The organism is Bradyrhizobium sp. USDA3516 (genome assembly GCF_057651995.1).
On record NZ_JBYGYN010000006.1, the window covers coordinates 393,693 to 485,220 of the forward strand.

Here is a 91,528-nt window from a genome sequence, read left to right on the forward strand (position 1 = left end):
CTCGGTGACGGTGCCGACCGTGGAGCGCGGGTTCTTCGACGTCGTTTTCTGCTCGATCGAGATTGCCGGCGAGAGGCCGTCGATCTGGTCGACGTCGGGCTTCTGCATCATCTCCAGGAACTGGCGCGCATAGGCCGATAGCGATTCGACGTAGCGGCGCTGGCCCTCGGCATAGATGGTGTCGAAGGCGAGCGAGGATTTGCCGGAGCCGGAGAGGCCAGTGAACACCACCAGCTTGTCGCGGGGAATCTCGACGTCGATGTTCTTGAGGTTGTGCTCGCGCGCGCCGCGGATCGTAATTGCGCGCAGGCTCGAGCCCGCGTTCTGTTGTTGGCGCTTCGCCTTGATCACTTCATCCATCCGAGTTGCCCTCAAGGAAGCCCAAAGGTGCGCGATCGCGCCAACGTCAAGGCACGCATCGCCCGGAACCGGGATCGGCGCCGATGGGTATGGCAGCGAACGTAGGAAGAACGGCGGCGGATTTCCAGTGGGACTTGCGAATCGTCAACGGATTGTTGGCGTGCTGGCGGGATCTGGCAGCAGGAGCGTTCGGAACCGCTCCGGGAACGCGCAAGCCAAACCAAAAAGGCCGGCACGAGGCCGGCCTTTCGTAACGCGGGGTGCGTCAGAGACGAAGCTCAGTACTTCGCGACGACCGGGCCGCCGAAGTGATAGTTCACGCCGACCTGCACGGTGTGGAGGTCGAGGGTGCCGGTGTTGACCGGAAGGCCGATGCCGGAGAAGTAGGTCTCGCCGCCGAGGCTGCGATAGAGGTACTCGCCCTTGACCGACCACTGCGGAGCGAAGAAGGCCTCGACACCCGCACCAACGGTCCATCCCGAATGCCACTTGCTGTCGGAGATGCTTGCGATCGGGGAGCTGACGGTGATCTTGTTGTCGATCCAGGCGTAACCACCCGTGGCGTACAGCAGGACGCTCGGGGAAGCGAGCCAGCCGATGCGGCCACGCACGGTGCCCAGCGCGTCGATGCGCGAGGTGGTGGTCACGGGAAGGACGGCGCCGCCGAAGAGACCTGGGACGGTCGCCGAGGCGTTCACGTCAGCCCAAGCGCCGTCAGCTTCGATACCGAACACGACGTTGGAGGCCTGCCAGTTGTAGCCGGCGGTGCCGCCGACGAATCCGCCCTGCATGCGCGGGTCGCCAGAGCTGTTTTCCCAGGCGCCGCCGCCGACGATACCGAGGTAGAAGCCGGTCCAGTTGTACACCGCGGCGACAGGCGGGGGAGCCTTGGTGTACGGGCGAGCCGCGAGATCAGCAGCCGAAGCGGGGGCCGCAAGAGCGAACAAACAGGCCGAAGCCAACAAAACCTTTTTCATTTTCAACTTAATCCCAGTCCCAGTTTCTGTTGTTGCCTTCCGTCACGGAAGGGTATCGGACTCGACGGCCCAACTGACGTGTCTCTACACCAGCAAAGCCGCAAGTTGTGTCTCCGAAAAGCCACAACAGCCGAAAAGGTGATGGTAACTGGCTTATTTGCGTCCGGGAATCGGGGCGCAAAAAAAGAAGGGCCGGCGCTGGGGCCGGCCCTCCATTCGCTCGCAAGATCAGAGGGATATCAGTACCTCGCGACCAGCGGGCCGCCGAAGCGATAGTTCAAGCGCACCAGACCCATGTCGACGTCTTGGCGGATGCGATCGCTCCCGAAGAAACCGCCCGCAGGCGTCGTGAAGGTGATCGTGCGGTCGCCGAGGAAGATATGGTTGTACTCGACGCCGAGCGTCCAGTTCGGAGCAAATCCGAATTCCAGGCCGGCGCCAACGCTGCCGCCCCAGCGGGTCTCCCGAGCCGACGCCAGCAGCGCGCCGGCGCCCGGCGTGCCGGCCGCGGCATAGACGTCGTACTTGTCTCCGACCACGGCGCCGCCGCCCTTCACATAGAGCAGCACGTTGTTCCAGGCGTAGCCCACCTGGCCCGTGATCAGGCCAAAAGCATCGATGTGGGAGCGGTTACGACTACCAGTGACCAAAGGGGTTCCAGGGAAGAGGGTGCTGACGTTGTCACCCGAGAAGTCAGCCCAGTTGCCCTGGCCCTCGAGGCCGAACACCCAATTGGCCGACTGCCAGCGATAGCCGATCTGGCCACCGACCGTGCCGCCGGTCGCATTGTGACAGCCTTCAGCCACCAGAACGCCCGTGGCTGGCGTGACGAAGTCCCAGCACTTGCGGCTGGTGCCGCCGCCGCCGTTGATGCCGATGTAGAAGCCGCTCCAGTCGTAAACCGCCGCGACGGCCGGAGCCGGAGCCTTGGTGTAGGGACGCGCGGCCATGTCCGCCGCGCCTGCCGGAGCCGATAGCCCCAAAGCCATTGCACTGATTGCACCAAACAGAATCTTATTCATTGCAGTCTCCCCAAAGTTTCGTCCGCTTCATGAAGTCCCCGAAGCGGCTGACCAGATGCGACGCTCGTATGAATCAATTCCGAGGCAAAGGTAGCCTAAGGAAAGGGCAGAGTCCGTCTCCGGAATGCCACACTTGCCGCCCAAATGAAATGGAACAACTTACTGAATTTTAATCGGTTTTCCTCGTTCACGGGAACCCAAAAAAGTTCCATTGGAGTGCGCTCATTATTTTGGCAATGGGCCAGAATCGTTGCCCCATTGCGGCGAGGAACAAATCTGGAACAAAATGGAAGGCGATGCTATATGTGGGGATAACCCTGGCAGTGGCAGGCTGATCGGTGCGCGCAAGCGTATAGGGTCGCCCTAGCGGGCGCGGAGGAACGCGGGCAGCGGATTCGCCCTTTTGAAATTCAGTGGCATTCGGAGTGGAGAGCGGCGATGGCGGGAAGCGTCAACAAGGTCATTCTGGTTGGAAATCTCGGCAAGGATCCCGAAATCCGCCGCACCCAGGACGGGCGGCCGATCGCGAATTTGAGCATCGCGACCTCGGAGACCTGGCGCGACAAGAACACCGGCGAGCGCAAAGAGAAGACCGAGTGGCATCGCGTGGTGATCTTCTCCGAGCCGCTGTGCAAGATCGTCGAACAATATCTGAAGAAGGGCGCAAAGGTTTACGTCGAAGGCGCGCTCCAGACCCGCAAGTACACCGACCAGAGCGGCGTCGAGAAATACTCGACCGAGGTCGTGCTGCAGGGCTTCAACTCGACGCTGACGATGCTGGATGGTCGCGGAGGTGGCGGCGGAGGCGGCAGCTTCGGCGACGAGCCGGGCGGCGATTTCGGCTCCTCCGGCCCCGTCAGCAGCGCACCGCGCCGTCCCGTTGCCGCCGGCGGCGGCCGCAACAGCGACATGGATGACGATATCCCGTTCTGAGGCCAACCAGCGGGCGCTCGTCCTTTGCAGCGGTGTGCTCGCGTGCCGCGCTTGGATTTCTCGTCAATCAACGGGCAAAGCTTGATTTTCTGAGCTTGCCTCATGTTGTGCGTCAGACGGCGAGCCGCTGCCGATCGGGGGCTGCTGCATGAGTCTTGGACCGCTTCTTGCTGCTGCGCCGGCGATCCCGCTGCATGCCTTCGCCGCAATGGCTGCATTCGTCCTCGGGATTGTTCAGTTCATCGCCCCCAAAGGCACCCTTCCGCATCGGACTCTGGGCTGGGTCTGGGTGGCGCTGATGCTCGTCGTGGCGCTCAGCTCGTTTTGGATCCACGAGATCCGTCTGGTCGGTCCATGGAGCCCGATCCATCTGCTCTCGATCTTCTCTTTGGCGATGCTCGTGCTTGGGGTGATGGCTGCAAGAGCTCACAATGTTCGCCGCCACAAGATCACGATGGCCTCGATCTTCTTCGGCGCACTCGTCATTGCCGGGCTGTTCACCTTCATGCCCGGCCGGCTCATGCACGCGGCGGTTTTCGGACCTTGAGCAGGGGCGAAATTCACTCTCCGGCGCAGGAGCGCCGACCCCCAAAAGCGGTCCGGAAATAACTTCCAGTCGTGGCGGTAAGTCCATGAAAAAACGAACGGAAAAAGCGCTTCCTGAGGCCCGCCAAGGGTGGTTATCAGGGGTGCGATGCGCTATATGATTCCCAGACAAAAACTCACCGGATTCCCCCTTGGCTGACGACGACAACAAGCCCGGCGACCAGCCGGCGCAACCCTCGGACATTCGCCCCGTCTCCATCCTCGACGAGATGAAGAAGTCCTACCTCGATTACGCCATGAGCGTGATCGTATCGCGCGCGCTGCCCGATGCGCGCGACGGCCTCAAGCCGGTGCATCGCCGCATCCTGTTCTCGATGAACGAGCAGGGCTTCACGCCCGACAAGAAGCACAAGAAGTCCGCCGGTATCGTCGGTGACGTCATGGGTAAATATCACCCGCATGGCGACCAGGCGATTTATGACGCGCTGGTGCGCATGGCTCAGGACTTCTCGATGCGCGCGCTGCTGGTGGACGGGCAGGGCAATTTCGGCTCGGTCGACGGCGATCCGGCGGCGGCCATGCGCTACACCGAATCCCGCCTGACCAAGATCGCGCTGAAGCTGCTCGAGGACATCGACGGCGACACCGTCGACTTCCAGGACAATTACGACGGTTCGGAGAAGGAGCCGGTGGTCCTGCCGGCGCGGTTCCCGAACCTGCTGGTCAACGGTGCCGGCGGCATTGCCGTCGGCATGGCGACCAACATCCCGCCGCACAATCTCGGCGAGGTCATCGACGGATGCATCGCGCTGATCGACAACCCGTCGCTGACGATCGACGAACTCAACAACATCATCCCGGGCCCGGATTTCCCGACCGGCGGCATCATCCTCGGACGCCAGGGCATCCGCAGCGCCTATCATCTCGGCCGCGGCTCCATCGTGATGCGCGGCAAGGTCACGTTCGAGACCATCCGCAAGGAGCGCGAGGCGATCGTCATCACCGAGATCCCGTATCAGGTGAACAAGGCGACGATGGTCGAGCGCATCGCCGAGCTCTACAAGGAAAAGAAGATCGAGGGCATCTCGGATCTGCGGGACGAGTCCGATCGTGACGGGTATCGCGTCGTCGTCGAGCTCAAGCGCGACGCCGTGCCCGACGTCGTGCTGAACCAGCTCTACAAATTCACGCCGCTGCAGACTTCTTTCGGCGTCAACGCCGTCGCGCTGGATAGCGGCCGTCCGCAGACGATGAACCTGAAGGACATGCTGACGATCTTCGTCGGCTTCCGCGAACAGGTCGTCACGCGCCGGACCAAGTACAAGCTGCGCAAGGCGCGCGAACGGGCGCATGAGCAGGTCGGCCTCGCCATCGCCGTTGCCAATATCGACGAGATCATCAAGGTGATCCGGACCTCACCGACACCCGCCGCCGCGCGCGATACCCTGATGACGCGCGACTGGCCGGCGCGCGACGTCGAGGACATCATCACGCTGATCGACGACCCGCGCCACCGCATCAACGAGGACGGCACGATCCGCCTGTCCCTGGACCAGGCCAGGGCCATCCTCGAGCTGCGTCTGGCACGCCTCACCGCGCTCGGCCGCGACGAGATCGGCGGCGAGCTGTCGAAACTCGCCGGCGAGATCGGCGAGTATCTCGAGATCCTGCGCTCGCGCGCCCGCATCCTCGACATCATCAAGACCGAGCTTGCCGAGGTGAAGGCGGAGTTTGCCACGCCGCGCCGCACCGTGATCATGGAGCAGGAGGGCGAGGTCGAGGACGAGGACCTGATCCAGCGCGAGGACATGGTGGTCACGGTCTCGCATGCCGGCTACGTCAAGCGCGTGCCGCTGTCGGCCTATCGCGCCCAGCGCCGCGGCGGCAAGGGCCGCTCGGGCATGCAGACCCGCGACGAGGACTTCGTCAGCCGGCTCTTTGTCGCCTCGACCCATACGCCGGTGCTGTTCTTCTCCTCGCGCGGCCAAGTCTACAAGGAAAAGGTCTGGCGGCTGCCGATGGCGGCGCCGAACGCGCGCGGCAAGGCGCTGATCAACATCCTGCCGCTGGAGCAGGGCGAGCGCATCACCACCATCATGCCGCTGCCCGAAGATGAATCGACCTGGGGCCAGCTCGACGTGATGTTCGCGACCACGGGCGGCAACGTCCGCCGCAACAAGCTGTCCGACTTCGTCGACGTCCGCCGCTCCGGCATCATCGCCATGAAGCTCGACGACAACGAGGCGATCGTCGACGTGCAGATCTGCACCGAGCGCGACGACGTACTGCTGACCGCGGCCGGCGGCCAGTGCATCCGCTTCCCCGTCACCGACGTGCGCGTGTTCACCGGGCGCACCTCGATGGGCGTGCGCGGGATCGCGCTCGGCGAAGGCGACAAGGTGATTTCGCTGGCGATCCTGCGCCACGTCGACACCAGCTCGGACGAGCGTTCGGCCTATTTGAAGATGCGACGCGCGGTTGCGGGCGAGGCCGCCGCGGAAGAGGCGCCGGCCGATGCCGAGGCCGAGGAGATTTCGGGCAGCTTCCAGCTCCCGCAGGAGCGCTATGTGGAGATGTCGGCGCAGGAGCAGGTCGTGCTCACCGTCTCCGTCAACGGCTATGGCAAGCGGACCTCGTCCTACGAGTACCGCACCACCGGCCGCGGCGGCAAAGGCATCGTCGCCATGAGCGTCAACAACCGCAACGGCAACCTGGTCGCGTCGTTCCCGGTGGAGGATGCCGATCAGATCATGCTGGTGACCGACAAGGGCCAGCTGATCCGCTGCCCGGTCGAAGGCATCCGCATCGCCGGCCGCTCGACGCAAGGCGTGATCGTGTTCGATACCGCCGAGGACGAGCACGTGGTGTCGGTCGAGCACATCACCGAAGAGGCCGAGAACGGGAACGGGACGAACGGGGAGTAGGGAGGCGAATAGTGAGCAGCGTAGGCGTTGCCGCTCCATATTCGCTATTCGCCTCTGACCATTCGCCGGTCTGACAGCCCCGACTACGGCGTGCGGTCGGCGGTCACGAGGCGCGCCTCGCGGACATTGGCCTTGCTGCCGGCGCGGCGCAGGCAGGACGCCTCGAAATTCGGCCAGGCCTGCTGCGAGCAGTCACGGCCGACGGTGCGGATATCGAGCCGGTCGCTCTTGGCCAGCGGCTGCGGCACGCTGGCTTCGACGGTCGGGGCAAAGCCGGGCAGGAGGGTGAGGGCCGCGGCCATAAACGCAGAGATAGCGATCGCTGAGAGAGCTTTGATCATTGACGGTCCCCTGTGATGCTGCCGCCTACGCCCAGTAAGCGGCCCGGTGTTCGTTGGTTGGATTAGTAACCATGGCCAGTTTCCGGACGTCTTCGCCGATGCGGGAAATGGTTTCATCGCGGTGCCCCAATGTTTCGTGGGGCGCCCTCAGGACGAAACAAACCGGCCGTGGCCGACGCCGACGGGTTACTTTGCTGGAAATGACCAGGGAACCCGTCTGGCTTGCCGGGCGGGGCCGGGCGCGGTAGGAGGGAGCCATGCCGCGTATCGCCTTTTATCCCGGTTCCTTCGATCCCATCACCAACGGCCATCTGGACGTGGTCCGGCACAGCGCGGCGCTGTGCGACAGGCTCGTGGTCGCGATCGGGGTGCACCCCGGCAAGAAGCCGCTGTTCTCGACAGAAGAGCGGCTCGAGATGCTTCATGATGTCTGTGGTCCGATCGCGGCCCAGGCCGGCTGTGTGCTCGAGGCGACGACGTTTGACGATCTGTCGGTCACCGCGGCGCGCAAGCACGGCGCGACCATCATGATCCGGGGCCTGCGCGACGGCACCGACCTCGATTACGAGATGCAGCTCGCCGGCATGAACGAGGCCATGGCTGCCGAGGTGCATACGGTCTTCCTGCCGGCCTCTCCCATGGTCCGCCCGATCACCGCCACTTTGGTGCGCCAGATCGCCGGCATGGGCGGAGACGTCTCGGCCTTCGTCCCGCCGCAGGTCGCGGCCCAGCTCAAGGCCAAATTCGCCGGATAACGGCGCTTCCTCTTCTCTCTGATCCGGAGTTGTCATGATCCGAATTTTCGCAGTTCTTGCCGCGCTTCTGTTCGCGGTGCCGGCGGTGGCGCAGCAATTGCCGGCAAATCTCGACAAGGCAAACGCCATCGTCATCGACAGCACCAAGGGCCGCATCGTCATCAAGCTCAGGACCGACATCGCGCCGCAGCATGCCGAACGCATCAAGCAGCTCGCGCGCGAGGGCTTCTACAACAACGTGCCGTTCCACCGCGTCATGGACGGCTTCATGGCGCAGACCGGCGACGGCCAGAACGGCAACGGCACCGGCGGCTCGAAATACCCGAACCTGAAGCAGGAATTCTCCAAGGTGCATTTTGCCCGCGGCATCGTCGGCATGGCCCGGCGCGGCGACAGCGTCGACAGCGCCAACTCGCAGTTCTTCATCATGTTCGCCGACGGCGGCAGCCTCGACGGCCAGTACACCGTGATCGGCGAGGTGGTGCAGGGCATGGATGTCGTCGACAAGCTCAAGAAGGCGCCCCCCGGCTCGCCCGGCGGCTCCGTCACCGATCCCGACAAAATGGTGAAGGTGCAGGTCGCCTCCGACATCAAATAGGCGCGGCCATGGCGCGCCGCGGTGGCAGGATCGTGCTGGTTGCCGCGGTCCTGCTGCTCGGCACCTCCCATGCGGCCGTGGAGGCCGCGGAGGTCGACACGATCCAGGACATCTTCCGGCACCTTCACACCTGCTGGAGACCGCCGTCGCCGGCGAGGGCCCGGCCACTCGACATCACCGTCCTGGTGAGCTTTAACCGGGCCGGAAACATTCTGGGCCATCCGAGGATTACCTATGAATCCGCGGAGGCCTCCGACAAGGACCGGCTGCAATACCGGATCGCGGTGATGGATGCGTTGCAACGCTGCACGCCGGTGCCATTTACCGATGCAATGGCCGGCGCCGCCGCGGGACGTCCGTTCGCGATCCAGTTCCGTAGCCGCAAGACGTCACCCGACAAGACTTCACCCCCAACGCAAGAGAGACGAGCATGAGCGTCACCGAAAACACCCTGATCCTCGAGACCACGCAGGGCCCCGTCACCATCGAGATGCGCCCAGACCTCGCGCCCGGCCATGTCGCGCGCATCAAGGAGCTGGTCCGCGAGGGCTTCTATGACGGCATCGTGTTCCACCGCGTGATCGAGGGCTTCATGGCGCAGACCGGCTGCCCGCACGGCACCGGCACCGGCGGCTCCGGCAAGAAGCTGAAGGCCGAGTTCAACAAGGAGCCGCATGTGCGCGGCACCGCCTCGATGGCCCGCGCCGCCAACCCTGACTCCGGCGACAGCCAGTTCTTCATCTGCTTCGACGACGCCCGCTTCCTCGACAACCAGTACACGGTTTGGGGCAAGGTCACCGAGGGCATGGAGAACGTCGACAAGATCAAGCGCGGCGAGCCGGTGCAGAATCCCGACAAGATCGTCAAGGCGCGGATGGCCGCGGACAAGGAATAAGTCCGTCCCCTCATGGTGAGGAGGCGCGCAGCGCCGTCTCGAACCATGAAGGCCGAGCTGCAGCAGCAGGGCTTTCATCCTTCGAGACGCGCGTTCCGCGCTCCTCAGGATGAGGAATGACTTTTGTCGCGCTGAACCGACATGCGCACCGACCTGTTCGATTTCGACCTGCCCCCCGAGCGCGTCGCGTTGCGCCCGGCGAGCCCGCGTGACTCCGCAAAAATGCTGGTCGTGGAGAACGGTGCGTTGCGCGACCAGGTGGTCGCCGACCTGCCGCAATGGCTGAGGCCGGGCGACCAGCTCGTCGTCAACGACACCAAGGTGATCGCGGCGCAATTGAAGGGCCGCCGCATCGGCCGCGAGACCGAGCCGAAGATCGAGGCGACGCTGATCAAGCGGCTCGACGGCTCGCGCTGGCAGGCGCTGGTGAAGCCGGCCAAGAAGCTCGCCCCCGGCGACCGCATCCGCTTCGGCAATGACGGCAAGGTCTGCCTGCTCGGCCACCTCGACGCCGAGGTCGAAGCCAAGGGCACCGAGGGCGAAGTGACGTTGTGGTTCTCGTTCCACGGCCCGGCGCTTGACCAGGCCATCGCCGATCTCGGCAGCCCGCCGCTGCCGCCCTACATCGCCTCCAAGCGCACGCCCGACGACAAGGATCTCGCCGATTACCAGACCATGTTCGCGGCGAACGAGGGCGCAGTTGCAGCGCCGACCGCAGGGCTGCATTTCACGCCGGCGCTGGAGCAGGCGCTGCGCGACCGCGGTGTCGGCCTCAACCGCGTGACGCTGCATGTTGGGGCAGGGACGTTCCTGCCGGTGAAGGTCGACGACACCGACGGCCACAAGATGCACGCCGAGTGGGGCACGATCTCGGCCGAAACGGCGGAGCGGCTCAACGCCGCGCGAAAGACCGGCGGCCGTGTCGTCGCCGTCGGCACCACGTCATTGCGGCTGCTCGAAAGCGCAGCGAGCGAGGACGGCACGATCCAGCCATTCGCCGCCGAGACGTCGATCTTCATCACCCCCGGCTATCGCTTCCGCGCGGTGGATATCCTGATGACGAATTTCCACCTGCCGAGGTCGACGCTGTTCATGCTGGTGTCGGCCTTTTCGGGGCTGGACACGATGAAGCAGGCCTACGCGCACGCGATCGCAAGCGGATACCGATTCTATTCCTATGGCGATGCATGTTTGCTGTTCAGGGCAGAGCCGTAGGGTGGGCAAAGCGAAGCGTGCCCACGTCTTTCTTGAATGCAGGGAAGAACGGTGGGCACGACGCTTGCGCGCCTTTGCCCACCCTACGATACCTGCTCCTGCGGCAACTGTTACGCCATCACCCGCTGCGGCAAGAGCTCCGCGATTTGCACCGCATTCAGCGCCGCGCCCTTGAGCAACTGATCCGCCGCCACGAACATCGAGATCGAATGGCCGGTGGGATCGCTGAGATCCTTGCGGATGCGACCGACCAGGACGTCGTCCTGGCCCGAGGCGTCGATCGGCATCGGGAAGTAGTTCTTGGCGCGGTCATCGACCACCTTCACGCCGGGCGCCTGCGCCATGATGGCGCGGACCTGGTCCTCGCTGATCGGCTTCTCGCATTCGAAGGTGATGGCCTCGCAATGGGCGCGCAGCACCGGCACGCGCACGCAGGTGACGCCGACGGCGATCTTCTCGTCTTCGAAGATCTTGCGGGTCTCCTTGATGACCTTGGTCTCTTCGTCGTTGTAGCCGGTCTCGGGGTCGATGGCGGTGTTGTGGTTGAACAGGTTGAAGGCGTAGGGGTGCGGCATCACCTTGGGCGTATAGACCTGCCCATTGAGGTTGGCGCGGGTGGATTCGACCAACTCCTCCATCGCGGCGGCGCCGGCGCCGCTGGCCGCCTGATAGGTCGAGATGATCACGCGCTTGATGCGGTTCTTCTGGTGGATCGGCCACAGCGGCACCAGCGCGGTGATCGCGGCGCAGTTCGGGTTCGCAATGATGCCCTTGTGGTCGCGGATGCGGCTCGCGTTGATCTCGGGGATCACCAGCGGCACGTTCGGATCCATGCGGAAGGCCGAGGAGTTGTCGACCACGACGGCACCGGCCTTGACCGCGATGGGGGCGAACTTCCTGGAGATGCTGCCGCCGGCGGAGAACAGGGCGATGTCGACGCCGTCGAAGGAGCGCTCGGTCAATTCCTCGATGGCCACGCTCTGCCCGCGGAACGACACCGTCTTGCCGGCCGAGCGGGCGCTCGCCAGCGCCTTGAGCTTGCCGACGCGAAAGCCGCGCTTGTCCATGGTGGCGATGAATTCGGCGCCCACCGCGCCGGTGACGCCGACAATCGCGACGACGGGATCGTTACTCACTTTGTCCTCCATTGAGTTTTAGACAACAAAAAAGCCCCGGACCATCGAGGGCGGGGCTTGCCGTAGAGCTGATGCGTTTAAGTCGACGACCTACGCGCGCACGCCTCCCCGGGCCCCTTCGGCCGTGGTGGTTTTGGTCGTGCGTTTGGTGGTCGTGAACATGGCGGCGACTTATGCGGGAGAGTCTTGCCCCCGTCAATGGCTTTTCGGTCCGGACGATGCCGGGGGCGGCACCCGCTATTTCCCCTTGGCGCCCGGCGGCTCCAGGGTGACCTCCTTCAGGTCGTCGCCGCTGACGACGACGATCGAGAAGTTCAGCCGGCCGCGTTCGCGGACCAGCCCGCCGCTGATGGCCTTGCCCGCGGCGGCACGCTCGGCGACGCGCACGGCATCGGAGAGGCGGTGCCTGATCGCACCCAAAGCTGCGAGGTTGCTGCGGTCCTCGCGGTCGAGCTCGGTGAGGGGCAGGGCGGCTTCCCCGCCGACCAGTTCGCCGGTCGAAGCATTGATGGTGTGGCGCCAGATCCGGTCGTTGTGCAGGGTCTTCACCCGGTAGACCGGCACGCCTGAGCCGCCGTCGAAGCTCACATCGGCGGTGGTGGCGCCGGCATGGCGGGCTTCGGCAATCGCCATGGCCTGGCTGATCGTGATCGACGAGCTGCGGAATCGCTCTATTTCGCGGCTGACTGCCTGGCGGTCCGCCTCAGTATCACCATCTGTGTCGCTGTGAAGCGCGGTCGGCGTGCTCGCGGTCACGATGGCCTGTGCCGGCGCGGCGATGAGCAGCGCGGGCATTGCGATCGCAAGCAGGTGCGAGGTCCATCGTTTGGCAGTCGTCATGCTCGAAACCCTCGGCCAGCGAGTGTGCCGGATGATCGTAAAGAATTCGCGGCCAGCCTTGGGCAAAGGCCGGCCGCGGAGCGCCGTGGCCGGCTAGACCCGCCGCGGCGATCTGGGTGATACGGGCCTCCTTTGGGGCTGGTGAAAAAAGCGGTCCGCATCGCCTTATAACGAAACCATACCGTTTCGTTTTATTTTGGTCAACGGCACGGCGATCATCCCCATGGGGATAGAGCGGGTGCTCACAGAATTGTCAGCGCGAGGGGCGACGGCGTCGCGTGCCCTTGGCGGCGTCCTGGACGCGGTCGGCAGGTCCCAGCGCGCCGGCCAGGAACAGCTTGATCGCCGCGCGCGTGCGCTTCTCGGCGGCCTTCGGCTCCAGCGCCGTTCCGAACGTCGCCATGCGGTGGGTGTGGCCGACGACGACGTCGAGGAACACCTCGGCTGCGATATTGGTGTCGTCGACATCGAGGGCGCCTTGCGCCACCAGATGGTCGAAGAAGCGCGCCGTGGTGGCGACCGCCTTCAGCCAGCCTTCCTCCTTGCCGAGCTTGGCGACGTCGGGGAAGTTGATGGCCTGCGCCGTCATCATGCGGCTGAAGGCGACGGCATCGGGGCCGCAGGTGAAGGTCAGCATCTCGCGTCCGATCTCGACCAGCCGCTGCTCGACCGGGATGTTCGAGGCGCTGGAGAGCTGCGTCTCCGCCGCCGCCGACAGCGGCGCAAGCCAGCGCTCGATCTCGCGCCTCAGCACGGCCGCGAACAGGCCGCGCTTGTCGCCATAGCGGGAATAGACGGTGGGCTTGCTGACCCGCGCAGCTTCCGCGACCGCATCGAGCGAGGTCGCATCGAAGCCGCGGTCCAGGAACAGGCGGGTTGCGACCTCGATCAGGCGCTGATCGCGCTCGATCGCAGCGGTCTTCGTCGGCCGGCCGCCGCGCGATTTCGGTACCTCGCGCCGTGGCGCTGCCGGTCTTGTCCTGGTCGCAGTCAATCCCATGCCCAATGATTCCTGCGCGGTCGTGATATCGGTCATTCGCTCTATATCGCGCAGGAGCGGAGGCGTCATCGCGAATCTGGCCGAATTGGCCATATCGTCAACGTGTTTCGGTATCGGCTCGTTCCGTCACGAGGGATCACGGCAGGGTCGAGGACCAGGCCTGGCCGGATGCAGCCTTCTCGTATCCGTACTGATACAGCGCCCGCATGTAGGCGGTATCGAATCCTTCCGACGGCGGGGCAGGATAGTCGCGCGCGATGTAGGAAAGATGGAAGCCCAGCCGGTTGCGCTTGGCGAAATCGTAGGTCGAGAAGATGATCGAGCGCGTCTGCGATTGGGTGATCGCCGACAGGCTGCGTGAAGCGACGTCGATGGTGCCATTGGATACCAGCTCGAAATTGCGTTCGATCTTCTTGTTGACGAGAATGTAGATGTCCATCCTCACATTGCCGGGCAGACGGCCGCTCTGGAACAGCAGAGCTTCCGGCACGGTCAGCACCGGCGCCGTCACGCCGCCGTCGACATGCATCTCCTGAAACTTGCGGCCCCCGCCTTCGGCGTCGATCATGATGGGCGGAAACACCAGGGGGATGCTGGCGGAGGCCGCCATCACGTCGCGAAACAGCTTGAGCGCCTCGGGCGTTCCGACGGCGGCAATTTTACCCATGTCCCAGATCGCGGTGCGCTGGGTGTCGAGGTCGGTCGTCACCACGAGCAGCCTGCGGCCCTTGGCGTGCTCGCGCGCGACCTGCGCCATGATCTCGGGCCCGACATAGCGCGCGACGAGCTCGCGCAGCCTGGTATTGCCGAACAGACCGGATCCGAACAGCACGCGCATGATGCTGGGATCGTTGAGGAGGCTCTCCGCGATGCCGCTGGTGTAGACCTCCTTCAGCGTGTCGTCATATTGCGGTCCGAGAAACGCGAACGGCGCGATCAGGCCGCCGGTGCTGACGCCCGAGACGACCGAGAAGGTAGGGCGGGTTCTGGCCGCGGTCCAGCCGTTGAGCACGCCGACGCCGTACGCGCCATCGGCACCGCCGCCCGACAGCGCCAGATAGGATCTCGTCGCGGTGGCGTTGTCCTTCTCGAAGCTGAATTTCGTGATGGGCTCGTCGGCATAGCGCCGCAGGCCATCGATATCGAGCACGCGCGACGTGCTGGCCTCCGCGGCGGTATAGGGCGTGCGGGGCAGGGAGGTGCAGGCGCCGAGCGCCAGGCAGCAGATCAGGACCACCAATCCGATCAGGCCGACACCAGTCTGCCTGATCCGGTCACGCGAGGAGATGGATGCGTCGGTCGAACACGAAGGGTACGGCATTGTCGGTGGCTGGCGATCACGCATCTACCGCCGCCGGCAAGTTCGCCGCGGCATCTCGTCCAGCCCAGGTTAAAAACTACACTGTATCGTTTCGTTTGGCAAGGCGCGGCACACAATCCCCATGTCGGTCGATGTCCCAGTCTGACGCACGAATCGGCGGAGCGCGGCCCGGCGGGTTGATCGGCTTGCTCCGACACGCAATAAGCACGGCCATGAATCCCGGCAATGACCTTCCCAATCACTTTGAGTTGCTCGCCACCGACGGAGCCGCGCGCACCGGGCGGCTGACCACGCCGCACGGCGTGGTGCGGACGCCGGCCTTCATGCCGGTCGGCACCGCCGGTGCCATGAAGGGCATGCACTGGCGCGAGGTGCGCGAGGCCGGCGCCGACATCGTGCTCGGCAACACCTACCATCTGATGCTGCGTCCGACCGCCGAGCGGATCGCGGGGCTCGGCGGCTTGCAGACGTTCACAGGCTGGAACGGACCGATGCTGACCGATTCCGGCGGCTTCCAGGTGATGTCGCTGGCGGATTTGCGCAAGGTCAGCGAGCACGCCGTCACGTTCCGCTCGCATATCGACGGTGCCAAGGTCGAGCTGTCGCCGGAGCGGTCGATCGAGGTGCAGCGTTTGCTCGGCTCCGACATCGCCATGCAGATGGACGAATGCGTGCGACTGCCCGCCGAGCGGGCCGACATCGAGCGCGCGATGCAATTGTCGCTGCGCTGGGCCGAGCGCTCGAAGCGCGCCTTTGCGAATGCCCCGGACGGCTACATGCTGTTCGGCATCGTGCAGGGCGGCGATGTGCCCGAGTTGCGCCATGCGAGCGCGCAGGGCCTGGTCGAGATCGGCTTCCACGGCTATGCCATCGGCGGGCTCGCCGTCGGCGAGCCGCAGGCAGTGATGCTGGCGATGATCGACGAGACCGCGCCGCTGCTGCCGAAGGAGCGGCCACGCTATCTCATGGGGGTCGGCACGCCCGACGACATCCTCGAGGCGGTGAAGCGCGGCATCGACATGTTCGACTGCGTGATGCCGACCCGCAACGGCCGGCATGGCGTCGCCTTCACGCGCTACGGCCAGGTCAATCTGCGCAACGCGCGCCATGCCGACGATCCGCGCCCGCTCGATGAAGAGAGCTCATGGCCGTCGACACGGACCTGCGCGCGCGCCTATCTGCATCATCTCGTCAAGGCAGGCGAGACGCTGGGGGCGATGCTGCTGTCCGAGATCAATGTCGCTTATTACCAGTCGCTGATGCAGGGCATCAGGGACGCGATCGCACAGGGAGATTTCGAGGAGTTCTACCAGCGTACGCGCGCGGACTGGGCGAGGGGCGATATCGCCCCGCGCTAGATCATCTGTCCAAACTCAGTTGCACGCGATCCGCCGCTTCACGGCATGCTTGGTCACGAAGCCGTAGCCGCAATTATCGCAAGTCCAGAGATAGCTGATCACGTGGTCCGACACGTAAGCAGAAGCTTCGGCGGCGACCATGGAGTCGGCGCAGACGGGACAGGTCGGCAACTCGCTGCAACGCGGATCGCGCCTTAGCGTTACGGTCGACATCACTTCAGCAACCGCTGACATCGTGGTGACCTCCCTACTTTGATACCTAAGTCTAACATAGGCAGAAGCAGTTGACGAGGTCGCAACACAAATGCGTTGGTTTTCTGCTAATTAGAGCTCACGTGATTTTGCGATGCAGCGTATTTAACATGTGCTGCATTGCCGCTTGCGTGTCGCCGCAAGCTGTCCGTAACTGCGCGAGGCCGCGACAGACGTGCAGATCGTCGCCACAGGGAGTTCATCATGGACGCAATGTCCAACACGGGTGCAGCGCACCAACCCGGCCGCGGCCGGATCTACGACTCGATCGTCGATGCCTTCGGCAACACGCCCATCGTGCGCTTGCGCCGGCTGCCCGGTATGCACGACGTGAACGCGACCATTTTGGCAAAACTTGAATATTTCAATCCTGCCGCAAGCGTCAAAGACCGCATCGGCGCCGCCATGATCATCGCGATGGAGAAGGCGGGCATCGTCAAGCCCGACACGGTGCTGATCGAGCCGACCTCCGGCAATACCGGTATTGCGCTCGCCTTCGTCGCGGCTTCGCGCGGCTACCGGCTCAAGCTGGTGATGCCGGAATCGATGTCGATTGAGCGACGCAAGATGCTGGCCTTTCTCGGTGCGGAGCTGGTGCTGACGCCGGCGGCGCAGGGCATGAAGGGCGCAATCGCGGCCGCCGAGGAGCTCTTGAAGACGACGCCGAACTCGGTGATGCCGCAGCAGTTCAAGAACCTCGCCAATCCAGAGGTGCACCGCCGTACCACCGCGGAGGAGATCTGGAACGACACAGGCGGTAACATCGACTTCTTCGTCGCCGGTGTCGGCACCGGCGGCACGATCACCGGCGTCGGCCAGGTGCTCAAGCCGCGCAAGCCGGGCTTGCGCGTTGTCGCGGTCGAGCCGGAGGAGAGCCCGGTTCTGTCGGGGGGACAGCATACTCCGCACAAAATCCAAGGCATCGGTGCCGGCTTCGTCCCCGACATCCTCGACCGCTCCGTGATCGATGAGATCGTGAAGATCAACTCGACGACGGCGATCGAGACCTCGCGGGCGCTGGCGCGGCATGAGGGCATTCCGGGCGGGATCTCCTCGGGCGCCGCGATCGCCGCTGCGCTTGAGATCGGCAAGCGGCCGGAAGCTTCCGGGAAGACCATCCTGGCGATCGTGCCGTCCTTCTCCGAGCGGTATCTTTCGACGGCTCTGTTCGAGGGGATCTAGGACATGGCGGATCAACCAAGACGGCCGCGCACGCTGGGCGATGCCAGGACCGAGGCCGAGGCGGCGTTCAAGAAGGTGACGGCGAAGGTCGCCGCAGCGCCGCCCAAGCCGAACGCTGTTCCCGGCGTCAAGGAGCAGGTCACGCTGCGCATCGATCAGGACGTGCTGGAGTTCTTCCAGGAGGGCGGTCCCGGCTGGCAGGACCGCATCAACGAGGCGCTGCGGAAAGCCGCGGGGAAGTAGGGGAGCGGTCGGCAGGCTGGGACGTCTCTGCCTCGTATCTGTATCGCAATGACGGAATGTGCGGCAGCACCGTCCTTCCTTTTTGTCTGCACGAGAATAGCAAAAGCCCGGCGCGAGCCGGGCTTTTGTGTCTGGGATCCACCTCGCGCTCAGCGGCGGAACATGCCGCCCATCATGCCGCCGACGACACCGCCGACGAAGGCCGCACCGGCAGCATCGCCGGGATTGCTGCGTGGCTGGTGAGCCGGTGCTGGCGCGCTGCTCTGAGCCGGGGCGGTGGCAGCGCGACGAGGCGGCTTCTGGCTGGTGTCGCTGGCGGTCGCCGGGGCAGCGACGATCTCCGCGAGCAGGGCCTTGTGCTGGTTCTTGTTGAGATAACCCGACGAGGGATAGCCGCGCGCGGTCTGCCAGCGCTTGAGCACGGAGCGCGTCTCGTCGTTGAATACGCCGGTCTGATTGGTGTCGAACCCTAGCGCCGTCAGTCGACGCTGCACGTCGCGGCGCTTGTTCTTGTCGAGGCCGATCTGGTCCTCGGTGACTTGCGTGGCCTCGTCAGTGAAGGTCGCAGGATCGACGCCGGCGTTGAGTGTGCGCGTGGCGGTCGAGGGGCCGCTCTTGATCGCCGCAAGCCGTGCCAGCGCCAGCGCCTTGAACTGGCCGTTCGGGTAAGCGGTGAGGTAGGCGTTGAGCTCCTCGGCCTTGTTGGACTCCTTGACCGAGCGCCAGTATTCGAGCTCGACACCGTCCGAGCTTCCGGTCGCCGCCGGCAAGATGCCGGTCGCGGTCGGGGCGGCGGCGGCGACCTGGGCGGCCGGGGCCTGATTGAGATAGACGGAGCCGGTCAGGTTGGTGTGGCCCCAGGGCAGCTGGCCTTTGCGGGTCTCTTCATTGACCTGGGCGCGCACCGAGGTCATCGCCTGCTGGATCTCGACGCCGGGCTTGGTGATGTTGTCGATCAGCGCACGGGTGAACGGGCTGTTGTTACCCTCCTGGCCGTCGAGTGCGGTCTGGCCGGGACCGGTGGCGAACGCGATCAGGGTGCCTTCGCCGGACTTCATCTCGGCAAGGCCGCTCTGGACGTTGACGCTGCGGGTCGCCGAATTCGACTTGATCTTGGCGGCGAACGGATTGTCGCGGCAGGCGTCGAGGAAGACGAGCTTGACCTTGGCATCGCCCATGGTCTGCTCGAGCGTCAGGTCGATGTTGATGGCGGCGCCGAGCTTGACGTCCATCTCCGACTTGATGTCGGCGTCGACGGGCAGCAGGTAATTGGTGCCGCTGACGGCGATGCCGTGGCCGGCATAATAGAACAGCGCGATGTCGGAGCCCTGCGCCTTGCGGCCGAAATCGAGCAGCTTCTCCGTCATCTGGTCGCGGCTGAGATTGGAGCCTTCGATCACCTCGAAGCCGACGTTGCGCAGCGTGGCCGCCATCGCTTTGGCGTCGATCGGTGGGTTCGGCAATTGCGCGACGTTCTTGTAGGAGCCGTTGCCGACCACGAAGGCGACGCGGCGGTCGGCCTTGGCGGCACTGATCGACAGCGCCATGCACATCAGCGAAGCGAGGAGGGTGAGATAGCGCATTCTGAAATCCCCAGAATCGAATTGCAGGCAGCAACAAATCGGCCACGAACCTACACGAAGTGCCCGACTTCGCGCCACCAAAACGGCAGTCCGTTGCGTTCAACCCGCTGCTGTGTGGCCGAATGTGCACGATGGAGGGTCGCTCCAACGTGATCCAAATCACACGGCCACTTGGTTTTGTCGCGCGAGGCGGCGCGAGGTTCACCTAGCCCGGGCGGGGAACCGACGAAGCGGGCTTCAAATTGAGCAGATTTCCGAATAGGATCAGCGCGGCGCCAAGCACGGTCCAGACGTCGAGCCGCTCGGAATACAACAGCCAACCGGCCGTTGCAGTCAGTGGAACCCGCAGGAAGTCCATCGGAACCACGATCGTCGCATCGGCGTAGCGCATCGCACTGGCCAGGCAATAATGTGAGAACGTGCCGCAGACGGCGATCACGCCGACCCAGGCCCAGACATAAAGCGACGGCCAGGTCCAGACCAACAGCGTCGGAATGAAGCCCGCAACCGACTGCACCACCAGCATCCAGAACAGGATCGAGAGCGCGCTTTCGGTGCGGGTCAGCGATTTGACCTGCGCCATGGAGACGCCGAATCCCATCGCCGCGCCGAGCGCGATCAACTGGCCCGGATTGATCTCTCCGGTCGCGGGTCGGACAATGACGATCACGCCGACGAGGCCGAGCACGATGGCGGCGATCTTCCACGCTGTCATCCGCTCGGACAGAAAGGTCGCCGCAAGGACGGCCGTCCAGATCGGCATGGTGAACTCGATGGCAACGACCTGGCCGATCGGGATCAGCGTCAGCGCGAAGAACCAGCCGAGCTGGGCAACATAGTGCACCAAGTTGCGGCCGACATGCTGCGGCAGGCGCGATGTCTTGAGCACCTTCAAGCCGCCGGCGCGGTAGATGATCGGTGCCAGCAACACGAAGCCGGCCAGCGACCTCACTTCCATGATCTGAAAAACATTCAGCTCGCGCGTGGTCTCGCGCCCGGCCACCGCCATGACCAGCATCAGCGACAGCCAGCCGGCCATCCACAGTGCAGCCATCATTTTCGACGGTGTGGTGCTCATCTGCGGCGGATGCGGAAGGGATGGACCAAGAAGGGGCGGCCGGTATCGGCGACCTTGCCGCCGTTTGCAACGGCCAAATCTGCGGATGCAGCGATGCTGGGCGGCATGCTAAGGCATCGGTGAAGAACGGCAAAAATCGGGAGACATTGCCCATGCGGATCTTGCAGCCGGCCGAATGGAAGAAACCGCGCGGCTTTTCCCATGGCATCGTGGTCGAAGGGCCGGGCCGGTGGGTGGTTCTCGCCGGCCAAACCGGGGGCGACGAGGCTGGCAGCTACGATCCCGACATGGCGGCCCAGGTCGCGACGGCGCTGAAGCGGATCGTCAAGCTACTGGGCGAGGCCGGCGCCGGCCCCGAGCATATCGTCCGCCTGACCTGGTACCTGACCAGCCGCGCCGAATACGAAGCGGCAGGTGCCGGCATCGGCGCGGCCTGGAAGGAAACGCTCGGGCGCAACTTCCCGCCGTCGACGCTGCTCTATATCGGAGGCCTCGTGGACGAGCGTGCCAAGGTGGAGATCGAGGTCACGGCGTTCGTGCCCGGCGCATAAAAAATCGACCCGGCGTGGTCGCCGGATCGATTGTCGCGTCGCGTGGTGTTCTACTTCGACAGCGAGATATTGGCGCCGCGGAACTGGCTGTCCGCGCGCAACGAGACACTCTGCTTGTTGCCGCTCGTCTTGAGCGACACGTTGGCGTTGAAGCCAGCGGCCGACACGACCAGCTCGTAGTGTCCGCCCGAGGCGCGTCCTTGTAGCGAGCCGGAGATGTTGCGGCTGGTCTCGGACCAACTGCCTGCAATGGCGTTGCCTTCGGCCTTGAGGTTGGCACCGAGGTTCAACTTGAACGCGTCGGTGGCGCAGGTCAGCGACATCTCCATGGTCGGTCCGATCGGAGCATATTTGGCCCGGCAGCGGAGCCGTTCGGTCGAGCCGTCATCCAGCGTGACCGTGCCACTGCCGCTCCAGCTGCCCGCCAGCGGCGCGAACGGGCCGGATTGGGCCTTGCTTTGGGTGGTGGCGGTCCCCGCCGCCAACAAGACGGCGGCAGCGATCAGCAGCCGCCGGTTCCGGGCGCGAGCCTCAATTGATTTATTGGCGCGATGCTTCCCATCGCCCGCTGCACGGTATGCCTGCAGATGCTCCATTCCACTTCCCCGATCCGGCGTTGCCGCTGAGTTGACCGTTGGCATATGCACCATTGATCGAAACTTTCACAAGTCCCCCGCTGCCGATGGTGCCGGAAACGTTAGCGCCGGGCGCGGTGATCTTGCCGTCGGCAACCGTCAGCATGGAGCTTGCGGTCGGCTCGCACGAACCGCTCTTGGTCACGATCGTGACTTGCCAATTGCCGTCATAGGGATTTTGGGCAAAGGCGGGGGCGGCGAGGGTGCCAGCGAGAACTGGGGCGGCACAGAACACCGCAATGCGACCAAAACGCATGAATTTCGTCCTTGAATGTGTCTGAGATGCTGACGCTTATTCGGACGAAATGTGACGGAAATTTGTTGCGATGCCAAAGCGAAAATTGTTCCTGTGGGAACAATGGTTTATTTGCGCTTTTGACTTCGATTTCCGAAGCAGAATCAAGGCCGCCTCACGTTAAGGGTAAACGTCGGGGACGACTCGGAAAAAGGCCTGGTTCAGAGGGGCGTGGCTCGGACGGCCGGGCTTAGGAGAGGCTCGGCGCGGAGGTCGCGAACTGTTCGTCCTGGGCTTTGGCGGGTAGCGCCTTGTGGACCTTGGCGTAATCGATCACGTCGGCCAGCAGCTTGAGCCCGAGCGGCGCCAGCGCGCGCTCCCAAAGCTCCCGTGCGGTCTCGCCCTTCTTGACGAAGCACCAGTCCTGAGCGGCGATCGCCCCGGCGTCCATGCGGTCGGCGAGATGGTAAATCGTGCCGCCGGCGATCGGGTCGCCTTCCTTGATGGTCCATTCCACCGCCGCCTTGCCGCGGTGGCGCGGCAGCAGCGACGGATGATAGCCGATCCCGCCGAGCCTTGCGGCGGCAAGCGCATCCTTGCCGATCCTGGCATGGCTGTGTGCTGTGATGATCAGATCGGTGTCCGGGGCGATCTCGGAGGCCACCACCAGCTTGGGATTGGCTTGCACCTGCACCTCGATCCCCACTGCCTTGGCCGCCGCGGCGAGGCGGTCGTCGGTATCGGCCACCACGACCCGGACGACCGAGACGCCGTGCTCCCGGAGCATGTTCAGGGTGGTCACGCCGAAATGGCGGGAGCCGACGAGGGTAATGCGCATGGGTGTCCGATCCGTCTCGCAACTGCGTCATCCCCCGATAACACGTCCGCATGCCCTGTCACCACCCGCCCCGCATTTGCCCGGGTTATCAACAATGCGCCGGGCGCCGCTGCCTGAACTGCGGGATTGCACCGTCGGGCTGTCCGGTGCTTCCATGCGGGCATGACACCGGCCGGGGAGTGGAGGCATGCGCAGCATCGGGTTTTTCGTTGTCGCGATCCTGCTGGCGGCCACTTCGGCCCAAGCTGGTGGGCCTTACCCGGCGGTCCCGCCCGAGACCGGCGTCGCACCATCAGTGGGGCCGCTCTGGGACGCCTACCGTTGCGCCCACGGCCCGGTGATCAATTTCTATCATGGCGCCTATTACGGCGAGGAGCCGCCGGCGCTCTATCGCGGCTACGCCTACCGGCCGCATTACCGTTACCGCGCCTATCGCAAATTGCCGCGCACCTATTTCTGCGTCGTCGACGCGCACATGTAGGCGGGTTCCTGTGTTTCGTTCTTAACAGAGATGCCCCGAATTAGCTGATAAGGGTGCGCCCACCCGGGGCTGGCGACATTTCAACCCGCATCCGTTTTCGAACCCGGTTGTGGCCGCTGGCGTGATCGCCGGCGGCCTTTTCAAGCCACGCGCCACGAAATCATCGGACGGTAACACGATCTCAACCAGCTTGGCGTATCGACGAATCCGTCGCGGATTTGTATTGCGTACCGCGACACCGAAATCGTCCGCCGGCGTGGGCGCGCCGCCGGGCCTTTTCGCCGGGACAGATTTCATGCCAAGCGCGATCGAGCAGATCGTCGACGCCTATGTGCGTCTGAAGAACCGCCGTGGACTCGACGAGCTGATGATGCACAGGCAGCGGCTCGCGGTCGATCTGAAGAGCCGGTCCGGCTATGATTTCAGCCTGCCGATCGGTCAGATCGACGAGGAGATCGCGATCATCGAGGCGGGGCTCAGCCGGCTCAAGGCGGACAATTCCACGATCTAGCCGTCCGTATCGCGCGTGGGCTTGGCGTTGACGCATTGTCGCAGTCCGAGCCCGGTTCATACAGGGTTCAGGCCGGCCATGCCTCAATTGCCACGTCGTTTCGTGGGACGCGAATCCTGATAGGCTTGTCCCAGTGATTTGGAGGAATCGTCATGATCGAACTTGCGCTGGCCGGCTTGCTTGCGTTTGCAACGGTGCCTGCGGAGCCGACGGCGCCCATGGTGCAGCAAGTACAGTTCAGGGGCGGCCCGGGCGGCCAATGTCCACACGGCTACGACTACAACCACTCGAATGGCCGCTGCTATCCTAACGACCGTCACGCGCCAGGCGTCTACACCGGGAGTCACGGCCCGGGCTATGGCCGCCGCGGCGGCCTGTGCCCGCATGGCTACGACTATAATTACTCGACAGGCGAGTGCTATCCGAATGGTGCGCGCGCGCCCGGCGCTTACGGTCGCCCCCAATATTACGGACAACGCGGCGGGCTCTGTCCGCACGGCTATGATTACAATTACTCGCAGGGACAGTGCTACCCGAACGGGGCACGTGCGCCGGGCCTGTATGGGCGGTAACTCACCGTCGTGCTGAAGTGGGCGCGCTCAGTCGCGCCGGCCGCCGTCGATCACCGTGAACAGCGGTCGCGCCGGCGTCGGCTCGACCAGCAATTCCTCCACCAGTGCGGTTGCCGCATCGACATATTTCCGGGTCGGCTTGTCGAGAGGGCGCTTGGCCTCGTCGTCGAGCGCGACTTTCGCGGCCTCGACCAGCTTGCGCATACGTACGGCATGGTCGTCGCCCGCGGTCAATGTCGCACGCGCCAGCGAACGCAGCACGAACAGCTCGCCCTCGAGGCGGAGCAGGCGGTCGTTTAACCTGGTCAGGACGGCGTTGAGGTCGGCCATGGCATTCGAAGCGGAGGATCCGTCCTGATCTAGCCGCGATCGGTGAACGGAGTCCAAACGAGGCCGGCGCAATTCGGCGGATCCGGCGTCACCGCAGGCGGCTTACCATTCGACGCCGGCCCAGCGTCGCCCGAACACGGGCGGTCTGGTCTTCACGGCCTGCCAGCCGAAGAAGTGGTGCTTGCCGGACCAGGCATGCACGACGCCGCTGCAGATGCCGCATTTGAAGCTGCCGCTGTGGACCTCGCCGTGCTCCTCTCTGGTCGCGGTGTAGTTCATGCCGCAACTCGCACAGGTGAATTGTTCGATCGTCCAGATGCTGTTGGCCATGATCCAGAATGCGTTTCGGTGACTACGAAACGGAAGGGTAGTCACCAGCGTTTGCGGCGGCGTAAACCGGCGCCGGGAAATCCGGTTAACCCGCGTTAGCCAAGCCGGGTTGGGGGGCGGACGATGCGGCATCCGGCAGCAGGTCGTCTTGACGCCAGATGCATTGCTGGCAATAACGGCTGGGCCCGCAAGCGCGGAAGTTGCGTTCATGCCGCAAGGAAAGCTGTGCCCGTGAAAAGCCTCCGTCAGCTGCTGACGGGCGAGGACGTCGTCCAGCTCGTGATCCGGCTCGGCCTGCTTGCCCTGCTGATCATCTGGACCTTCCTGATCATCCGCCCATTCGTGCCGATCCTGGCTTGGAGCGGCGTGCTGGCGGTCGCGTTCTATCCGGCGTTCAGCTGGGTCGCCAAGATCCTGGGCGGCCGGCCCAAAACCGCAGCAGCAATTCTGACCCTGATCACGCTGGGTATCGTCATCGGTCCGGCGACTTGGCTCGGCATCAGCGCGGTGGACGGCGTGCGTGAGCTGGCGCACCAGCTCGGCACCGGCGATCTTGTGCTGCAATCGGCCCCGGAGCAGCTCAAGACCTGGCCTCTGGTCGGCCCCTGGCTCTACGAGCTCTGGGATCAGGCCTACAACAACGTTCGGACGGCGGTGCGCGAGGTGGCACCGTATCTCCAGCCGCTGGCCGGCCCGCTGCTCTCGCTCGCGGGCGACGCCGGCCTTGGCACGCTCCAGTTTCTCGTCTCCGTGTTCGTGGCCGGCTTCCTGTTTCCGCATGGGCCGCGCCTGGTCGCGGCCGGCCGCAACTTCCTGTTTCGCATCGTGCCGGAGCAAAGCGAGCATTTCCTCTCGCTCGCCGGTGCGACCATTCGCGCGGTGGCGCAGGGCGTGATCGGCGTCGCGATCGTCCAGGCGCTGCTCGCCGGCATCGGCTTCAAGCTAGCCTCGGTGCCGAGCGCGGGCCTTCTTGCCTTCATCGTGCTGCTGCTCTCGATCGTGCAGATCGGCGCCTTCCTAGTGCTGCTGCCTGTCATCATCTGGATCTGGACCGCCAAGGACGTCACCACGGCGCTGCTGCTCACCGTGTTTCTCGTCATCGTCGGTTTCATCGATACCATGCTGAAGCCGCTGGTCATGGGACGCGGCCTGACCACCCCGACCATCGTGATCTTCGTCGGCGTGATCGGCGGCACGCTGGCCCATGGCATCGTCGGACTGTTCATCGGGCCGATCATCCTGTCGGTGGCCTGGGAAATGATGATGGCCTGGATCAGGACCGAGGACCGGGCGGAGGCGGGGAAGGGGTGACCTCGCGCCCGCCAGCGTGCGGTCTGCCCGTCATGCCGCTCCGCGATCGGGTCGGTTCGGCCTGTGATCAAGGCGCGCCGCTAACTTGTCTGTTCGACTAGACAAGTTACCATTGGGTCGATTCTGTTTTCGACAACGGCAGCAATGGCAAAGTCTTCCAAGCTGGTTGCCGCCAGGCGCGGCAAGGTATTGTTGGTCAGACGTCGGTCGGACGGCCTGTGGATGTTTCCGGGCGGCCGCAAGCGTGCGCGCGAGTCGGATAAGGACTGCCTGCGGCGGGAGATCAAGGAGGAATTGCCCAAGCTGAAGCTCGGCCGGATCAGCCTCTGGAAGGAAGTGAAGGCGAGGAACAAGCGCTCCGGCCGCAAGATGAGCGACGCGATCTTCATCGCCAAGTCCGCCAAGGGCAGGCTGGCGATCGGCGACAAGAAGGAAATCGACCGCGCCGCCTGGCACAAGCCCCGCGGCATCCGACTGACGGCGACCTCGCGCTACATCCGGGACCGCCTGTTTCCGCGCAAGCGGCGGCGAAGCTAAGCCGCTAGAGCATGATCCGGAAAAGCGTGAAGCGGTTTTCCGAAAAGACCATGCTCAAACAATAACCTAAGGCGCGATGACGGTTCATCCTCATCGCATCGCGCGTTAGTCCTCCCGCGCCGCCGATCGCATCCGTCCGGCAAATCTCCTCGACTGCGCCACCTCCGGCTCGGGTGCGGCAAGCTTCGCAGCCTGGAGCTCCCGCATCTGCTTGCGGACCTGGCGCGCGCTACGCATCGCCCGCTTGATGAAAGGATGCTGCGAGTCCTCGGCGAAGAACAGCACGATTTCGCAGCTCGGACATTGCCTGGAATAGCCGTCCTGCAACCGGTTGGCGCGATCGCGAAACACGTTCTTGCACCGCGTGCACTGAACCTGGACCGAACTCATGCGCGGATGACAATCGCTTTGAAATGGATCGTCAGCTGATCCGAAATGTCTGAAGAAAGCTTGAATGCCGGCCCTGGCTGGATGCCGCCGGACATCGCGAGCCAACAAGGGGTGTGAACCAGTTCACAAGCGCGCGGTGCAACCGCTGCTATGAAGACGTCATTGCTTGACCGATTCATTTTGAACGAAACGCCCCAGCGTGGCTCCAAGCGCTGGGGCTTTTTCGTGTCTCCATTCTTGCGCCAAGAGCCAGATCGAAAGGGATCGCGCCGCCGCCTCGAACGTTGTCGAGGAGGGGTGCGTTCGCAGGGCAAATCCCATATGCATGGCGCCGAGCTGCCGATTCGAGGGCAAGGCGGCTCGCATTCAGTTGCGGCAGTTCGAGAGCAGAAGCGGGTCCAAGTGAGGCTTTCCAGGAAGGCAAGGGTGGCCAAGAAGCCGCCGAAGAAGAGCAAAGGATCGCAGCGCGCCACGATCTCGTCTTCGTCGCCCCTCGGCATGATGGCCCTTCATCTGCTTGGACAATGGAAGCAGTCCGGACGCGGCGGCATCGTGTTTCTCGCCGAGAGCGAGAACAGGGCAGAGCGGCTCGGGAGCGTCATTCACGCGCTCGACCCCGCCTGCGAGGTGCTGGTGTTTCCGCGCCTGAACACCTTGCCGTTCGATCAGCTGGAGCCCTCGCACGAGCTCGCGGGGCGCAGGGCCTCCGTGCTGAGGCGCCTCGCGAAATCCAAGAAGCCGGTGTTTCTCGTATCGACGGCGGAAGCGGTGATGGAGCGGATGCCGCCGCCGGCCAGCCTGTCACGCCTGAGCCTGAGCTTGAAGGTGGGAGGCGCGTTCTCCGAGCACGAGCTGGAGTCCCGCCTCCAATCCCTCGGTTACGATCTCGACGATGAGCCGGACTATCCGGGCGGTGCGCTGTTCCACGGCCAGACCTTCGAGATATTTCCCGCGGGCGCGCTGGGGCCGTTCCGGATCGAGCATTCGCAGCACACGATCAAACGGATCGTGGCGTTCGACCCGCATGAGCACAGGATCATCTTCGAGACCAGGGAGCTGCTTGTCGATCCCATGTCGGAACGGCTCGGCCTTGCCGGCAAGGGCGGCAAGCGCGCGACCCTGTTCGATTATTGCGCGGGCGCCAAATGGATCGCCGATGCGAGCGTCCCCTCGCATGCCGAGGGATGGCTCGACACGATCGAGGAGGCCGCGCCCCGCAGCGAGCGCCAGCGCGAATATCTCGGGCGCAGCGATTGGAAGCGGCTCTCCAAGGGCATCAAGGTGCTGCCGCGAACGGCGCCGGTCCAGGCCATCCCCGAGTTTTCGAAGCTGACATCCTCCCGCAAGGCGCTGCGCGGCTTCGTCGAGGAGACGCGCCGGGCGGGGGCGCGGCTGATCCTCGTCGCCGCGCACGAGGACGATCTGCGCGTGATGGAGCGGATGAGCGGCGTCAAGGCGGAGCGTTGCGAAGACTGGGAGGAGGCGGCGCGCGGGCGGGGCGGCGAGGCGGCGCTGCTCGCCGATCTCGATGCCGGCTTCGTCGTGCCGGCGAAGAAGCCTCTGGTCGTGGTGACGGCGTCCGACGTGCTCGGCAGCCGCGCGCATCATCCGCAGCCGATGGCACGCGCCTGGAGCGCGGCCTTCGACCACGCCGATGCGCCGGAGCAGGGCACGGTGGTCGTTCATCTCCAGCGCGGCCTTGCCGTGCTCGACGGGCTGCAGACCGTCAACACCGGCGGCGGCGCGATGCGCGAGATGATCCGGCTGAAGTTCGCCGGCGACAATGCGGTGCTGGTGCCGCCGCCCGATCTCGCCTTGATGTGGCCTTACGCCGCCGAGCTCGGCAAGGTTTCGCTCGACAAGGCGGACGGCAGCACATGGTGGGCGCGTCGCAGCGAGGCCGAGCGCGAGATCCAGATCGCCGGCAAGGCGCTCGCCAAGCACATCAGCCAGCGCCGGCGGCGGCGCGGGGAGAAGCTGGTGCCGCCGGGATCGGCCTACGAGAAATTCGTCGCGCGCTTTCCCTACTTCACGACGATCGACCAGGCCCAGGCGATCCGGGACGTGCTGGATGATCTCGCATCCGGCCATCCGATGGACCGGGTGATCTGCGGCGATGTCGGCTTCGGCAAGACCGAGGTCGCGTTGCGCGCGGCGGCCGCGGTGGTGCTGTCGGGCAAGCAGGTGGCGGTCGCGGTGCCGACGACGGTGCTGGCCCGCCAGCACGTCGCGACGTTCCAGAAGCGCTTTGCCCCGTTCGGCATCGAGGTCGGCAACCTATCGCGCGCGACCTCGGGCGCGGCGCTGCGGGAGACCAGGGAGGGCCTGCGCAGCGGCCGGATCAAGGTCGTGATCGGCACGCAGGCGCTCACCGGCAAGGACGTCAGGTTCGACGATCTCGGCCTCGTCATCGTCGACGAGGAGCAGCATTTTGGCGCGGCGGAGAAGGCCAAGCTCGCCGGCCTCGCCAGGAACGTCCATGTGCTGATGATGAGCGCGACGCCGATCCCGCGCACGCTCGCCGCGGGCCTCGCCGGTTTCCGCGATCTCAGCGTGATCGCTTCGCCCCCGGTGCACCGGCTTCCGGTCGCAACGAGGATCGCGCCGCTGTCGGATGCGGCGATCGCCTCGGCGCTGCTGCGCGAGCAACGCCGCCACGGCCAAAGCTTCCTGATCTGCCCGCGCATCCAGGATCTCGATCCCATGCTGGCGCGGGTGCGGGCCGTGGCGCCGGACCTGCGCATCGTCTGCCTGCACGGCAGGCTGGCGGCGGACGAGATCGACGACCGCATGATGAACTTCGTCGAAGGCCATGCCGACGTCCTGCTCGCGACCAACATTGTCGAGAGCGGCCTCGACATCCCCCGCGCCAATACCATCGTGGTGTGCTGGCCGGAAAAGTTCGGCCTCGCCCAGCTGCACCAGCTGCGCGGACGGGTCGGCCGCAGCGGCATCCGTGCCTTCGCGCATCTGCTCACCGAGACCGAGTCCGGGCAATCCGAGAAGCGCCTCGCCGTGCTCGAGGAGTTCAGCCGGCCGGGCGCGGGCTTTGCCATCAGCGAGCGTGACCTCGACCTGCGCGGCGCCGGCGATTTGTTCTCGGAGCAGCAATCCGGCCACGTCCAGGTGTTCGGGCCGGTGCTCTACAGCCATTTGCTGAAGATGGCCTCGGAGAAGAGCGACGAGCAGCTGTGGGTGCCCGATCTCAACCTGCCGGTCGGGGACATGCTGCCCGAGAGCTATGTGCAGTCCGAGCCGGTGCGGCTCGAGCTCTATGCCCGCGCCGCACGATGCAACGACGAGGACGACCTCGACGACCTCGAGGAGGAAACCTCCCGCCGCTTCGGACCCTTGCCCAAGCTCGCGCGCGATTTCTTCGCCGCGGCCAAGCTCAGGATCGAATGCAAGCGACGCGGCATCATCCGCCTCGACGTCGGCCCGGAAGCTGCGGCGGTGACGTTCCTGCCCGGACGCCTGCGCAAGTCGCGGGGCAAGTCGCTGCAACGCGACGGCGACCGCGTCGTCTATCACAGCCCGATGCGCGATGCGCCGTTCGAGCGGGTGGAGGAGCTGTTCGAGCTGCTGGACGAGGGGTAGGCACATCAAGTCGCGAAAACAACCCCATGCACAGTAGCTAAGTGCTTCCGGCATAAGAAGTTTTGCGTTCGCCTCAATCGTGCCCGCGGCATGGCGTGACTGGCGGCGGCTTAACGCGTTCTCTGGGGGGCCGGCTGGCCGGCTTGCGATAGCCGGTGGTCCTGCCCAAGGCGATGTGCCGGAAGTGCTCACGGAAGGGCATCAAACCCAGCTGAACCGCTACGAACGGCCTTGGGCATCCAAGTCCTACGTTCGAAACTTCTCCGCGATGGCATCGATAGTCGCGAAGACCGGCTCAATGGAATAGCCGGCGATGAACGAAAGGGCCGAGACGGAGATTCCTTCCGGTGCGCCCTTCGTCCAGAGCACGGTGATGACGATGCCCACGATTGAACCAAGCACAACCCTGAGAAGGTGCCGCAAGCCAGAGGTGCTCGTGAAGGTGCTTTCGCGGACTTGTTCGGAGATCATTCTGACGACATACGTGCAGGCTCCGAGCATGCCGAGCAGGGCCGGCAAGAAGCACACTTTCAACATTTGAAGCCGGGTGGCAGCCTGATCTCTCCGCCTTTCGACTTCGCGCCGCGTCTCGAAATAGTTGAAGAAATTGACGAGGTTCTCCTGCAGATCCTTCATCTTCGTCTGATCGTTCAAGCCGCCTTTGTCATAACAACCATCTGACGATGATGGCGGTCGGGGGCAGTCAGGATAGACGCTGACGAACAACATCCGAAACACCGTGGCATTGGCCTTTTCATAAAGCTGGTCTGACGTCAGAAACAATTTAAGCACGTTCTCATTCAGGTCGTGGGCCCATTGTTTCGTGGCCTTTGGCAGCGACAGATCGGAGAGAGTTGTATCTGACGATATGCCGTTCGGCGTATCGATGAGAAGATTGCGGATATTTTTGACGATCATGTCGCCTTGTCTGCCCAGATCGTCGATTTCCTTGACGAGTGTATCGCCCGCAGCGGTGACAAACAGCGAAAGAGCTGTCGCGATGAGGAGCGCGAACAAGGCGTATGAAAATCGTCGCGCGCACCGCAGAGGCCACGACGATAAGTAGGTGGGTCCGATCCCCCAAAACGACGCATGGGGCTGTATCACGGAGCCTCGGAATGTATCGGCCGTGACAGGCTTCAGGTGAGAGCAAAGCCTGTCGTAAGCCGTCCAGAAGTCCGTAGCGACGGCCAATGTCCATGTGTTTGTGGCGCGCGCGTCGAGGGCGGCTTCGATCTTCGAAATGACGTCAGTCGCCAGGCCGGCCTTGTTTTCCGTGGCAAACCGAATGAGGCTGGAGCTGATATCGAGCGCAATATCTGTCTCCGGCTGGATGGCAGGCATGGTTTTGCCCTCCTGAGGCGAAAAGCGATCCGCTTCAAAAGTCATGATGGTCAAAAAAAGACGGCCGAGAAGCGTGAACCTCGCGGCCCAGGCGGCACCCCGTCATTGGCGGCGAGGAAAAGTTACCCGCTAGCTTCGCGGCCTTTTTCTCTTCGCTTTCTTTTTTGTGCTCTTGGCTCCCTTTGCCGACTTGCTCTTGGCGGCCTTCTTTGCGGGCTGCCCCTTCGACCGCTTGGTAGCCGCCTTCTTCGATCCCGCGGCGCCCTTTCGCGCAGCGTTCGCCTTGGCGCGCTTTTCCTTGGCGCGTGCTTCCTCGTCCTTGAAGACATCAGGATCCTTTGCAGCCCGCGTGGACCAGTTCAGCGCCGTGTCCGCGAAGAACATGATCCTGCGCGTGCTCTTGAAGTTTCCATCCTGGAAGAACGGCTCGATCCATTCTGCCCCCGGATCCAGCAAGGCTGCTTTCCTGGCGGCCTCTTCCTCGTTCTGTCCGGCAATGGCGGCTCGATTGGCCGTCATTCGAAAGAAGAAATGGCGGAAAATGCGATCGAACTCGGTGAGGTAGATATCGGCAACGCGCTTGTCGCCGCGGATCAGAAGCATGTTCTCGTCATTCGCAGTCAGCGAATTGCCCGAGAAGTTGGCCGAGCCCGTGCACACCAATGGGTCGTCCGACAACGGGTCGACGAGCAGGAACTTCGTGTGAACAAAGAAGACGAAGCCCTTGCCGTCCTTGCGGGCGAGCTCCTCTTCCACGAACCACTCTTCGAGCGGAAAATTCGGAATAGGAACGAGTTTCGTTCCGCCCTTTCCCGTTTCATTTTTGAAAGAGGTCTTGGTCACCTTGCCCAGCACGGAGCCGTTCGACATGATCAATCGACCGCGGCTGGCGCGTTCAGCCCGGCGAGCGTCGGCGGTCGCAGGCTTCTCGAGAAGCACAAACCGCATCGAGTCTTTTGCCTTGCCGAGCGAACGAAGCAGAATGGGATCGACCGTAAACGCAGCCGTGAACATCGACGAGGTTTGTGCATCCTCGATTCGTTTTCCGTACCAATCGAGCAGGTTGTTGGCCACCCGCGGAGAGAAGATCGCCGTGACCGGCTCTTCCGGCACGACGTTCGGCGGGTTCGGGGTGAGTGCGACCGCCGCCAGCCGTGCGGGCTTGGCGGTGGGATTGCCGGAAAGCACCTTCCAATATTCGAAGAATTTGACAGGGATGGCGCCATCTTCGCCGCTGTCGTCCGTCACGAGGTGCCCAACGTTGGTCTGCCCCATAAAGCCCGAAGGCGTGAAGTTGGTTGATCCGGTCCAGACGGATAGCGGCTTGCTCTTGTTGTCGAGCCAAACGATGAACTTGTTGTGGGGTATCGGAGGGCGCGTCCGTTCGATCAACTTGGACGCTGGCAGCTTGACCCGCTGAATCGCCTTATCGTTTTCGTTGGTCTTGTGATAGATGATGTTGACGTCGACTCCGCGTTTGATCGCTGCCTTGAGCGACTTCAACAGAGGGTCATACGTGAATTCGTAAGCGCAGACGCGCAGCTTGTCACCCGGCGGCACGGAGTTGATATAGTTTACGCATGCCTCCTGCAGGCCTCGCGACAGCCAGACGGAGTGCTTCTCCGTCACTCGAAACTCGTCGTCGACCTGGTTGTACATCTCCTCCGTCAGCTTCGTGTTTTGCAGGTCGACCGAATACGCGCGGCTGGCCACCACGCCGCGGTTGAACCAAACACCATGCTTGCCATCGTTTTCGGGCTCTGTTCGGATTTGGAACGTAATCCTGTGACGCTGCTCCATGGCTCCGGGCTCGCCATACAGCGCAATGATCGTATATTCATAGTTGATCTCGGGATCGGCCTCGTAGTCCGACCACAGGAAGCTCTGCACCGGATGCTCTAGCGTCGAGTATTTCGCGCCCTTGACCGGATTTTCGACGACGCTTTCGAAATATTTGGTGCCTTTGAGCCAGCGGGCAGGGCGGCCGCTGTGCGAAACCTGAAACGCGAAGCCGCGCAGCCCTTTTCGAGCTTCGGGCTCCATATCCAGAGCCATCAAAACAACTTGCGAGCCTGCAATGGCGCGGACGCGCAACGGTCCGTTCGCCGCCAAGATTCTGCTCATGCTTCCCTCAAAAAAAGAATATATGAAATGTCTCAACCTTATCGCGAAAATAGGTTTTGTCGAGGCTGAAGCGCGTCTTTGAGACTCTCAAATCCGGATAGATTTGGGGTTTTCGGACGGATCGGACGCTTGCCCAGCCGTCGTGGCGCTTCGTCTCGTCTTCGGGAAATCCGCGAGGATCGCCTTCCGTCGCCGCGGCGTGCCGGCCGATCCCGGTGTGCGCTGGGGCTGAATCCGTAATCGGACGGGACCGCCGAGACGGTCCGCCGGCCGCGACGCTAACCTGGAATTAATTCAAAATGCTCACAATTTGAGGCAGTTGTGTAAGGGTGCTGCGTACAAGGACGCGTCGCGAGGACGTTCCAGGGCGGCTGCCTGTTGCTCGCTCATTGGGGTCAACGCAGATGACCGCGACCATGGATACGGCCAGCTTCGCCGAGGAACTCGACGCAGTCGCGTTGGCAGATGCCGCGGCAGCGCAGCAAGCCGAAACTCCCTCCATTCCGGAGCCGATCAAGCGATCCAGCCGCAAATCGATCATGGCCTTTGCACTTTGTGCGCTGGCCATCAACGGCGCGGCGGCCGTCTACACCTCGCCGGCGGATTTTTCCTCGCTGAACGTCGCTCGCCTGGCCGAGCTGCTTCCGCGCCCGGAAGCGCCCGAGCCGAAGCCGGACCCCGTCATCGCTGCGTTGAAGGACATTCAGGCGGCGCAGCAGCAACACACCGCGTTGCTGCAGCAGAACAGCCAGACGGCGGATCAGAACTCGGCTCTGCTGCAGCAGGATTCGCTGTTGCTGCTGTCGCTACGGCAGAGCATCACCGACGAGCGGGTCGACGTGAAGAAGATCTCCTCGCAGCTGTCGACGCTGATCGCGAAGGTCGACTCGCTGCAGAATGTGATGATGTCGGACGTGACGTCGTCCGTTCGCCGAGCGAATGCGCGCTACGGACTGTCCGCCGCGATGCGCAAGCGGCTGGTGCGCGAGCCCAAGCCGCTGGGGCCTCTGGGCCCGGTGTCGATCGGAGGGGCGCCGTTGAGCGTGCCGGCTGCGGCGGCGGGGCCGGAGAGCTGAGGATGCGTCCTAGCTAGGCCGCTTTCTCCTCGAACGAAGTATAGACCCGGCCTGTGGGATCAACGACCTGAACGTCCCAGCACCCGTCCTCGACCAGCTCCCTGGCCTTTTTGAGAGCCGCGGCGAGCGAGGACCGCTTGAGATTGACGACGCCCGCCGTGTCGAAACCGTTGATTTCAAACATGCCGTTCCTCCGGTTTTGGGGAATCCTACACGTTTCCGGCGCGATGTCAGCGGGTTTGTCAAAGTTTCAGTTGCTGGGCCTTGGCCTCCAACCGTATTCCTGATGGGAAATCGTGGCAGTGATGTCGGCCTCTTTGTCTGCGGAGAGGCGCCAGGCCGCCACTCCGAAGCACAACGTCAGGACCAGGGCCGTCGCAAGCAGAAGCATCGAGACGAAATGGCTCACGCGCGTCACCAGCGGTTGGAAGCTACGAGAGAGCGACACGGGTTCCCGATTCGGAAAATACAGACGGGCTGACCTAAAGCCTGGTTTCCACATGAAGTCACACAGGACCGAAGGCGCTCACGATCCCGATCGTGATCGGGACCAGCGCGACGATCGTCCATAAGGCGGGCGAGCTGGACGACAGGCCGGCGAAAAAGATCAAGAGACCGAAGCCCACAAGGGCCGCCGAGATGGCATAGGCGAGTGCTTTTTCCATCGTTCGATCCACGAGGAAACGGGATGGATTGCGCCTGTAGGACTCACCGCCGATCGAAACGTTCCCATGCTGATCTGGATTGGCGGTGCATCGGCATCTCTGCAGCTCCGCTCAGCATGTCGACCACCACTGTGGCTCCGAACTGTCGAACACTTCGCGCTTGGCTGGATCAGTAGCCAAGTCGCGGATCAAGGCGCGTTCGGCCGCATCTTTGCGAAGTTTCTCGATCTGCGCCAGATAGTCCTTCATTGGCAACTGGCTCCGTTCTGCGCAAACGAAACGTACAAGCAATGTGCGAAAGCGAGCAGAAGTAATTGCCGATTTTTCCTAGTCTTCGGTGGCTTTGGCCTTCCCCAAAGGTCCAAGCACCTCCAGCGGCCCCGGCCTCACACCCCAAAAGCCCCCCACGGTCGGGGCCGTCACTGGCGCTGGGGGCGATTTGCGATCGTAGCGGTGACGCCTGCCTCTGAGCGTTCGCGGATGGAGGAGCCGAGTCGCATCGCACGAACTGCGACAACGGCGCGTCACTCTTCAAAGGAACTGGCTCCACGCCTCTGCATTCCTCGATTGCATGATTTTCCCACTTGTCGGTCGGCTCGGGTGACGGAGGGGCGTACATGGGCACTTTCGATCACACCGCTGTTCTGAAGCAGCGTTTCGATGAGCTTGCTTCTGGGCTTTCCGAACTGGAAGACCTGCGCTCGCGCGTAGTCGCAGCCGAGCAAATGCAAGAGAGGCATAGTCACGAGGGCAAGCCGCCCCCGAAAATTCGCAAGGGTGGCAACCCCAAATCGCGATCAGCAGAAACCGATCGGCCAAAGAGGCGCTAGGCGCGGCCCCCGGTTCACGCTCCAGAACAAGGGCCGCTCTGGAACAGCGGCCCAGCGGAGCATTGACCGCGGCTGGCTGCAGCTAATCGCCCGCGAGCGACTGCATCGCTTCCAAAAGGCGTTCAAGACCGAACGGCTTCTGGAGCATGATGCTCCCGGACACCGGACGCGGAGCGGCGTGCGTGTAGCCGGTCGCGTAGATCACAGGCATGCGCGGATTGGATTGCCTGCACTGGATGGCAACATCCCAGCCCGTCAGCGAACCTGCCAACCTGATGTCAGTGAACAAGAGATCAGGCGCGGCTTCGGCACATAGTTGAAGCGCACGCTCACCGCTGGCAGCTTGCATGACCTCGTGCCCGTGCGTCTCCAGGATGTCGACCACCACGTCTCGGATCAGGTCTTCGTCTTCGGCTACAAGAACCCGCAAGTCGTCCTCCAGTCGCGCTCTTCGTCCGCGACGTGAGGACCATGCGCAGAAAGCGTGGTGTCGGCTGGTCGGGGCCGCCTCCGCCAACTCGGCCGACGAGCCAGCGAGACTAACAAGCTAGAGCAGGGGCCTTTGTTCCTGCCCACCTGCTGAGCCGGACGGCATTTAATTTTTTGCTACCTGATTTTATTGGTGAGCGCGCTGGGGCTCGAACCCAGGACCCCGTGATTAAAAGTCACGTGCTCTACCGGCTGAGCTACGCGCTCCCATGGCCGCTGATGGCTAAGATAAGAGATCGCCATCGTGTTCGGACATTCGGAGAGGCATGTCTTGCCGCTTCGCCTAGAGATCGCGTTGCGGGGAAAACCGGCTGTTTCCGGATCATGCCGTCGGCCCGCGCTGTGTAGGGGGAGTGGCTGCGGAGGTCAATAGTGCGGGTGGTTGCCAAAGATCCCGGCAGCAGCGGGGATTTGCTCGGGCTATCCGTCGCTTAGGCCGGAATTCTCATCTCAATTGGCGGCCGGTCATCCACGCCGAAGACCTCGTGACGCTTGCGCAAGACCTTGGGCAAGAGCTTGGGCAAGAGGTCCGAACACCGGCGTGGAGCAGGATCAGCTCGTCTCCCGCCGGACCTCGCTCGGCACGGCTTGCGGCGTGCCGGTCGGGTGGGGCAGCGCGACCGGGCGCAGGCCGATCAGCTCGGCGGTGCGGATGGCGCTGTCGCGCCAGAACTGGAACGAGTTGATGCGGCTGAGCTCGAGGATGGCGATGGCGACCGCGGCGAGGAACGGCAGGCTCTGCAGCATCAGGACGCCGGCGAAGATGTAGATCTCGGTGATCTGCTTGTAGCTGTTGGTGGCGATCAGCACGCCGGCGCCGATCAGAAGGAGGGTGCCGATCACGGCTTCCCAGAACGCCTGGAACTCGATCGACATCCGGCTGAGGCCGCCCTTGGAGGTGCGGGCGAAGGCGATGTGCTCGGTGATCAGGCCCTGCGCCACCGCGCGCGACACCGTCCATTGCACGCTCATCGCAGCGATCATGGCGCCCAGCATCTGGCCGGGCTTGATGGCGACGCGGGCGCGGTACATCGACAGGAAGTGCACCAGCGAGACGATGAAGGCGCCGATGATCGGCAGCGTCAGGATCTTGTCGGGAATGGCGATGTCGGCGAAGGCGACGATCGGCACCCAGATGAGGTTGAGCAGCGCCACGACCACGCCGAGGCTTTCGGCGCCCAGCCAGTTCAGCCAGCCGAGGCTATACTCGCGCTTCTGGTCGGGGGTCAGCCGGCTCGCACCGGGCAGGAAGCGGCGCCAGTGCTTCTTGACGATCTGGAGGCCGCCATAGGCCCAGCGGTGCCGCTGCTTCTTGAAGGCTTCATAGGTATCCGGCAGCAGGCCCGCGCCGTAGCGGGTGTTGGTGTAGTGGGTGGTCCAGCCGAGCTCCTGGATGGCAAGGCCAAGATCGGAATCCTCGCAGATCGTGTCGCTCGACCAGCCGCCGGCCATGTCCATCGCGGCGCGGCGGATCAGGCACATCGTGCCGTGCACGATGATGGCGTTGGCTTCGTTGCGCTGGACCATGCCGATGTCGAAGAAGCCGGCATATTCGCCGTTCATGATGTAGTGCATGATCGACAGATCGCCGTCGCGGTGCTCCTGCGGCGCCTGCACGAGGCCGACGCGCGGGTCGGCAAAAGCAGGCACGAGGTCCTTCAGCCAATCGGGCTCGACGACATAGTCGGCATCGAGGATGCCGATGATCTCGGCATCCGCCGCAGTGCGGTCCATCGCGATCCGCAGCGCGCCGGCCTTGAAGCCCTGCACCTTCTCGGCGTTGATGAATTTGAAGCGTTCACCGAGCGCGCGGCAATGGTCCTGGATCGGCTGCCAGAAGGCGGGATCCGGCGTGTTGTTGATGATCACCACGCATTCGTAATTCGGATAGTTCAGCCGCGACAGCGCATCCAGCGTCTGCTTCAGCATCTCGACCGGCTCGAAATAAGCGGGGATGTGGATCGAGACCTTCGGGCAGTAATCCTCGGGCACGCTCTCGACCGGCTTGTGCTTCGTGATCAGCCGCTGCGGCGGCCGGCCGAAGGCGACCGCTGCGATCTCGTCGATGCGCGCCATGGCGATGAGGACCAGCGGAACAAGGAGGATCATGCCGAGCGCCAGCGCGAAGGCCGAGCCGAACAGGAAGTAGTGGCCGTTCCAATAGGCGAACACGGTCGCGGCCCAGGCGCCGACGCCGTTGGCGGTCGCCGACAGCAGGAAGGCTTGCCTCGCGGTCGCCTTTTCTATCCGCAGGATCGGCAGCGACAGCAGCACGCCGACCAGCAGCGCGATGCCCATCAGCTTCCAGTAGTCGGGGTTCTCGACCGGGCCGGTCCAGGCGAATTTCGCCTCGCCGCTGGCATTGAGGACGCCCCAATACGGACCGACGCCGCCTTCGAAGAACTTCCAGGGCCGATCGATGGCTTCGACGATGTTGTAGTCCATGCCGAGCGCTTCGGCGCGGGTGACGAAGTTGCGCAAGGTCAGCGCCTGCTGGAACGGACCTGGGTCTGCGTTGCGCAAATTATAGCCTGCGCTCGGCCAGCCGAACTCGGCGATCACGATGCGCTTGCCCGGGAACTGATTGCGCAGCAGGTTGTAGCGGTCCACGGCCTGGTCGACGGCCTGATCCGAACGGAAGTTTTCCCAATAGGGCAGCACGTGCGCGGCGATGAAGTCGACGCTGGAGGCGAGGTCCGGAAAATCGCGCCAGATGTTCCAGATTTCGCCCGTCGTCACGGGAACACGGACCGCGCTCTTGACCTTCTTGATCTTGGTGATGAGGTCCTCGACCTTCAGCTCGCCGCGGTAGATCACCTCGTTGCCGACCACGATGCCGATCACGTTGCTGTTCTTGCGGGCGAGCTCGATGGCGGCTTTGATCTCCCGCTCGTTGCGATCCTCGTCCTTGTCGATCCACGCGCCGACCGTGACCTTGAGGCCGAACTCGGCCGCGATCGGCGGCACCAGCTCGCTGCCTTCCGTCGCGGTGTAGGACCGGATCGCTCGGGTGAGGGTCGAGAGCTTCTTCAAGTCCGCGCGAATCTTGTCGGGGTCGACGTTGAGGTCGACGACATGGCCCGGTTCGAACGGCGTATAGGACAGGCTCGGCACCAGGCCCTTGAAGTCAGGCGCGGGTTCCCTGTCGCGCAGGACTCCCCAGATGCCTGCGTGGAGCGCAGACACGAGCAACAGAACGGCGGCGACAACGCGCATCGCGGCTAAACCAATAGGGGCTGAGGTGGCAGGGAAGCGGATCCGACCCCGAGATCCGACCGTGTCCGCGGCAAAGGAAGCATATCTCTGCCACGCGGTTTCACAACTGTCATGGCCTCATGTCCGTATGAGGGCATGGCCTTTTCGAACGAACGCGCGGCAGTGCCAACCGTCTCTATGGCCGATCGTTCCTGAACGGCAGCTGAAACGGGCAGACCTATTCTGGAAGTCGAGCTATTTCGCCGGGGTCGGGGACGGGCTTGCCGCGGGCGAGGGGCTCGCGGCCGGCTGCGGCTGCGCGTTAGCGGCCGGGGCTGCCGACTGGGAAGCGGCGGCCGCGGCCTGCTGCGGCTGGGCGGCCGGGTTGATCCAGCATGCGTGCACGCGGCTATCCAGGGTTTCGGCCACCTTGGGATCGATCTGGCCGCCGAAGCGGGTCAGGCAGCGGAACGCGGCCTGGATGTGGCCGCCGGGGCAGCCGAAGCGGTCATAAAGGTCGAGATGGCGGAACGCAGTATCGAGGTCATCCCGCCACATCAGCCGCACCACGCGCCGGCCGAGCCAGACGCATTCGGGATTGCCGGCCGGGCCGTTGATGACCTGGGCGGCTTCCGCGAATTCGTCGGTGCGGCGCTGATTCTGGGCGGCGTCCTTGGCGGCATCGGCGGGCTGGGCGGCCGCCTTGCCCTGGTCGGGGCCCGGCGCGCCGCTCTGGGCGAGGGCACCGCCGATACCGGTCAGAGCGAGCAGGCAGGAGACGGCCAAGGTGGCGGCGAACTGCCGCAGGACCGCATTTCGTAACTCGAACACCCGTTGCCGCATGAATTCCCCAATGTATCCGCTGGCCGTCCGCGTCAGGAGCCCCGCGGACGCGCCAGCTGATGGCGTCCAAATGGGTCTCCAATGCGGCGGAAAAGTCTTTCGGAGTCCATGACCTGTATTTCGAATTTTGTCCAGCAAAGTCACGATCCTAGATCACGGTCGAACGGCCGCAGGTAAACTCCCTGGGGGAATTCCTTGGGGGCGCAAGGGATCCATCGGGCGTGCCCCCTTGGCAGATGGCGTGCGAGAAGGTAATCGACGGCCCTTCGCGGAGGACGGAACCGATTTCTCTTCGTACGCCACTGGCGCTTCTGCTCGTCTCATTGGGTGCGATCGCTGCCGTGTGGTGGTGGCTTGCCACGCCGATCACGCTCGCGCGCGCCCCGATCGATCCCGCCGACAAGGTTCAATGCGTCTCCTACGCGCCGTTCCGCGGCGAGCAGTCGCCGCTGGACGCATGGACCCATATCGAGGCCGACCAGATTGAGCAGGATCTGCGCCAGCTCAAGGAGATCACCGGCTGCGTCCGCACCTATTCGCTGGAGAACGGGCTCGACCAGGTGCCGGCGATCGCCGCCAAGGTCGGCGGGATGAAGGTGCTGCAGGGCATCTGGCTCTCGAGCAACCGCACCAAGAATTACGAGCAGGTCGGGCTCGCCATTCGCCTCATCAAGCAATTCCCTGACGTCATCACCTCGGTCATCGTCGGCAACGAGGTGCTGCTGCGCGGTGAGATGACGACGGCGGACCTCGTCGCTCTCATCCGCCTGGTGAAGACGCAGGTCGGCGTGCCCGTCACCTATGCCGATGTGTGGGAATATTGGCTGAAGAATCGCGAGGTCTATGACGCGGTCGATTTCGTCACGATCCACATCCTGCCTTACTGGGAGGATCTCCCCATCCGGGCGAAGTTCGCCGCCGCCCATGTCGAACAGATCCGCGAGCGCATGGCGGTGGCGTTTCCCGGCAAGGAGATCCTGATCGGCGAAACCGGCTGGCCGAGCGCGGGCCGCATGCGCGACGGCGCACTGCCCTCGCGCACCAACCAGGCGCGTGTCGTCTCGGAAATCCTGAGCCTTGCGAAGGCGCAGAAGTTTCGCGTCAACCTGATCGAGTCCTACGACCAGCCTTGGAAGCGCAAGCTGGAAGGCACCGTCGGCGGCTATTGGGGCCTGTACGATTCGGTGCGCCGGACCCTGAAATATCCGCCCGGCGAGCCGATCAGCAATTTCCCGTACTGGAAATGGTACATGGGCGCCGGCATGGGGCTGTCCGTGCTGGTGTTCGCGGTCGCGCTGATCACGTTGCGCCGCCGGCCGTGGACGCCGCGCTTCCCGGCCTGGCTCGGCGTCGGCATCTCGGCGACGACCGCCGGAATCCTGCTCGGGATCGGCGCCGACAAGATGTATTACGAGAGCTACGGGATCGGCGGCTGGCTGCTCTGGGGCGCGTTGCTGCTGGCCGGCATCCTGTCCCCGATCTTCTGCGCGCAGGCGATGGTGATCGGCCGCAGCCTGCCGACCTTCCTCGACCTGCTCGGCCCGCGCGAGGGGAGGAAATGGTCGAAGCTCACCGCGGTGCTCGGCCTGACGCTGGCGGTGACGGCGGTGATCGCTTCCGCGACCGCGCTCGGCTTCGTGTTCGACCCGCGCTACAAGGATTTTCCCTACGCCGCGCTGACGATGGCGGTGGTGCCGTTCGCGCTTCTGATGCTGAACCGGCCGCAGATCGGCCAGCGTCCGATCGCCGAAGCGGTGTTCGCGGGGGTGCTGGCGCTGTCGGCCGTGTACGTGCTGTTCAACGAAGGCCGCGACAATTGGCAGTCGCTGTGGACCTGCGCGATCTATCTGTTGTTCGCCCTCACGCTGTGGCGGGCGCGGGCCGAGCAAAGCCAAGAATGAGCAGGCCGATCGCCAGGCCCGACAGCACGACATTGTAGAGCACGATGCCGAGGCCGGCGGCGATGAGGCCGACCGTGAGCAGTACGATCGAGGGCCGCATCAGGTTCAGTGTCGCCACCACCAGCGCCACGATGCCGAACACCGAATTCTTGAACAGCACGGTCGCGACCGACCGCGACTTGCAGACCAGGGTCTGAAGCCCGGCGTCGCAGGCGAGCGCGACCTGCGAAAACTCGATCGCGAGATAGCGCACGTAGAGCGCGCAGCCGACGGTGACGAAACCGACCACGAGCAGGAACTGCACCTGGTAGGGCGTGAGGCGGAAGGGCTTCTTTGTCATGGCGGCAATATGGTCGGGAAGGCGCGGCCAGGCAACAGGGCAGGCGAGGTTTCTGTTGATCTGCCCGGGCACCGTCCAGGAACACGCGAGCCTCCCGCTGGTTCTCAACATGTGTTGCCAAACACATTGCCGTCGAGGAGTGAGCCATGGACAAGCCGACGCAGGAGCAGCTCAGCGAGCTCAAGAGGCTGAGCAAGGAGGCGCGGGTTGAGGACTGGTCGGACATCGTCCGGTCCAAGGAGGAGGCGGAGATGCGCATCCGCGATCTGAAGGAAAAGGCACGCATGGAATAGGTCATCGCCTGCGCCAAGGGGATGAAAAGGGCGATCAAAGGGCATCAACGGCGATCAGGCGCGACTTTGCGTCTCCCGGCTCTGCTCCGCGAGCCGGCGCTCGTATTTTTCAGCCAAGGCGAGCAGTCGCTTCCTGATGTGGGGATCGGCGCGGTCGGCCAGTTCGCGGATCAACGCGAGTTGCTCCCGCAGAAAGTTCGCGTCCGTCATCTCCGCTCCGAATCGAGTCCGGTGCGGAGTGTGCCGTGTCAGGTTGGTCTCGTTCGTATCATTTGGTACTTGGGGGAGGCATGAAGCCGCTCACCGGCCGTGTGCGACTACCAGACTTACTTCAACCCCAGGCGACGTTCGAGCCAGCTGAGCGCAAACAGCACGAATAACGTGACTGCGATGGCGGCGCCCACCAGCAGCCAGGCGCCCAGCGCGCAGGCGATGCCAAGACCGGCAGCGATCCAGACAGTCGCCGCCGTAGTGAGGCCATGAACCGTCTTGGCCTTGACGTCGTGCAGGATGACGCCCGCACCGATGAAGCCGACGCCGCTCAGCACGCCGGTAACAATGCCTTGGACCACCCTCGAGACTGCATCCGGGTGGTCGCGCAAATTCTGAAACTCGATCACGGAAATCGAGATCAGCGCAGAGCCCAAGGCCACCAGCGCCAGGGTGCGCATGCCCACCGGCTTGTCGTTCATGTCGCGGTCGATGCCGATCACGAGGCCCGTAGCCGCCGCGACGAGTAGCCTCAGCACATCATCCAGTTCGTTCATCAAGACCCGCGTTTCTGGAGGGACGACGCTTCGCGCACGTCGGACATGGACCTGCGAACTTGCTGCCAAGCGCGGCCGAGGTCCAAGCGTCCGTTGGTCGCATGCTGGCTGCGTGCGCGCAGGGATCGAGGCGTCATGGCCGCCTGAAGAACGACGACAGCGTCGATCCCGCGGACGACGCTGCCGCCTCCGGTTTCGCCGGCGCTGGTGCCGGCTGCGCGGCGGGAGCGGGGGCGGGCTCCTCGCGCTTGGTGCGTTTTGAGGAGTAGCTGCGGCGGCGTTGCGGCTTTTCAGGCTTCGCGCTCGACACAGGCGCCGTTTCGGCTGCAGGGCCAGCGTCCTGGCTCGTCTCCGAACCCTTGCCCGGGACTCTGTCCTGAGTCTTCTCTTGCGTCTTGTCCGGACCGCCACGCATCGATAGGCGCTGGCCATCGAATACGGTGGTCTCGCAGTGTCGATTGCTCTCGGCGAGGCTCGCGCAGAATTTTGCGGCGGCGGCGGCATTGACCAGGGGGCCGGCGCCCAGGCGGAGCTGCATGCCGAGGCCGGTGTTGCCTTCCTTGATCATGATGATCGGCCGCAGCGCTGCGATCTCCGGGTTGGACTTGGTCACGCCGCGCCAGAGCGCGCGCAGGCCGTCGATCGAGTTGGCGCCGCCGAGATCGATCGCAAAGCGCGTCTGCTGAACAGCGATGGCAGGGGGGTCGTTCTCGGCTGGCTCCGGCGGCTTGGTTGCTGCTGCCACGATTTCAACCGCGGCGGGCGCCGGCTCGGCCTTCTTCTCGGCGGCCTGCTCAACCGCTTCGGGTTGAATCAGCTTCGACGCGGCCGGATCCGGCGGCGCCATCAGCGACTTGGCGGGCACCAGCGGAATCGCCGGCAACGTTGAAGTCATGGCCGGATTCTGTTGCACGAGCGAGGCGGCGGCCGCGGTCTGCGGCGGCGGGCTCGGCGGCTCCTTCAACGTTTCCTTCTGAGCGTCCTTCGGACCATCCTTTTGACCATCCTTGGCGGCTTCGCTGCGCGGCCTCTCGCTCGTCGCCGTCGAGGCGACCGGCGCGATGCTGGGAGCTGCGGCCGCGGGTGCTGCGTCCTGCGGCTTCGCGCCTGACGGCGGCGTCGCGGCTTGCTTGGCGATGGCGCCTGTCACGGAATCGAGCCCTTGCTCCAGCACCGTGACGCGCGAATACAGCCGGTCGCGGTCGCTGTTCAGCGTCTCGATCGCGGCGGCGAGCCGGCGCGCTTCGTTCTGGCTCTCCTTGGTCAGCAGCTGCAGCCGGTCGGCCTGGCGCGCGAGATCGGCGGACGCAACCTGGTCGCGGCGCCAGCCGAGCTGGGCCTGGTTGGCCATCACGGCCAAGACGACGGCGCCGACGGCCGCCACGCCCCACGAGCCCAGCCGCCACATCATGCGGCGGTCGAAGGCGCTTTCCTCGGCCAAAAGTCCGGAGAACAGCCCGCCGGTCTCCTTGGTGGAGAAGGCGTCCGCCAGTGGGTCGGAATCCTTTGCCATGAATGTTAAGCGCCCAGCCCCGTCCGGCTTCCCCGAATCAATCAGGGAACATTAACAGGAAAAGCGCACCGCACTTGAATTCCGGGCGTTTGCGGGGGTAGCAAGGCGATAGTTCCGAGGGCGTTGCCGCCCGTCCGCGCCAATTCGGCCATAGCTGTCAGGATTTCGATGACCGCCCGCTCCAGCCTTACGATCGTGCTCGCCGCCGGCGAAGGCACGCGCATGCGATCGAGCCTGCCGAAGGTGCTGCATCCGGTCGCGCACCAGTCGCTGCTCGCCCACGTGCTGGCCGCTGCACCCAAGGGAACCGGCACCTCGCTCGCGGTCGTGATCGGTCCCGATCATCAGGCGGTCGCCGACGAGGCCAAGCGCATCCGCCCCGACGCGCTGACCTTCGTGCAAGCCGAGCGGCTCGGCACCGCGCATGCGGTGCTGGCGGCGCGCGAGGCGATCGCACGCGGCGCCGACGATCTCCTGATCGCGTTCGGCGACACGCCGCTGATCTCGGCCGGGACCTTTGCGCGGCTGCGCGCGCCGCTCGCACGCGGCGCCGCCATTGCCGCGCTCGGCTTTCGCGCCGCCGATCCGACCGGCTACGGCCGCTTCATCGTCGAGGGCGACCGCCTGGTTGCGATCCGCGAGCAAGCCGACGCCAGCGCGGACGAGCGCAAGATCGATCTGTGCAATGCCGGCGTGATGGCGATCGACGGCCGCCGTGCGCTCGACATTCTCGGGCGGATCGGCAATGCCAATTCCAAGGGCGAATATTATCTGACGGATGCGGTCGAAATCGTCCGCAGGCAGGGATGGGAGTCGGTGGTGATCGAAACCAGCGAGGACGAGGTGCGCGGCATCAACACCAAGGCGCAGCTCGCCGAGGCCGAGGCCGTAATGCAGGCGCGCTTGCGCAAGGCGGCGATGGAGGCCGGCGTCACGCTGATCGCGCCGGAGACGGTGTATCTGTCCACTGACACCGTGTTCGGCAAGGACGTGACGATCGAGCCGTTCGTGGTGATCGGCCCCGGCGTGTCGATCGCGGACGGCACGGTGATCCATTCGTTCTCGCACATCGTCGAGACCACGCTCGGCAGGAAGGTCTCGATCGGACCCTATGCGCGGCTGCGTCCCGGCACCTCGCTCGGCGACGGCGCGCGCATCGGCAATTTCGTCGAGACCAAGGCGGCGACGCTGGAGGCCGGCGTCAAGGTCAACCATCTCTCCTATATCGGCGACGCCACTGTTGGCGCCAATTCCAACATCGGCGCCGGCACCATCACCTGCAACTACGACGGCTTCAAGAAGCACAAGACGGTGATCGGGCAGGGTGCCTTCGTCGGCACCAATTCCTCGCTGGTCGCCCCCGTGACGATCGGCGCCGGCGCCTATATCGGCTCGGGCTCGGTGATCACCAAGGACGTACCCGACGACGCGATGGCGCTGGAGCGCAGTCCGCAGACCATCCGGGAAGGCGGCGCGGCGCGCTATCGCGAGATGAAGACAGGCGGCAAGAAGCCGGAGACGTGAACCGCGCTATTCTTCGTCGGCGAATTCGGAGAAGATCGCGCGGGTCAGGCGCCAGCCGCGCGGCTTGGCGCGCTTCACCGGCTCGCCTTCGGGATGCTTGATGAAGACGGGCTTGTTCTCCTTGCCGCGCAGCGGCGGCGGCCAATGCGCAAGGTGCGTGCCCGTGGTCTCGCTGGCGCGCAGATGCATCGACGAGGGACCCTTGCGGTCGGATGAGCCCTTCATGGCCTGGTTCTCCTGACCAGAATCGTTGGTCAAATGTATTGACAACAAGTTAACGCGCGCGGTTTAAGGCCGGCCAATTCGACGCAGGCGAAGCAGCGGGCGCGGACCCGTGCTGTCTCAATCAGCAATAATTATTGAGTATCTGGTTCCCTGCGATTTTCGCTAAAAACCGGGCGCGTCGTTTAGGCGATTTTTCGACGATTTGGGGGATAGTGATCCGCATGTGCGGGATTGTCGGCATTCTCGGGCGCGAGCCGGTTGCAGAGCAATTGGTGGATTCGCTCAAACGGCTCGAATATCGCGGCTACGATTCCGCGGGCGTGGCCACGCTCGAAGGCAAGCAGCTGGAGCGCCGCCGCGCCGAGGGCAAGCTGAAGAATCTGGAGAAGCGGCTGGAGGCCGAGCCGCTTCTGGGCACTACCGGCATCGGTCACACCCGCTGGGCCACCCACGGCAAGCCGACAGTCAACAACGCCCACCCGCACGCGACCGAGCGCGTCGCCGTGGTCCACAACGGCATCATCGAGAATTTCCGCGAGCTGCGCGAGGAGCTCGAAAACAAGGGCACGGTGTTTCACACCGAGACCGACACCGAGATCGTGCTGCATCTCGTCGACGATTTGCTCACGCGCGGCAACAAGCCCGTGGAAGCGGTGAAGCTGACGCTGGCGCGCCTGCGCGGCGCCTTCGCGCTCGGCTTCATCTTCGCCGGCGACAACGACCTCATGATCGGCGCCCGCAACGGCCCGCCGCTGGCGATCGGCTATGGCGACGGCGAGATGTATCTCGGCTCGGACGCCATCGCCCTCGGTCCCTTCACCGACACGATCAGCTATCTCGAGGACGGCGACTGGGTGGTGCTGACCCGCAACAGCGCCGCGATCTTCGACAAGGACGGCCATGCCGCCCAGCGCGACAAGATCAGGCACGCCGCCTCGACCTCGCTGGTCGACAAGGCCAATTACCGTCACTTCATGGCCAAGGAGATCCACGAGCAGCCGGAGGTGGTCGGCCACACGCTGGCGCGCTACGTCGACATGGCAACCGAGCGCGTCGCGCTGCCGGTCGCGCTGCCGTTCGATTTCAACGACATCCGCCGCATCAACATCACCGCTTGCGGCACCGCCAGCTACGCCGGATACGTCGCCAAATACTGGTTCGAGCGCTTTGCGCGCCTGCCGGTCGAGGTCGACGTCGCCTCCGAATTCCGCTACCGCGAGGCGCCCTTGCGCAAGGGCGATCTTGCGATCTTCATCTCGCAGTCCGGCGAGACCGCCGACACGCTGGCGGCGCTGCGCTATGCCAAGGCCGAGGGCGTGCACACGATCGCGGTCGTCAACGTGCCGACCTCGACGATCGCGCGCGAGAGCGAGACGGTGCTGCAGACGCTGGCGGGACCCGAGATCGGCGTCGCCTCGACCAAGGCGTTCACGTGCCAGCTCATGGTGCTGGCAAACCTTGCGATCGCGGCCGGCAAGGCGCGCGGCGAATTGTCGGACGAGGACGAGACCAAGCTGGTCCACGGGCTCGTCGAGGTTCCGCGCCTGATGGCCGATGCGCTCACGAGCGAGCTCCAGATCGAGAAGCTGGCGCACCGGATCGCCAAGTCGCGCGACGTGCTCTATCTCGGCCGCGGCACCAGCTTCCCGTTGGCGCTCGAAGGCGCGCTGAAGCTGAAAGAGATCTCCTACATCCACGCCGAGGGCTATGCCGCCGGCGAGCTCAAGCACGGCCCGATCGCGCTGATCGACGAGACCATGCCGGTCGTCGTCATCGCACCCCACGATCGCGTGTTCGAGAAGACCGTCTCCAACATGCAGGAGGTCGCCGCGCGCGGCGGCAACATCATCCTGATGACCGATGCCAAGGGTGCGGCGGAGGCGACCGTCGAGTCCCTCGTCACCATCGTCATGCCCGATATGGCGGCAGCCTTCACGCCGATGGTCTACGCCGTCCCGGTGCAGCTGCTCGCCTATCACACGGCTGTCGTGATGGGGACCGACGTCGACCAGCCGCGCAACCTCGCGAAATCGGTGACCGTGGAATAGGCAATCGGGATATCGGTCGTAGTCTTCCAAAACCTGCTAGAAGACCTTAGCTTGTTGGTAGCGACCGACCTGGAACCCGAATGACCCCCCGCGACGACGCGCCTGCGCCTCTTGATCCCGTTCCGGAACCGCATACCGGCCTGATGGGCCGTTTCCGTAATTATTTCCTGACCGGCCTCGTGGTGACCGGGCCGATCGCAATCACGCTTTATCTCGTCTGGTGGTTCGTCACCTGGGTCGACGGCGTGGTGCGACCGTTTGTGCCGTTGGCCTATCGGCCCGAAACCTATCTTCCCTACGTCATTCCGGGCTGGGGACTGATTGTCGCATTCTTCACGCTGACGCTGGTCGGCTTCCTCGCGGCCAATCTGATCGGCCGCACGCTGGTCGATGTCGGCGAGACCTTTCTCGGCCGGATCCCCGCGGTGCGCGCGATCTATCGCGGCCTGAAGCAGGTTTTCGAGACGCTGTTCTCGGGCAAAGGCTCGAGCTTCCGGAAAGTGGGCCTGGTCGAGTTTCCGTCGCCGGGCATGTGGTCGATCGTGCTGATCTCGCAGTCGCCGAACGAGGACATCTCGCGCAGCCTGCCGGGGCAGGAGGAGCACGTCTCGGTGTTCCTGCCGTGCTCGCCGAACCCGACAACCGGCTTCTTCTTCTATGTCCCCAAGAGCAAGATCATCGAGGTCGATCTCACCGCCGAGGACGCCGCGACGCTGATCATGTCGGCCGGCGTGGTGCAGCCGGGCTCGGCGCCCGATCCGAAGAAGGCGGCCGCGCTTGCGGGGATGGCGAATGCCGCGCGTATCGCCAACGCCTCCACGCTCCGGCCCGAGCCTGCGAAGGCGGAGTAGGGCCATTCCGCCGCGGGATGGTCGCGTTCACGCCGGCGCGTTCGTCCTCTGCTAGTCTCCGGTTGAACCGAGCGCACCGCTCGGAATTCGACCTGGAGTGCACGATGTCCAAAACCATTGCGATCCTCGCGCCCGGCGCCATGGGCAGCGCGGTGGCCCGCCGCCTCAGCGAGAACGGTGCGCGCGTGCTGACGTCGCTGCAGGGACGGAGCGAGGCGACGTGCAAACGCGCCGCGGACGCCGGCATGATCGGCGCCCAGGACGACGCGATCGCGGAGGCCGACATCATCCTCTCGATCGTGCCGCCGGGCGAAGCCGTGGCGCTGGCCGAACGGCTGGCCGCGCTGATCGTCAGGCGCGAGAAGAAACCGGTCGTGGTCGATTGCAACGCCGTCAATGTCGATACCGTGCAAAGAATCGAGGAGATCATCGGCTCGGCGCAGGCGCCGTTCGTCGATGCCGGCATCATCGGCTTTCCGCCGCAGCCGGGCGGCAAGGGCCCGGCCTTCTACATGTCGGGCGAGTACGCCAAGGATGTCGCGGTGCTCAGGGATTTCGGCCTCGACGTGCGGATCGTCGAAGGCCCGGTCGGCGCAGCATCGGCGCTGAAAATGTCCTATGCCGGTATCGTCAAGGGCCTCGCCGGCATCGGCTCGGCGATGGTGATCGCGGCCACCAAGGCAGGAGCGGCCGATGCGCTCCGCGACGAGCTCGCGCTGAGCCAGCCGGCGATCCTCGCCCGGCTCGAGGTTGCGCTGCCTGACATGATCCCGAAGGCCTATCGCTGGGTTGCGGAGATGAGGGAGATTGCAGGTTTCCTGGGCTCGGATCATCCGGCGTGCCAGATCTACGAGGGCTTTGCGCGGTGGTTCGAGCACCTCGCCGAGGACGCGAAGGGAGAGGCGGCGGACGCGGAATTGATGAAGGCGTTTGCGGCGAGCATCGCGGGAACAAAATCCTGATCGCGCGCATTCTCGCTGCCTCAAAACGTCATTGCGAGCGCAGCGAAGCAATCCAGACTGCCTCCGCGGAAAGATTCTGGATTGCTTCGCTGCGCTCGCAATGACGTGGAGGGTCCGGTGCCCTTGCGTCTGTTACGAACCTTGCGGCACTGCCTCAAAGCTATCCCGCCCCGATCAGCGGGATCGCCTCGTCCCGCTCATACAGATACAGCAGGCACCGCAGCGCCTCGCCGCGCTCGCCTTTCAGCTTGGGATCCTCCTTGAGAATCTGCAGTGCCTGGTCTCTGGCCTGGGCGATCAGCTGGCCGTGCACCTCCGGGCGCGCGATGCGGTAGCCGGGCAGGCCGCTCTGGCGCACGCCGAGCACGTCGCCTTCGCCGCGCAGCTTCAGATCTTCCTCGGCGATGCGAAAACCGTCAGTGGTCTCGCGGATCACTTTCAGCCGGGCCTTCGACATTTCGCCGAGCGGCTCGCCATAGAGCAGGATGCAGGTCGAGGCCTCCGAACCGCGTCCGATGCGGCCGCGGAGCTGGTGCAGCTGGGCAAGGCCGAAGCGCTCAGCGTTCTCGATCACCATGATGGTGGCGGCGGGCACGTCGACGCCGACCTCCACGACCGTCGTCGCCACCAGCAGCCCGATCTCGTGGGCAGCGAACTGGCCCATCACGCGGTCCTTCTCGGTGCCCTTCATCTGGCCGTGGACGAGGCCGACGCGGTCGCCGAAGCGCTTTTGCAGGGTCTCGAACCGCTTGGTCGCGTTGGTGAGGTGCTCGGTACCTTCGGCTTCGGATTCCTCGACCAGCGGGCAGATCCAGTAGACCAGCTTGCCGGCTTCGAGCGCGCGGCCGACGCCTTCCATGACCTCGCTGATGCGGCTCATCGGCACGGCACGGGTATCGATCGGCTGGCGGCCGGCCGGCTTTTCGCGCAGCTCGGAAATGTCCATGTCGCCGAAATAGGTCAGCACCAGCGTGCGCGGGATCGGGGTCGCGCTCAGCACCAGCACGTCGACGGCCTCGCCCTTGGACGTCAGCGCGAGGCGCTCGCGCACGCCGAAACGGTGCTGCTCGTCGACGATGGCGAGCGCGAGATCCCTGAACACGACATCGTCCTGGATCAGCGCATGGGTGCCGACGAGGAGGTCGATCTCGCCCTCGGCGAGCTCAGCGATGATCTCGCGCCGCTCCTTGCCTTTCTCGCGGCCGGTGAGGATGGCAACGCGCATGCCAGCGCGCTCGGCAAGCGGGGCGATGGTCTTGATGTGCTGGCGCGCCAGGATCTCGGTCGGAGCCATCAGCGCGGCCTGCTTGCCGACCTCGGCGACCGCGGCGGCCGCGAGCAGCGCCACGACCGTCTTGCCGGAGCCGACGTCACCCTGCAGCAGGCGCAGCATGCGCACGGGCTGCTTGAGATCTTCGGCGATCGCGGCCGCAGCGGCGCGCTGTGACGGCGTGAGCGCGTACGGCAGGGCGTCGATGATCTTGTTGCGCAGATGGCCGTCGCCGGCATTGCGCACGCCGGCGGGGCGGCGCAGCTGCGCGCGGATCAGGGCAAGCGCGAGCTGGCCGGCCAAGAGCTCGTCGAAGGCGAGGCGCGACCAGAACGGCCTGTCGGGCAGGATGTCGGTCAGCTCGACCGGCTGGTGCACGCGATTGAGCGCTTCCGCGATCGGCGGGAAGTCGCAGCGGCGCAGCACCTCCGGGCTGATCCATTCCGGCAATGCGGGAAGCTTTTGCAGCGCCTGCGCGATCGCGCGGCGGAGCGAGCCCAGCGCGAGGCCTTCCGTCAGCGGATAGACCGGGTCGATCCCGGACAGCTTTGCGATCGCCTCCTCGTCGAGCACGCGATCGGGATGCACGATCTGCGGGATGCCGTCGTACATCTGCAGCGTGCCGGAGACGTAGCGCTTCTCCCCCATCGGCAGCAGCTTCTCGACATAGCCCGGCTTGGCGCGAAAGAAGGTCAGCACCACGTCGCCGGTGTCGTCGCTCGCGTAGACCAGATACGGCGCGCGCGAATTGCGCGGCGGCGGCGGGCGGTGGCGATCGACGGTGACCTCCAGCGTCACCATGGTTCCAACGGCTGCGTCGCGGATCTTCGGCCGCGCCCGGCGGTCGATCACCTGGCTCGGCAGATGCAGGAGCAGATCGACCAGCCGCGGCGTCTCGCTGCGGCTGAGCAGGTACTGCAGCAGCTTGTCCTGCTTCGGACCGACCCCGGGCAGGCTGGTCACGGGAGCAAACAGCGGATTGAGCAGGCTGGGGCGCATTATGGCAATCTAGCGCGGCATAGGTGCAGACTGCATCAGGGTTAGTCCTTCTGAAGTCTGTAAGCTGCCGCCCGTTTCATGGAATCAATCGCATACTGCTGCTGCTCACTTGTTGCGCGCCAATCAACCAGTTTGTCCGATAAGCCGAGACTCGTCAAAACTTCGTCTATCAAGAATTCAACGCCGAACTCCGCGACCAAGGCGGCATCGACCTGGACGTATGGCCCCTTTTCGCCATGTTGATTGATCGAGTGTTGGAGTTCAAAAAACACGACCACCCGTCCCGAGGGAAGCCGGAGACACATGCTACGAGCTGGACCCAATTGATCATCCAAGCTCTTGACCTCAGACCCAATGGACTTTGCAATTTCGGAAATGCGCACTTGAAAGCGCATAATCTCATATTCGGGGTTGGGAAACCGATAGTCGTAAACCTGTACCACGTTCGTCATCGTACAATCCTGCGTTCAGGGCAGTGCCACTGTCGCTATAGCGACAGGCGCGGTGAACCATGAAGTGCCGCGCGCACTGTCGCCAACCTACACTAATTCGCCCGGAACACTGCGCCCTTGAACCGCTTGACCGGCCGGCCCCGTTCGAGTTGATCGTGTGCCGCGTGCGCTTCGTGCCGGGCGGCGATCACGGCGAGCTCGCCTTGCAGCCTGAGCAACGCCGCCAGGCGCTCCAATGCAAGCGCCTTGTTCCGATGCTGCGATCGTTCCTCCCGCGCCACGACCGCAAGCCCACTTGGAACGTGGATGGCGCGCACGGCGCTTTCGGTCTTGTTCTGGTGCTGTCCGCCGGGGCCACCGGCACGGAACGCTTCAAAGCGAACATCTCCGGCGTTGACGGCGTTCGACGTCTCGGGCAACGCAGGAAGCTCAACGACGCCGATGAACCAGTTCTTGCGCTTGTGATGTGGCCTGAGCGGGCTCTGCGCGGTCCATTGGATTGCGCCGACCCACGGCCGCGCAAAGGCAGCCGCGCCATCGCCATGAACCACAACGAGCGAGGACGCCGGACCGTGCCTATCGGGGCTCGGCCCCTCAAGACAGTCGGTATCCAAGCCGAGTGCGGTCGCCTCTTTCACGATCGTCGCAACGGCGTTCGCGACCGCGATCCGGCATTCCGCCGGACCGCGTCCGCTGGTGAACAGGAGCCGGATCATCGGCGATGCTCCTTCCAGCGCTTGTCGCGGTTGCCGCTTGTCGCGGCGGAGGACCCGCCTTTCTTGAACGTCAGCAATGGCCGGAAGGTGGCCACCACGCGTACGAGGCCGAACTCCACGAGATCGGCGATGACGCGCTCGATGCTCTTGTAGGCGTCGGGCGCTTCCTCCGCGAGCAGGCCGCGATCGCCGCAGACGACGATGCCGCCGAACGGGTTGCGTTCCAGCCTGGCAACGTCCGACTTCTTGACCCGGACGCGGCCGTGCATGGACGCTCGGTCGTATTTGCGGCCCGCGCCGTGCGCGAGCGATGCCAGCGCTTCGGGTTGCATGTCCGCCAGAGGCTCGACCAGATATGACAGCGTTCCGCGCGACCCCGGCACCGGCACCAGTCCGCGATCGGCCGCCGCCGCGCCCTTGCGATGGAGCGCCAGCACATCGCCGGTGGCGCTGGGCCGGCTCTCGACCATGTTGTGGGCGAGGTCGCTCACCGGACGCAGAGCCGCGCGCGCGGCGGCTCCGGTCCGCTCTGCGATGATGCGGCGATTGAGCTTCGCCCATCTCACGGCGCAATCGTGGTCCGCCAGATAAGCATGTGCTGCGTCGCTGCCGATAGACAACGACTCAGATCCATCCCGCAGGACGCCTTCCAGGATCGAGAAGCCGAGGCCCCGCGAGCCCGAGTGAACCAGGACATAGGCCAGATTCCGGTCGAGGCCGGCCCGCGCCGCCGCCTCGGGCACGAGGATCTCGTCGATCGCCTGGACTTCGCAGAAATGGTTGCCGCCACCGATGCTGCCGAGCGCGGCATCGAACGGGCTTGCGCCGATGCCCGCGTCGGCCAATGCGTTTTCCACGCCACCGTCCCAGGGCTGGTCGAGCGCGTGCATGCGCTCGGCGAGATGATCGAGCCGCAGCTTGCGTGCCGCGATATCCAGCTCGAAAAGCCCCATACCGCAGCCGATGTCGGAGCCGACCAGCTGGGGATGAATCCGGTCCGACAGGATGGCGCAGCCGACGGGTCCATATTTGCCCGGATGCAGATCGGGCATGGCAGCGACCGCCCGGACTCCAGGCAGCCCGGCGACGTGTTCCAATTGTAGCGTAGCGTTGCCTTCGATCCATGAACTGGACGAGGCGAAGATGTGGATCGGCGCGCGGCCGTCCACGTTGGCAGAATTGCCCATTGAGAAGCTCTCAGCACAATAGGGGTCGTCGACACGCGCAAGGCGCGTGGTTTCCCTAACGGCCCGGCCAACGCACGCGCAGTTTAGGCGATGCCCTCGACGGGGCGGCGAGACATGAACGTCATCGAGCCTTCTCCCTGATGATCGCGCCAGGTGGCGCCGGATCGGGGCAGACACATAGCGGCGAAAGCGAGAAGCCGCAAGCCACAGGCGATGTGCTTCCGGCGACAAAAGGCTGCTGACATTTGGAGGCCCACCGCCTATATCAGCCCCGCCCGGCACGTCCGGGCTTTCTGCGTTGACTGGGATCTGAGACATGACGGGAACGACACGATCGAGCGAGGGGCTGGACGACCGCCGCAAGCGGCTTCTGTTCCGCTGCTGGCACCGCGGCACGCGTGAGATGGACCTGATCCTCGGCCGCTTCGCGGATGCCGAGATCGGCAATCTGTCCGATGGCGAGCTGAGCCAGCTCGAGACCTTGCTCGAGGTCAACGATCCCGATCTCTATGCCGCCATCACCGGCGACAAGGTGCTGCCGAAGGGCGTCGCCGGCGCGCTGTTTGCCCGCATCAAGGCGTTTCCGATCGCGGACGGCAGCGTATGAAGCAGGGCATGAAGTCTCCGGCCGAGCTGCTCGCGCCCGGCCGCGCGCTGACGCTTGCCAATGTCGCGGAGGGTGCCGAAGGCCTCGTCGTCTCCGATCTCGCGCGCGCCATCGCGGCGCGGCCGAAGAAGCCAGCCGTCAGCCTCGCCGTGGTCTGCCGCGACGGCGGGCGCATGCAGTCGCTCGAACGCGCACTTAGGTTCTTCGCGCCCGATCTGCCGGTGCTGACCTTTCCGGCCTGGGATTGCCAACCTTACGACCGCGTCTCGCCGCATGGCGGTGTTCTCGCGCAGCGCCTGACCACGCTGGCGCGGCTGGCCTCGCTCACCGGCAGCGACAAGCCGCTGATCGTGCTGACCACGGTGAACGCGGTGGTGCAGCGCGTGCCCGCGCGCGAGCTGGTCGGCGCGCAGGCGCTGTCGGTCGCGCCGGGCAACGTTGTGCCGATGGACACCGTGGTCGCCTGGCTGGAGCACAACGGCTACAACCGTTCCTCGACCGTGCGCGAGCCCGGCGAATATGCCGTGCGCGGCGGCATTCTGGACCTGTTTCCGGCCGGCCTCGAGCAGCCGGTGCGCTTCGACTTCTTCGGCGACAGCCTGGAATCGATCCGATCCTTCGACGCGGAAACCCAGCGCACGCTGCTCGATATGCGCTCGCTCGACCTCGTGCCGGTCTCGGAGTTCCAGCTCGTCACCGACACCATCCGCAGATTCCGCATGGGCTATGTCGCCGAGTTCGGCGCGCCCGAGCGCGACGATGCGCTGTATGAAGCGGTCAGCGAAGGCCGCCGCCATCCCGGCATGGAGCACTGGCTGCCGCTGTTCCAGGACCGGATGGACACGCTGTTCGACTATCTGCAAGGCGCTGCGATCGCGATCGAGCCGCAGGCCGAGGACGCCGTGCGCGAGCGCTTCAAGCAGATCCTCGATTATTACGAGGCCAGGCGCGAGGCGATGGAGCATCCCGGCGGCGGCGCCATCTACAAGCCGCTGCCGCCCGACCGGCTGTATCTGACCGAGGAGGAATGGAGCAAGCGCCTCGGCGATATCCCGCTGGCGCGGCTGACGCCGTTCTCCGTGCCGACCGATGGAACGAGCGTCGTCGATGCCGGCGCGCGCAAGGGCCGCGATTTTGCGCCGGAGCGCAACGACAGCAATGTCAACGTGTTCGAGTCCGTGGTCAGCCACGTCATGGCGCTGCAGGCTAGCCGCAAGAAGGTCGTGATCGCGCTGTGGACGGAGGGCTCGCGCGACCGCATGACTTCGATGCTGCGCGATCACAAACTCGCCCACACCACCAGCGTCAATTCCTGGCGGACGGTGCAGGCGACGCCGCGCAACGAGACCATGCTCGCGGTGCTCGGCCTCGAGAGCGGCTTCGAGACCGACGAGATCGCGCTCATCAGCGAGCAGGACATCCTCGGCGACCGCCTGGTGCGGCCGCGCAAGGCCAGCCGCAAGCTCGACAATTTCATCTCGGAGGTGACGAGCCTCACCGCCGGCGACATCGTCGTCCACGTCGACCACGGCATCGGCCGCTTCATCGGCCTGCAGACGCTGGACGTTGCCGGCGCGCCGCATGACTGCCTCGAGCTGCACTATGCCGCCGAGACGAAACTGTTCCTGCCGGTCGAGAACATCGAGCTGCTGTCGCGTTACGGCTCTGATCAAACCACGGTCGAGCTCGACCGCCTCGGTGGCTCGGGCTGGCAGACCCGAAAAGCAAAACTGAAGAACCGCATTCGCGAGATCGCGGGTGAGCTGATCAAGATCGCGGCCGAGCGCATGCTGCACGAGGCGCCGAAGCTGCCGGTGCAGCAGGGCCTCTACGACGAGTTCTGCGCACGCTTCCCCTATGACGAGACCGAAGACCAGCTGGGTGCGATCGAGTCGACGCTGAAGGATCTCGAAAAGGGCCGCCCGATGGATCGCCTGATCTGCGGCGACGTCGGCTTCGGCAAGACCGAGGTGGCGCTGCGTGCCGCCTTTGCCGTGGCACTCGACGGCAAGCAGGTCGCGGTCGTGGTGCCGACCACGCTCTTGGCACGCCAGCATTACCGGACCTTCAGCGAGCGCTTCAAAGGCTTCCCGGTCAATGTCGCGCAGGCCTCGCGCCTGATCCCGACAAAACAGCTGAACGAGGTCAAGAAGGGCATCGCCGACGGCTCGGTCGACATCGTCGTCGGCACCCATGCGCTGCTCGGCAAGGCGATCAAATTCCGCGACCTCGGCCTGCTCATCGTCGACGAGGAGCAGCATTTCGGCGTCAGCCACAAGGAGCGGCTGAAGGCGCTGCGCGCCGAGGTGCATGTGCTGACGCTGTCGGCAACCCCAATCCCGCGCACGCTGCAATTGGCGCTGACCGGCGTCCGCGAGCTCTCTATCATCGCATCGCCCCCGGTGGATCGCCTGGCGGTGCGCACCTTCGTCGCCCCGCACGATCCCCTGATGATCCGCGAGGCGCTGCTCCGCGAGCGCTATCGCGGTGGCCAGGCGTTCTACGTCGTGCCGCGCATCGACGACCTCGCCGAGGTCAAGGATTTCCTCGACAAGAACGTGCCCGAGATGAAGGTCGCGGTCGCGCACGGCCAGATGCCGCCGGCCGTGATCGAGGACATCATGACCGCGTTCTACGACGGCAAGTTCGACGTTCTGTTGTCGACCACGATCGTCGAGTCCGGCCTCGACATCCCCAACGCCAACACGCTGATCGTGCACCGCGCCGACATGTTCGGCCTTGCCCAGCTCTATCAGCTGCGCGGCCGCGTCGGCCGCTCCAAGCTGCGGGCCTACGCGCTGTTCACGCTGCCTTCGCAGCAGAAGATCACCGCGCAGGCCGAGCGCCGGCTCACCGTGCTGCAATCGCTGGAGACGCTGGGCGCCGGCTTCCAGCTCGCCTCGCACGACCTCGATATCCGCGGCGCCGGCAATTTGCTCGGCGAGGAGCAGTCCGGCCACATCAAGGAGGTCGGCTTCGAGCTCTATCAGTCGATGCTGGAGGAGGCGATCGTCAACCTCAAGGCCGGCGTGTCCGAGCCCGCCGCCGATCGCTGGTCGCCGCAGATCACCATCGGCATGCCCGTGCTGATTCCGGAGGACTATGTCAGCGATCTCTCGGTGCGGCTGTCGCTGTACCGGCGCCTTGCCGATCTCGACACCGAGGAGGAAATCGAGAATTTCGGCGCCGAGATGCGCGACCGCTTCGGCGTGCTGCCGGACGAGGTGCGCTATCTGTTCAAGGTCGCCGCGATCAAGGCGTTCTGCCGCCGGGCCAATGTCGAGAAGATCGACGCCGGCCCGAAGGGCGCCGTCATCGTCTTCCGCGACAATTCCTTCGCCTATCCCGATCGGCTCGTCACCTTCATCCGCAGCTACGGCCAGGCCGCCAAGGTACGCCCCGACATGAAAGTGGTGTTCCTGCAGGACTGGGAGACGCCCGAAGAGCGGCTCGCCGGCACGACGGAGATCATGCGGCAGCTGGCGCAGCTCGCCGAGAGCAAGAAGGCGGCGTGAGGCACCGGCTTCACCGCGTCATTGCGAGGAGCCCTTGCGACGAAGCAATCCAGAATCTTTGCGCGGAGAGAGCCTGGATTGCTTCGCGGAGCCTGTCATCGGGCCGCGCTTCGCGCGGACCCGGTGGCTCGCGATGACGGTGGTTGTTGCGATAGCGCGCGACAGCATTTACGACGCCGCCCGTGACGCGTCCGCCGACAGCCGCGCCAGCAAGGACCTTGCCGTATCCGACGGCGACAGCGAGTCCACACTGACGACCGGATCGCTGCGCATCTCGTGCTTGCCGTTCGAAGTGTGCCGCATCACCGCCGACAGGCGGCGGGCGATCATATGCGCGGTGCGGAAGTCGGTCTCGGCGAACACGACGATGACCGAGCCGTCCTTCTGCGCCGCGCCGAAATCCATCTGCCGCATCAGGCGGCTGAGGATGCGGGCGGCGTCGAGCTGAGCGCGGGGATTGTTGGGATCGAAGGCGAAACGGGCGACCGACAGGCCGCCGCCGCGGGCGAGCGTCTGCTCGACCGCCTTGGCGAAATCGCGGGCGAAGGCTTCCACCGTGAGCAGGCCGCTGCGCGGATCGAGCCAGCCGCCGGCATCGATCGAGCGCAAGGTGCGGCTCAGCTGCGCTTCCATGGCGTGCTGGCGGATCAGGGGCAGCGCGTTGGCCGCGATCCTCGGCGGCTCGCCGGTGATCAGCTCGAGATTGGGCAGGTCGTAGTTCTGGGTGAGCTGGTGGGCGGTGACGACCACGGGCAGGTTGCGGAATCGAGCGTCCTCGGTCAGCACCGTGAGGAAGGCGTCGGTCACGCGCGCGGTAAAACCCTCGGCGAGCACGACGCCGTCGAGGTCGCGGGTGTTGAGGTGTTTCGCGGCGGCCTCGATCGAAAGCGCTCCGACCACGCCGACGCGTTCGCCGAGCGCGACGGAGAGCGCAGGGTAAGCCGCGCCGCGGCCGATCAGGAGGACGGTGGCATCGCGTGTGGGATCGCCTTGCGGCAGCGCGACCTTGACTTCGGGCAGCCGGCGCAGAACCGTTGCGTGCAATGTCCGCACGCGCAGCGCGGCCCGGAGCCGCGCGATCAGCCGCTCGGGATTGCCGCCGCGCGAGGAGAAGGGCAGGGCGTTGTGCGGCAGCGCGCCCGCCGCATCCAGGGTCACGAAGGGCAGATAGGGCGATTGATCGGCAATCTTCTTTGCAAGCCGCGTCACATGCGCCTCCTGTCCGGCATGCACCGCAGCGAGAACCGCCGCCGGCTGCACCTCCTCGACCGCGCGCGTCGCGCTGGCCCAGTCGGTGTCGACGACGGGAAAGAGCCGGGCCTCGTCCAGCGCCGCCACGAAGGCGGGGCGTTTGGCATCGGACACAAACAGGATCGGGCCCGCCTGGGACATGAGAAAACTCTGATCGCGCAACAATTTGCCGCCGCAATCTAGTTTGGCCGCCTTAATGCTGCGTCAACGCAGGCGCTGAAACCGCGCCTAGACCGGCCCGGAGCGGTCGCGAAAAGCCTCGACCATCAGGGGGTTAAGCCCGAGCTCGCTGAGCGCCTCGCGGGCGCGGGCATTGTCCTGGGCGCGCCCGGCGAGCCGGTGGCCGGAGAGGCGGTCGGGCAGCGCCGTGAGCAGCGCGCCCTGGCCGAGCCGGCGCGCCCATTCCTGCAAATCGTTCGAGAGGAAGCGATAGCCGCCGACGGCCATGATGCCGGAGGGCGGCGCGGTGATGCAGATCGCGCCGCTCGGGCGGTCGAGCCGCGCGGCATAGCCGGTGTCGACATAGTCGCGCGGCGGCTGCGCCGTCAGCGGCTCGCCGACCGGCTGCGGCGGGGCGTAGGCTGCGATCGGCACCATCGCGCCGCGCAGGCCGAGCGTGCCCTTCGGCGTCAGCAGGATCTCGCCCGCGATGGAGGAGCTGGATTGCTCGCGCGGAGCGCCGTGCGGCCCCGGCATCACCGGCACCGGCATGCCGTCCTCGCCGCGGCGGGCGCCGAACAATCCGGCCTCGCCGAACAGGTAGATGTCGGTCAGCGGCGCATGCGGCGCGATCCAGGCATCGCTCGCTGCGACCTGCTCGGGCGCGCGCCACAGGCCGATGACGTTGCGCAATGTGGGCATCCGCGCCGCCAGGTCGGCATCGCCGAGCCGCAGCGCGAGCTGCGCCGGCGCGATCAGCACCTCGCATTCGTGCTCGTTGATCTGCTGTTCCAGCACGTCGTTCTCGAACGGGTGATGCAGCGCCAGGGTGCCGCCCGAGAGCAGCCACACCGCGAGCGAGGAGGCGAGCCCTGCGAACGACATCGGCGTGAACGCCGCCATCACTGTCGCGCCCTGCTTGATGTCGGCCTCGAGCGACATCGCAAGGCCGCCCGCGATCAGGCTGAAATGCGGCCGCGGCACCGGCCGGAAGCCCTCGGCCGTGACGTCGAAGGAGATCATGGCCGCCTTGCGGCCGTCCTGGATCACGGCGCGCGTGGTGCCGGGCGGGCGTGCCAGGACGTCGTCGAGCGAAGCCATGCCTTCGGGAAGGTCACTTCCGAAGCCGAACACGTGCCGGATCGAGAACGCCTCGGCCGCAGCGTGCATGGCGAGATCGGCATAGCTGACGCCGTCGACCGTGCTCATGGTGACGATGGCGCGCGCGGCGGTGCGGTTGAGCGCGGCGGTCAGTTCCGCATGGCGCCACAGCAGCGGCAGCACAGCGACGACGAGGCCGGCGCGATGGGCGGCGAGCACGGTCAGCACGAACTCGACCGTCGCAGGCAGCTGGATCGCGATCACGGAATTGGCCGGCAGGCCCGATTCGACGAAATGCGCCGACAGCGCCTCGATGGCGGTATCGACCTCGGCATAGGTCATCCGCCGCGGCTGGTGCCCGGTGATGCGCGCCTTGTTGAGCGGGTCGAGCAGGGCGGTCGCGTGCGGCTGCCGCATCAGCGTGCGCTGAAACAATGTGTCGAGCGTCGGCGATATTGCTGGCTGGTTCACGGCGTCACTTCGCTTGATGAGCTTGCGGCTGCCCCTGCGACCACCAGGTCTCCGGCAAATGACCCGAGAGCGAGGTGGTCTTGGGCCGTTCTATCCGATTCCAGCGCGCGATCCATTGCTCCGATACGTTAAACAGCGGGATTGTGTAGAAGCCCGCGATCAGGGCGCGGTCGAGCGCGCGCACCGCCGAAACGAAATCCGTATGTTCACGGGCCTCGAGCAGGGCGGCGATCATGGCATCGACGGCGGGATCCCTGGCGCCCATGTAGTTGCGGGTGCCCGGATTGTCCGCGGCCGCACTGCCCCAATAGAAATATTGCTCGTTGCCGGGTGACAGCGACTGGTCCCAGCGGTTCTGGATCATGTCGAACTCGTAGGCGAGCCGGCGCTGGTCGAATTGCACGGGATCGACCGAGCGCACGCTGGCCTCGATGCCGGCGCGCCTGAGGTCGCGCTGGAAGGCGAGCGCGATGCGCTCCTGGTCGCGCGTCGTGACCATGATCTCGAAGGTGAAGGGGTTCTTGGTCGCGCGATTGCGCAGCACGGTGCCGTCGAGATCGTAGCCGGCCTCCGACAGCAGCTTCAGCGCGGCGCGCAGCGTGGTGCGGTCGCGGCCTGATCCGTCGGTGACCGGCAGGCGGTAGCCGCCTTCCATGATGTCGGGCGGGATCCGTGCGGCGAAGGGGTTGAGCAGCTCGCGCTCGCGCGCATCCGCAGGCTTGCCATAGGCCGACAGCTCCGAGCCGGCGAAATAGCCGGCCACGCGCGAATAGAGCCCGAAGAAGTAGCTGCGGTTCACCAGCTCGAAATCGAACAGCAGCGTCAGGGCCTGCCGCACGCGGATGTCGGCGAAGACAGGACGGCGGGTGTTGAACACCAGGAACTCGGACGGCTGCGGAAGGCCGGGCTTGACGGTGTCGCGGATCACCTCGCCGCTCTTGGCGGCCGGAAAATCATAGCCGTCGTGCCAGCGCAGCGGCTCGTGCTCGACGCGGAAATCGTAGAGGCCGCGCTTGAACGCCTCGAACTGCCCGTTGGCCTCGCGAAAATAGTCGAGCCGGATCTCGTCGAAATTGTAGAGCCCGCGATTGATGGCGAGGTCGCGGCCCCAATAATCGGGACTGCGCGTGAGGGTTACGCTCGCGCCAGGCTTCACCGCGGTGACGCGATAGGGGCCCGAGCCGAGCGGCGCGGCCAACGTCGTCTCCTCGAAGGTCGCGACATCGATGGCGTGCCTCGGCAGGATCGGCATCAGGCCGAGAATCAGCGGCAGCTCGCGGTCGTTGGCGCCTGTCAGGTCGAATCGGACGGTGAGGGGATCGGGCGCTTCGGCCTTGGCGACCTTGCCGTAGTACTGCCGGTGATTGGGGCGGCCGTGGACGCGCAGCAGCTGCCAGGAGAACAGCACGTCCTCGGCCGTGACGGGCTTGCCGTCGGAGAAGCGCGCGCGGGGATCGAGGCGGAAGGTGACGAAGCTTCGCTCGTCATCGGTTTCGACGGTCCTGGCGAGCAGGCCGTAAAGCGTGAACGGCTCGTCCTGCCCGCGCGCCAGCAGGCTCTCGACCACGTAGCTGCGGACCGGCTGCACCGCCAATCCCCTCACGATGAAGGGATTGAGGCTGTCGAAGGTGCCGAGAATGCCCCAGGTCAGGCGGCCGCCCTTGGGGGCATCGGGGTTGGCGTAGGGCATGTGGCTGAAGTCCGCACGCATCGCCGGCTTGCCGTGCATGGCGATCGCATGGGCCTCCTCGGCCCCGGCAGCGCCCGCCGACAGCATCCCGGCAAGCGCAAGGACAATCGCATAGAAGCGGCGGCCGGGGCCCTCGAAGAGGCGCTGGAACATGAACATCGGCACACAGTGATTCGAGGACCGGCGGGCCTGAATCCTATCACAGGGAGTTTGATGGGGCTTTCGCACCGGACTGGCCAAAGGCGCTTGTCGGCATTGATCTTTTCGTCGGCCACGTTAAGAAGGCACCCAATCGCGCAAGAGCGTCGAGCCCGTCACTTATCCGCCTCAATTGACGGGGAGAGAGCCGCGCCCAAGGCGGCCAGGTTCGGCGCTTCGGAGCGGTTCGGGCACTTCCCGTTCAGAAAGGGTTTTCCGCAATGAATTTCCGTTACTTGGCCGCGTCCGTCCGGCCGCGCGGGCGACTTCTCGCCCTGTTGACGGCGACGGCGTTGGCCGTTCCGTTTGCCGCCGAGGCCCAGACCCCCGCGCCGGCCCCCGGCGCTCCCGCCGCGCCCAAGGCCTCTCCGGCCCCGGCCCCGAAGGCGGCTCCCAAGGCTCCGGCGCCGAAGGCTCCGGCGCCCGCAGCATCCCCGCAGGCTCCGGCACAAGGCGCCCCGCAGCAGGGCGCAGCCCAGCCCGCCGATCAGCAGATCCAGCTGATCTATGCGCCCTGGACCAAGTTCTGCCTCAAGGGCCAGGACGCCAACGCCAAGCAGGTCTGCTTCACCGGCAAGGACGGCCGCATCGAGTCGGGCCAGCCGGTCATTGCGGCCGTGATCATCGAGCCGGAAGGCGAGCCGAAGAAGATCCTGCGCGTGACGCTGCCGCTGGGCATGCAGCTCGTGCACGGCACCCGCATCATCGTCGACAGCAACGCGCCGCTGCAGCAGCCCTACGTGATCTGCTTCCAGAACGGCTGCATGTCCGACTACGAGGCCACGCCCGAGCTCATCAACAACATGAAGAAGGGCCAGAACCTCGTTGTCCAGGCGATCAACGCCAACGGCGCGCCGCTGACCCTGCCGCTGCCGCTCGCCGGCGAATTCCAGAAGGCCTATGACGGTCCGCCGACCGATCCGAAGGTGTTCGAGGAAACCCAGAAGAAGCTGCAGGAAGAGCTGCAGAAGAAGGCCGAGGAGCAACGCAAGAAGCTCGAGCAGCAGGGCACGTCGCCCGGCGCGGCTCCAGCTGGTCAGAAGTAATCGGGGGCCAAATCCCGGACGTGAAAAAGGCGCTCGGTTCGAGCGCCTTTTTTGCAGGCCGCTCGTATGCAATTCTCGACGGACGCGGTGCCGATTGTAGGGCTCCGTTCACCTCTCCCGTCGGGGAGAGGTGGAGCCGAGGCGCTGGTCGGGTCTCTGAAGCTTCTAGTTCAGGGAAGGATTGCGCGGGCGGTAGCCGCCGGCCTTGTCCTTGATGAAGATCTCGGCGACCTGGGAATGCCGGACCGGCTCGCCGGAATCGTCGGGCAACAGGTTCTGCTCGGAGACGTAGGCGACGTATTCGGACTCCGCGTTCTCCGCGAGCAGGTGATAGAACGGCTGGTCCTTGTGGGGCCGCACCTCCTCAGGGATCGACAACCACCATTCCTCGGTGTTGTTGAATTCCGGATCGATGTCGAAGATCACCCCCCGGAACGAGAAGATCCGGTGGCGAACGACCTGTCCGATCTGGAATTTGGCGGTCCGCGCTTTAATCATTCCCCGTCGATAGACCAGGATTGTGGCCGATGCTAGTGCCCATGGCTGGAATTAACCTTCGTTTCCGGGGCGGATAGCCCTCAAGCCCTCAGAAAAAACTTCAGCAATGGCCGATATCCTCAATCTGGCGCTGCCTTATTTCGGCTTGATCTTCGTCGGTTTCGCCTGCGGCAAGGTCAAGTCCATCCCGGAATCGGGGCTCGCCTGGATGAACTTCTTCCTGCTCTACGTGTCGCTGCCGGCGCTGCTGTTTGCGATCATGTCGAAGACGCCGTTTTCGGAATTGAATAACCCGCCGTTCCTGGTGGCGACGACGCTCTCGACGGTCGCGGCATTCACGCTGGCGCTGGTGGTCGGCAAGCTGCTCGGACGGCTGACGCTGCGCGAAGCGACGCTCGCGGGCCTCTCTGGCGGCTACGGCAATATCGGCTATATGGGCCCGGGCCTCGCGCTCGCGGTGCTGGGGCCGAAGGCGGCTGCGCCGACCGCGCTGATCTTTTGCTGCGACAGCATCTTCTTGTTCACGATCGTGCCGCTCTTGATCGAGCTTTCCGACCGCGACCATCCCTCGCTCGTCCATGCTTTCGGCGTCGTGCTGAAGCAGATCGTGCTCAATCCGCTGATCATGTCGGCCTGCTTCGGCGCGGCGGTGGCCGCATTGCATATCGAGCTGCCGGTCGCGCTCGACCGCACCATCACCTTCCTGCAAAACGCGGCGGCGCCGACCGCGCTGTTCGTGCTCGGCGTGACCGTGGCGCTCCGTCCGTTCGATCGGGTGCCGTGGGAGGTGCCGGGGGTGATCGCGGTCAAGCTGCTGATCCATCCGCTCGCGGCGTTCGCCCTGATGCTGGCGTTCGGCCCGTTCGCGCAGCCCTGGGCCGCCACCGCCGTGTTGATGGCCGCGCTGCCGCCGGCGCTCAACGTGTTCGTGATCGCCCGGCAGAACGATGCCTGGATCGAATCCGCCTCCGTCGCGGTGCTGCTCGGCACCTTCGCGTCGGTGGTCACGCTGACCAGCGTGATGTGGGCGATCCAGACGGGACGGCTGGCGTTTCCGTAAGGAGGCTTACCGTCGCCAGGTCGGCGTCAGGCCTTCGCGCATCGCAAAGCGGCGGAGCGGGCCGATGGCGCCGAGGAGGTGCATGCCGACGGCGCGGACCGGCTGCAGCGGCAGGAAGTCGTTGAGCAAAGAGCGGTTGGCGATGTCGATCGCAAAGGTGCGACTCAGGATGTCCGGCCGGCGGGCGCGGTCGTAGCGCGTGAGCACTTCGCTCGCCCCGGGATCCTGACCCGCTGCAATGGCGTCGTTCGCGAGCCGCGCAATGTCGGCGGCATCGCGCAGGCCGAGATTGAGGCCCTGGGCACCGATCGGCGGAACCACATGGGCGGCTTCGCCGACCAGCGCGATGCGGTCGCGGCCGAAGGATTTTGGACGTTCGATCGCGAGCGGGAACAGGTTGCGTCCGGGCTCGACCGCCATGCGTCCCAGGATCGAATGCGACTGCTTCTCGATCGCGGCCGAAAGCGCCTCGTCGCTCAAGCCGCGCAGCCGTTCGGCCTCCGCGGGTGCCGCGACCCAGACGATGCTGGAGCGGTCGCCGGGCAGGGGCACGAACACACAAGGCCCGTGCGGCGTGTGGAACTCGGTCGAGACGCTGCGATGCGGTCGGCTATGGCCGACGTTGAAGGTCAGCGCTGTCTGGTTCAGCTCGCGCCGCGTCACGGCGATGCCGGCCGCCTCGCGGCACAGCGAGTGCCGGCCGTCGGCGCCGACCACGAGGCGGGCCGAGAGAAACTGTCCGGACGCCGTGCGCAGCGCGACGTCGTCGGCTTCGATGACGACGCTTTCGGCCTCGTCGTCGAAACGGGCGAGACCGGGCAGCTCGGACGCGCGCGCTTCCAGTGCAAGCATCAGCGAGCGATTGTCGATGTTGTAGCCGAACGCGTCGAGGCCGATTTCGTGACAGGAGAAGCGCACCTCGGGGCTGCGAAACAGCCGGCCGGTGTCGTCGACGAGGCGCATGACTTCCAGCGCGGCCGCCTGGTCCCTGCAGCGCGACCAGACCTCGAGGCTTTCCAATAGATCGATGGAGGTGCCGAGCAATGCGGTGGTGCGATTGTCGGCATAGGGAACGCGGCGCGCCACCAATGCGGTCCGGGCACCGGCCTGCGCCAGGGCGATCGCCGCGGCAAGGCCGGCCGGTCCGCCGCCGATCACCGCCGCGTCATGGAGTGTCGATGCGTCTGTCATGGAACGACATTTGACACGCCGGGCGGCAAATTCAAGCCCACCTATATTTCCCTGATTTCATGGCGAATTGTGCGATCGTGCGCCGCAATGGCGGATGTGCAAACCGGTCGCATTCTGATAGCAGAAGCCATGGATATTCAGCAGGATTCCCTGAAGCCGAGACCGGCGGTCCGCGCCGCGGCCTTCTCGGTGCACATCTTCACCGCGTTCGGCGCGGCGATCGCGCTCCTGGCGATGCTGGAGGCGGTGCGCGAGCACTGGGCGGCGATGTTCCAATGGCTGGGCGTCGCCCTGATCATCGACGCGATCGATGGGCCGATCGCGCGCCGGCTCGACGTCAAGAACGTGCAGCCGAACTGGTCGGGCGACGTGCTCGATCTCGTGGTCGACTTCGTCACCTATGTCTTCGTGCCGGCCTATGCGATCGTCGCGAGCGGCATGCTGCTGCCGGTCGCGGCTCCCTTGCTGGGCATCGCCATCATCGTCACCAGCGCATTGTACTTCGCCGACCAGCGCATGAAGGCCGACGATAATCATTTCCGCGGCTTCCCGGCGCTGTGGAACGCGGCCGCGTTCTATCTGTTCCTGCTGCATTGGCCGCCGCTGTGGTCGACGCTGCTGGTCGCCGCGCTGGTTGTGCTGACCTTCGTGCCGTTCCATGTGCTTCACCCCGTCAGGGTCGTGCGGCTGCGCTGGCTGACGATGTCGCTGATCGCGATCTGGGCGGTGCTCGCCTTCTACACGCTGCAGATGGATTTTCGCGTCGGCGCCGGGGTGACCGTCGTGCTTTGCGCCATCGCGCTTTGGATCAGTTTCAGCGACGCCTTGATCCGGCTGGGGAAATCGTTCGCATGATGGCGCTTCTCGCCAGCCCGGAAGCGTGGGCCGCGCTGCTCACCTTGACGGCGCTCGAAATCGTGCTCGGCATCGACAACGTCATCTTCATCTCGGTGCTCGTCTCGCGCCTTCCCGAGAAACCGGCGCACCGCGCCCGCCAGATCGGGCTTGCGCTGGCACTGGTCTTCCGCCTCATCCTGCTCAGTCTCCTGGTCTGGCTGATCGGCCTGACCGCCCCGGTGCTCTCGATTCAGGGCTATGCCTTTTCCTGGCGCGACCTCATCCTGATCGGCGGCGGCCTCTTCCTGATCGCCAAGGCCACGCATGAGATTCACGGCGAGGTCGAATCCGATCATGATGGGAGCGAGAAGGACTCCACAGGCAGCGCCTTCTTCTGGGTGATCGTCCAGATCGTGATCATCGATATCGTGTTCTCGCTGGACTCGATCATCACCGCGATCGGCATGGCCGAGGACATCAGGATCATGATCGCGGCGGTCGTGATCGCCTGCGCGGTGATGTACGTTTCGGCGGGGCCGGTGGCGCGATTCGTCGCGGAGCATCCGACCACCAAGATGCTGGCACTGGCCTTCCTGGTGCTGATCGGCGTCGCGCTGGTTGCGGACGGATTCCACTTCCACATTCCGCGTGGCTACATCTATTTCGCGATAGCGTTCTCGGCGGCGGTGGAGTTCTTCAACGTGCTGGCCAGGCGCAACCGCCGGAAAGCCGCCAAATAGTCGCGTTGGGCCGTTCCAGTCGGCGTCGAGTTGACAAGGCGGGCGCGATGGCTTTCGCTCAGCCGCATGAAGAGGAGGTCAGGTGATGACGAAAGCCATCCGCGTGCACAAGGTCGGAGGCCCCGAAGCCCTGGTCTATGAGAGCGTCGACGTGCCGGCGCCCGGGCCCGGCGAGGTGCGCATCCGCCAGCATGCGGTCGGCCTCAACTTCATCGACGTCTATTATCGCACCGGGCTCTACAAGGCGCCGGGGCTGCCCTTCATCGCCGGCAACGAGGCCTCGGGCGAGGTCACAGCGGTCGGGCCAGGCGTCACGAATTTTCATCCCGGCGATCGCGTCGCCTACTACCACAATCTCGGCGCCTATACCGGCGAGCGCACCATCCCCTGGGAGAAGCTGGTCAAGCTGCCCGATCACATCACCTACGAGCAGGGCGCCGTGCTGATGTTGAAGGGGCTGACGGTCTGGTACCTCCTGCACAAGACCTTCAAGGTCGAGCCGCATCATCGCGTGCTGGTCCATGCCGCCGCCGGCGGCATCGGCCTGCTCGCCTGCCAATGGGCGAGGGCGCTCGGCGCGCATGTCATCGGCACGGTCGGCTCACGTGAGAAGGCCGAGCTTGCGGAGGCCAACGGTTGCGACCACGTCATCCTCTACAACGAGGAGGATTTCGTCGCGCGCGTGAAGCAGATCAGCCGCAACGAAGGCTGCGACGTCGTCTATGACGGCGTCGGCAAGGCAACCTTCCCGGGCTCGCTGGCCTGCCTGAAGCCGCGCGGCATGTTCGTCTCGTTCGGCAACGCCTCCGGCCCGGTGCCGCCGTTCGCGATCGCCGAGCTCAACAATCACGGCTCGCTGTTCGCGACGCGGCCGAAGCTCAACGACTATGTCGGCACGCGCAAGGAGCTGCTGGAGGGCGCCGACACGCTGTTCGCCGCCGTCATCAACGGCAAGCTGCACGTCCCGATCAACCACGCCTACGCGCTCAAGGACGCTGCGAGAGCGCATGTCGACCTCGAAAGCCGCAAGACCACGGGCGCGTCGATCCTGAAGCCGTAGATGGTGGTCCCGCGAGGACTCGAACCTCGAACCTCCCCGTCCGCAACGCGGTGCTCTCTCCATTGAGCTACGAAACCCTGTCACCTTCGAACTGGCTGTCGTAGGGTGGGCAAAGGCGCAACGCGCCGTGCCCACCAATTCGCAACGACTTTTTGATGGTGGGCATGCTTCGCTTTGCCCACCCTACGGCATTACGCGACGCGTCTTGCCGCGCCGGCTTTGGTCAAGATCCCGTCAAGACAATCGATCATCTCGGCGATCTCTGTCTTCGCGACGTTCAACGCCGGCATGAAGCGCAGCGTGTCGGCCTGGGGCGCGTTCAGAAGCACACCGGCCTCGAACGCCTGTGCGACGATGCCGGGCGCGATCGGCAGCTTGAGGTCCAGCGCGAGCAGAAGGCCGCGCCCCCGCACGCCGCCGAGGCCATGCCTGGCCGAGACCTTCTGTAACTCGCTTTCGAGCAGCAGGCCGGTCTCGGTGACCTGCTTCAGGAAGTCCGGCTTGCCGACCTCCTCGAGCACCGCCAGCCCCGCCGCGCACATGATCGGATTGCCGTTGAACGTGCCGCCCTGGTCGCCGTGCTCGAAACATGACGCGCGCTCGGTCGCGAGCAAGGCCGCGAGCGGCACGCCGCCGCCGATGCCCTTGCCGAGCGTCATGATGTCGGGCGCAATCCCCGTATGCTCATAATGGAAGAGCTTTCCGGTCCGGCCCATGCCGGTCTGGATCTCGTCGAAAATGAGCAAGAGGCCATGCGCCTCCGTCAGCGCGCGCAGCTCCTGCAGGAACTGATCGGTCGCCGGCCACACGCCGGATTCACCCTGGATCGGCTCGAGCATCACGGCGACGGTGTTGGCGTTGATCAGCTTTTCCACCGAGGCAATGTCGTTGAGCTTCGCCTTCTTGAAGCCGGCCACCTTCGGCTCGAACAGCGGCTCGAACGCCTTCTTGCCCGAAGCCGACATCGTCGCCAGCGTTCGGCCGTGGAAGCCGCCCTCGAAGCTGATGATCTCGAACGCGCCGCCTTTGTGCAGGCTGCCATATTTGCGCGCGAGCTTGATCGCACCCTCGTTGGCTTCCGCGCCCGAATTGGCAAAGAACACCTGATCGAACGCGCTGTTCTCGATCAGCGCCTGCGCCAGCTTGAGGCTCGGCTCGTTGTAGAAGGCCGGGCTCGGCGTCAGCAACCGCTGGGCCTGAGCTGCGAGCGCGTCGGCGATCGCGGGCGGAGAGTGGCCGAGGCAGTTCACGGCCCAGCCCTGCACGAAATCGAGATAGCGCTTGCGGCTGTCGTCCCAGAGGTAGGAGCCGGCGCCGCGGACGAACACGGTTTTCGGCCGTGCGGTGATGTCCATCAGCGCGTCATACGGATGCGTGGTCATGTCGTACTCCTCTGGAGGCGGGGTGGAAAAAGGGACGTAAAAGCAGAAAGGCCGCACCTTGCGGGTGCGGCCTTTCTCGAAAACTGGCTGAATTCAGTGGTTCAGCGGCATCCTCGGACATGGCGCACCCTCTCGTCGTCGCGGGAGCGACGGCGGAGCATTTCGGTGCGCTGGTTGGTCCGGCCGTTGATCATGGGGCGCGTCCCTACAGCCGAACGGCAGGACTTGTCAAGCAGGCTTTTCAGGATGCACGCCGAGCGTGCGTCGGTCAGGTCGGGTGAGCGGCTTCCTCGGCCTCGTCGCCGCCCCAATCCGCTTCCGCAATCGCGGTGTCCATCAGCTCGCCGCGCAGTAGCTTGAGCGGAGAATTCCAGTACAGCGCGATGTTGTGGAAGGGGTCGGTCAGCACCTTGAACACCCAGACCAGGCCCGTCGTGACGTCGCGGGTAACGAAGAGCTGCAGCATGCGCACAAGTCCGCCGCCGATGCCGATGGCGAGCCAGAGCGCGCCGACATGCCGGACGAAATCGAGGCGGGACGCCGGCGCATCGAACAATCCGAACAGCGTCGGAAAAGCGAGCAGCGCGAGCGGCGCACTGCCCCAGACCAGCAGCAGCACGATCTTGCGGGCCTGGTTGTAGCCGACCTTGATCGATTCCTTGTAGTCGTTACTGACGTCGTTGACGGCGTCATAGCCGTTCGGCTCGAAGAAGAAATGCCCGGTCTGCCGTGTCAGCATCGCGAGCCAGCCGACGATGCCGGCGAGCGCGGGGGCCTTGAACAGCAGGGCGTAGCAGCCGAGGAAGATGACGGCGCTGATCAGGTGCAGCGTCTGGTTGACCGTGCTCTGGTGGTAGAAGCGGTAATCGTCGAAGCGCTGCGTGCGCAGCATGTCCGAGAGGCGGCTCATCCTCGTTCCTCGCTCGCGTTGAAAACGCGAGCAGAGTTAGGCCGAGTCCGTGACCGCTGCGTGAATGCATTATAGTGTCATATTCCCGCGTGACGATTACTCGACGTCGTAATGCGAGAACACGTCGGCGATGCCGGCATTGATTGCCTTGGCGGCCGCGATGTCGCGCTCGGCGCCTTCGCTGTCACCCTTCTTGCGCTTTGCCAGTCCGCGGCCGTAGAGCGAGCCGTCGAGCCCCGGCTTGATGCTCAGCGCGGCATCGTAATCGGCGATCGCCGCCTCGATGTTACCGAGCTTGAGATGGGCGAGGGCGCGGCTGTCCAGCGTGTAGGCATCGTTGGGAACCATCTTGAGCGACTGCTCGCAATCGGCCAGCGCCTCCTGCAGGCGGCCGACGATCGCGCGGGTGAAGCAGCGCGAGTTGAACACGTCCGCACGGCTCGCATTCGCCCTGATGGAACGGTCGTAATCGTCGAGCGCCAGCGCATAATCGTGCGTATCGAAATACATGTTCGCGCGCGCATAGAAGTCGCGATCGTTGTCCGGACTGAGATCGACCGACCTGGCGAAATCGGCCAGCGCTCGGGGGCGGTCGCCCCGGTCGCGATGGATGCGGGCGCGGTTGCCGTAGGCCGGCCCGTAGTTCGGGTCGAACTTGATCGACAGATCGAAGTCCGCAAGTGCGCGCGCCTGGTCGCCGCGATTGCTGTAGGCGGTGCCGCGATTGAAGTAAGCGAGCGCGAATTTCGGATCGAGCTTGATGGCCTGATCGTAGTCGGTCATCGCGACCTCGTACGCCCCCTTGTGAATGTAGGAATTACCGCGGTTGTTGAAATAGCGCGGGTCACGGGGGTTCAGCCGAATGGCGCGCGTGTAGTCGGCAATGGCGCGGTCGGCGTCGCCGAGATCGTCATAGGCGATGCCGCGATTGTACAGGAGGTCGGGATCCCTGGCACCGAGGTCGATGGCGCGGCTGAAGTCCGCGACGGCGCGCTCGGCCTCGCCGCGCCGCCGAAACATTTCCCCGCGATTGGCGAGCGCATGCACGTCGTCGGGATTGGCTTTGAGCAGGGCCGAGCAGCCGGCGAAACGCCGGTCGTCGCTGCCTCTACCATCGTCGGCAAAGCACCATTGGCGGGCCTGCGCGGCCGAAGGCGATCGCGCGTCGGCGGCGGCCGGCAGTGCGAGCAGGGCCGTCGTCAGGCCAATTGCGAACAGCTTGAGGAGAATCCCTGACGTTTCATCGTGTTTCATTGTTTTGCCGCGTCGAAACCATTGCGCCTCTAGCGCGTTTGTGATCGAAGGACGCGACTTGGTTCGAACCGAAAGCATCACCGCCCAGACCAAGAAGGCGGGACCAACCAGATAGCTCAAAGCCTTGTCCGAGACGCCCTATCCGATCGACCTCGACAGCATTCGCGGCGCGTTTCCGCCCGGCATCGAGGCGCCGCCGCTGCTGGTCGACTTTGCCGCCTGGCTCGAGGGGCGTCCCTGGGGCAGCGTCGGCTGCTTCTCGCTAGAGGGCCAATTCTCCGACTCCGCGCCGATCGTCGACGGCAGTCCCTTGCGCGACAGGTTCTCGCTGTTCATGCGCCTGCCTGACGGCTCGGTCGTCGGCGGCTGGTATGGCGCGGGTCTCGATCGCGACAATCCGCCGATCGTCGGTCTGGGCTCCGAGGGCGATTACGAGCTGCTGGCGCCGAGCCTCGATGCGCTGCTGACGAGGCTGACGTCGCAGCAATTCGACAGGGCCTGGAGCGATCTGAAGCCGCATGACGATGTCGAGCCTCAGACCGTCGAACTTGCGCAATGGCTCGCCGGACAGCCCGCTGGCGACAAGGGGTCGTGTGACGACGGGCCCCCGGAACTGCCCGACTTCCGCGGCTTCATGGAAAAATGGAGCCGGAACCGCGAGGACTATTGGGCTAACCACCGCATGATGGCCGAACTCGGCTGGCGGCTGGCCGCCCATCTGCCCAAGGGCAAGAATGCCTGGGATGATACGCGTTTCGAGGTCGCGATCGTCGGCAAGCAATACCAGGCGCGAATTCTCAAGCACGGACCGCAGCCGTTCGAGGAAGCTGCATCGATCGAATCCCTGCTGCGAGAGCTGCGCGAACAGATGTGGAAGGCTCAGCCCGAGCTCGGGTTGTGGTATGCGATGAGGTTCGGCCTCTACGCCGACGGCCGCGTCATGCCGAGCTTCGAATACGATAGGCGCCCGACCATCGACGGCGAACCGGCCTTGCTTGCCGAGGCAAAAGCCGATCTCGCCCGCGCTCCGCGCCCGGAGCGCTGGGTGCCGAAATGGCTGGCGGAAGCCTGAAGCCTGAAGCCTGAAACGCTGCGCTGCTTGCAGCCGGTGCGCCGAAAACTTCTGCTATCGTGCTGTCTTCACCGCGCGGGAACGGCATCTTCGATGCCGATTGCGATCCCCCTTGACTTAGAGTGCGCTCGAAGGGGTATCTGTAGGTGCGTCAGTACGAGAACGGGCACTCATGAAGATCGGCGACCTCGCAAAGCGAACCGGCTTGTCGGCTCACACGCTGCGCTATTACGAGCGCATCGGGCTGCTGCCATACGCAGACCGGGATCGTTCCGGCCAGCGCGACTTTGACGCATCGATCCTCACATGGATCACATTCATCGGTCGGCTCAAGACCACGGGAATGCCGATCCGGGACATGTTGCGTTATGCGGCGTTGCGTGATGAAGGCGAAGCCACCGGGGCAGCCCGACGGCAGATGCTGGAAATCCACCGGGAACGGGTCCGCGCACAGCTTGCCGAACTCAGCGAATGCCTGCTCGTCCTTGATACCAAGATCGCCGGCTATGCCAGCGATGAACAAAGGACGAAGGAAAATGACGCACGCCCAACCACAAGCCGAAAGCCGCTTCGACCGCGGCCAGCGGGCCCTGTCGCGCATTGACGGCACAGCCGGCGAAAAGGTGGTCGCCTCACTCGCCGACATCGCTCCGGATTTCGCACGATACGTGATCGAATTTCCCTTCGGCGACATTTACAGCCGCCCGGACCTCGGCCTGCGCGATCGAGAGATCGCGACGATCGCCGCGTTGACGGCGATCGGAAATGCCGCGCCTCAGCTGAAAGTGCATATCGAGGCGGGCCTGAATGTCGGGCTGTCCCGCGACGAGATCGTGGAGATCATCATGCAGATGGCGGTGTATGCGGGCTTCCCGGCCGCTGTGAACGGGCTGTTCGCAGCCAAGGAGGTGTTTTCCGCGCAGGATGGACGGAAGGCGTCGGGAGAAGCGATATGACGAACCAGAGCGCAAGGTGCCGAACTGGCTTGTGGAAGCCTGATCGCGCCTTCGCGCTTGCGTCCGACGCGCGCTTGGCGATGCTGCTTCGGGCAGCTCGGCGGCATCAGGGGTGAATTTGCATTTCAGCGCGGACGGCATTTATCGGGCGACGTTAAGCTGAAGATGGTTCGTCTCTTCCTGACCAAGGCCGTCTATGTCAAACTTCCGCGCTGTGGCGGCTGAAGCGCGGCCGACCACGAGCGTCGGTGCGCGAATGAGCCATGAATCGTGACCACACTGCGAGAGATTGAAGATGCCGATCTCGAGGCGATGGCCGACGCCTTGATTGAAATGCAGGCGTACTATCGCGCCCCTTGTCCACCGCGCGATGCGATCATCGCCGGGTTGAACTCAAGCCCTGCAGGATCACGTATCCTGCTGGCCTATGAGCACGACAAGCTCGCCGGCTTTGCCTGCTTTAGCGCCATCTATCCTGGGCCCGGTCTGACCCCGGGTCTCTTTTTGAAGGAACTCTTTGTGCGCGAGAATTGGCGCGGAAGCGGCCTGGGCAAAAAGCTGATGTCACGCCTGGCCGTCATCGCACGGCAGGACGGGCATGGTCGCATCGATTGGACGGCCGATGCTGACGATCTGAGGCTTCAGCGCTTCTACGGGATGCTCGGCGGGCAGGCGCTACCGGCGAAACTGTTTTTCCGGATCACCGGCGCAGAGCTGACCGCGTTGGCTGACAAAGCCTGACGGCGCCCACCCGTCAGGCGGGCTGAGGACCTCAGAATCCCGCGACGCTGCCATGAAGGTCGTACGCGTCGGCGCGCTCGATCTTGGCGGTGACGATCTCGCCGACTCGGAGCGGGCGGCGGCTCGTCAAGTACACCGCACCGTCGATCTCGGGCGCATCGGCCTTGGAGCGCCCCTTGGCGACGGTCGGGCCGACCTCGTCGATGATGACCTGCTGCCGCGTGCCGACCTTGCGTTTCAGCCGGCGCGCCGAGATCTTCTGCTGCCGGGCCATCAGCGCGTTGTAGCGCTCCTGCTTGACCTCTTCAGGCACGGGGTTCTCGATCGCGTTCGAGGTGGCGCCGGCGACCGGCTCGTATTTGAAGCAGCCGACGCGGTCGATCTCGGCCTCGTCGAGCCAGTCGAGCAGATAGGCGAAATCGGCATCGGTCTCGCCGGGGAAGCCGACGATGAAGGTCGAGCGCAAGGCGAGGTCGGGACATTCCTCGCGCCAGCGCTTGATCCGCGCCAGCGTCTTGTCCTGCGCGGCCGGACGCTTCATCGCCTTCAGCACCTCGGGGCTCGCATGCTGGAACGGGATGTCGAGATAGGGCAGCACCTTGCCTTGCGTCATCAGCGCGATGACCTCGTCGACATGCGGGTAGGGGTAGACATATTGCAGCCGGACCCAGGCGCCTAACTCGCCGAGCTCGCGCGCGAGGTCGAGGAATTTGGCGCGGACCTGGCGGTCCTGCCACGGGCTCTCGGCATATTTGAGATCGACGCCATAGGCCGAGGTGTCCTGCGAGATCACCAGCAGCTCCTTGACGCCGGCGCCGACCAGGCGCTCGGCCTCGCGCAGCACGTCGTTGGCCGGGCGCGAGACCAGGTCGCCGCGGAGCTTGGGGATAATACAGAAGGTACAGCGGTTGTTGCAGCCCTCGGAGATCTTCAAATAGGCGTAGTGGCGCGGCGTCAGCTTGATGCCCTGCGGCGGCACCAGGTCGAGATGCGGATTGTGCGCGGGCGGCAGCGCGCGGTGCACGGCATCGAGCACGCTCTCATATTGCTGCGGGCCGGTGATGGAGAGCACGCCCGGATAGGCCTGCTCGATCGCTTCCGGTTCCGCGCCCATGCAGCCTGTTACGATCACCTTGCCGTTCTCGGCCATGGCGTCGCCGATCGCCGAGAGCGATTCCTGCTTGGCGCTGTCGAGGAAGCCGCAGGTGTTGACGATGACGATGTCGGCCCCGTCATGCTTGCGGGCGAGCTCGTACCCTTCCGCGCGCAGGCGCGTGATGATGCGCTCGGAATCCACCAACGCCTTGGGACACCCGAGTGACGTGAATGATATGCGCGGCGCTCTGTCCATGTAATCGCCTGGGGTCTACATCTGAATTGTCAGGATTTGCAGCCCAAGTAATTGAACCTATGAAAAAATTCAACAACTAACGTATGCGGTGCGGTGCTGAAACAGCAGGTTTCGGCCTTGATCCGAGGGAGTTAAACCGCGATGCGCCGTTTTATTTTTGGCTTGGCTTTCGTTGCCGTTTGCTATGGTGAGATGTTCCCGGCGCGAGCTGAAGTCGACAAGATCATCCATGTCTGCGATCGGCAAGAACGATTGTGCCCGGAATTCAGGCCACGCGTGAAGGCACCCGATGGGTGGGCGAGGGACGAGGCCGCGAGCCTCAAGTACGGTGTCTCGATGTTGGTGCCCAAGGGGAAGAGTTTCGGCAAGGCCGAAGTGATCATCTATGCCGAAGGCCGCTACAACAGCGATCGCACCGAATTGCTTCAATGGATTGCCGCCAGCGATCGGGATTGGGCGGCGACATCGGGCGAGAATGCCAAGATCAGCACGCTTTCCTCGGTGAGCCCCAAGGTCATCATCAACCGCTACGACAATCCATCCCTGAAGGACCAGCCGATTGAAGTGATCGCGCATTACGCCGATCTCGACAAGGACGGCAATTCCTACGTCGTGCGGCTAGCGGCCTCCGGCCGCAATGAGGCGGCAGTGCTGGCGGCCGTGCCACTCCTCGAAAAGATGATCGTTGGCGCGAAGATTCCGTGAGAGCACGAAGCTGACCTTGGGTGCAGCCGTCTCATCCATATCTGATCTGCCTGATTGACCGGCCTCGGCTAGTTCCAATTGCCCATAATTACAACCCTTTGCATGGCGTTCGGGCGTGCTATGGATGAATCACCTGCCGTGAGTGAGCCATGAGCGCCGAACAGTCGCCCAAAATCGTGATCGTCGACGAAAGCCCGGTCAGGGCCGCGATCCTGGAGGAGGGCCTGCGTGAGGCCGGGTTTACCCAAGTCGTCCATATCAGCGAGATGCAGAGTCTGCTGGCCCGGATCTACGCGGCGGACCCCGACATCATCGTGATCGATCTCGAAAACCCCAGCCGCGACGTGCTGGAGGCGATGTTCCAGGTCAGCCGCGCGGTCAAGCGACCGGTCGCCATGTTCGTCGACCAGAGCGATTCAGCCTCGATCCAGGCGTCGGTCGAGGCGGGGGTGTCGGCCTATATCGTCGACGGGCTGAAGAAGGAGCGCATCAAGCCCATCCTCGACCTCTGCGTGTCCCGCTTCAATGCCTTCGCAAAACTCCAGGAGGAGCTGGAGCGGACCAAGTCGCAGCTCGAGGACCGCAAGGTCATCGAGCGTGCCAAGGGCATCCTGATGAAGGTGAAAGGCCTGACCGAGGACGAGGCCTATGTGCTGCTGCGTTCCACCGCGATGCGCGAGAAGAAGAAAATCGGCGAGATCGCGCAGTCGATCATCACCGCGTCGGAGATGCTGAAATGACCGTCCCCCTCCGCATCGGGTTCATTCCGCTGGTTGATGCCGCCGCGCTGATCGTCGCGGTCGACAAGGGCTTTGCCGCCGCCGAGGGGCTCGAGGTCGAGCTGGTGCGCGAGGTCTCCTGGTCGAACGTCCGCGACAAGCTCAATATCGGCCTGTTCGACGCGGCGCATCTGTTGGCGCCTGTTGCGATCGCGTCCTCGCTCGGGCTCGGTCACGTCAAGGTGCCGATCGCGGCGCCCTTCAACCTGGGCATCAACGGCAACGCCATCACGGTGTCGCCGGCGCTCCATGCCGCGCTGATGGAGCAGATCGACGGCGATCGCTTCGACCCGATGGCGACGGCGAAAGCGCTGGCGAAGGTCGTTGCCATCAGGCGCAAGGCAGGGGCCGAGCCGCTCACCTTCGGCATGACCTTCCCGTTCTCCACCCACAATTATCAATTGCGGTTCTGGATGGCGGCGGCGGGCGTCGATCCCGACGAGGACGTGCGCCTCGTGGTGTTGCCACCGCCCTATATGGTCGACAGTCTCAAGAACGGCCATGTCGATGCGTTCTGCGTCGGGGCCCCCTGGAACTCGGTCGCGGTCGATCTCGGCATCGGGCACATCCTGCATTTCGTCGCCGACATCCTGATCCGTGCGGCCGAGAAGGTGCTCGCTGTGCGGCAGTCCTGGGCCGACAAGAATCCGGATGTGGTCGCAGCCCTGGTGCGGGCGGCGGTGAAGGCTGCCGAGTTCATCGAGCATCCCGAGAACCGGACCGAGGCGGCGCAGATCCTGGCGCAACCGGAACGGATCGGCGTCGATGCCGAGGTCATCCAGCGCACCCTCACCGGGCGCCTGAAGATCTCGCCTGATGGCACCTTCCGCGAAAGCGGCCGCTACCTTTTGGTTGGACGGGAAGGGGCAGGGCGGCCCGATCCGGTCCAGGCCGCCTGGCTCTATGCGCAGATGGTGCGCTGGGGCCAGACGGCGCTCACCCCTGACGGGGTCAAGACTGCGATGGCGGTATTCAGGCCCGATCTCTACGACGCGGCGGTTAGCCGGCAGCCGCCCACCGAGGCGCCCGCAGCGTTCGGCGCCTTCACCGGCCCAACTTTCGACCCCGCCGATATCGGCGGACATCTGAGGGCCTTCGGGGTCGGACGCTGGAAGGCCTGATTCGAAATTGCTTTGGTTTTGAGCACGTTAGTTGGTTGGCTAATGTTTGAGCGCGCTGCTTGAATTTCGGGAGAGTTCCCGGGTGAGATGCTCGAGGCCTTGTTTCAACTCTCTGAAAATTCACGATTTTCTTTTTTCACCAAGCTGGCACGCAACTTGAATATTGCGCTGCGGCCAGCTTGTCATTGGTGCCTGCTGAGCCGAGTCCACAGCAACGAAGCTGAGTGGACCGTCGGGTAGCGAAGCAGGCGTCAGAGCCAGCTGAGTTCCCCGCGGGTCGCACAATTTTCCGTCGATGCCACCGAGGTGGCCGCAGGAGCTTCGTTACCGACCATGAAAATCGATACGCTCTCAGTCGACTTTACCGACGAGCAGAAACGCTATCTCGAAGGCTTCACGACCGGCCTGCAGATCAGTCGCGTCGGCCGCGGCCTTGGCGGCGGCAGCGGCAAGGCGAATGCCGAGCCAACCGGTCCCGACGCCGTGCACATCAAGGCGCAGGACAAGGTGATTGCGTCGGGCAAGAAGCTCGCCGACCAGGAGAAGTTCAAGCGCGACGAGCATCCCTTCGATGCCTATCCGCGGCTGCGCCAGCAGGCGCTCGACAACACCCCGCCGAGCCCGGCGGACAATTTCCGCTGGCGCTATTACGGCATCTTCTACGTCGCGCCGACGCAGGATTCCTACATGTGCCGTCTGCGCATCCCGAACGGCATCATGAAGCATTGGCAGCTGTCGGGCTTGGCGGATCTCGCCGACGAGCTCTGCGGACCCTACAGCCACGTCACCACGCGCGCGAATCTCCAGCTGCGCGAGATCCCGCCGAAGCATGCGATCAGAATGATCGAGGGCATCCAGGATCTCGGCCTGTGCTCGCGCGGCTCCGGCGCCGACAACATCCGCAACGTAACGGGGACGCCGACCGCCGGCATCGATCCCCAGGAGATCATCGACACCCGGCCTTACGCGCGCGAGTGGCACTACCACATCCTCAACGACCGCTCGCTCTACGGCCTGCCGCGCAAGTTCAACGTCGCCTTCGACGGCGCCGGCCGGATCGCGGTGCTGGAAGAAACCAACGACATCGCCTTCACGGCCTACGAGGTAAAGGACGGTTTCGGCGTCGAGCCGGGGGTCTGGTTCCGACTCGGCCTCGGCGGCATCACGGGCCACAAGGATTTTGCGAAATATTCCGGAATCATCGTCAAGCCGGAGCAGGCGACCGCAATTGCCGACGCCATCGTGCGGGTGTTCATCGAACATGGCGACCGCACCAACCGCAACAAGGCGCGGCTGAAATACGTGCTCGACGCGATGGGGCACGACGGCTTCCTCAAGCTGGTCGAGGAGCGGTTGAAGACGCCGTTCACGCGCGTGCCGGAAGAGGCGTTCGCGCCGCGGCCCGCGGCGGATCGCATGGCCCATATCGGCGTGCACAAGCAGAAGCAGGACGGCCTCAACTGGATCGGCGTATCGCTGACGCTCGGCAAGCTCAGCTCCGATCAGATGCGGGGTCTCGCCAAGGTTGCGCAGGATCTCGGTGACGGCGAGATCCGGCTCACGGTCTGGCAGAACCTGTTGATCTCGGGCGTGCGCGACGCGAATGTCGAGCTCGCCATTGCCGCGATCAAGCAGATCGGCCTCGCGGTCGAGGCCTCGCACATCCGCGCCGGCCTGATCGCGTGCACCGGCAATGCCGGCTGCCGTTTCGCGGCGTCCAACACCAAGCGCAATGCCGAAGAGATCGGCGACTGGTGCGAGCCGCGCGTCGCGATGGACAAGCCCGTGAATATCCACCTGACCGGCTGTCATCATTCCTGCGCGCAGCATTATATCAGCGATATCGGCCTGATCGGCGCGCGCGTACCCGTGAACGAGGAGGACACGGTCGAGGGCTATCACCTCTTCACCGGCGGCGGGTTCGGTCCCGACGCGGATGTCGGGCAGGAGGTCTATCACGATCTCAAGGCCGAGGACGCGCCGAAGACGGTCGAAGCGTTGCTCAAGGCCTATCTCGCCCATCGCGCCTCGCCCGATGAAACCTTCCTCTCCTTCGCGCGCCGCCATGACGGCGAAACGCTGCGCAAGCTTGCCGATGCACAGGTGTCCGCATGAACCAGATCACGCCTCCGCCCAAGCTCGACATCATCCCCGCCAGCGCGCCGTTCTCCGACGCGCAGCGCTCATGGCTGAACGGCTTCTTTGCCGGACTGCTCTCGCCCGATGTCGCGACGCCGCTGTCGGCAGAGCAGGGCGCCGCGGTCATGCAGGCCGGTGACGGCGACGACGGCGAAGCGCCGTGGCATGACCAGACCATGCCGATCGCCGAGCGGATGAAGCTTGCCGAAGGCCGTCCCCTGCGCCGCAAGATGATGGCGGCGATGGCACAGCAGGATTGCGGTCAGTGCGGCTACAATTGCCACGATTATTCGGAGGCGATCGCGAGCCGCAGCGAAGCGCGGCTCAATCTCTGCGTCCCCGGCGGCAAGGAAACCGCGCGGATGCTGAAGTCGCTGTACGAGGAGCTCGACAAGGCGCCCGCGGTCAAGATCACGGACAAGACCACCGACAAGGCCGACGCTCCGGCGCCGGCCGTGACCGTGACGATCGCAGAGCCCGGCCGCTCGCGCGACAATCCGATCCAGGCGACCTTCCTGTCGCGCCGTCTTCTCAACAAGGGCGAGTCGGAGAAGGAGACCTATCACATCGAGTTCGATCTCTCCGAGGGCAAGCTCGACTATGTCGTTGGTGACAGTTTCGGCGTCTTCCCGCGCAACGACGTCGGCCTCGTCGACCAGATCATCGCGCTGCTCGGCGCCTCCCACACGACCAAGGTCAACGGCAAGACGCTGCGCGAGGTGCTGATCGACGACGTCTCGCTGTCGCCGGCGCCCGACACGCTGTTCGAGCTGATCTCCTTCATCACCGGCGGCGCGGCCCGGGAGAAGGCGCGGGCGCTGGCGCAGGGCGAGGATCCCGACGGCGATGCCGCGACCCTCGACGTGATGGCGGCGCTGCAGAAGTTTTCCGGCACGCGGCCGCATCCCGAAGCCTTCGTCGAGGCGCTGGAGCCGCTGCAGCCGCGGCTCTACTCGATCTCGTCCTCGCACAATGCGACGCCGGGAAAGCTGTCATTGACGGTGGACTCCGTGCGCTACGTCATCGGCAAGCGCAGGCGGCTCGGCGTCGCCTCGACCTTCCTCGGCGAGCGGATCAAGGAGGGCGATAAGCTCAAGGTCTATGTGCAGAAGGCGCACAATTTCGGCCTGCCGCAGGATCCGAAGACGCCGATCATCATGGTCGGTCCCGGCACCGGCATCGCGCCGTTCCGCGCCTTCCTGCTCGACCGCAAGGCGACCGGCGCGCCCGGCAAGAACTGGCTGTTCTTCGGCCATCAGCGCAGCGATTGCGATTTCTTCTATCAGGACGAGCTCAACGCCATGAAGACCTCCGGACTTCTGACGCGTCTGTCGCTGGCCTGGTCGCGCGACGGCGAGAAGAAGTTCTACGTGCAGGATCGCATGCGCGAGGTCGGCCGCGAATTGTGGACCTGGCTCGCCGAGGGCGCGCATCTCTACATCTGCGGCGATGCCAAGCGCATGGCCAAGGACGTCGAGCGCGCACTGGTCGACATCGTCGCCCAGTTCGGGGCACGTTCGACCGATGAGGCCGTCAGCTTCGTCGCCGAGCTCAAGAAGACCGGCCGCTTCCAGGCTGACGTTTACTAAGCCGGCGGGACGTTGGATGACTCGCCCTTTGGCTTAGCCGTCATCCCACCATCATCCGTGCCGGTTCCAGCTGGCTCGGATTTTAACGAATAAGATTCTCGGAACCCGGCGGTGAAGAGGATTTTGCTCCTGCGATGTGGGCCCTCCAGAGGACCCTCATCGCTATTTCCGCCACCGTCTTGCCTCCCGCCCGGGTTGATCCTTCATACTCCCGCAAATGGGGCGTTGGAGATCGACCATGCGCGAACTATCGGCGGAAGCCAGGCTGCACTTCTACGCGCGCTCGCTCTCGCGCCGGACCGGGGCGAGCCTGCACCACGTTGCGATGTACAGCGCGTTTGCGGTGATCGCGGCGATCGTGTTCGGGACGCTGTCGGTGCATCCGTTTTGAAGGTCTCGTAGTCTGCGTAGTGTGGGCAAAGCGAAGCGTGCCCACCACCTGTCTCGGTCACGACGAGATGGTGGGCACGGCGCGTTGCGCCTTGCCCACCCTACGACACCTGATGTGCGTCACCCGCGCTTGAACGGCGCCACCTCGATCCCCGCAGACTTCAACGCCTGACGCAACGTCCGCGCGATCTCGACCGCGCCGGGCGTGTCGCCATGGATGCACACCGTGTCCGTGCGCATCTCGATGACCTTGCCTGATACCGACACCACCGCGCCGTCCTGCACCATGCGCACCACGCGCTCGGCGATCGCGTTGGCATCGTGCAGCACCGCGCCGGGCTTCTTGCGCGAGACGAGGTTGCCGTCGTCCTCATAGGCGCGGTCGGCGAACACCTCATGCACCATCGGCAGGTTGGCCTCTTCGCCCGCCTTCACCAGCTTCGAATTGGCGAGCACGACGAAGATCAGGCTGGGATCCACCGCCTTGATGCCGGCGGCGATCGCTTTCGCCGTCATGTCGTCCTCGCAGGCGACGTTGGAGAGCGCGCCGTGCGCCTTCACATGGGTGACCTTGTGTCCGGCCGCAGTCGCGATCGCCTGCAAGGCGCCGATCTGATAGGCGACGAGATTCTCGATCTCGGATGCCTTGAGCCCCGCGATCGGATGCCGGCCGAAGCCGTGCAGGTCGCGATAGCCGGGATGCGCGCCGACCGAGACGCCGCGCGCCTTCGCAAGCTCCACCGTCCGGCGCATGATGTCGGGGTCACCGGCATGGAAGCCGCAGGCGACGTTGACCGAGCTTGCGAGCTCGATCATGGCGGCGTCGTTGCCCATCTCCCACGCGCCAAAACCTTCGCCGAGGTCGCAATTCAGATCGACTGTCTTCATGGGTTGCTCTCCGCCTCTGGTCTTGTTGTCGCTTGCGGCTCCGCCGTGACCTGCCACGTCCCGGCATCGACCGCGCTGACCGCATAGCCCGCCACGTTAGCATCGCTGAGCGCCTCGATGTTGAGGGCGACGATGTCGGAGGAGCGCAGGCGATCGGGCAGGCTGCGGATCGCTTGCGCGAACTTGCGCGCCTCGTCCTGCGCTTCAGCCATGCTGACCGCCTTGAAGCGGAACGCGGTGCCTGCCGAGGTCTGGGCGAGGCGGCCGAGGTCGGCCGTGATCACGGTTGCGATCTTCGGATAACCGCCGGAGGTGCCGCGATCCATCATCAGCGCGATCGGCGCGCCGTTACCGGGCACCTGGATGCTGCCGTTGACCGTGCCGTCGGAGACGATGTTGTGGCCATGCAGATGCTTGATCGCGGGGCCCTCGAGCCGGTAGCCCATGCGGTCGGAGGTCGCCGAGATCCTCCATTCGCTGTCCAGAAACAGCGCCTTGTTGGCGTCGTCGAACTCGTCGTCCTGCGGACCCAGCAGCACCCGGATCGGACCTGTCGCCGGCTTCGGGAGTTCGATGCGCAGCTCCGCTGCACCGCTGGCGGCATCGACAGTGAACTCGTCGCCGGCCTGGAGTGGGCGCGGGTACGGGCTGCCGAGGCCGGCGCGCGCGTTCACGGCGAGACTGCCGAACACCGCCTCACCCTTGATGGCGCCTTCGATCGCGAGATAGGTGAAGGCGCCGCCGCGGGCAAAGCCGAGCGTCAGCGTCTGGCCGTCCTTCAGCGTCACCGAGCTGTCCATCGCGACCGGGCTGCCGGCGAGGTCCGCGTTGCGCGGCGCGCCTGATATCGCGACACGCACGGCGCCGTCGCGGGCGGTGAAGGAGGCGCCGAACGGGCCGATCTCGATGGCGGCCGCGAAGGGCTCGTTGCCGACCAAGGTGTTCGCCGCCGCAAGCGACAGCCGGTCCATCGCTCCGCTCACCGTCAAGCCGTAGCGCTGGGCGCCGTGGCGGCCGCCGTCCTGGACCGAGCTGGCAGGGCCGATGCTGGCAACGACGAGGCGGCTCATGCGTCCACCTGCTCGGCGACGATCTCGCCGGCCTCCGCGGCGCGATCCATGTCCTCGAATGTGTTGTGGTCGATGGCGTAGAACGTGACGCGGTCGCCGGGCTCGGTGAGGAATGTCGGATTGCGGTGGAGCTGATAGGTTCGCACCGGGGTGCGGCCGAGCAGGTGCCAGCCGCTCGGGGCGGCCAGGCACTGGATGCCGGCCTGGATGCCGCCGATCGAGATCGTGCCCGATGGCGTCAGCAGCCGTGGCGATTGCCTTCGCGACATGTGCAGGAATTTGTCGAGGCCGCTGAGATAGGACCAACCCGGCGTGAAGCCGATCATGGCGACCTTGTAGTCGCCGCCCGAATGCCTGCTGACGATGTCATCCGGCGTGGTGCCCAGGGTCTTGGCGACGTCCTCGAGGTCGATGCCGTGCTCGCCGCCATAGGCGACGGGAACGCGCCAGCGGCGCGCTTTGGTGACCGGCGGCAGTGGACGGGTGGCGATGGGGAGGATCTTTTCGCCGAGCGCATCGAAGCCGATCTTGCCGGGATCGTAATGGACCAGCAGCGAGCGATAGGTCGGCACCGTCTCGGTGATGCCGTCGATGGGCGCAGCCAGCAGCGCCTTGTCGAGCGCCAGCACGCGCTGGTTGGCTTCGTCGTCGATGGTACGGCTGAACTCGACCGTGACGGCACTGTCGCCACTGGGCAGAAGGCGGGGCGGGGGAAGCGTCGCGGCCATTGAGCTGTCAGAGCGCTGTCGGTATCGGGCTTCTCGGAATGCGGGCTCGACCTTGAGTTCCGCGTGTCCCTGCTTCGCGTAAATGTGCCCGCAAGTCCAATAAATTAATCCAAGGGCCCGCGATAAACCCTTGTTATCGCGTCGCATAACAGCCCGGCGGCCCTGCGTAATTGCTAGCCTCTTGGCCCTTGACGGAAACCGCCCGGCTCGCAAGATGCGCGCGTTCTGTCCCGCACCCCGGAGCTCGTTCTCGTCCATGTCGCTGTCCCCCGAAGCCCGCAAGACCCTCGCCGGCATCACCACCGCCACCATCACCACGGTCCTGCTGAAGAAGGGCCTGCGCAATGTGTGGATGCGCGGCGCGCGTCCGCTGCGCCCTGGTTTGCCGCGGCTGGTGGGACCGGCCTTCACGCTGCGCTTCGTGCCGGCGCGCGAGGATCTGGCGACGCCGGAATCCTGGTCGTCGCCGATCTCGACCCGCACCGCGATCGAGGCGATGCCGGAGGGCTGCATCGCCGTGGTCGATGCCATGGGCATCACCGATGCCGGAATCTTCGGCGACATCCTTTGCGCACGCATGGTCAAGCGCGGCGTCACCGCGCTCGTCACCGACGGCGTCGTGCGTGACGTCGAGGGCGTGCTCGGCACCAATTTGCCGGTGTGGTGCGACGGCTATGCCGCGCCGCCGTCGGTTGCGGGCCTCACCTTCGTCGGCTGGGGTGAGCCGATCGGCTGCGGCGGCGTTGCCGTCTTCCCGAACGACATCGTGGTCGCCGACCAGGACGGCTGCGTGCTGATTCCGCAGGCGATGCTCGACCACGTCCTCAATGAGGGCGTCGAGCAGGAGCGGATGGAAGCCTGGATCGTCAATGAGGTGAACAACGGCGCGGTGCTGCCTGGCCTCTATCCCATGAACGCGGAAACCAAGGCACGCTACGCCGCCAGCAAGAAGTAACGGACAAGGAACGAGGACCCTCATGGACATCACGCTCGCTGGCACGCGGCCGACCCGCCGCGCGCCGAAGGAACACTTCACCGGCACCGTGTGGCAGGACCCCATCAACATGGCGCCGGCGCCCGCGCGGCTGAACGTCTCGCGCGTCGCATTCGAGCCGGGCTCGCGCACCAACTGGCACCATCATCCGCTCGGGCAGACGCTCTACGTCATCTCGGGCGTCGGTCGCGTTCAGACCAAGGGCGGTCCGGTCCAGGAAATCCGTCCCGGCGACACCGTCTGGATTCCGCCGGGTGAAGTGCACTGGCACGGGGCGTCACCGACCAACGGCATGTGCCACATCGCCATGCAGGAAGCGCTCGACGGCGTCTATTCGACCTGGCTGGAGCCGGTCACGGACGCGGAGTATGGCGCGGCGGTGGGCTGACGCTCTCGTGCCCCGGACAAGACGCATCGCCTCGAGGCGATGCGTCGCCGAGCCGGGGCCCAGAACCTCCCGACCAACGGACAGAGCTGGGTCCCCGGCTCAGCGGCGCAGCGTTACACGCTGCACCGCGTCGGGGACACGGCGCCTACATCCGTTCCGCGGTCCACGTGCCCTTGCACATCGCGCCGCGCCAGGTGCCGGAGCCGGACGCGCCGCTGAGCCGGCCGAAGCCGACGGCACGCTTGATGCCAGTGCTCAAGGTGACGTTGACCTTGCCGGCCTCGGCGACGCGGCCCGACGCCGACACTGCAGCGCTGCTCGAGGCGATCTGACCGTTGTTGATCCCGATCGCGACGGTCGCGCCGTTGCCGCAAGCCTGGCTCGAAGAGGCAATGCGGACATTCCATGCGCCGTCGAAGCTGCTCGTCGCGGCGCCTGCCTGCGTGAGCGGGAAGGCGATGGCGACAATGGTGGCGAAAAGGCTCTTGCGAAACACGTTCATGACACGCCCCTGTGGTTGAAGATGCGGGGATCGTGACATCGGCGAGGAACCGGCGATGTGAGGGGGCTCACGCGAGCAGCAGGCTCTGTGAGATAGCGCACGTCGCCGCGGACAAAGCAAAGGGCCCGGATCGCGGGCCCCCATAAGTCGCAATGACGGGGAGAGAGCCTTGGCCCTCAGCCCTGATTTTTGGTCAGCGCGACGGCGCCAAATTTAGTTCACCCGCGTCCAGGTCTGGCCGCCGCAGAACATGCCGCCGAAGGCGCAGCCCTGCACACGCAGCCGGTCGGTGCCCTTCATGGCGATCGTCGAATCGTAGGTCGAGCCCGAGTTGGGGTCGAGGATGCGGCCCGACCATTTCTGGTCCTTGCCCGGCTTCATGTTGATCAGCACCTGCTCGCCGTTCTGGTTCGATTTGCTGTCGACCGAATAGCCGCAGAGGTTGGTGCCGCATTGCTCGATGCGGACCTTGCCTTCCTTCTCCTCGGTGAGCCAGACGCCGAGCGGTGAATTGAGATCGCGCGTCGGCGCAGCTGCAGGGGCGGGCGCGGCTGCGGCGGCCTTCACGGGAGCGGGGGCTGGAGGCGGTGGCGGGGCCGGCGGAGCCGCAGCTGCGGCCGGGGCGGGCGGCGGAGCCGCGGGCGCGGCTTGCTG

General features: G+C 64.9%; 93 protein-coding genes and 2 tRNA genes (1 of these 95 running past the window's edge). 45 read left to right on the forward strand and 50 right to left on the reverse strand.

Translation table 11 applies throughout. The features are described 5' to 3' along the window. The 3 genes from uvrA to AC24YW_RS21290 form a co-directional block, all read right to left on the reverse strand. Positions 1-360, reverse strand: partial view of an excinuclease ABC subunit UvrA gene (uvrA, locus tag AC24YW_RS21280; RefSeq protein WP_487484546.1) — the start only. 2,622 nt of this gene lie to the left of the window's left edge; only the first 360 of its 2,982 coding nucleotides appear in the window; its start codon is at positions 358-360; the stop codon falls past the left edge of the window. A gap of 278 nt (positions 361-638) precedes the next feature. Beyond that, a complete protein-coding gene (locus AC24YW_RS21285; protein WP_487484547.1) occupies positions 639-1,337 on the reverse strand; it encodes an outer membrane protein in 699 nt (232 codons plus the stop codon). Between the two features lie 239 nt (positions 1,338-1,576). Further along, positions 1,577-2,359 (reverse strand): outer membrane protein, encoded by a 783-nt coding sequence (locus AC24YW_RS21290; RefSeq protein WP_487484548.1) that lies wholly within the window; start codon positions 2,357-2,359, stop codon positions 1,577-1,579. Positions 2,360-2,797: 438 nt separating this feature from the next. On the opposite strand from AC24YW_RS21290, the gene AC24YW_RS21295 reads away from it, so the two are divergent. The 3 genes from AC24YW_RS21295 to gyrA all read left to right on the forward strand — a co-directional run bounded on the left by AC24YW_RS21295 (position 2,798) and on the right by gyrA (position 6,762). Continuing rightward, the gene (locus AC24YW_RS21295) at positions 2,798-3,292 is read left to right on the forward strand and encodes a single-stranded DNA-binding protein (RefSeq protein WP_487484549.1); all 495 of its coding nucleotides are present in this window, start codon (positions 2,798-2,800) and stop codon (positions 3,290-3,292) included. Positions 3,293-3,440: 148 nt separating this feature from the next. Beyond that, positions 3,441-3,839, forward strand: a complete 399-nt coding sequence (locus tag AC24YW_RS21300; protein WP_487484550.1) for a DUF2306 domain-containing protein — start codon at positions 3,441-3,443, stop codon at positions 3,837-3,839. Between the two features lie 190 nt (positions 3,840-4,029). After that, positions 4,030-6,762, forward strand: coding sequence for a DNA gyrase subunit A (gene gyrA, locus AC24YW_RS21305; RefSeq protein WP_487484551.1), 2,733 nt, complete (start codon positions 4,030-4,032; stop codon positions 6,760-6,762). 83 nt (positions 6,763-6,845) lie between these two features. On the opposite strand, the gene AC24YW_RS21310 is transcribed toward gyrA, so the two are convergent. After that, positions 6,846-7,103: a hypothetical protein gene (locus AC24YW_RS21310; RefSeq protein ID WP_487484552.1), complete on the reverse strand. Its 258-nt coding sequence runs from the start codon at positions 7,101-7,103 to the stop codon at positions 6,846-6,848. Between the two features lie 257 nt (positions 7,104-7,360). Here AC24YW_RS21310 and coaD point away from each other — a divergent pair, with 257 nt between their 5' ends. The 5 genes from coaD to queA all read left to right on the forward strand — a co-directional run bounded on the left by coaD (position 7,361) and on the right by queA (position 10,566). After that, positions 7,361-7,858 carry a pantetheine-phosphate adenylyltransferase gene (gene coaD, locus AC24YW_RS21315; RefSeq protein ID WP_487484553.1) on the forward strand — a complete coding sequence of 166 codons (498 nt, stop codon included), beginning with the start codon at positions 7,361-7,363 and terminating at the stop codon, positions 7,856-7,858. A 34-nt stretch (positions 7,859-7,892) separates the two neighbouring features. Next, positions 7,893-8,456, forward strand: a complete 564-nt coding sequence (locus AC24YW_RS21320; RefSeq protein ID WP_487484554.1) for a peptidylprolyl isomerase — start codon at positions 7,893-7,895, stop codon at positions 8,454-8,456. An 8-nt stretch (positions 8,457-8,464) separates the two neighbouring features. Then, positions 8,465-8,890 carry a hypothetical protein gene (locus AC24YW_RS21325; protein WP_487484555.1) on the forward strand — a complete coding sequence of 142 codons (426 nt, stop codon included), beginning with the start codon at positions 8,465-8,467 and terminating at the stop codon, positions 8,888-8,890. Next, positions 8,887-9,351 (forward strand): peptidylprolyl isomerase, encoded by a 465-nt coding sequence (locus tag AC24YW_RS21330; RefSeq protein WP_018642141.1) that lies wholly within the window; start codon positions 8,887-8,889, stop codon positions 9,349-9,351. Before AC24YW_RS21325 ends, AC24YW_RS21330 begins: the two co-directional genes overlap by 4 nt. 141 nt (positions 9,352-9,492) lie before the next feature. Next, complete coding sequence (gene queA, locus AC24YW_RS21335) at positions 9,493-10,566, forward strand: tRNA preQ1(34) S-adenosylmethionine ribosyltransferase-isomerase QueA (protein WP_487484556.1); 1,074 nt, start codon at positions 9,493-9,495, stop codon at positions 10,564-10,566. 110 nt (positions 10,567-10,676) lie between these two features. On the opposite strand, the gene AC24YW_RS21340 is transcribed toward queA, so the two are convergent. From AC24YW_RS21340 to AC24YW_RS21355, 4 genes are all read right to left on the reverse strand, one after another. Beyond that, a complete protein-coding gene (locus tag AC24YW_RS21340) occupies positions 10,677-11,714 on the reverse strand; it encodes an aspartate-semialdehyde dehydrogenase (protein WP_487484557.1) in 1,038 nt (345 codons plus the stop codon). A gap of 225 nt (positions 11,715-11,939) precedes the next feature. Further along, a complete protein-coding gene (locus AC24YW_RS21345; RefSeq protein ID WP_487484558.1) occupies positions 11,940-12,542 on the reverse strand; it encodes a PepSY domain-containing protein in 603 nt (200 codons plus the stop codon). 253 nt (positions 12,543-12,795) lie between these two features. Next, a complete protein-coding gene (locus AC24YW_RS21350) occupies positions 12,796-13,542 on the reverse strand; it encodes a TetR/AcrR family transcriptional regulator (protein WP_487484632.1) in 747 nt (248 codons plus the stop codon). A gap of 136 nt (positions 13,543-13,678) precedes the next feature. Continuing rightward, complete coding sequence (locus AC24YW_RS21355) at positions 13,679-14,863, reverse strand: patatin-like phospholipase family protein (protein WP_487484559.1); 1,185 nt, start codon at positions 14,861-14,863, stop codon at positions 13,679-13,681. Between the two features lie 212 nt (positions 14,864-15,075). Between AC24YW_RS21355 and tgt the strand changes: the two genes are divergently transcribed. After that, positions 15,076-16,221, forward strand: a complete 1,146-nt coding sequence (tgt, locus tag AC24YW_RS21360) for a tRNA guanosine(34) transglycosylase Tgt (RefSeq protein WP_487484560.1) — start codon at positions 15,076-15,078, stop codon at positions 16,219-16,221. 15 nt (positions 16,222-16,236) lie between these two features. On the opposite strand, the gene AC24YW_RS21365 is transcribed toward tgt, so the two are convergent. Continuing rightward, positions 16,237-16,455 carry a hypothetical protein gene (locus tag AC24YW_RS21365; RefSeq protein ID WP_487484561.1) on the reverse strand — a complete coding sequence of 73 codons (219 nt, stop codon included), beginning with the start codon at positions 16,453-16,455 and terminating at the stop codon, positions 16,237-16,239. A 222-nt stretch (positions 16,456-16,677) separates the two neighbouring features. On the opposite strand from AC24YW_RS21365, the gene cysK reads away from it, so the two are divergent. Both cysK and AC24YW_RS21375 read left to right on the forward strand, forming a co-directional pair. Next, a complete protein-coding gene (gene cysK, locus AC24YW_RS21370; protein ID WP_487484562.1) occupies positions 16,678-17,655 on the forward strand; it encodes a cysteine synthase A in 978 nt (325 codons plus the stop codon). Between the two features lie 3 nt (positions 17,656-17,658). Then, entirely contained in the window at positions 17,659-17,898 is a 240-nt protein-coding gene (locus AC24YW_RS21375; RefSeq protein WP_275512800.1) for a BrnA antitoxin family protein, read from the forward strand. 149 nt (positions 17,899-18,047) lie between these two features. Here AC24YW_RS21375 and AC24YW_RS21380 read toward each other — a convergent pair whose 3' ends face one another. Continuing rightward, positions 18,048-19,481: a caspase family protein gene (locus AC24YW_RS21380; protein WP_487484563.1), complete on the reverse strand. Its 1,434-nt coding sequence runs from the start codon at positions 19,479-19,481 to the stop codon at positions 18,048-18,050. A 205-nt stretch (positions 19,482-19,686) separates the two neighbouring features. Beyond that, positions 19,687-20,559 carry a DMT family transporter gene (locus tag AC24YW_RS21385; RefSeq protein WP_487484564.1) on the reverse strand — a complete coding sequence of 291 codons (873 nt, stop codon included), beginning with the start codon at positions 20,557-20,559 and terminating at the stop codon, positions 19,687-19,689. Between the two features lie 152 nt (positions 20,560-20,711). Here AC24YW_RS21385 and AC24YW_RS21390 point away from each other — a divergent pair, with 152 nt between their 5' ends. After that, positions 20,712-21,110 (forward strand): RidA family protein, encoded by a 399-nt coding sequence (locus tag AC24YW_RS21390; RefSeq protein WP_487484565.1) that lies wholly within the window; start codon positions 20,712-20,714, stop codon positions 21,108-21,110. Positions 21,111-21,160: 50 nt separating this feature from the next. On the opposite strand, the gene AC24YW_RS21395 is transcribed toward AC24YW_RS21390, so the two are convergent. The 3 genes from AC24YW_RS21395 to AC24YW_RS21405 form a co-directional block, all read right to left on the reverse strand. Further along, positions 21,161-21,706, reverse strand: a complete 546-nt coding sequence (locus AC24YW_RS21395; protein ID WP_487484566.1) for a hypothetical protein — start codon at positions 21,704-21,706, stop codon at positions 21,161-21,163. After that, positions 21,651-22,001 (reverse strand): hypothetical protein, encoded by a 351-nt coding sequence (locus tag AC24YW_RS21400; protein WP_197963953.1) that lies wholly within the window; start codon positions 21,999-22,001, stop codon positions 21,651-21,653. Before AC24YW_RS21400 ends, AC24YW_RS21395 begins: the two co-directional genes overlap by 56 nt. A 229-nt stretch (positions 22,002-22,230) precedes the next feature. Next, the gene (locus AC24YW_RS21405) at positions 22,231-22,818 is read right to left on the reverse strand and encodes a formyltransferase family protein (protein WP_487484567.1); all 588 of its coding nucleotides are present in this window, start codon (positions 22,816-22,818) and stop codon (positions 22,231-22,233) included. 187 nt (positions 22,819-23,005) lie between these two features. Between AC24YW_RS21405 and AC24YW_RS21410 the strand changes: the two genes are divergently transcribed. The 3 genes from AC24YW_RS21410 (at position 23,006) to AC24YW_RS21420 (ending at position 24,382) form a co-directional block, all read left to right on the forward strand. After that, complete coding sequence (locus AC24YW_RS21410; RefSeq protein ID WP_487484568.1) at positions 23,006-23,299, forward strand: hypothetical protein; 294 nt, start codon at positions 23,006-23,008, stop codon at positions 23,297-23,299. 295 nt (positions 23,300-23,594) lie between these two features. Then, positions 23,595-23,810 (forward strand): hypothetical protein, encoded by a 216-nt coding sequence (locus AC24YW_RS21415; RefSeq protein WP_487484569.1) that lies wholly within the window; start codon positions 23,595-23,597, stop codon positions 23,808-23,810. A gap of 218 nt (positions 23,811-24,028) precedes the next feature. After that, positions 24,029-24,382, forward strand: a complete 354-nt coding sequence (locus AC24YW_RS21420) for a hypothetical protein (protein ID WP_487484570.1) — start codon at positions 24,029-24,031, stop codon at positions 24,380-24,382. A 27-nt stretch (positions 24,383-24,409) separates the two neighbouring features. Here the strand turns inward: AC24YW_RS21420 and AC24YW_RS21425 are convergent, their stop codons facing one another. Then, positions 24,410-24,712: a hypothetical protein gene (locus AC24YW_RS21425; protein WP_247279878.1), complete on the reverse strand. Its 303-nt coding sequence runs from the start codon at positions 24,710-24,712 to the stop codon at positions 24,410-24,412. Between the two features lie 102 nt (positions 24,713-24,814). Next, positions 24,815-25,042, reverse strand: a complete 228-nt coding sequence (locus AC24YW_RS21430; RefSeq protein WP_487484571.1) for a hypothetical protein — start codon at positions 25,040-25,042, stop codon at positions 24,815-24,817. A gap of 231 nt (positions 25,043-25,273) precedes the next feature. On the opposite strand from AC24YW_RS21430, the gene AC24YW_RS21435 reads away from it, so the two are divergent. Together AC24YW_RS21435 and AC24YW_RS21440 are read left to right on the forward strand one after the other, a co-directional pair. Beyond that, positions 25,274-26,353, forward strand: coding sequence for an AI-2E family transporter (locus tag AC24YW_RS21435; RefSeq protein WP_487484572.1), 1,080 nt, complete (start codon positions 25,274-25,276; stop codon positions 26,351-26,353). A 144-nt stretch (positions 26,354-26,497) separates the two neighbouring features. Beyond that, positions 26,498-26,890 carry an NUDIX hydrolase gene (locus AC24YW_RS21440; protein ID WP_487484573.1) on the forward strand — a complete coding sequence of 131 codons (393 nt, stop codon included), beginning with the start codon at positions 26,498-26,500 and terminating at the stop codon, positions 26,888-26,890. A gap of 105 nt (positions 26,891-26,995) precedes the next feature. Here AC24YW_RS21440 and AC24YW_RS21445 read toward each other — a convergent pair whose 3' ends face one another. Beyond that, a complete protein-coding gene (locus AC24YW_RS21445) occupies positions 26,996-27,280 on the reverse strand; it encodes a hypothetical protein (protein ID WP_487484574.1) in 285 nt (94 codons plus the stop codon). A 498-nt stretch (positions 27,281-27,778) separates the two neighbouring features. On the opposite strand from AC24YW_RS21445, the gene AC24YW_RS21450 reads away from it, so the two are divergent. Next, a complete protein-coding gene (locus AC24YW_RS21450; RefSeq protein ID WP_487484633.1) occupies positions 27,779-30,877 on the forward strand; it encodes a DEAD/DEAH box helicase in 3,099 nt (1,032 codons plus the stop codon). Between the two features lie 246 nt (positions 30,878-31,123). Here AC24YW_RS21450 and AC24YW_RS21455 read toward each other — a convergent pair whose 3' ends face one another. Together AC24YW_RS21455 and AC24YW_RS21460 are read right to left on the reverse strand one after the other, a co-directional pair. Beyond that, positions 31,124-32,221: a hypothetical protein gene (locus AC24YW_RS21455; RefSeq protein WP_487484575.1), complete on the reverse strand. Its 1,098-nt coding sequence runs from the start codon at positions 32,219-32,221 to the stop codon at positions 31,124-31,126. 129 nt (positions 32,222-32,350) lie between these two features. Beyond that, positions 32,351-34,345: a phospholipase D-like domain-containing protein gene (locus tag AC24YW_RS21460; protein WP_487484576.1), complete on the reverse strand. Its 1,995-nt coding sequence runs from the start codon at positions 34,343-34,345 to the stop codon at positions 32,351-32,353. Between the two features lie 404 nt (positions 34,346-34,749). Here AC24YW_RS21460 and AC24YW_RS21465 point away from each other — a divergent pair, with 404 nt between their 5' ends. Beyond that, positions 34,750-35,421: a hypothetical protein gene (locus AC24YW_RS21465; RefSeq protein WP_487484577.1), complete on the forward strand. Its 672-nt coding sequence runs from the start codon at positions 34,750-34,752 to the stop codon at positions 35,419-35,421. A 13-nt stretch (positions 35,422-35,434) separates the two neighbouring features. Here the strand turns inward: AC24YW_RS21465 and AC24YW_RS21470 are convergent, their stop codons facing one another. The 3 genes from AC24YW_RS21470 to AC24YW_RS21480 all read right to left on the reverse strand — a co-directional run bounded on the left by AC24YW_RS21470 (position 35,435) and on the right by AC24YW_RS21480 (position 36,335). Beyond that, a complete protein-coding gene (locus tag AC24YW_RS21470) occupies positions 35,435-35,605 on the reverse strand; it encodes a hypothetical protein (RefSeq protein WP_487484578.1) in 171 nt (56 codons plus the stop codon). A 322-nt stretch (positions 35,606-35,927) separates the two neighbouring features. Further along, positions 35,928-36,086 (reverse strand): hypothetical protein, encoded by a 159-nt coding sequence (locus AC24YW_RS21475; RefSeq protein WP_164936882.1) that lies wholly within the window; start codon positions 36,084-36,086, stop codon positions 35,928-35,930. Between the two features lie 111 nt (positions 36,087-36,197). After that, the gene (locus tag AC24YW_RS21480; protein WP_487484579.1) at positions 36,198-36,335 is read right to left on the reverse strand and encodes a hypothetical protein; all 138 of its coding nucleotides are present in this window, start codon (positions 36,333-36,335) and stop codon (positions 36,198-36,200) included. A gap of 368 nt (positions 36,336-36,703) precedes the next feature. Between AC24YW_RS21480 and AC24YW_RS21485 the strand changes: the two genes are divergently transcribed. After that, entirely contained in the window at positions 36,704-36,916 is a 213-nt protein-coding gene (locus AC24YW_RS21485) for a hypothetical protein (protein ID WP_487484580.1), read from the forward strand. Between the two features lie 82 nt (positions 36,917-36,998). Here the strand turns inward: AC24YW_RS21485 and AC24YW_RS21490 are convergent, their stop codons facing one another. From AC24YW_RS21490 to AC24YW_RS21505, 4 genes are all read right to left on the reverse strand, one after another. Next, positions 36,999-37,346: a response regulator gene (locus tag AC24YW_RS21490; protein ID WP_275512788.1), complete on the reverse strand. Its 348-nt coding sequence runs from the start codon at positions 37,344-37,346 to the stop codon at positions 36,999-37,001. Positions 37,347-37,536: 190 nt separating this feature from the next. Further along, a tRNA-Lys gene (locus AC24YW_RS21495) sits at positions 37,537-37,612 on the reverse strand. 345 nt (positions 37,613-37,957) lie between these two features. Next, a complete protein-coding gene (locus tag AC24YW_RS21500; protein ID WP_487484581.1) occupies positions 37,958-40,621 on the reverse strand; it encodes a glycosyltransferase in 2,664 nt (887 codons plus the stop codon). A gap of 234 nt (positions 40,622-40,855) precedes the next feature. Next, positions 40,856-41,443 (reverse strand): beta-1-3, beta-1-6-glucan biosynthesis protein, encoded by a 588-nt coding sequence (locus tag AC24YW_RS21505; RefSeq protein WP_487484582.1) that lies wholly within the window; start codon positions 41,441-41,443, stop codon positions 40,856-40,858. Between the two features lie 236 nt (positions 41,444-41,679). On the opposite strand from AC24YW_RS21505, the gene AC24YW_RS21510 reads away from it, so the two are divergent. Beyond that, positions 41,680-43,344 carry a glycoside hydrolase family 17 protein gene (locus tag AC24YW_RS21510; protein WP_487484634.1) on the forward strand — a complete coding sequence of 555 codons (1,665 nt, stop codon included), beginning with the start codon at positions 41,680-41,682 and terminating at the stop codon, positions 43,342-43,344. Here the strand turns inward: AC24YW_RS21510 and AC24YW_RS21515 are convergent. After that, positions 43,304-43,684, reverse strand: coding sequence for a hypothetical protein (locus tag AC24YW_RS21515; protein WP_260370552.1), 381 nt, complete (start codon positions 43,682-43,684; stop codon positions 43,304-43,306). The genes AC24YW_RS21510 and AC24YW_RS21515 overlap by 41 nt on opposite strands. 146 nt (positions 43,685-43,830) lie before the next feature. Between AC24YW_RS21515 and AC24YW_RS21520 the strand changes: the two genes are divergently transcribed. Continuing rightward, a complete protein-coding gene (locus AC24YW_RS21520; protein WP_487484583.1) occupies positions 43,831-43,977 on the forward strand; it encodes a hypothetical protein in 147 nt (48 codons plus the stop codon). A gap of 54 nt (positions 43,978-44,031) precedes the next feature. Here AC24YW_RS21520 and AC24YW_RS21525 read toward each other — a convergent pair whose 3' ends face one another. From AC24YW_RS21525 to AC24YW_RS21535, 3 genes are all read right to left on the reverse strand, one after another. Continuing rightward, positions 44,032-44,187, reverse strand: coding sequence for a hypothetical protein (locus tag AC24YW_RS21525; RefSeq protein WP_487484584.1), 156 nt, complete (start codon positions 44,185-44,187; stop codon positions 44,032-44,034). Between the two features lie 116 nt (positions 44,188-44,303). After that, the gene (locus AC24YW_RS21530) at positions 44,304-44,744 is read right to left on the reverse strand and encodes an MgtC/SapB family protein (RefSeq protein WP_036012541.1); all 441 of its coding nucleotides are present in this window, start codon (positions 44,742-44,744) and stop codon (positions 44,304-44,306) included. Between the two features lie 133 nt (positions 44,745-44,877). Beyond that, positions 44,878-46,257 (reverse strand): hypothetical protein, encoded by a 1,380-nt coding sequence (locus AC24YW_RS21535; protein ID WP_487484585.1) that lies wholly within the window; start codon positions 46,255-46,257, stop codon positions 44,878-44,880. Between the two features lie 168 nt (positions 46,258-46,425). On the opposite strand from AC24YW_RS21535, the gene glmU reads away from it, so the two are divergent. Then, positions 46,426-47,781, forward strand: a complete 1,356-nt coding sequence (gene glmU / locus AC24YW_RS21540) for a bifunctional UDP-N-acetylglucosamine diphosphorylase/glucosamine-1-phosphate N-acetyltransferase GlmU (RefSeq protein WP_487484586.1) — start codon at positions 46,426-46,428, stop codon at positions 47,779-47,781. A 6-nt stretch (positions 47,782-47,787) separates the two neighbouring features. On the opposite strand, the gene AC24YW_RS21545 is transcribed toward glmU, so the two are convergent. Beyond that, positions 47,788-48,006, reverse strand: coding sequence for a hypothetical protein (locus AC24YW_RS21545; RefSeq protein ID WP_487484587.1), 219 nt, complete (start codon positions 48,004-48,006; stop codon positions 47,788-47,790). Between the two features lie 221 nt (positions 48,007-48,227). On the opposite strand from AC24YW_RS21545, the gene glmS reads away from it, so the two are divergent. The 3 genes from glmS (at position 48,228) to AC24YW_RS21560 (ending at position 51,867) form a co-directional block, all read left to right on the forward strand. Beyond that, a complete protein-coding gene (gene glmS / locus AC24YW_RS21550; protein ID WP_487484588.1) occupies positions 48,228-50,054 on the forward strand; it encodes a glutamine--fructose-6-phosphate transaminase (isomerizing) in 1,827 nt (608 codons plus the stop codon). 80 nt (positions 50,055-50,134) lie between these two features. Beyond that, positions 50,135-50,905: a DUF502 domain-containing protein gene (locus AC24YW_RS21555; RefSeq protein ID WP_025036374.1), complete on the forward strand. Its 771-nt coding sequence runs from the start codon at positions 50,135-50,137 to the stop codon at positions 50,903-50,905. A gap of 104 nt (positions 50,906-51,009) precedes the next feature. Continuing rightward, positions 51,010-51,867, forward strand: a complete 858-nt coding sequence (locus tag AC24YW_RS21560; protein ID WP_487484589.1) for an NAD(P)-dependent oxidoreductase — start codon at positions 51,010-51,012, stop codon at positions 51,865-51,867. Between the two features lie 160 nt (positions 51,868-52,027). On the opposite strand, the gene recG is transcribed toward AC24YW_RS21560, so the two are convergent. The 4 genes from recG to AC24YW_RS21580 form a co-directional block, all read right to left on the reverse strand. Continuing rightward, complete coding sequence (recG, locus tag AC24YW_RS21565; protein WP_487484590.1) at positions 52,028-54,136, reverse strand: ATP-dependent DNA helicase RecG; 2,109 nt, start codon at positions 54,134-54,136, stop codon at positions 52,028-52,030. A 41-nt stretch (positions 54,137-54,177) separates the two neighbouring features. After that, entirely contained in the window at positions 54,178-54,588 is a 411-nt protein-coding gene (locus AC24YW_RS21570; protein WP_487484591.1) for a hypothetical protein, read from the reverse strand. Positions 54,589-54,680: 92 nt separating this feature from the next. Continuing rightward, positions 54,681-55,304 (reverse strand): peptide chain release factor H, encoded by a 624-nt coding sequence (prfH, locus tag AC24YW_RS21575; protein WP_487484592.1) that lies wholly within the window; start codon positions 55,302-55,304, stop codon positions 54,681-54,683. After that, a complete protein-coding gene (locus AC24YW_RS21580; protein ID WP_487484635.1) occupies positions 55,301-56,491 on the reverse strand; it encodes an RNA ligase RtcB family protein in 1,191 nt (396 codons plus the stop codon). The genes prfH and AC24YW_RS21580 overlap by 4 nt, the downstream gene beginning before the upstream one ends. Before the next feature lie 316 nt (positions 56,492-56,807). On the opposite strand from AC24YW_RS21580, the gene AC24YW_RS21585 reads away from it, so the two are divergent. Together AC24YW_RS21585 and mfd are read left to right on the forward strand one after the other, a co-directional pair. Next, positions 56,808-57,098, forward strand: a complete 291-nt coding sequence (locus tag AC24YW_RS21585; protein WP_487484593.1) for an FAD assembly factor SdhE — start codon at positions 56,808-56,810, stop codon at positions 57,096-57,098. After that, a complete protein-coding gene (gene mfd, locus AC24YW_RS21590) occupies positions 57,095-60,613 on the forward strand; it encodes a transcription-repair coupling factor (protein WP_487484594.1) in 3,519 nt (1,172 codons plus the stop codon). The genes AC24YW_RS21585 and mfd overlap by 4 nt, the downstream gene beginning before the upstream one ends. A gap of 168 nt (positions 60,614-60,781) precedes the next feature. On the opposite strand, the gene AC24YW_RS21595 is transcribed toward mfd, so the two are convergent. The 3 genes from AC24YW_RS21595 to AC24YW_RS21605 all read right to left on the reverse strand — a co-directional run bounded on the left by AC24YW_RS21595 (position 60,782) and on the right by AC24YW_RS21605 (position 65,444). Further along, on the reverse strand, positions 60,782-62,005 hold the full coding sequence (locus AC24YW_RS21595) for a GGDEF domain-containing protein (protein ID WP_487484595.1): 1,224 nt from the start codon (positions 62,003-62,005) through the stop codon (positions 60,782-60,784). An 87-nt stretch (positions 62,006-62,092) separates the two neighbouring features. After that, the gene (locus AC24YW_RS21600; RefSeq protein WP_487484596.1) at positions 62,093-63,595 is read right to left on the reverse strand and encodes an AMP-binding protein; all 1,503 of its coding nucleotides are present in this window, start codon (positions 63,593-63,595) and stop codon (positions 62,093-62,095) included. A gap of 4 nt (positions 63,596-63,599) precedes the next feature. Next, positions 63,600-65,444, reverse strand: coding sequence for an extracellular solute-binding protein (locus tag AC24YW_RS21605; RefSeq protein ID WP_487484636.1), 1,845 nt, complete (start codon positions 65,442-65,444; stop codon positions 63,600-63,602). 260 nt (positions 65,445-65,704) lie between these two features. Between AC24YW_RS21605 and AC24YW_RS21610 the strand changes: the two genes are divergently transcribed. Then, positions 65,705-66,529 carry an invasion associated locus B family protein gene (locus tag AC24YW_RS21610; RefSeq protein WP_487484597.1) on the forward strand — a complete coding sequence of 275 codons (825 nt, stop codon included), beginning with the start codon at positions 65,705-65,707 and terminating at the stop codon, positions 66,527-66,529. A gap of 165 nt (positions 66,530-66,694) precedes the next feature. Here the strand turns inward: AC24YW_RS21610 and hspQ are convergent, their stop codons facing one another. Beyond that, complete coding sequence (gene hspQ, locus AC24YW_RS21615; protein ID WP_008564941.1) at positions 66,695-67,027, reverse strand: heat shock protein HspQ; 333 nt, start codon at positions 67,025-67,027, stop codon at positions 66,695-66,697. Between the two features lie 106 nt (positions 67,028-67,133). On the opposite strand from hspQ, the gene AC24YW_RS21620 reads away from it, so the two are divergent. Further along, entirely contained in the window at positions 67,134-68,087 is a 954-nt protein-coding gene (locus AC24YW_RS21620) for an AEC family transporter (RefSeq protein ID WP_487484598.1), read from the forward strand. A 6-nt stretch (positions 68,088-68,093) separates the two neighbouring features. Here AC24YW_RS21620 and AC24YW_RS21625 read toward each other — a convergent pair whose 3' ends face one another. Further along, entirely contained in the window at positions 68,094-69,278 is a 1,185-nt protein-coding gene (locus AC24YW_RS21625; RefSeq protein ID WP_487484599.1) for a UbiH/UbiF family hydroxylase, read from the reverse strand. Between the two features lie 87 nt (positions 69,279-69,365). Between AC24YW_RS21625 and pcsA the strand changes: the two genes are divergently transcribed. From pcsA to AC24YW_RS21640, 3 genes are all read left to right on the forward strand, one after another. Further along, complete coding sequence (gene pcsA, locus AC24YW_RS21630) at positions 69,366-70,133, forward strand: phosphatidylcholine synthase (protein WP_487484600.1); 768 nt, start codon at positions 69,366-69,368, stop codon at positions 70,131-70,133. Beyond that, a complete protein-coding gene (locus AC24YW_RS21635) occupies positions 70,130-70,855 on the forward strand; it encodes a TerC family protein (RefSeq protein WP_487484601.1) in 726 nt (241 codons plus the stop codon). Before pcsA ends, AC24YW_RS21635 begins: the two co-directional genes overlap by 4 nt. Positions 70,856-70,940: 85 nt before the next feature. After that, entirely contained in the window at positions 70,941-71,915 is a 975-nt protein-coding gene (locus tag AC24YW_RS21640; protein WP_487484602.1) for a quinone oxidoreductase family protein, read from the forward strand. 1 nt (position 71,916) lies between these two features. Here the strand turns inward: AC24YW_RS21640 and AC24YW_RS21645 are convergent. From AC24YW_RS21645 to AC24YW_RS21660, 4 genes are all read right to left on the reverse strand, one after another. Then, a tRNA-Arg gene (locus tag AC24YW_RS21645) sits at positions 71,917-71,992 on the reverse strand. 114 nt (positions 71,993-72,106) lie between these two features. Then, positions 72,107-73,297 (reverse strand): acetylornithine transaminase, encoded by a 1,191-nt coding sequence (locus AC24YW_RS21650; RefSeq protein WP_487484603.1) that lies wholly within the window; start codon positions 73,295-73,297, stop codon positions 72,107-72,109. Between the two features lie 268 nt (positions 73,298-73,565). After that, positions 73,566-74,207: a hypothetical protein gene (locus AC24YW_RS21655; protein ID WP_487484604.1), complete on the reverse strand. Its 642-nt coding sequence runs from the start codon at positions 74,205-74,207 to the stop codon at positions 73,566-73,568. A 96-nt stretch (positions 74,208-74,303) separates the two neighbouring features. Then, positions 74,304-75,461, reverse strand: coding sequence for a tetratricopeptide repeat protein (locus tag AC24YW_RS21660; RefSeq protein WP_487484605.1), 1,158 nt, complete (start codon positions 75,459-75,461; stop codon positions 74,304-74,306). Positions 75,462-75,585: 124 nt separating this feature from the next. On the opposite strand from AC24YW_RS21660, the gene AC24YW_RS21665 reads away from it, so the two are divergent. From AC24YW_RS21665 to AC24YW_RS21680, 4 genes are all read left to right on the forward strand, one after another. Further along, a complete protein-coding gene (locus tag AC24YW_RS21665; RefSeq protein ID WP_487484606.1) occupies positions 75,586-76,533 on the forward strand; it encodes a hypothetical protein in 948 nt (315 codons plus the stop codon). A 172-nt stretch (positions 76,534-76,705) separates the two neighbouring features. After that, the gene (locus AC24YW_RS21670) at positions 76,706-77,137 is read left to right on the forward strand and encodes a MerR family transcriptional regulator (protein ID WP_487484607.1); all 432 of its coding nucleotides are present in this window, start codon (positions 76,706-76,708) and stop codon (positions 77,135-77,137) included. Next, positions 77,070-77,489: a carboxymuconolactone decarboxylase family protein gene (locus AC24YW_RS21675; protein WP_487484608.1), complete on the forward strand. Its 420-nt coding sequence runs from the start codon at positions 77,070-77,072 to the stop codon at positions 77,487-77,489. The genes AC24YW_RS21670 and AC24YW_RS21675 overlap by 68 nt, the downstream gene beginning before the upstream one ends. 270 nt (positions 77,490-77,759) lie before the next feature. Next, positions 77,760-78,230, forward strand: coding sequence for an N-acetyltransferase family protein (locus AC24YW_RS21680; RefSeq protein ID WP_487484609.1), 471 nt, complete (start codon positions 77,760-77,762; stop codon positions 78,228-78,230). Between the two features lie 31 nt (positions 78,231-78,261). Here AC24YW_RS21680 and rimO read toward each other — a convergent pair whose 3' ends face one another. Further along, positions 78,262-79,581: a 30S ribosomal protein S12 methylthiotransferase RimO gene (gene rimO / locus AC24YW_RS21685; protein WP_487484610.1), complete on the reverse strand. Its 1,320-nt coding sequence runs from the start codon at positions 79,579-79,581 to the stop codon at positions 78,262-78,264. A 141-nt stretch (positions 79,582-79,722) separates the two neighbouring features. Between rimO and AC24YW_RS21690 the strand changes: the two genes are divergently transcribed. The 6 genes from AC24YW_RS21690 to AC24YW_RS21715 all read left to right on the forward strand — a co-directional run bounded on the left by AC24YW_RS21690 (position 79,723) and on the right by AC24YW_RS21715 (position 86,305). Continuing rightward, entirely contained in the window at positions 79,723-80,286 is a 564-nt protein-coding gene (locus AC24YW_RS21690; protein WP_487484611.1) for a hypothetical protein, read from the forward strand. A 149-nt stretch (positions 80,287-80,435) separates the two neighbouring features. Then, positions 80,436-81,026: an ANTAR domain-containing response regulator gene (locus AC24YW_RS21695; RefSeq protein WP_487484612.1), complete on the forward strand. Its 591-nt coding sequence runs from the start codon at positions 80,436-80,438 to the stop codon at positions 81,024-81,026. After that, positions 81,023-82,186 (forward strand): CmpA/NrtA family ABC transporter substrate-binding protein, encoded by a 1,164-nt coding sequence (locus AC24YW_RS21700; RefSeq protein WP_487484613.1) that lies wholly within the window; start codon positions 81,023-81,025, stop codon positions 82,184-82,186. The genes AC24YW_RS21695 and AC24YW_RS21700 overlap by 4 nt, the downstream gene beginning before the upstream one ends. A gap of 333 nt (positions 82,187-82,519) precedes the next feature. Beyond that, positions 82,520-84,301: a NirA family protein gene (locus AC24YW_RS21705; protein ID WP_487484614.1), complete on the forward strand. Its 1,782-nt coding sequence runs from the start codon at positions 82,520-82,522 to the stop codon at positions 84,299-84,301. Continuing rightward, the gene (locus AC24YW_RS21710) at positions 84,298-85,914 is read left to right on the forward strand and encodes a sulfite reductase subunit alpha (protein WP_487484615.1); all 1,617 of its coding nucleotides are present in this window, start codon (positions 84,298-84,300) and stop codon (positions 85,912-85,914) included. The genes AC24YW_RS21705 and AC24YW_RS21710 overlap by 4 nt, the downstream gene beginning before the upstream one ends. A gap of 238 nt (positions 85,915-86,152) precedes the next feature. Continuing rightward, on the forward strand, positions 86,153-86,305 hold the full coding sequence (locus AC24YW_RS21715; RefSeq protein ID WP_275520394.1) for a hypothetical protein: 153 nt from the start codon (positions 86,153-86,155) through the stop codon (positions 86,303-86,305). Between the two features lie 119 nt (positions 86,306-86,424). On the opposite strand, the gene AC24YW_RS21720 is transcribed toward AC24YW_RS21715, so the two are convergent. The 3 genes from AC24YW_RS21720 to pxpB are packed head-to-tail and all read right to left on the reverse strand — an operon-like array spanning position 86,425 to position 88,990. Further along, complete coding sequence (locus AC24YW_RS21720) at positions 86,425-87,192, reverse strand: LamB/YcsF family protein (RefSeq protein ID WP_487484616.1); 768 nt, start codon at positions 87,190-87,192, stop codon at positions 86,425-86,427. After that, entirely contained in the window at positions 87,189-88,262 is a 1,074-nt protein-coding gene (locus tag AC24YW_RS21725; protein ID WP_487484617.1) for a 5-oxoprolinase subunit C family protein, read from the reverse strand. Before AC24YW_RS21725 ends, AC24YW_RS21720 begins: the two co-directional genes overlap by 4 nt. Next, the gene (pxpB, locus tag AC24YW_RS21730; protein WP_487484618.1) at positions 88,259-88,990 is read right to left on the reverse strand and encodes a 5-oxoprolinase subunit PxpB; all 732 of its coding nucleotides are present in this window, start codon (positions 88,988-88,990) and stop codon (positions 88,259-88,261) included. The genes AC24YW_RS21725 and pxpB overlap by 4 nt, the downstream gene beginning before the upstream one ends. A 256-nt stretch (positions 88,991-89,246) precedes the next feature. Between pxpB and AC24YW_RS21735 the strand changes: the two genes are divergently transcribed. Then, complete coding sequence (locus AC24YW_RS21735; protein WP_036012452.1) at positions 89,247-89,945, forward strand: ribonuclease activity regulator RraA; 699 nt, start codon at positions 89,247-89,249, stop codon at positions 89,943-89,945. A gap of 22 nt (positions 89,946-89,967) precedes the next feature. Then, on the forward strand, positions 89,968-90,372 hold the full coding sequence (locus AC24YW_RS21740; protein ID WP_487484619.1) for a (R)-mandelonitrile lyase: 405 nt from the start codon (positions 89,968-89,970) through the stop codon (positions 90,370-90,372). 145 nt (positions 90,373-90,517) lie between these two features. Here AC24YW_RS21740 and AC24YW_RS21745 read toward each other — a convergent pair whose 3' ends face one another. Together AC24YW_RS21745 and AC24YW_RS21750 are read right to left on the reverse strand one after the other, a co-directional pair. Further along, positions 90,518-90,874: a hypothetical protein gene (locus AC24YW_RS21745; RefSeq protein WP_487484620.1), complete on the reverse strand. Its 357-nt coding sequence runs from the start codon at positions 90,872-90,874 to the stop codon at positions 90,518-90,520. 213 nt (positions 90,875-91,087) lie between these two features. Beyond that, positions 91,088-91,528, reverse strand: a 441-nt coding sequence (locus tag AC24YW_RS21750) for a DUF2147 domain-containing protein (RefSeq protein WP_487484621.1), incomplete at its 5' end; no start/stop codon positions are given.

Excerpts from the sequence above, each read along its gene's own strand:
- AC24YW_RS21285 (WP_487484547.1), bottom strand. The coding sequence starts at position 1,337 with ATGAAAAAGGTTTTGTTGGCTTCGGCCTGTTTGTTCGCTCTTGCGGCC.
- AC24YW_RS21290 (WP_487484548.1), bottom strand. The coding sequence starts at position 2,359 with ATGAATAAGATTCTGTTTGGTGCAATCAGTGCAATGGCTTTGGGGCTA.
- AC24YW_RS21295 (WP_487484549.1), top strand. The coding sequence starts at position 2,798 with ATGGCGGGAAGCGTCAACAAGGTCATTCTGGTTGGAAATCTCGGCAAG.
- AC24YW_RS21300 (WP_487484550.1), top strand. The coding sequence starts at position 3,441 with ATGAGTCTTGGACCGCTTCTTGCTGCTGCGCCGGCGATCCCGCTGCAT.
- AC24YW_RS21310 (WP_487484552.1), bottom strand. The coding sequence starts at position 7,103 with ATGATCAAAGCTCTCTCAGCGATCGCTATCTCTGCGTTTATGGCCGCG.
- coaD (WP_487484553.1), top strand. The coding sequence starts at position 7,361 with ATGCCGCGTATCGCCTTTTATCCCGGTTCCTTCGATCCCATCACCAAC.
- AC24YW_RS21320 (WP_487484554.1), top strand. The coding sequence starts at position 7,893 with ATGATCCGAATTTTCGCAGTTCTTGCCGCGCTTCTGTTCGCGGTGCCG.
- AC24YW_RS21325 (WP_487484555.1), top strand. The coding sequence starts at position 8,465 with ATGGCGCGCCGCGGTGGCAGGATCGTGCTGGTTGCCGCGGTCCTGCTG.
- AC24YW_RS21330 (WP_018642141.1), top strand. The coding sequence starts at position 8,887 with ATGAGCGTCACCGAAAACACCCTGATCCTCGAGACCACGCAGGGCCCC.
- queA (WP_487484556.1), top strand. The coding sequence starts at position 9,493 with ATGCGCACCGACCTGTTCGATTTCGACCTGCCCCCCGAGCGCGTCGCG.
- AC24YW_RS21340 (WP_487484557.1), bottom strand. The coding sequence starts at position 11,714 with ATGGAGGACAAAGTGAGTAACGATCCCGTCGTCGCGATTGTCGGCGTC.
- AC24YW_RS21345 (WP_487484558.1), bottom strand. The coding sequence starts at position 12,542 with ATGACGACTGCCAAACGATGGACCTCGCACCTGCTTGCGATCGCAATG.
- AC24YW_RS21350 (WP_487484632.1), bottom strand. The coding sequence starts at position 13,542 with ATGGGATTGACTGCGACCAGGACAAGACCGGCAGCGCCACGGCGCGAG.
- AC24YW_RS21355 (WP_487484559.1), bottom strand. The coding sequence starts at position 14,863 with ATGCCGTACCCTTCGTGTTCGACCGACGCATCCATCTCCTCGCGTGAC.
- tgt (WP_487484560.1), top strand. The coding sequence starts at position 15,076 with ATGAATCCCGGCAATGACCTTCCCAATCACTTTGAGTTGCTCGCCACC.
- AC24YW_RS21365 (WP_487484561.1), bottom strand. The coding sequence starts at position 16,455 with ATGTCAGCGGTTGCTGAAGTGATGTCGACCGTAACGCTAAGGCGCGAT.
- cysK (WP_487484562.1), top strand. The coding sequence starts at position 16,678 with ATGGACGCAATGTCCAACACGGGTGCAGCGCACCAACCCGGCCGCGGC.
- AC24YW_RS21375 (WP_275512800.1), top strand. The coding sequence starts at position 17,659 with ATGGCGGATCAACCAAGACGGCCGCGCACGCTGGGCGATGCCAGGACC.
- AC24YW_RS21380 (WP_487484563.1), bottom strand. The coding sequence starts at position 19,481 with ATGCGCTATCTCACCCTCCTCGCTTCGCTGATGTGCATGGCGCTGTCG.
- AC24YW_RS21385 (WP_487484564.1), bottom strand. The coding sequence starts at position 20,559 with ATGAGCACCACACCGTCGAAAATGATGGCTGCACTGTGGATGGCCGGC.
- AC24YW_RS21390 (WP_487484565.1), top strand. The coding sequence starts at position 20,712 with ATGCGGATCTTGCAGCCGGCCGAATGGAAGAAACCGCGCGGCTTTTCC.
- AC24YW_RS21395 (WP_487484566.1), bottom strand. The coding sequence starts at position 21,706 with ATGGAGCATCTGCAGGCATACCGTGCAGCGGGCGATGGGAAGCATCGC.
- AC24YW_RS21400 (WP_197963953.1), bottom strand. The coding sequence starts at position 22,001 with ATGCGTTTTGGTCGCATTGCGGTGTTCTGTGCCGCCCCAGTTCTCGCT.
- AC24YW_RS21405 (WP_487484567.1), bottom strand. The coding sequence starts at position 22,818 with ATGCGCATTACCCTCGTCGGCTCCCGCCATTTCGGCGTGACCACCCTG.
- AC24YW_RS21410 (WP_487484568.1), top strand. The coding sequence starts at position 23,006 with ATGCGCAGCATCGGGTTTTTCGTTGTCGCGATCCTGCTGGCGGCCACT.
- AC24YW_RS21415 (WP_487484569.1), top strand. The coding sequence starts at position 23,595 with ATGCCAAGCGCGATCGAGCAGATCGTCGACGCCTATGTGCGTCTGAAG.
- AC24YW_RS21420 (WP_487484570.1), top strand. The coding sequence starts at position 24,029 with ATGGTGCAGCAAGTACAGTTCAGGGGCGGCCCGGGCGGCCAATGTCCA.
- AC24YW_RS21425 (WP_247279878.1), bottom strand. The coding sequence starts at position 24,712 with ATGGCCGACCTCAACGCCGTCCTGACCAGGTTAAACGACCGCCTGCTC.
- AC24YW_RS21430 (WP_487484571.1), bottom strand. The coding sequence starts at position 25,042 with ATGGCCAACAGCATCTGGACGATCGAACAATTCACCTGTGCGAGTTGC.
- AC24YW_RS21440 (WP_487484573.1), top strand. The coding sequence starts at position 26,498 with ATGGCAAAGTCTTCCAAGCTGGTTGCCGCCAGGCGCGGCAAGGTATTG.
- AC24YW_RS21445 (WP_487484574.1), bottom strand. The coding sequence starts at position 27,280 with ATGAGTTCGGTCCAGGTTCAGTGCACGCGGTGCAAGAACGTGTTTCGC.
- AC24YW_RS21450 (WP_487484633.1), top strand. The coding sequence starts at position 27,779 with ATGATGGCCCTTCATCTGCTTGGACAATGGAAGCAGTCCGGACGCGGC.
- AC24YW_RS21455 (WP_487484575.1), bottom strand. The coding sequence starts at position 32,221 with ATGCCTGCCATCCAGCCGGAGACAGATATTGCGCTCGATATCAGCTCC.
- AC24YW_RS21460 (WP_487484576.1), bottom strand. The coding sequence starts at position 34,345 with ATGAGCAGAATCTTGGCGGCGAACGGACCGTTGCGCGTCCGCGCCATT.
- AC24YW_RS21465 (WP_487484577.1), top strand. The coding sequence starts at position 34,750 with ATGACCGCGACCATGGATACGGCCAGCTTCGCCGAGGAACTCGACGCA.
- AC24YW_RS21470 (WP_487484578.1), bottom strand. The coding sequence starts at position 35,605 with ATGTTTGAAATCAACGGTTTCGACACGGCGGGCGTCGTCAATCTCAAG.
- AC24YW_RS21475 (WP_164936882.1), bottom strand. The coding sequence starts at position 36,086 with ATGGAAAAAGCACTCGCCTATGCCATCTCGGCGGCCCTTGTGGGCTTC.
- AC24YW_RS21480 (WP_487484579.1), bottom strand. The coding sequence starts at position 36,335 with ATGAAGGACTATCTGGCGCAGATCGAGAAACTTCGCAAAGATGCGGCC.
- AC24YW_RS21485 (WP_487484580.1), top strand. The coding sequence starts at position 36,704 with ATGGGCACTTTCGATCACACCGCTGTTCTGAAGCAGCGTTTCGATGAG.
- AC24YW_RS21500 (WP_487484581.1), bottom strand. The coding sequence starts at position 40,621 with ATGCGCGTTGTCGCCGCCGTTCTGTTGCTCGTGTCTGCGCTCCACGCA.
- AC24YW_RS21505 (WP_487484582.1), bottom strand. The coding sequence starts at position 41,443 with ATGCGGCAACGGGTGTTCGAGTTACGAAATGCGGTCCTGCGGCAGTTC.
- AC24YW_RS21510 (WP_487484634.1), top strand. The coding sequence starts at position 41,680 with ATGGCGTGCGAGAAGGTAATCGACGGCCCTTCGCGGAGGACGGAACCG.
- AC24YW_RS21515 (WP_260370552.1), bottom strand. The coding sequence starts at position 43,684 with ATGACAAAGAAGCCCTTCCGCCTCACGCCCTACCAGGTGCAGTTCCTG.
- AC24YW_RS21520 (WP_487484583.1), top strand. The coding sequence starts at position 43,831 with ATGGACAAGCCGACGCAGGAGCAGCTCAGCGAGCTCAAGAGGCTGAGC.
- AC24YW_RS21525 (WP_487484584.1), bottom strand. The coding sequence starts at position 44,187 with ATGACGGACGCGAACTTTCTGCGGGAGCAACTCGCGTTGATCCGCGAA.
- AC24YW_RS21530 (WP_036012541.1), bottom strand. The coding sequence starts at position 44,744 with ATGAACGAACTGGATGATGTGCTGAGGCTACTCGTCGCGGCGGCTACG.
- AC24YW_RS21535 (WP_487484585.1), bottom strand. The coding sequence starts at position 46,257 with ATGGCAAAGGATTCCGACCCACTGGCGGACGCCTTCTCCACCAAGGAG.
- glmU (WP_487484586.1), top strand. The coding sequence starts at position 46,426 with ATGACCGCCCGCTCCAGCCTTACGATCGTGCTCGCCGCCGGCGAAGGC.
- AC24YW_RS21545 (WP_487484587.1), bottom strand. The coding sequence starts at position 48,006 with ATGAAGGGCTCATCCGACCGCAAGGGTCCCTCGTCGATGCATCTGCGC.
- glmS (WP_487484588.1), top strand. The coding sequence starts at position 48,228 with ATGTGCGGGATTGTCGGCATTCTCGGGCGCGAGCCGGTTGCAGAGCAA.
- AC24YW_RS21555 (WP_025036374.1), top strand. The coding sequence starts at position 50,135 with ATGACCCCCCGCGACGACGCGCCTGCGCCTCTTGATCCCGTTCCGGAA.
- AC24YW_RS21560 (WP_487484589.1), top strand. The coding sequence starts at position 51,010 with ATGTCCAAAACCATTGCGATCCTCGCGCCCGGCGCCATGGGCAGCGCG.
- recG (WP_487484590.1), bottom strand. The coding sequence starts at position 54,136 with ATGCGCCCCAGCCTGCTCAATCCGCTGTTTGCTCCCGTGACCAGCCTG.
- AC24YW_RS21570 (WP_487484591.1), bottom strand. The coding sequence starts at position 54,588 with ATGACGAACGTGGTACAGGTTTACGACTATCGGTTTCCCAACCCCGAA.
- prfH (WP_487484592.1), bottom strand. The coding sequence starts at position 55,304 with ATGATCCGGCTCCTGTTCACCAGCGGACGCGGTCCGGCGGAATGCCGG.
- AC24YW_RS21580 (WP_487484635.1), bottom strand. The coding sequence starts at position 56,491 with ATGGGCAATTCTGCCAACGTGGACGGCCGCGCGCCGATCCACATCTTC.
- AC24YW_RS21585 (WP_487484593.1), top strand. The coding sequence starts at position 56,808 with ATGACGGGAACGACACGATCGAGCGAGGGGCTGGACGACCGCCGCAAG.
- mfd (WP_487484594.1), top strand. The coding sequence starts at position 57,095 with ATGAAGCAGGGCATGAAGTCTCCGGCCGAGCTGCTCGCGCCCGGCCGC.
- AC24YW_RS21595 (WP_487484595.1), bottom strand. The coding sequence starts at position 62,005 with ATGTCCCAGGCGGGCCCGATCCTGTTTGTGTCCGATGCCAAACGCCCC.
- AC24YW_RS21605 (WP_487484636.1), bottom strand. The coding sequence starts at position 65,444 with ATGTTCATGTTCCAGCGCCTCTTCGAGGGCCCCGGCCGCCGCTTCTAT.
- AC24YW_RS21610 (WP_487484597.1), top strand. The coding sequence starts at position 65,705 with ATGAATTTCCGTTACTTGGCCGCGTCCGTCCGGCCGCGCGGGCGACTT.
- hspQ (WP_008564941.1), bottom strand. The coding sequence starts at position 67,027 with ATGATTAAAGCGCGGACCGCCAAATTCCAGATCGGACAGGTCGTTCGC.
- AC24YW_RS21620 (WP_487484598.1), top strand. The coding sequence starts at position 67,134 with ATGGCCGATATCCTCAATCTGGCGCTGCCTTATTTCGGCTTGATCTTC.
- AC24YW_RS21625 (WP_487484599.1), bottom strand. The coding sequence starts at position 69,278 with ATGACAGACGCATCGACACTCCATGACGCGGCGGTGATCGGCGGCGGA.
- pcsA (WP_487484600.1), top strand. The coding sequence starts at position 69,366 with ATGGCGGATGTGCAAACCGGTCGCATTCTGATAGCAGAAGCCATGGAT.
- AC24YW_RS21635 (WP_487484601.1), top strand. The coding sequence starts at position 70,130 with ATGATGGCGCTTCTCGCCAGCCCGGAAGCGTGGGCCGCGCTGCTCACC.
- AC24YW_RS21640 (WP_487484602.1), top strand. The coding sequence starts at position 70,941 with ATGACGAAAGCCATCCGCGTGCACAAGGTCGGAGGCCCCGAAGCCCTG.
- AC24YW_RS21650 (WP_487484603.1), bottom strand. The coding sequence starts at position 73,297 with ATGACCACGCATCCGTATGACGCGCTGATGGACATCACCGCACGGCCG.
- AC24YW_RS21655 (WP_487484604.1), bottom strand. The coding sequence starts at position 74,207 with ATGAGCCGCCTCTCGGACATGCTGCGCACGCAGCGCTTCGACGATTAC.
- AC24YW_RS21660 (WP_487484605.1), bottom strand. The coding sequence starts at position 75,461 with ATGAAACACGATGAAACGTCAGGGATTCTCCTCAAGCTGTTCGCAATT.
- AC24YW_RS21670 (WP_487484607.1), top strand. The coding sequence starts at position 76,706 with ATGAAGATCGGCGACCTCGCAAAGCGAACCGGCTTGTCGGCTCACACG.
- AC24YW_RS21675 (WP_487484608.1), top strand. The coding sequence starts at position 77,070 with ATGACGCACGCCCAACCACAAGCCGAAAGCCGCTTCGACCGCGGCCAG.
- rimO (WP_487484610.1), bottom strand. The coding sequence starts at position 79,581 with ATGGACAGAGCGCCGCGCATATCATTCACGTCACTCGGGTGTCCCAAG.
- AC24YW_RS21690 (WP_487484611.1), top strand. The coding sequence starts at position 79,723 with ATGCGCCGTTTTATTTTTGGCTTGGCTTTCGTTGCCGTTTGCTATGGT.
- AC24YW_RS21695 (WP_487484612.1), top strand. The coding sequence starts at position 80,436 with ATGAGCGCCGAACAGTCGCCCAAAATCGTGATCGTCGACGAAAGCCCG.
- AC24YW_RS21700 (WP_487484613.1), top strand. The coding sequence starts at position 81,023 with ATGACCGTCCCCCTCCGCATCGGGTTCATTCCGCTGGTTGATGCCGCC.
- AC24YW_RS21705 (WP_487484614.1), top strand. The coding sequence starts at position 82,520 with ATGAAAATCGATACGCTCTCAGTCGACTTTACCGACGAGCAGAAACGC.
- AC24YW_RS21710 (WP_487484615.1), top strand. The coding sequence starts at position 84,298 with ATGAACCAGATCACGCCTCCGCCCAAGCTCGACATCATCCCCGCCAGC.
- AC24YW_RS21715 (WP_275520394.1), top strand. The coding sequence starts at position 86,153 with ATGCGCGAACTATCGGCGGAAGCCAGGCTGCACTTCTACGCGCGCTCG.
- AC24YW_RS21720 (WP_487484616.1), bottom strand. The coding sequence starts at position 87,192 with ATGAAGACAGTCGATCTGAATTGCGACCTCGGCGAAGGTTTTGGCGCG.
- AC24YW_RS21725 (WP_487484617.1), bottom strand. The coding sequence starts at position 88,262 with ATGAGCCGCCTCGTCGTTGCCAGCATCGGCCCTGCCAGCTCGGTCCAG.
- pxpB (WP_487484618.1), bottom strand. The coding sequence starts at position 88,990 with ATGGCCGCGACGCTTCCCCCGCCCCGCCTTCTGCCCAGTGGCGACAGT.
- AC24YW_RS21735 (WP_036012452.1), top strand. The coding sequence starts at position 89,247 with ATGTCGCTGTCCCCCGAAGCCCGCAAGACCCTCGCCGGCATCACCACC.
- AC24YW_RS21740 (WP_487484619.1), top strand. The coding sequence starts at position 89,968 with ATGGACATCACGCTCGCTGGCACGCGGCCGACCCGCCGCGCGCCGAAG.
- AC24YW_RS21745 (WP_487484620.1), bottom strand. The coding sequence starts at position 90,874 with ATGAACGTGTTTCGCAAGAGCCTTTTCGCCACCATTGTCGCCATCGCC.